This is a genomic window from Burkholderia lata, assembly GCF_902499025.1.
In the GTDB taxonomy this organism is placed as follows: domain Bacteria; phylum Pseudomonadota; class Gammaproteobacteria; order Burkholderiales; family Burkholderiaceae; genus Burkholderia; species Burkholderia lata_C.
Map to the genome: position 1 here is coordinate 1 of NZ_CABVPW010000034.1, position 101,080 is coordinate 101,080.

Annotated in this window: 99 protein-coding genes and 1 pseudogene; 59 read left to right on the forward strand and 41 right to left on the reverse strand. The window is 67.3% G+C overall.

Annotated features, from left to right (window positions below):
• From BDI24065_RS29145 to BDI24065_RS29160, 4 genes are all read left to right on the forward strand, one after another.
• On the forward strand, window positions 1–972 hold a 972-nt coding region (locus BDI24065_RS29145; RefSeq protein ID WP_175034167.1), incomplete at its 5' end, for an acyl-CoA dehydrogenase.
• Between the two features lie 81 nt (window positions 973–1,053).
• Complete coding sequence (locus BDI24065_RS29150) at window positions 1,054–2,682, forward strand: electron transfer flavoprotein-ubiquinone oxidoreductase (protein WP_438820039.1); 1,629 nt, start codon at window positions 1,054–1,056, stop codon at window positions 2,680–2,682.
• 48 nt (window positions 2,683–2,730) lie between these two features.
• Window positions 2,731–3,924, forward strand: coding sequence for a beta-ketothiolase BktB (gene bktB / locus BDI24065_RS29155; RefSeq protein ID WP_175034169.1), 1,194 nt, complete (start codon window positions 2,731–2,733; stop codon window positions 3,922–3,924).
• Window positions 3,925–3,962: 38 nt separating this feature from the next.
• Window positions 3,963–4,817: a 3-hydroxybutyryl-CoA dehydrogenase gene (locus BDI24065_RS29160; protein ID WP_175034170.1), complete on the forward strand. Its 855-nt coding sequence runs from the start codon at window positions 3,963–3,965 to the stop codon at window positions 4,815–4,817.
• A gap of 163 nt (window positions 4,818–4,980) precedes the next feature.
• Here the strand turns inward: BDI24065_RS29160 and BDI24065_RS29165 are convergent, their stop codons facing one another.
• Window positions 4,981–5,133, reverse strand: a complete 153-nt coding sequence (locus BDI24065_RS29165; RefSeq protein ID WP_175034171.1) for a hypothetical protein — start codon at window positions 5,131–5,133, stop codon at window positions 4,981–4,983.
• Window positions 5,134–5,358: 225 nt separating this feature from the next.
• On the opposite strand from BDI24065_RS29165, the gene BDI24065_RS29170 reads away from it, so the two are divergent.
• Together BDI24065_RS29170 and BDI24065_RS29175 are read left to right on the forward strand one after the other, a co-directional pair.
• On the forward strand, window positions 5,359–7,302 hold the full coding sequence (locus BDI24065_RS29170) for a collagenase (protein ID WP_175034172.1): 1,944 nt from the start codon (window positions 5,359–5,361) through the stop codon (window positions 7,300–7,302).
• Window positions 7,303–7,420: 118 nt separating this feature from the next.
• Window positions 7,421–7,784, forward strand: a pseudogene (locus tag BDI24065_RS29175) (TIGR00366 family protein); the annotation flags it as partial.
• A 119-nt stretch (window positions 7,785–7,903) separates the two neighbouring features.
• On the opposite strand, the gene BDI24065_RS29180 reads toward BDI24065_RS29175, so the two are convergent.
• A complete protein-coding gene (locus BDI24065_RS29180) occupies window positions 7,904–8,575 on the reverse strand; it encodes a TetR/AcrR family transcriptional regulator (protein WP_175034173.1) in 672 nt (223 codons plus the stop codon).
• Between the two features lie 94 nt (window positions 8,576–8,669).
• On the opposite strand from BDI24065_RS29180, the gene BDI24065_RS29185 reads away from it, so the two are divergent.
• Both BDI24065_RS29185 and BDI24065_RS29190 read left to right on the forward strand, forming a co-directional pair.
• The gene (locus tag BDI24065_RS29185; protein ID WP_175034174.1) at window positions 8,670–9,500 is read left to right on the forward strand and encodes an NmrA family NAD(P)-binding protein; all 831 of its coding nucleotides are present in this window, start codon (window positions 8,670–8,672) and stop codon (window positions 9,498–9,500) included.
• Complete coding sequence (locus BDI24065_RS29190) at window positions 9,497–9,982, forward strand: anthrone oxygenase family protein (RefSeq protein WP_175034175.1); 486 nt, start codon at window positions 9,497–9,499, stop codon at window positions 9,980–9,982. Before BDI24065_RS29185 ends, BDI24065_RS29190 begins: the two co-directional genes overlap by 4 nt.
• Window positions 9,983–10,057: 75 nt before the next feature.
• Here the strand turns inward: BDI24065_RS29190 and BDI24065_RS29195 are convergent, their stop codons facing one another.
• Window positions 10,058–10,858: an AraC family transcriptional regulator gene (locus tag BDI24065_RS29195; RefSeq protein WP_039362607.1), complete on the reverse strand. Its 801-nt coding sequence runs from the start codon at window positions 10,856–10,858 to the stop codon at window positions 10,058–10,060.
• A gap of 90 nt (window positions 10,859–10,948) precedes the next feature.
• On the opposite strand from BDI24065_RS29195, the gene BDI24065_RS29200 reads away from it, so the two are divergent.
• Both BDI24065_RS29200 and BDI24065_RS29205 read left to right on the forward strand, forming a co-directional pair.
• The gene (locus BDI24065_RS29200; protein ID WP_175034176.1) at window positions 10,949–11,857 is read left to right on the forward strand and encodes a DMT family transporter; all 909 of its coding nucleotides are present in this window, start codon (window positions 10,949–10,951) and stop codon (window positions 11,855–11,857) included.
• A gap of 26 nt (window positions 11,858–11,883) precedes the next feature.
• Window positions 11,884–12,831, forward strand: coding sequence for an ATP-binding protein (locus tag BDI24065_RS29205; protein WP_175034244.1), 948 nt, complete (start codon window positions 11,884–11,886; stop codon window positions 12,829–12,831).
• Between the two features lie 8 nt (window positions 12,832–12,839).
• On the opposite strand, the gene BDI24065_RS29210 is transcribed toward BDI24065_RS29205, so the two are convergent.
• The 3 genes from BDI24065_RS29210 to BDI24065_RS29220 form a co-directional block, all read right to left on the reverse strand.
• On the reverse strand, window positions 12,840–13,706 hold the full coding sequence (locus BDI24065_RS29210) for a DUF2071 domain-containing protein (protein WP_175034177.1): 867 nt from the start codon (window positions 13,704–13,706) through the stop codon (window positions 12,840–12,842).
• A 76-nt stretch (window positions 13,707–13,782) separates the two neighbouring features.
• Window positions 13,783–14,085, reverse strand: coding sequence for an ArsR/SmtB family transcription factor (locus tag BDI24065_RS29215; protein ID WP_175034178.1), 303 nt, complete (start codon window positions 14,083–14,085; stop codon window positions 13,783–13,785).
• Between the two features lie 13 nt (window positions 14,086–14,098).
• Entirely contained in the window at window positions 14,099–15,316 is a 1,218-nt protein-coding gene (locus tag BDI24065_RS29220; RefSeq protein ID WP_175034179.1) for an MFS transporter, read from the reverse strand.
• A 143-nt stretch (window positions 15,317–15,459) separates the two neighbouring features.
• On the opposite strand from BDI24065_RS29220, the gene BDI24065_RS29225 reads away from it, so the two are divergent.
• The gene (locus BDI24065_RS29225; protein WP_175034180.1) at window positions 15,460–16,371 is read left to right on the forward strand and encodes a LysR family transcriptional regulator; all 912 of its coding nucleotides are present in this window, start codon (window positions 15,460–15,462) and stop codon (window positions 16,369–16,371) included.
• Window positions 16,372–16,450: 79 nt separating this feature from the next.
• Here the strand turns inward: BDI24065_RS29225 and BDI24065_RS29230 are convergent, their stop codons facing one another.
• From BDI24065_RS29230 to deoC, 4 genes are all read right to left on the reverse strand, one after another.
• The gene (locus BDI24065_RS29230) at window positions 16,451–16,816 is read right to left on the reverse strand and encodes a hypothetical protein (RefSeq protein WP_175034181.1); all 366 of its coding nucleotides are present in this window, start codon (window positions 16,814–16,816) and stop codon (window positions 16,451–16,453) included.
• Between the two features lie 285 nt (window positions 16,817–17,101).
• Window positions 17,102–17,821, reverse strand: coding sequence for a hypothetical protein (locus BDI24065_RS29235; RefSeq protein ID WP_175034182.1), 720 nt, complete (start codon window positions 17,819–17,821; stop codon window positions 17,102–17,104).
• Window positions 17,822–17,857: 36 nt separating this feature from the next.
• Window positions 17,858–18,382 (reverse strand): DUF3592 domain-containing protein, encoded by a 525-nt coding sequence (locus BDI24065_RS29240; protein WP_175034183.1) that lies wholly within the window; start codon window positions 18,380–18,382, stop codon window positions 17,858–17,860.
• Window positions 18,383–18,478: 96 nt separating this feature from the next.
• The gene (gene deoC, locus BDI24065_RS29245) at window positions 18,479–19,159 is read right to left on the reverse strand and encodes a deoxyribose-phosphate aldolase (protein ID WP_175034184.1); all 681 of its coding nucleotides are present in this window, start codon (window positions 19,157–19,159) and stop codon (window positions 18,479–18,481) included.
• Between the two features lie 146 nt (window positions 19,160–19,305).
• Here deoC and deoR point away from each other — a divergent pair, with 146 nt between their 5' ends.
• Window positions 19,306–20,076 (forward strand): DNA-binding transcriptional repressor DeoR, encoded by a 771-nt coding sequence (gene deoR / locus BDI24065_RS29250; RefSeq protein WP_175034185.1) that lies wholly within the window; start codon window positions 19,306–19,308, stop codon window positions 20,074–20,076.
• Between the two features lie 22 nt (window positions 20,077–20,098).
• On the opposite strand, the gene BDI24065_RS29255 is transcribed toward deoR, so the two are convergent.
• From BDI24065_RS29255 to BDI24065_RS29280, 6 genes are all read right to left on the reverse strand, one after another.
• The gene (locus BDI24065_RS29255) at window positions 20,099–21,151 is read right to left on the reverse strand and encodes an aldose 1-epimerase family protein (RefSeq protein ID WP_175034186.1); all 1,053 of its coding nucleotides are present in this window, start codon (window positions 21,149–21,151) and stop codon (window positions 20,099–20,101) included.
• 2 nt (window positions 21,152–21,153) lie between these two features.
• Entirely contained in the window at window positions 21,154–22,527 is a 1,374-nt protein-coding gene (gene fucP / locus BDI24065_RS29260; RefSeq protein ID WP_175034187.1) for an L-fucose:H+ symporter permease, read from the reverse strand.
• Between the two features lie 41 nt (window positions 22,528–22,568).
• A complete protein-coding gene (gene rbsK / locus BDI24065_RS29265) occupies window positions 22,569–23,495 on the reverse strand; it encodes a ribokinase (protein WP_175034188.1) in 927 nt (308 codons plus the stop codon).
• A 340-nt stretch (window positions 23,496–23,835) separates the two neighbouring features.
• Window positions 23,836–24,513: a hypothetical protein gene (locus BDI24065_RS29270; protein ID WP_175034189.1), complete on the reverse strand. Its 678-nt coding sequence runs from the start codon at window positions 24,511–24,513 to the stop codon at window positions 23,836–23,838.
• A gap of 26 nt (window positions 24,514–24,539) precedes the next feature.
• Window positions 24,540–25,397 (reverse strand): PhzF family phenazine biosynthesis protein, encoded by an 858-nt coding sequence (locus BDI24065_RS29275; protein ID WP_175034190.1) that lies wholly within the window; start codon window positions 25,395–25,397, stop codon window positions 24,540–24,542.
• An 87-nt stretch (window positions 25,398–25,484) separates the two neighbouring features.
• The gene (locus BDI24065_RS29280) at window positions 25,485–26,303 is read right to left on the reverse strand and encodes a TrmB family transcriptional regulator (RefSeq protein ID WP_174957458.1); all 819 of its coding nucleotides are present in this window, start codon (window positions 26,301–26,303) and stop codon (window positions 25,485–25,487) included.
• A 133-nt stretch (window positions 26,304–26,436) separates the two neighbouring features.
• Here BDI24065_RS29280 and BDI24065_RS29285 point away from each other — a divergent pair, with 133 nt between their 5' ends.
• From BDI24065_RS29285 to BDI24065_RS29295, 3 genes are all read left to right on the forward strand, one after another.
• Window positions 26,437–26,802 carry a RidA family protein gene (locus tag BDI24065_RS29285; protein ID WP_175034245.1) on the forward strand — a complete coding sequence of 122 codons (366 nt, stop codon included), beginning with the start codon at window positions 26,437–26,439 and terminating at the stop codon, window positions 26,800–26,802.
• Window positions 26,799–28,004 (forward strand): MFS transporter, encoded by a 1,206-nt coding sequence (locus tag BDI24065_RS29290; protein ID WP_175034191.1) that lies wholly within the window; start codon window positions 26,799–26,801, stop codon window positions 28,002–28,004. Before BDI24065_RS29285 ends, BDI24065_RS29290 begins: the two co-directional genes overlap by 4 nt.
• A gap of 284 nt (window positions 28,005–28,288) precedes the next feature.
• Window positions 28,289–28,957, forward strand: a complete 669-nt coding sequence (locus tag BDI24065_RS29295) for an NUDIX hydrolase (protein ID WP_175034192.1) — start codon at window positions 28,289–28,291, stop codon at window positions 28,955–28,957.
• Window positions 28,958–28,989: 32 nt separating this feature from the next.
• On the opposite strand, the gene BDI24065_RS29300 is transcribed toward BDI24065_RS29295, so the two are convergent.
• Window positions 28,990–29,961 carry an AraC family transcriptional regulator gene (locus tag BDI24065_RS29300; protein ID WP_175034193.1) on the reverse strand — a complete coding sequence of 324 codons (972 nt, stop codon included), beginning with the start codon at window positions 29,959–29,961 and terminating at the stop codon, window positions 28,990–28,992.
• Between the two features lie 94 nt (window positions 29,962–30,055).
• Between BDI24065_RS29300 and BDI24065_RS29305 the strand changes: the two genes are divergently transcribed.
• Complete coding sequence (locus BDI24065_RS29305; protein ID WP_175034194.1) at window positions 30,056–30,886, forward strand: oxidoreductase; 831 nt, start codon at window positions 30,056–30,058, stop codon at window positions 30,884–30,886.
• Window positions 30,887–31,045: 159 nt separating this feature from the next.
• Window positions 31,046–31,882, forward strand: coding sequence for an alpha/beta fold hydrolase (locus BDI24065_RS29310; protein ID WP_174957407.1), 837 nt, complete (start codon window positions 31,046–31,048; stop codon window positions 31,880–31,882).
• Between the two features lie 122 nt (window positions 31,883–32,004).
• Here the strand turns inward: BDI24065_RS29310 and BDI24065_RS29315 are convergent, their stop codons facing one another.
• Complete coding sequence (locus BDI24065_RS29315) at window positions 32,005–32,925, reverse strand: LysR substrate-binding domain-containing protein (protein ID WP_175034195.1); 921 nt, start codon at window positions 32,923–32,925, stop codon at window positions 32,005–32,007.
• Window positions 32,926–33,090: 165 nt separating this feature from the next.
• On the opposite strand from BDI24065_RS29315, the gene BDI24065_RS29320 reads away from it, so the two are divergent.
• Window positions 33,091–33,741 carry a LysE family translocator gene (locus BDI24065_RS29320; protein ID WP_175034196.1) on the forward strand — a complete coding sequence of 217 codons (651 nt, stop codon included), beginning with the start codon at window positions 33,091–33,093 and terminating at the stop codon, window positions 33,739–33,741.
• A 64-nt stretch (window positions 33,742–33,805) separates the two neighbouring features.
• Entirely contained in the window at window positions 33,806–34,180 is a 375-nt protein-coding gene (locus BDI24065_RS29325) for a gamma-glutamylcyclotransferase family protein (RefSeq protein ID WP_175034197.1), read from the forward strand.
• Window positions 34,181–34,223: 43 nt separating this feature from the next.
• Here the strand turns inward: BDI24065_RS29325 and BDI24065_RS29330 are convergent, their stop codons facing one another.
• Complete coding sequence (locus BDI24065_RS29330) at window positions 34,224–34,940, reverse strand: DUF3142 domain-containing protein (RefSeq protein ID WP_175034198.1); 717 nt, start codon at window positions 34,938–34,940, stop codon at window positions 34,224–34,226.
• Between the two features lie 7 nt (window positions 34,941–34,947).
• A complete protein-coding gene (locus BDI24065_RS29335) occupies window positions 34,948–37,116 on the reverse strand; it encodes a hypothetical protein (protein ID WP_175034199.1) in 2,169 nt (722 codons plus the stop codon).
• A 456-nt stretch (window positions 37,117–37,572) separates the two neighbouring features.
• On the opposite strand from BDI24065_RS29335, the gene BDI24065_RS29340 reads away from it, so the two are divergent.
• The 3 genes from BDI24065_RS29340 (at window position 37,573) to BDI24065_RS29350 (ending at window position 40,646) form a co-directional block, all read left to right on the forward strand.
• Window positions 37,573–39,078, forward strand: a complete 1,506-nt coding sequence (locus BDI24065_RS29340; RefSeq protein WP_175034200.1) for a hypothetical protein — start codon at window positions 37,573–37,575, stop codon at window positions 39,076–39,078.
• A gap of 124 nt (window positions 39,079–39,202) precedes the next feature.
• Window positions 39,203–39,442 carry a hypothetical protein gene (locus BDI24065_RS29345; RefSeq protein WP_254609880.1) on the forward strand — a complete coding sequence of 80 codons (240 nt, stop codon included), beginning with the start codon at window positions 39,203–39,205 and terminating at the stop codon, window positions 39,440–39,442.
• A gap of 151 nt (window positions 39,443–39,593) precedes the next feature.
• Complete coding sequence (locus BDI24065_RS29350; RefSeq protein WP_175034201.1) at window positions 39,594–40,646, forward strand: helix-turn-helix domain-containing protein; 1,053 nt, start codon at window positions 39,594–39,596, stop codon at window positions 40,644–40,646.
• 45 nt (window positions 40,647–40,691) lie between these two features.
• Here the strand turns inward: BDI24065_RS29350 and BDI24065_RS29355 are convergent, their stop codons facing one another.
• Both BDI24065_RS29355 and BDI24065_RS29360 read right to left on the reverse strand, forming a co-directional pair.
• Window positions 40,692–42,104 carry a 3-deoxy-D-arabino-heptulosonate 7-phosphate synthase gene (locus BDI24065_RS29355; protein ID WP_175034202.1) on the reverse strand — a complete coding sequence of 471 codons (1,413 nt, stop codon included), beginning with the start codon at window positions 42,102–42,104 and terminating at the stop codon, window positions 40,692–40,694.
• 138 nt (window positions 42,105–42,242) lie between these two features.
• On the reverse strand, window positions 42,243–42,797 hold the full coding sequence (locus BDI24065_RS29360; RefSeq protein ID WP_175034203.1) for a GNAT family N-acetyltransferase: 555 nt from the start codon (window positions 42,795–42,797) through the stop codon (window positions 42,243–42,245).
• 242 nt (window positions 42,798–43,039) lie between these two features.
• On the opposite strand from BDI24065_RS29360, the gene BDI24065_RS29365 reads away from it, so the two are divergent.
• Window positions 43,040–43,945 carry a DMT family transporter gene (locus BDI24065_RS29365; RefSeq protein ID WP_175034204.1) on the forward strand — a complete coding sequence of 302 codons (906 nt, stop codon included), beginning with the start codon at window positions 43,040–43,042 and terminating at the stop codon, window positions 43,943–43,945.
• Between the two features lie 90 nt (window positions 43,946–44,035).
• Here BDI24065_RS29365 and BDI24065_RS29370 read toward each other — a convergent pair whose 3' ends face one another.
• A complete protein-coding gene (locus BDI24065_RS29370) occupies window positions 44,036–44,797 on the reverse strand; it encodes a 2-keto-4-pentenoate hydratase (protein ID WP_175034205.1) in 762 nt (253 codons plus the stop codon).
• A gap of 349 nt (window positions 44,798–45,146) precedes the next feature.
• Here BDI24065_RS29370 and BDI24065_RS29375 point away from each other — a divergent pair, with 349 nt between their 5' ends.
• From BDI24065_RS29375 to BDI24065_RS29405, 7 genes are all read left to right on the forward strand, one after another.
• Window positions 45,147–46,382, forward strand: a complete 1,236-nt coding sequence (locus tag BDI24065_RS29375; protein ID WP_175034206.1) for an ABC transporter substrate-binding protein — start codon at window positions 45,147–45,149, stop codon at window positions 46,380–46,382.
• 70 nt (window positions 46,383–46,452) lie between these two features.
• A complete protein-coding gene (locus tag BDI24065_RS29380) occupies window positions 46,453–47,322 on the forward strand; it encodes a carbohydrate ABC transporter permease (RefSeq protein WP_011349624.1) in 870 nt (289 codons plus the stop codon).
• Window positions 47,319–48,221, forward strand: coding sequence for a carbohydrate ABC transporter permease (locus tag BDI24065_RS29385; RefSeq protein ID WP_174920391.1), 903 nt, complete (start codon window positions 47,319–47,321; stop codon window positions 48,219–48,221). The genes BDI24065_RS29380 and BDI24065_RS29385 overlap by 4 nt, the downstream gene beginning before the upstream one ends.
• A 4-nt stretch (window positions 48,222–48,225) precedes the next feature.
• Entirely contained in the window at window positions 48,226–49,011 is a 786-nt protein-coding gene (locus BDI24065_RS29390) for an SDR family NAD(P)-dependent oxidoreductase (protein WP_175034207.1), read from the forward strand.
• Window positions 49,008–50,153 carry a galactonate dehydratase gene (dgoD, locus tag BDI24065_RS29395; protein WP_122950504.1) on the forward strand — a complete coding sequence of 382 codons (1,146 nt, stop codon included), beginning with the start codon at window positions 49,008–49,010 and terminating at the stop codon, window positions 50,151–50,153. The genes BDI24065_RS29390 and dgoD overlap by 4 nt, the downstream gene beginning before the upstream one ends.
• A gap of 31 nt (window positions 50,154–50,184) precedes the next feature.
• Window positions 50,185–51,264: an ABC transporter ATP-binding protein gene (locus BDI24065_RS29400; protein WP_175034208.1), complete on the forward strand. Its 1,080-nt coding sequence runs from the start codon at window positions 50,185–50,187 to the stop codon at window positions 51,262–51,264.
• A gap of 71 nt (window positions 51,265–51,335) precedes the next feature.
• Window positions 51,336–52,241 carry an SMP-30/gluconolactonase/LRE family protein gene (locus tag BDI24065_RS29405; protein ID WP_175034209.1) on the forward strand — a complete coding sequence of 302 codons (906 nt, stop codon included), beginning with the start codon at window positions 51,336–51,338 and terminating at the stop codon, window positions 52,239–52,241.
• Between the two features lie 29 nt (window positions 52,242–52,270).
• Here BDI24065_RS29405 and BDI24065_RS29410 read toward each other — a convergent pair whose 3' ends face one another.
• Complete coding sequence (locus BDI24065_RS29410; protein WP_226219765.1) at window positions 52,271–53,266, reverse strand: LacI family DNA-binding transcriptional regulator; 996 nt, start codon at window positions 53,264–53,266, stop codon at window positions 52,271–52,273.
• 319 nt (window positions 53,267–53,585) lie between these two features.
• On the opposite strand from BDI24065_RS29410, the gene BDI24065_RS29415 reads away from it, so the two are divergent.
• The 5 genes from BDI24065_RS29415 to BDI24065_RS29435 all read left to right on the forward strand — a co-directional run bounded on the left by BDI24065_RS29415 (window position 53,586) and on the right by BDI24065_RS29435 (window position 58,517).
• Window positions 53,586–54,707, forward strand: a complete 1,122-nt coding sequence (locus BDI24065_RS29415) for a porin (RefSeq protein WP_175034210.1) — start codon at window positions 53,586–53,588, stop codon at window positions 54,705–54,707.
• A 49-nt stretch (window positions 54,708–54,756) separates the two neighbouring features.
• Window positions 54,757–55,887, forward strand: a complete 1,131-nt coding sequence (locus BDI24065_RS29420) for a 2-dehydro-3-deoxygalactonokinase (protein ID WP_175034211.1) — start codon at window positions 54,757–54,759, stop codon at window positions 55,885–55,887.
• Window positions 55,888–55,889: 2 nt separating this feature from the next.
• Complete coding sequence (locus BDI24065_RS29425) at window positions 55,890–57,668, forward strand: hypothetical protein (RefSeq protein ID WP_175034212.1); 1,779 nt, start codon at window positions 55,890–55,892, stop codon at window positions 57,666–57,668.
• Window positions 57,669–57,830: 162 nt separating this feature from the next.
• Window positions 57,831–58,310: a universal stress protein gene (locus BDI24065_RS29430; RefSeq protein WP_175034213.1), complete on the forward strand. Its 480-nt coding sequence runs from the start codon at window positions 57,831–57,833 to the stop codon at window positions 58,308–58,310.
• A 15-nt stretch (window positions 58,311–58,325) separates the two neighbouring features.
• Entirely contained in the window at window positions 58,326–58,517 is a 192-nt protein-coding gene (locus BDI24065_RS29435) for a DUF2964 family protein (RefSeq protein WP_174930093.1), read from the forward strand.
• A gap of 103 nt (window positions 58,518–58,620) precedes the next feature.
• Here the strand turns inward: BDI24065_RS29435 and BDI24065_RS29440 are convergent, their stop codons facing one another.
• Window positions 58,621–59,805, reverse strand: coding sequence for a tetratricopeptide repeat protein (locus BDI24065_RS29440; protein WP_175034214.1), 1,185 nt, complete (start codon window positions 59,803–59,805; stop codon window positions 58,621–58,623).
• 420 nt (window positions 59,806–60,225) lie between these two features.
• On the opposite strand from BDI24065_RS29440, the gene BDI24065_RS29445 reads away from it, so the two are divergent.
• From BDI24065_RS29445 to BDI24065_RS29475, 7 genes are all read left to right on the forward strand, one after another.
• Window positions 60,226–63,999: a nitrate reductase subunit alpha gene (locus tag BDI24065_RS29445; RefSeq protein ID WP_175034215.1), complete on the forward strand. Its 3,774-nt coding sequence runs from the start codon at window positions 60,226–60,228 to the stop codon at window positions 63,997–63,999.
• Complete coding sequence (narH, locus tag BDI24065_RS29450; protein ID WP_122950513.1) at window positions 63,996–65,525, forward strand: nitrate reductase subunit beta; 1,530 nt, start codon at window positions 63,996–63,998, stop codon at window positions 65,523–65,525. Before BDI24065_RS29445 ends, narH begins: the two co-directional genes overlap by 4 nt.
• Window positions 65,525–66,220: a nitrate reductase molybdenum cofactor assembly chaperone gene (narJ, locus tag BDI24065_RS29455; RefSeq protein ID WP_175034246.1), complete on the forward strand. Its 696-nt coding sequence runs from the start codon at window positions 65,525–65,527 to the stop codon at window positions 66,218–66,220. Before narH ends, narJ begins: the two co-directional genes overlap by 1 nt.
• Window positions 66,221–66,246: 26 nt before the next feature.
• Entirely contained in the window at window positions 66,247–66,930 is a 684-nt protein-coding gene (gene narI, locus BDI24065_RS29460; protein ID WP_175034216.1) for a respiratory nitrate reductase subunit gamma, read from the forward strand.
• 9 nt (window positions 66,931–66,939) lie between these two features.
• A complete protein-coding gene (locus BDI24065_RS29465) occupies window positions 66,940–67,728 on the forward strand; it encodes a peptidylprolyl isomerase (protein ID WP_175034217.1) in 789 nt (262 codons plus the stop codon).
• A gap of 15 nt (window positions 67,729–67,743) precedes the next feature.
• The gene (locus BDI24065_RS29470) at window positions 67,744–69,012 is read left to right on the forward strand and encodes an MFS transporter (RefSeq protein ID WP_175034218.1); all 1,269 of its coding nucleotides are present in this window, start codon (window positions 67,744–67,746) and stop codon (window positions 69,010–69,012) included.
• A gap of 131 nt (window positions 69,013–69,143) precedes the next feature.
• Window positions 69,144–70,880, forward strand: coding sequence for a site-specific integrase (locus BDI24065_RS29475; RefSeq protein ID WP_175034219.1), 1,737 nt, complete (start codon window positions 69,144–69,146; stop codon window positions 70,878–70,880).
• A 39-nt stretch (window positions 70,881–70,919) separates the two neighbouring features.
• On the opposite strand, the gene BDI24065_RS29480 is transcribed toward BDI24065_RS29475, so the two are convergent.
• Window positions 70,920–71,636, reverse strand: a complete 717-nt coding sequence (locus BDI24065_RS29480) for a DJ-1/PfpI family protein (RefSeq protein ID WP_175034220.1) — start codon at window positions 71,634–71,636, stop codon at window positions 70,920–70,922.
• A gap of 84 nt (window positions 71,637–71,720) precedes the next feature.
• Between BDI24065_RS29480 and BDI24065_RS29485 the strand changes: the two genes are divergently transcribed.
• The 3 genes from BDI24065_RS29485 to BDI24065_RS29495 all read left to right on the forward strand — a co-directional run bounded on the left by BDI24065_RS29485 (window position 71,721) and on the right by BDI24065_RS29495 (window position 74,204).
• Complete coding sequence (locus BDI24065_RS29485; protein ID WP_175034221.1) at window positions 71,721–72,653, forward strand: GlxA family transcriptional regulator; 933 nt, start codon at window positions 71,721–71,723, stop codon at window positions 72,651–72,653.
• 226 nt (window positions 72,654–72,879) lie between these two features.
• Window positions 72,880–73,203: a TfoX/Sxy family protein gene (locus tag BDI24065_RS29490; protein WP_175034222.1), complete on the forward strand. Its 324-nt coding sequence runs from the start codon at window positions 72,880–72,882 to the stop codon at window positions 73,201–73,203.
• A gap of 89 nt (window positions 73,204–73,292) precedes the next feature.
• Window positions 73,293–74,204: a hypothetical protein gene (locus BDI24065_RS29495; RefSeq protein ID WP_175034223.1), complete on the forward strand. Its 912-nt coding sequence runs from the start codon at window positions 73,293–73,295 to the stop codon at window positions 74,202–74,204.
• Window positions 74,205–74,230: 26 nt separating this feature from the next.
• Here BDI24065_RS29495 and BDI24065_RS29500 read toward each other — a convergent pair whose 3' ends face one another.
• A complete protein-coding gene (locus BDI24065_RS29500) occupies window positions 74,231–76,399 on the reverse strand; it encodes a DUF4132 domain-containing protein (protein ID WP_175034224.1) in 2,169 nt (722 codons plus the stop codon).
• 552 nt (window positions 76,400–76,951) lie between these two features.
• Here BDI24065_RS29500 and BDI24065_RS29510 point away from each other — a divergent pair.
• Entirely contained in the window at window positions 76,952–78,376 is a 1,425-nt protein-coding gene (locus BDI24065_RS29510) for a PLP-dependent aminotransferase family protein (protein ID WP_089454333.1), read from the forward strand.
• A 53-nt stretch (window positions 78,377–78,429) separates the two neighbouring features.
• Here the strand turns inward: BDI24065_RS29510 and BDI24065_RS29515 are convergent, their stop codons facing one another.
• The 3 genes from BDI24065_RS29515 to BDI24065_RS29525 form a co-directional block, all read right to left on the reverse strand.
• Window positions 78,430–79,869: an MFS transporter gene (locus tag BDI24065_RS29515; protein WP_175034225.1), complete on the reverse strand. Its 1,440-nt coding sequence runs from the start codon at window positions 79,867–79,869 to the stop codon at window positions 78,430–78,432.
• Window positions 79,870–80,035: 166 nt separating this feature from the next.
• Window positions 80,036–81,187, reverse strand: a complete 1,152-nt coding sequence (locus BDI24065_RS29520; protein ID WP_175034226.1) for a CaiB/BaiF CoA transferase family protein — start codon at window positions 81,185–81,187, stop codon at window positions 80,036–80,038.
• 7 nt (window positions 81,188–81,194) lie between these two features.
• Complete coding sequence (locus BDI24065_RS29525) at window positions 81,195–82,136, reverse strand: hydroxymethylglutaryl-CoA lyase (protein ID WP_175034227.1); 942 nt, start codon at window positions 82,134–82,136, stop codon at window positions 81,195–81,197.
• A 147-nt stretch (window positions 82,137–82,283) separates the two neighbouring features.
• On the opposite strand from BDI24065_RS29525, the gene BDI24065_RS29530 reads away from it, so the two are divergent.
• Window positions 82,284–83,201 carry a LysR family transcriptional regulator gene (locus BDI24065_RS29530; RefSeq protein ID WP_122950532.1) on the forward strand — a complete coding sequence of 306 codons (918 nt, stop codon included), beginning with the start codon at window positions 82,284–82,286 and terminating at the stop codon, window positions 83,199–83,201.
• Between the two features lie 74 nt (window positions 83,202–83,275).
• Here the strand turns inward: BDI24065_RS29530 and moaD are convergent, their stop codons facing one another.
• From moaD to fdhD, 5 genes are all read right to left on the reverse strand, one after another.
• Window positions 83,276–83,533: a molybdopterin converting factor subunit 1 gene (gene moaD, locus BDI24065_RS29535; RefSeq protein ID WP_175034228.1), complete on the reverse strand. Its 258-nt coding sequence runs from the start codon at window positions 83,531–83,533 to the stop codon at window positions 83,276–83,278.
• A 56-nt stretch (window positions 83,534–83,589) separates the two neighbouring features.
• Window positions 83,590–84,159, reverse strand: a complete 570-nt coding sequence (locus BDI24065_RS29540) for a molybdenum cofactor biosynthesis protein MoaE (RefSeq protein ID WP_175034229.1) — start codon at window positions 84,157–84,159, stop codon at window positions 83,590–83,592.
• A gap of 46 nt (window positions 84,160–84,205) precedes the next feature.
• Window positions 84,206–85,330 carry a GTP 3',8-cyclase MoaA gene (gene moaA / locus BDI24065_RS29545; protein WP_175034247.1) on the reverse strand — a complete coding sequence of 375 codons (1,125 nt, stop codon included), beginning with the start codon at window positions 85,328–85,330 and terminating at the stop codon, window positions 84,206–84,208.
• 211 nt (window positions 85,331–85,541) lie between these two features.
• On the reverse strand, window positions 85,542–86,756 hold the full coding sequence (locus BDI24065_RS29550) for a molybdopterin molybdotransferase MoeA (RefSeq protein WP_175034230.1): 1,215 nt from the start codon (window positions 86,754–86,756) through the stop codon (window positions 85,542–85,544).
• Entirely contained in the window at window positions 86,756–87,625 is an 870-nt protein-coding gene (gene fdhD, locus BDI24065_RS29555; RefSeq protein ID WP_175034231.1) for a formate dehydrogenase accessory sulfurtransferase FdhD, read from the reverse strand. The genes BDI24065_RS29550 and fdhD overlap by 1 nt, the downstream gene beginning before the upstream one ends.
• A 425-nt stretch (window positions 87,626–88,050) precedes the next feature.
• Here fdhD and BDI24065_RS29560 point away from each other — a divergent pair, with 425 nt between their 5' ends.
• The 5 genes from BDI24065_RS29560 (at window position 88,051) to BDI24065_RS29580 (ending at window position 92,657) form a co-directional block, all read left to right on the forward strand.
• The gene (locus BDI24065_RS29560) at window positions 88,051–89,451 is read left to right on the forward strand and encodes a cytochrome ubiquinol oxidase subunit I (protein WP_122950538.1); all 1,401 of its coding nucleotides are present in this window, start codon (window positions 88,051–88,053) and stop codon (window positions 89,449–89,451) included.
• A gap of 3 nt (window positions 89,452–89,454) precedes the next feature.
• Window positions 89,455–90,462, forward strand: a complete 1,008-nt coding sequence (cydB, locus tag BDI24065_RS29565) for a cytochrome d ubiquinol oxidase subunit II (RefSeq protein ID WP_175034232.1) — start codon at window positions 89,455–89,457, stop codon at window positions 90,460–90,462.
• Between the two features lie 177 nt (window positions 90,463–90,639).
• Window positions 90,640–91,560, forward strand: a complete 921-nt coding sequence (locus tag BDI24065_RS29570; protein WP_175034233.1) for a bestrophin family protein — start codon at window positions 90,640–90,642, stop codon at window positions 91,558–91,560.
• Window positions 91,561–91,639: 79 nt separating this feature from the next.
• On the forward strand, window positions 91,640–92,233 hold the full coding sequence (locus tag BDI24065_RS29575) for an SMI1/KNR4 family protein (protein WP_175034234.1): 594 nt from the start codon (window positions 91,640–91,642) through the stop codon (window positions 92,231–92,233).
• 37 nt (window positions 92,234–92,270) lie between these two features.
• Window positions 92,271–92,657 carry a VOC family protein gene (locus tag BDI24065_RS29580; RefSeq protein ID WP_175034235.1) on the forward strand — a complete coding sequence of 129 codons (387 nt, stop codon included), beginning with the start codon at window positions 92,271–92,273 and terminating at the stop codon, window positions 92,655–92,657.
• A gap of 24 nt (window positions 92,658–92,681) precedes the next feature.
• Here the strand turns inward: BDI24065_RS29580 and BDI24065_RS29585 are convergent, their stop codons facing one another.
• From BDI24065_RS29585 to BDI24065_RS29595, 3 genes are all read right to left on the reverse strand, one after another.
• Window positions 92,682–93,122 (reverse strand): nuclear transport factor 2 family protein, encoded by a 441-nt coding sequence (locus tag BDI24065_RS29585; RefSeq protein WP_175034236.1) that lies wholly within the window; start codon window positions 93,120–93,122, stop codon window positions 92,682–92,684.
• A gap of 129 nt (window positions 93,123–93,251) precedes the next feature.
• On the reverse strand, window positions 93,252–93,602 hold the full coding sequence (locus BDI24065_RS29590; protein ID WP_175034237.1) for a DUF1493 family protein: 351 nt from the start codon (window positions 93,600–93,602) through the stop codon (window positions 93,252–93,254).
• Window positions 93,602–94,030 carry an STM2901 family protein gene (locus BDI24065_RS29595; RefSeq protein WP_175034238.1) on the reverse strand — a complete coding sequence of 143 codons (429 nt, stop codon included), beginning with the start codon at window positions 94,028–94,030 and terminating at the stop codon, window positions 93,602–93,604. Before BDI24065_RS29595 ends, BDI24065_RS29590 begins: the two co-directional genes overlap by 1 nt.
• 462 nt (window positions 94,031–94,492) lie before the next feature.
• On the opposite strand from BDI24065_RS29595, the gene BDI24065_RS29600 reads away from it, so the two are divergent.
• Window positions 94,493–94,906 (forward strand): VOC family protein, encoded by a 414-nt coding sequence (locus BDI24065_RS29600; protein WP_175034239.1) that lies wholly within the window; start codon window positions 94,493–94,495, stop codon window positions 94,904–94,906.
• 111 nt (window positions 94,907–95,017) lie between these two features.
• Here BDI24065_RS29600 and trpS read toward each other — a convergent pair whose 3' ends face one another.
• Window positions 95,018–96,031 (reverse strand): tryptophan--tRNA ligase, encoded by a 1,014-nt coding sequence (gene trpS, locus BDI24065_RS29605; protein ID WP_175034240.1) that lies wholly within the window; start codon window positions 96,029–96,031, stop codon window positions 95,018–95,020.
• A gap of 211 nt (window positions 96,032–96,242) precedes the next feature.
• On the reverse strand, window positions 96,243–96,398 hold the full coding sequence (locus BDI24065_RS29610; RefSeq protein ID WP_174969675.1) for a hypothetical protein: 156 nt from the start codon (window positions 96,396–96,398) through the stop codon (window positions 96,243–96,245).
• A gap of 478 nt (window positions 96,399–96,876) precedes the next feature.
• Here BDI24065_RS29610 and BDI24065_RS29615 point away from each other — a divergent pair, with 478 nt between their 5' ends.
• From BDI24065_RS29615 to BDI24065_RS29630, 4 genes are all read left to right on the forward strand, one after another.
• Complete coding sequence (locus BDI24065_RS29615; protein ID WP_175034241.1) at window positions 96,877–97,518, forward strand: hypothetical protein; 642 nt, start codon at window positions 96,877–96,879, stop codon at window positions 97,516–97,518.
• Window positions 97,519–97,599: 81 nt separating this feature from the next.
• Window positions 97,600–97,932, forward strand: a complete 333-nt coding sequence (locus tag BDI24065_RS29620; protein WP_174950012.1) for a RebB family R body protein — start codon at window positions 97,600–97,602, stop codon at window positions 97,930–97,932.
• A gap of 187 nt (window positions 97,933–98,119) precedes the next feature.
• Window positions 98,120–98,476 carry a RebB family R body protein gene (locus tag BDI24065_RS29625; RefSeq protein WP_174973447.1) on the forward strand — a complete coding sequence of 119 codons (357 nt, stop codon included), beginning with the start codon at window positions 98,120–98,122 and terminating at the stop codon, window positions 98,474–98,476.
• Window positions 98,477–98,659: 183 nt separating this feature from the next.
• Entirely contained in the window at window positions 98,660–98,986 is a 327-nt protein-coding gene (locus tag BDI24065_RS29630; RefSeq protein ID WP_174980410.1) for a RebB family R body protein, read from the forward strand.
• Between the two features lie 81 nt (window positions 98,987–99,067).
• Here BDI24065_RS29630 and BDI24065_RS29635 read toward each other — a convergent pair whose 3' ends face one another.
• Entirely contained in the window at window positions 99,068–99,742 is a 675-nt protein-coding gene (locus BDI24065_RS29635) for a Crp/Fnr family transcriptional regulator (RefSeq protein ID WP_175034242.1), read from the reverse strand.
• Window positions 99,743–100,149: 407 nt separating this feature from the next.
• On the opposite strand from BDI24065_RS29635, the gene BDI24065_RS29640 reads away from it, so the two are divergent.
• Window positions 100,150–100,707, forward strand: a complete 558-nt coding sequence (locus BDI24065_RS29640; RefSeq protein ID WP_174980408.1) for an RNA polymerase sigma factor — start codon at window positions 100,150–100,152, stop codon at window positions 100,705–100,707.
• A gap of 122 nt (window positions 100,708–100,829) precedes the next feature.
• Window positions 100,830–101,080, forward strand: a 251-nt coding sequence (locus tag BDI24065_RS29645) for a transposase (protein ID WP_175034243.1), incomplete at its 3' end; no start/stop codon positions are given.

A 101,080-nucleotide genomic window follows, 5' to 3' on the forward strand; every position in this document is an offset into this window, starting at 1 on the left:
GCGATCGGCTACCTGGTCGGCGAGGAAAACCGCGGCCTCGAATACATGTTCATCATGATGAACGCGGCGCGCTTCGGCGTCGGGATGCAGGGGATCGGCGTGGCCGACCGTGCATACCAGAAGGCGGCGGAATTCGCGAAGGAGCGCGTGCAGAGCCGCCCGGTCGACGGCTCGGCCAAGCAGTCGGTGACGATCATCCATCACCCGGACGTGCGCCGCATGCTCGGCACGATGCGTGCGATGACCGAAGGCGCGCGGGCGCTGGCCTACGTGGCCGCCGCGCACAGCGACATTGCCCACCGCCATTCGGACGAGGCGACGCGGGCCCGTCATCAGGCAATCTACGAATATCTGGTGCCGGTCGTGAAGGGCTGGAGCACGGAGATGGTGAACGACGTGGCGAGCCTGGGCGTGCAGGTGCACGGCGGGATGGGCTTCATCGAGGAAACGGGCGCGGCGCAGTACTACCGCGATGCGCGGATCCTGGCGATCTACGAAGGCACGACGGCGATCCAGGCGAACGACCTGGTGGGCCGCAAGACGATGCGCGACGGCGGCGCGGTGGCGAAGGCGCTGATCGCGGAGATCGGCGACACGGTGGCGGCGCTGGGCAAGCTGGACGGCGCGGCGGCTGCGTCGGTGAAGGCGCAGCTGGAGAAGGGCGCAAAGGCGCTGTCGTCGGTGGTCGATTACGTGGTGGCGAACGTGAAGCAGGACCCGAACGCGGTGTTCGCGGGCAGCGTGCCGTACCTGAAGCTGGCGGGCGTGGTGCTGTGCGGGTGGCAGATGGGCCGCGCGCTGGTGGCGGCGCAGGCGCAGCGTGCGAGCGATCCGGCGTTCTTCGACGCGAAGATCGCGATCGCGCAATGCTATGCGGAGCACGTGCTGGTGCAGGCGGGCGCATTCGAAGCGTCGATCGTCGGCACGAAGGGCAACGAGGGCGTGCTCGCGTTGACGGAAGACCAGTTCTGACCGGTTGACGGTCGGGACGCAGGAGGAGACAGGATTTTGACCACACAGGACTTGCTCGCGCAGTACGGCCCGCGCGAATCGATGGAATACGACGTCGTGATCGTCGGCGGCGGCCCCGCCGGGCTGTCGGCGGCGATCCGGCTCAAGCAACTGGCCGCCGAAAAAGGCACCGAGATCGGCGTGTGCGTGCTCGAGAAGGGCTCCGAGATCGGCGCGCACATCCTGTCGGGCGCGGTGATGGATCCGCGCGCGATCAACGAACTGTTCCCCGACTGGAAGGAACGCGGCGCACCGCTCGACGTCGAGGTGACGGAAGACCGCTTCCTGTTCCTGTCCGAGAAGAGCGCGGTCACCACGCCGAACTGGGCGCTGCCCGCCAACTTCCAGAACCACGGCAACTACGTGATTTCGCTGGGCAACGTCACGCGCTGGCTTGGGGCACAGGCGGAAGCGCTGGGCGTCGAGATCTTCCCCGGCTTCCCCGCCGCCGAGATCCTGTACAACGACGACGGCTCGGTGAAGGGCGTCGCGACCGGCAACATGGGCGTGGGCAAGGACGGCGAGCCGACCGAGAACTTCCAGCTCGGCATGGAGCTGCATGCGAAGTACACGCTGTTCGCCGAAGGCTGCCGCGGCCATCTCGGCCGCCAGCTGATCTCGAAGTTCAAGCTCGACGCGAACGCGGAACCGCAGGCCTATGGGATCGGCATCAAGGAGCTGTGGGAGATCGACCCGGCCAAGCACAAGCCGGGCCTCGTGATCCACACGGCCGGCTGGCCGCTGAAGTCGGACACCTACGGCGGCTCGTTCCTGTACCACATGGACAACAACCAGGTCGTGGTCGGTTTCGTGGTGGGCCTCGGCTACACGAACCCGTACCTGTCGCCGTTCGAGGAATTCCAGCGCTACAAGACGCACCCGTCGATCCGCGCGTTCCTGGAAGGCGGCAAGCGCGTGTCGTACGGCGCGCGCGCGATCACGGCCGGCGGGCTGCTGTCGCTGCCGAAGACGGTGTTCCCGGGCGGCGCGCTGATCGGCGACGACGCGGGCTTCCTGAACGCGTCGCGGATCAAGGGCAGCCACGCGGCGATCAAGACCGGCATGCTGGCAGCGGACGCCGCGTTCGACGCGGTGCAGGCCGGCCGCCAGTCGGACGAGCTCAACGCGTACCCGGATGCCTTCAAGCAATCGTGGCTGTACACGGAGCTGTACCGCGCGCGCAACTTCAAGCAGTGGATGGCGAAGGGACTGTATCTCGGCACGCTGATGGTCGGGCTCGAGCAGAAGGTGATGGGCGGCAACGTGCCGTGGACGCTGCATCACAAGCACGCGGATCACGAGATGCTGAAGCCTGCGTCGCAATGCGAGCCGATCGAGTATCCGAAGCCGGACGGCAAGCTGACGTTCGACCGGCTGTCGTCGGTGTTCATCTCGAACACGAACCACGAGGAGAACCAGCCGGCGCACCTGACGCTGAAGGATGCGAGCGTGCCGGTGAACGTGAACCTGCGCACGTACGCGGGACCGGAAGGTCGCTTCTGCCCGGCGGCGGTGTACGAATTCGTGAAGAACGACGACGGCAGCGACCGCCTGGTGATCAACGCGCAGAACTGCGTGCACTGCAAGACCTGCGACATCAAGGACCCGACGCAGAACATCGTGTGGGTCACGCCGGAAGGCGGCGGCGGGCCGAATTACCCGAACATGTAACGCAACGTATCCCCGCGCCTGCGGGCGCGAACGAACCGGAGTGAGACGATGAGCAATGCAGCGAAAGAAGTCGTGGTGGTGAGCGGTGTCCGTACCGCGATCGGTGATTTCGGCGGCAGCCTGAAGGATTTCTCGCCGACCGACCTCGGTGCGAAGGTGGTCGCCGAAGTGCTGTCGCGTGCGAACGTGCCGGGCGACGCAGTCGGGCATGTCGTGTTCGGCCACGTCGTGAACACCGAGCCGAAGGACATGTACCTCGCGCGCGTCGCGGCGATCAATGGCGGCGTGGCACAGCACACGCCCGCGCTGACCGTGAACCGCCTGTGCGGTTCGGGCCTGCAGGCAATCGTGTCGGCCGCGCAGACGATCATGCTCGGCGATGCCGACGTCGCGATCGGCGGCGGCTCGGAAAACATGAGCCGCGCACCGTACACGGTGCCGGCTGCGCGCTTCGGCCAGCGCATGGGCGACGGCAAGCTCGTCGACATGATGCTCGGCGCGCTGCACGACCCGTTCCAGACGATCCACATGGGCGTGACGGCCGAGAACGTCGCGAAGAAGTACGGCATCTCGCGCGACGCGCAGGATGCGCTGGCGCTCGAATCGCATCGTCGCGCGGCGCGCGCGATCGCGGAAGGGCGCTTCAAGGACCAGATCCTGCCGATCTCGATCCGCACGAAGAAGGGCGAGGTCGCGTTCGACGCCGACGAGCACGTGCGTCATGACGCAAGCGCGGACGATTTCACGAAGCTGCGCCCGGTGTTCACGAAGGAGAACGGCACCGTGACGGCCGGCAATGCATCGGGCATCAACGATGCGGCCGCGGCCGTGCTGATGATGAGCGCGGACGCTGCGCGTGCGCAGGGCGTGAAGCCGCTCGCACGCCTCGTTGCGTATGCGCACGCGGGTGTCGATCCGGCATACATGGGCATCGGCCCGGTGCCGGCCACGCAGAAGGCGCTCGAACGCGCGGGCCTGAAGATCAGCGATCTCGACGTGATCGAAGCGAACGAGGCATTCGCGGCCCAGGCGTGCGCGGTCACGCAGGAGCTCGGCCTCGATCCGGCGAAGGTCAACCCGAACGGCTCGGGCATTTCGCTCGGTCACCCGATCGGCGCGACCGGCGCGCTGATCACGGTCAAGGCGCTGTACGAACTGAAGCGCATCGGCGGGCGTTACGCGCTCGTGACGATGTGTATCGGCGGTGGCCAGGGGATTGCTGCGATCTTCGAGAACATCTGATAATCGAACGCTCAGTACCCGAACACACAGGAAATTTCATGGCCATCGAAATCGTCGGCGTCGTGGGCGCCGGAACCATGGGCAACGGCATTGCGCAGACCGCCGCCGTTGCAGGACTCAACGTCGTGATGATCGACGTCAGCGACGCGGCGCTCGAGAAGGGTATCGTGACGCTGAAGGGCAGCCTCGAGCGGCTCGTGTCGAAGGACAAGCTCGACGCCGCCACGCGCGATGCGGCGCTGGCGCGCATCACGACGTCGACCGACTACGCGACGCTCGCGTCGGCCGATATCGTGATCGAAGCCGCGACCGAGAACGTCGAGCTGAAGGGCCGCATCCTGAAGCAGATCGAGGCCGTCGCGCGGCCCGACGCGATCATCGCGACCAACACGTCGTCGATCTCGATCACCGCGCTCGCGGCGCCGCTCGCCGATCCGGCGCGCTTCGTCGGCATGCACTTCTTCAACCCGGTGCCCCTGATGCCGCTCGTCGAGATCATCCGCGGGCTGCAGACGAGCGACGCGACCGCGTCGGCGGTGCGTGCGCTGACCGAGCGTTTCGACAAGTCGCCGATCGGCGTGCGCAACTCGCCGGGCTTCGTCGTGAACCGGATTCTCGTGCCGATGATCAACGAGGCGTTTTTCGTGCTGGCGGAAGGCATTGCGTCGGCCGAGGAGATCGACGCGGGGATGAAACTCGGCGCGAACCACCCGATCGGGCCGCTCGCGCTGGCCGACCTCGTGGGCCTCGACGTGTGCCTCGCGGTGATGGACGTGTTCGTGAAGGACTTCGGCGATCCGAAGTATCGTGCGTGCCCGCTGCTGCGCGAGATGGTGACGGCCGGGCGCCTCGGGCGGAAGACCGGGCGTGGGGTGTACGACTACAGCAAGTAAGCAGCGGACCGGAAGGTCTTCAACGCGGATGGCGAGTCGTGCCGGATGATGTCGTTCATCCGGTGCGGTTCGCCATCCGCGTTTTTCATTGGATGGCGATGTCCGTCTTCAGCACGTGTTTGCCGCGAGGCTTCAATGAGTGCCGATCCGACGCACGCGCCGGTCAGGTCTGTATCGTGTTCATGACGTTGGCCGGCGTGACGAAGTCGAATGCGGGAATCAGTTTGTCGAAGAAGCGCTGAAGCGGGATGTTCGTCGCGATCGCCAGATCGCCGTCCGGATACCGAGTCGCGATGAACTTGCCGACGAACCGCAAGATCGCGTCGTACCAAAGGCCGGCGTCATGAACGCACGCGCAGGAGAACGGTGTCTGCTCGACGCCGCGCCGCTTCGCATCGGCCGGTTGAATTATTTCGCAAATCGATTTTAATCTTAAAATAGTTAATATAATTCAAGACTATATCTTTCATATCGATTAAATTGACGTTTCAATATGTAATGTTATATCTTGGTTGCCCAAAAACAACCGAGAGAAAATAAAGTGGCAATAACCGAGGTGCTTGAAAAAAACCGCCGCTGGCTGGCCATCGTCGCGTGGTCGGTATTCGCCGGACTGGCCGGTACCGCATCGGCCAATACCGAGCCGGCCCAGCCGACGCAACCCAAGCAGGCACGCATGCCTCGCGTGCCGCAGAATCTGCCCGTGTCGCCCGAGCAGGCGCAGTACAACCTGCCGCTCAGCGAGCAGGATCGCGCGGCCCTGACCAGGCCTTCGCCGCTCAAGCAGCCGGCCACGCGCAGCAAGCGCAGCACGTCGGGCGCCGATTGCCGCGACATGTCGGCGATGACCCAGTATCGCGGCACGGCGCTCGCCGATTACATTGCGAATCTTCCCGATTACGAATGCCATTACGGCCTGTTCTCGGTCGATAAAGCGCAGGCCACGCAGATCTTCAATGCCGAAAACGTGCACGCTGTCGCGGGTCGTTTCGTGCAGGAAATCTATAAATACGATGCGAGCAATTTGATCCTGGTCAATTTGCTGATTTATCTGCGTGCCGCTTATTACCAATATGATGTATCGGGTATTGCGAACCCGATTCCGAATCTCGCGGTGTCGCTGCGCCCGTATATCAAGCAGAGCCTCGAGGGCGATGCGCTCTATCGCGACAATGCGCGCGCGCCGAGCACCGCGAACGAGCTGATGAAGCTCATCACGAACATGCGGGACGAAGCGTACTACCTGCCGGCGCTGAAGAACCGGATCGCGTCCTACACCGTGAGCGCGGCGAATCCGCAAGCGGCGGCGCCGCTGCTGCAGCGCAGTGCGGCGGGCGGCTTCACCGGCTTGCTCACGGTGTTCTTCTACGCGCACCAGCGCAGCGGCGCGCAGCCGATGCTCGACAGCGACGCGACGCTTCCGGAGACGCTCAACCGCTTCGTCACCGCGAACCGCGCGAGCCTGTCGAACACGAGCGCCGCCTATCAGCTGGCCGACGCGGCGCGCGAAACGTTTCGCTTCCTCCGCTATCCGACGCAGAAGCCGCGCGTGAAGAAAATGATCCAGGACATGCTCGCGTCGACGAGCATGACGGGCGCGGACAGCGATCTCTGGCTCGCGGCGGCGGAAGCGGTCGACTACGGCGATCCGGCCAACTGCGCGGACTACGGCACCTGCGACTACAAGAGGCGGCTGACCGACGCGGTGCTCTCGAATCGCTACGCTTGCAACGCGAGCGTGCGCATTCTCGCGCAGGACATGACGATGCCGCAGCTGCAGTCGGTCTGCACGGCGGTCGCGCAGCAGGACGACTACTTCCACCGGATGATGAAGACCGGGCGCAAGCCGGTCGCGGGCGATCGCAACGACACGATCGAACTCGTCATTTTCGATGACTACGCGAACTATCGAAAATACGCGTCGGTGATCTACGGCATCAGCACCGACAACGGCGGCATGTATCTCGAGGGCGATCCGTCCGCGCCCGGCAACCAGGCGCGCTTCATCGCGCACGAGGCATCGTGGCTGCGGCCCGAGTTCAAGGTGTGGAACCTCGAGCACGAGTTCACGCATTATCTCGACGGCCGCTACGACATGGCGGGCGACTTCTCGGTGAGCACCGCGAAGCCGACCGTGTGGTGGATCGAGGGCGTCGCCGAGTATCTGTCGAGAAAGAACGACAACCAGGAGTCGATCGACGCGGTGAGAACGGGCGCGTACCGGTTCTCGGACGTGCTCGGCACGCGTTACGCGTCGAGTGACTACGTCACGCGCGCGTACCGGTGGGGCTACATGGCGACGCGCTTCATGTTCGAGCGCCATCGCGCGGACGTCGACACGATCGTGTCGCGCTTCCGGGTGGGCGATTACGACGGCTACGCAAACTATGTCGCGTACATCGGCAATCGCTACGACACCGAGTTCGCCGACTGGGCGCGCAACGCGACGACGGCGGGCGAGCCGCCGGTGCCGGCGAAGCGCTGACGTGCACGGGCCGGCGCCGCGTGATCGGACGCCGGCCACCGATCGTTACGCCCGCTCTGCCCGGGCGCTCCGCGCCGGTCTTCACGAACGGTTGCACTTGTCTGGGGTCAATCTCGCCTTCGTCGCGCTGTCCTCGCAATCATCGTTTCCCGCGGTGATGGGGGGGTACTCAGCCGTCCTCGGATTCTTCGTTCCGTCGGGCGGTGGCAAGTGGATCATCGAGGCGCCCTACGTGATCGAGGCGGCAAAACTGCTGCACGTCCATCTGGGCTGGGCGGTGACGGTCTACAACGCCGCCGGGGCATTGCCGAACCTGGTCAACCCGTTCTGGATGCTGCCGCTCCTCGGTGTGCTTGGGCTGCGTGCCCGCGACATCGTGGGGTTCACGTTCACGCAGTTGATGCGTGCATCTGCCGCTCGTGATTTTCATGCTCTGGGCTCTTGCGAGCACGCTCAGCTACCATCCGCCAGTCATGCCGTGACGAACGTCAGACTCGTTTGCCTTCGGCGGATTTCGTGCGATGCGTCGATGGGCGACCGGTTCCGTAGCCAGTAGGCGCGGTGCGAAGCCGGTGCCGGCCGCGTACTTCGTTTGACACGGCTACGCGTCCAGCACCGACAGGTCCCGCGGCAGCGCACGCTTGAACATCGCGAGGATCTGCTGCGCCGCCTTCGGCGGCAGCGTGATCGCATGGCGCACGGCCGCTGCGATCTGGATCATCATCAGCTCGGCGAATGCGCTCCGTTGCGCATGGGGGGTGTCGGGCGCCACTTCGCCCAGCGCATCCGCGAACAGCCCCGCCAGAAACTCGCCGTCCGCCTGGTCGAGCGCCTGCAGCGCGCGGTCGGCCTGCGTGGCCCGCCAGATGTCGCGCATCAGCGGCTCGTCGACGAACATCCGGTAGTAGCTGTCCGTGATGCGGGCGAGCGTGGCGTGCAGGTCGTCGAGCGTCTTCATCGTGGCCAGGTCACGCCGCACGCAGACGTGGCCGGCTTCGTTGTAGCGCTCCGCGAGCGTGCCGATCACGGCCGCCTTGTCCGGAAAGTACTGGTACAGCGAACCGAACGAGATGCCCGTGCGCTCGACGATGTCGCTCATCCGGAATGCATCGCAGCCTTTCTCGATCATCACTTCCGACGCGCACGCGAGGATGCGCTCGAACCGCTCGCGGCTGCGTTGCTGCGTCGGCACCAGACGTGCTCGCGCCGGTGTATCCGCCGTATCCGCCGCCGTTTCGGGCCCGCTGTTCTGCCCCGATTTTTGTCGGCCCATGCCGCCTCCGGAAAAACTTGACGTTGCTAATGCGAGAGTCTATCGTGTTTTTGAAACGCGAGACATTCTCGTATTTTAGCCAAAGGAGACGGTCATGACGGCACTTCCCACTCTCATCGTCGGCGGTTCGGGCAAGACGGGCGCCCGCGTCGATGCCCGGCTGCGCGCGCGCGGCATCGCAACCCGGCCCGTGTCGCGCACGTCGGCCGTTTGCTTCGACTGGACGGCGCCCGCGACGTGGCCGGCCGCGCTTGAAGGCGTATCGGCCGCCTACGTGACCTACCAGCCGGACCTGGCCGTCGAAGGCGCGGTGGACGCGATCGCCGCATTCGCACGGCTTGCGCGGGAAAGCGGCGTCGAGCGCGTCGTGCTGCTGTCCGGGCGCGGCGAGCCCGGCGCGCAGGCTGCCGAGGCCGCCCTGCAGGCGTCGGGCGTGGGCTGGGGTGTGGTGCGTGCGAGCTGGTTCAACCAGAACTTCTCCGAGGGCTACCTGATCGACGGCGTGCTGGCCGGTGAAGTCGCATTGCCGGCCGGCGCGGTGCGCGAGCCGTTCGTCGATGCGGACGACATCGCGGACGTCGCCGTGGCCGCGCTTACCGATGCGCGCTTCGCGAACCGCGTGATCGAGGTCACGGGCCCGCGTGCGCTGACGTTTGCCGAGGCGGTCGCCGAAATTGCGCGGGCCGCCGGCCGGCCGGTCGTCTATCGCGAGATTCCGGCCGATGCGTTCGTTGCCGGATTGCGCGAGGTCGGCGTGCCGGAGCCGGTCGTCGCGCTGCTCGACGATCTGTTCAACGTGGTGCTCGACGGGCGCAACAGCGCGGTGGCGCACGGCATCGAAGAGACGCTCGGCCGGCCGGCACGCGATTTCGCCGACTACGCGCGGGCGACAGCCGCGACCGGCGTGTGGAGTGCACGATCATGATCGCGCTCGTGACTGCCGCATTGCTGTGGGGCTCGGCCATCGGCTGCGGGCTGATGGCCGGCGTGTATTTCGCGTTCTCGACGTTCGTGATGACGTCGCTCGGACGGATCGCGCCGCATGCCGGCGTGGCCGCGATGAACGCGATCAACGTCGACATCGTGCGTTCGCCGTTCATGCCGCTGTTCCTCGTCACGACGCTGATGGCGCTCGCCCTGATCGTGCTGGCGCTGTTCAATCGCGAGCAGCCGGGCGCGATGCTGGCGGTCGCGGGCGGCGTGCTCTATGTGTTCGGGATGTTCGCGGTGACGATGGCCGTCAACGTGCCGCTCAACGATGCGCTCGCCGCGGCCGATCCGTCGACCGCGCACGGCGCGGCGCTGTGGACGCGCTACGTGCACGACTGGACGATGTGGAATCACGTGTGCACGGTGGCGTCGGCCGCCGCGTGCGTGTTTTTCATCGCGGGGATTGCGGCGCGGTAGCGGCGCGCGTCATGCGGTGCGCGCGGCCTGCCCGGGCAACCGGTATTCGGCGATCGTGCCGCGCACGAACCCGCACTACGCATAAAACGCCGACGGCGACACGCCGAAATGCCGCTTGAACATCGCGGAGAACGCGCTCTGGCTGCTGTAGCCGTGATCCATCGCGACGGTCAGCACCTTCTCGCCGTGCGCGAGGCGCTTGAGCGCGAGCAGCAGCCGCGCCTGTTCGCGCCAGCGGCGGAAGCTGAGCCCCGTCTCGCGCCGGAACGCGCGATGCAGCGTGCGGACCGACAGGCCGAGCAGGTCGGCCCACTCGGCGATCGTGCGCAGGTCGTCGGGCGCGGCGACGAGCGCGTCGCAGATCGTGCGCAGGCGCGGGTCGTGCGGCCACGGCAGGTACAGCGGCAGCAGCGGCGCGACCGTCACCTCGGCGAGCAGCAGGTGCATCAGGTGATCGTGGCGCGAGCCCGGTGCATAGTCGAGCGGCACGTCGACCGCGGCGAGGATCAGCTCGCGCAGCAGCGGATGCACTTCCACGACACAGCTCCGTGCGGGCAGGTGCTCGACCGCACCGGGCTCGACGAACACGGTGCGCATCTGCACGTCGCCGCTCATCTGCACCGTGTGGTCGAGACCGGCTTCGAGCCACACGCCGCGCGTCGGCGGCACGACCCACGACGCGCCTTCCGACTGCACGTGCATCACGCCCTCGATCGCATAGAGCAGCTGCGCGCGGCGATGCCGGTGCGGCGCGATCGACGTGCCGTGCGCGTACGTCGCCGCCATCGCCGATACGGGCATCGGCGTCGATTCGAAGCGCAGGTGTGCACCGGGCGGGGTGGACTCGAGTGTCCGATTGGCGACAAGTCGTGACATTTTGGCGTGAGACAGGCAGGTGGACGGGCGGGCACGATGGCGTTCCCATCCACGCCAGACCCCTGTCAGGATATTAATCCGTCAAACGCGATGAACAAGTCCCCATTTCTGTTTCCTTTCTGTGCGATCGCGCTGTGGGCCGGCAACGTGGTCGTGTCGAAGCTGTCGGCGTCGACGATCGACCCGTCGGCGATCACCTTCTACCGGCTGCTGCTTGCCGTCGCGCTGATGAGCGTGTTCACGTTGCGCCCCGCGTGGCGCAATCGCGCGGCGCTCGTCGCGCACCTGCCGAAGCTCGCGGTGCTCGGCTTTCTCGCGATGGCGCTGTTCCAGAGCCTGTCCTACGAGGCCGCGAAAACGACGAGCGCCACCAACATGGCGATCATCACGGCGCTCGTGCCGCTGATGACGATGCTGCTCAGCTCGCTGCTGCTCGGCGATCCGCCGGGCGCGGGCATGGTCGGCGGCGGGGTGTTGTCGCTCGCGGGCGTCGTCTACCTGATCGCCGAGGGGCACCCGGCGACGATCGCCGCGCGCGGCGTGCAGGCCGGCGACCTGCTGATGCTGGCCGCGTCGGCTGCGTATGCGCTGTACGGCGTGCTGCTCAAACGCTGGCGCATCGGTGCGCTGCCGGCGTGGCAGTCGACCTACGTGCAGGCGCTTGCCGCGCTCGTGTTCATGGTGCCGATGCTGCTGCGGTTGCCCGCGCAGGCGGCATGGCCGACGCGGGCGAGCGTGCCGCTGATCCTGTACGCCGGCGTGCTGGCGTCGGTGGTGCTGCCGTATCTGTGGGTGCAGGGCGTGCGGCTGCTCGGCCCGAGCCGCTGCGCGATGTTCATGAACCTGCTGCCGGTGATGACGGCCGGCGGTGCGATCGTGCTGCTCGGCGAATCGTTGCGGCTGTATCACCTGATCGGCGGCGGTGTGGCGCTCGTCGGCGTGGCGATCGCGCAGCGGTTTCCGTTCCAGGCGAGTGCGTCGCAAGGAGTGCGGCAATGAGCGGCGATCGCGACATGCAGAACCTGATGGCCGTGCTGCCGGATGCTCGCGCATCCGGGGATGGCCCGGCGCTCGCGCATCAGCTCGAACGGATCGCGACCGCGCTCGAAGCACTGGCCGGTACCGGCCGGCCGGCGCCCGTCGATTTCGACGCGGCTGTCGCATTCCGCTGGCGCGGTTTCGACGGCGGGCCGCGAGCGGCGCCGCTCGAACCGGTCGCGGCGCCCGCGCTCATCGCGTTCGATGCGCTGCGCAACGTCGAGCGTCAGGTGGCGATCGTCGAACGGAACACGCGGCAGTTCGTGCGCGGGCTCGCGGCGAATCACGTGCTGTTGACCGGCGCGCGCGGCACCGGAAAGTCGTCGATCGTGAAGGCGTGCCTGCACGCGTTCGCGCCGCACGGGCTGCGGTTGATCGAGGTCGGCAAGGAGCAGTTGAGCGACCTGCCGGCGATCGTCGAGCTGGTGCGTGCGCGGCCCGAGCGGTACATCGTGTTCTGCGACGACCTGTCGTTCGAGGCGGGCGAGACCGGTTACAAGGAACTGAAGACGGTGCTCGACGGCTCGGTCGCAAGCGACCTGTCGAACGTGCTCGTGTACGCGACGTCGAATCGCCGCCACCTGATGCCCGAGCAGGCGAGCGACAACGCGAATGTGTCGCGTGCGGAAAACGGCGAGCTGCATCCGGGCGACGCTGTGGAGGAGAAGATCTCGCTGTCCGAGCGCTTCGGGATCTGGGTGACGTTCTACGGGTTCACGCAGGACGCGTATCTGGCTGTCGTCGAAAGCCGGCTCGGCGAGGCCGGGTTCGATACGGAGCAGATTCGTGCGGCGCGTGAACCGGCGCTGCAGTGGGCGCTGGAGCGTGGTGCGCGGTCGGGGCGGATCGCCGTGCAGTTCGTGCGCGACTACGTCGGGCGGCTGGCGGACGAAAGTGACGCGGATGAAAGCGCACCCGCGTTGCGCACGGGTTGAGCAGGGCGCTACAGCACCCGCTCCGACAACACGCGAAACGCGACGTCCGGCACAACGAAGCACAACGGTTCGCCGGTCGCGCCGATGCGCGCGAGGAACTCGCCGCCGCCGACCGGTTCGACCGGTTTCAGCGGCCGGACCGCGTCGATATCGATCGGCAGGTCGATCGACGCATGCGCGAGGCGGTCGCAGTCCGCGACATGCGCGACGGCCGCGTGCTGCAGCGACAGGTAAGCGACGGCGTCGCGCCAGCTTTCGAAGAACGGCGCGAATGCCTCGGGTAGCGAGTAGTCGCCCGACGCCGCTGCCGCACAGTGGAAATCGGGCGCGCTCCCGCTTCCGCCCGACAGCAGCGTTCGATACCGTCCGTCCTGCGCGGCATGCGTGAAGCGTTCGGCAAGATGGGACGGCAGCGCGTCGCTGAAGAGCCGGCTGCCGAGCGCATAGAGCGGATGATCGAATATGTTCTTCACGAACAGCACCGTGCGATCGGCCGGCACGCCGCCCGGCAGCGCGTCGACATAAAGCCGCCAGTTGCTCTGCAGCGGCGACGGGAACACGCGTCGCAGCGGGCCTGCGATACGCGGGCCGAAATGGCGGTGCGCATAGGTGAGGATCGTGAACGGCGTGCGGCCGTCGCGGCTCGCGAGCGTGACGCCGCGCGGCACCAGGTGGGCGACGGCGGCGACATCGACGAGCCACGTGCAGTACACGACGTTCTCGACGTCGCTCGCGAGCTGCAGGAACGGCAGCCGCGACAGCAGCGCGCGGCGTGTGCGCAGCAGCGGGCGGCTCGCGACGAGCCGGTTGGCGAGGCGTCCGACGGGGCCGGCGGAAGGGTAAACGAAGGCGTTGTCCTGAAGCATGACCGGCATTGTGCCGGTGTCGCGGAGCGGGCGGAAGAGGCATCGCGGCGCTCCTGGTGAAACTGCCAGGGCCCGCCTTCGCCGGTCAGAGATCGCTGACGACCTGCGTGACGAACGCCGCGATGCCCGAGTCGTCGCGGGCGACGAAGCGCCACTGGCCGACCTGCGTCGCGACGATCAGGCCGGCCTCGCGCAGCACGGCGAGGTGCGCGGACACGGTCGATTGCGACAAGCCGCTGCGTACCACGATCGATGAAAGCGGAACGCCGTGTGGCGAACGAAGGCGCGCGGCGTCTGGTAACGACGCATCGGGCGACTTCAGCCATCGCAGCACATCTCGCCGAAACGGATGCGCCAGCGCCTTGTGAACGAGGTCGACGTCGATCATGACGCGTGCCGGCTCAGCGCGGCGCCCCGCAGCGATGCACGAGTGCGGCGGCGAGCCCGGCCGCGATGCCGAACGCGACCACGCCGTGCCAGCCGAAGCGGGCCATCAGCGCACCGCTGACGATCGCGCCGAGCGCGCCGCCGACGAAGGTCGCGGTCATGTAGAGGCTGTTGATGCGGCCCTGTGCCTTCGGATCGGCGGCGAACGCGCGCGTCTGGTTCGCGACCAGGCCGGCCTGCACGCCGATGTCGAGCACCACCACGCCAATGACGAGCAGCGCGAGCGAGCTGCCGGCCCCGGCGAGGATCAGGTAGGAGACCGTAACGATCGCGATGCCCAGGCCGATCACGCGCCGCGTGCCGATCCGGTCCGATGCCCGGCCGCCGATCGTGGCGGCCAGTGCCCCCGCCGCGCCGATGATGCCGAAGCCGCCGGCCCACGCGCTGCCGAGATGCCACGGGCCGTCGGCGAGCAGCGCTGCGAGATTGACCCAGAATGCATTGAACGCGGCCCACAGCAGTGCCTGCACGACCATCGATTCGCGGATCGGACGATGCGCGCGCGCCAGCGTCCACAGCGACGCGAGCAGCCGGCCATACGACAGCGTGGTGCTCGGCACGCCGCGCGGCAGCAGCCACGCGGCGGCGATCCCCACCGGCACCATTGCGGCGGCTTCGACGGCATACACTGCACGCCACCCGGCATGCGCGGCGATCAGGCCGCTGACCGCGCGGCCGAGCAGGATGCCGACCATGATGCCGGTGACCACCGTGCCGACGTTGCGCCCGCGTTCATTGGGCGCGGACATCACGGCCGCGAACGGCACCAGTTGCTGCGGCACGCAGCTGACCACACCGAGCGAGAACGCGGCGCCGATCAGCGCCCACACACCCGGCGCGAGCGCGGACGCCACCGCGAACGCGAAGGCCAGCACGATCTGGCCCAGCACCAGCTTGCGCCGGTCGTAGCGGTCGCCGAGCGGCAGCAGCAGCGCCAGCCCGGTCGCGAAGCCGAGCAGCGCCGCGCCGGCCACGAGGTCGGCCGTCGCCGGGTCGGCATGCAGGTCCTGCGCGATCAGCGGCAGGATCGGTTGCGTGCAGTAGATGTTGGTCACGACCGCGCCGGCGATGGCGGCCATCGCGACGATCTTGCCGCGCGACGCGGCGGCGGGCGGCGTGGCGGCAGGCGATGCGATGGGCGGCATGCCCGACGCGACAGGGAATTCGTTCATGGCAGGCTCCTTTCTCATGGCGATCCGTCATCGCAGGCAGCAGAGGCGGCCGGCGGGATGGGGTGAAAGGAGCGTACTGTCTTGCACTGGAAAAGATAATCCACCAGAATATGGAATCATCTTTCCGAAATTTGAGAGGTAACATGAACCGCCTCGAGTCGATGTCCCTGCTGGTGGCGGTGATCGATGCCGGCAGCATGTCGGCCGCCGCGCGCCAGCTCGGCATTCCGCTGGCGACCGTGAGCCGCAAGATCGCCGAGCTCGAGTCCTACCTGAATACGCGGCTGCTGCATCGCACGACGCGGCAACTGTCGTTGACCGAGGCGGGCGAGTCCTATGTCGCCGGTTGCCGGCGCATCCTCGACGACATCGCGGAAACCGAGCGTGCGGCCACCGGCGAATACGCGGCGCCGCGCGGCGAGCTGATCGTCACCGCGCCGATCGTGTTCGGGCGTCTGCATGTCGTGCCGGTGGTGGCTGCGTTTCTCGCGCAGTATCCCGAGATCGACGTGCGGCTGGTGCTGACCGATCGCGTTGCCCATCTGATGGAGGAGCAGATCGACGTCGCGCTGCGGATCGGCGAGTTGCCCGACAGCAGCTTCATGGCGACCCGCGTCGGCAGCGTTCGCCGCGTGATCTGCGCAAGCCCGGCCTATTTGGCTGCGCATGGCACGCCCGCCGAGCCGGCCGATCTGGCACGGCATCAATGCATCACGTTCGAGGTGCTGGCGTCGCGCCGCGCGTGGGTGTTCGACGGCGAGAAGGGCGAGCTGACGGTGCCCGTGCACTCGCGCTTCGCGGTGAATACGGCCGAGGCGGCCATCGATGCGGCGGTGCTCGGCGTCGGGCTGATCCGCGTGCTGTCGTATCAGGTTGCGCAGGTGCTGCGCGATCGCACGCTGGACGTGGTGCTCGATACGTTCGAATCGCAGCCGCTGCCGGTCAGCCTGGTGCACAAGGGGCAGGCGCCGATGCCGCTGAAGCTGCGTGCGTTTCTCGATTTCGTTGCGCCGCGGCTGCGCGAACGGATCGCGGGGCTGGCTGGCGGCGGCTGACGGCCCGGCACAGGCGGCGGGCGGCACGTCAGCGGTATCGACACGATCGACACGCGGCACGGCGTGCCGCCAGCAGGGGTTAGCGCAGCAGACGTACGCTCTTGACCACATCGATCGCTTCGTTGCGCCCCGGGCCTGCCACTCGATCGTTGTTGATTTCAGTCGCGTAGCGGAGACTGACCCGTCGCCCCACCAGGGCCTTTTTCAACTTCATCGCGTCACCGGTCTCGACGAACCAGTCGGTGCCGCACATCTGTACGCAATACACGTCGATGCGACGGCCGCTGTCAGTGCGGATCACGATACTCATATCGTCGATACCGCCTCCACCCGTGAGGACGCCGGTGACCTCCGTCGGCTTCGTCGAAGGCGTCGCCGCAGCGATCGACGGTAAAACGGCAGTCAGGGCGATGCCCGCTGCCAGGAGACACGCCACGATCTTCATGAGATTTGCTTTCCTGGTGTAACCGGCGGTACGCGCCGTCCGTGCATTTTGTCATAAGCGATCGGGTGGCTTGACCGATCCTCACTGCATGCCGGCTCGCCGCAACTCAAACAGTCCGCCGTGAAGAACAACACCAAAAATTCCGCTGGTCCGACAGCCCGGAAATCGTCTCGGGACGATCTTCATACGATGTCAGCCGGTTGCCGAGGCTATAGAGATAGGATCGATTGGCCATGCTGGCTCCCTGTCGACGAGAAGATTTCCCGCTGCGGCGTGTGTCCTGCGCTAGCGACCGCCCGCAGCGGAGCGCGGATAGCCGATCTCGGCGAGATCGTCGTCGAGGGACGCGAAATCGCATTCGGGATTGAGTCGCCGGACGAGCCCGGCGTCAAGCGGTTCGTGGCGATATACGGCCGCAACGTCGCGCGGATCGATGTCGCACTCGTAATAGTCGGCGGCGAATTCGACGTACTGCTCGGGCCGTCCGGCAAGTATGCCGAGCAACCGGGCGGAGCCATCCGGGTCTTCAGCCGTGGACGATTCGACCGGCCCGCAGGACCAGCGCGCTTCATGGGCCAGGCGCCAGATGCAGAACGTGCTGTCCCGGGTGGTGAATGCCGGTTCGTGCAGCAGGTTGGCGTGAAATGCTTCGGGCAGGCCGCTGAAGATGGCGGGCCGGGGGGGGCCCGGCCGGTACATCGGCGCCTCGCGTAGCACGCCGTGGAGGGCGGCACCCGCGGAGGAGAAGATCGCAAACCACTGGTCCCCGGAGCCGTTGCGCATCGACGCCATCTTTTCCCCGTCTGCCCATGCCTGGTTGAACGAGTAGTACCGGTATTCCCACTCCTGCGACAGGACCGCATCAAGGGTCGCCAGCGACTGCGTCAGGCGCATCAGGCCGGCGATGTCGGGGAGCGCGTTCAGATTGCTTGTCGAGACGTTCATGTCGTTTTTACCCGTCGTGAGCAGGATGCCGGTGCTCGACCGGAAGAAGCGCGTTTTCATCGGACCGTCGAGGAGCCGCACGCATCGACCGCCGCGCTACTCTCGCGAAAACAGGCGACGCGGCGGCGGGTCGCCGTGCCGCAGCAGCCAGAAGCCGGTAAAGCCGTTGACCAGTCCGACCAGCAGCAGTGCCGCGCCCAGCATCAGCCTGAATTCCCATTCGTCCGACATCGCGGCGCTGTTGAGGCGCGCGATGCCGGGATAGGCAGGCGATACGCGCAGCCCGTCCTGCGCGGCTGCGCCGCAATAGGCGGCCGTCTGCGCGTCGGTGCGGGCAGGCGTCGGATCGTGCTCGTCGGTCAGGCCATCGGCGGGCTGCCACGTGGTGACATATTCGCGTCCGTCTCCGTAGCGGAACCGCGCACTGACTTCCCAGTAAGCGGAGTGCCGGCCGTATTGCAGCGTTGCCGCGCATTGCTCGAGGGTCGCCGGCACGTGCGGCCATGCCTGCGCGTGCCGCAGGATCACGCCATCGGCCAACGTGAAGCCGCCCCACAGCACGACCGCGATGCCGATCGCGAGCAGGAGGCCGGATCTCAACCAGACGGAGAGCGTTCTCATCGGAAGGACGAAGGAGGCGCGCGAACCGGCACGCGGGAGCGCCAAGCGTACCACCGCGGCTGCGTCCGGGAATCCGTCGGCGGCCTGGAGCGTCCGTCAATACGCCGACTCGCTCGCCCCCTGATCGGTAACGATTGCCACCCCCGAACTCGTGCCGAGCCGCGTCGCGCCGGCCTCGATCATCGCCAGCGCGGCCGCGCGGTCGCGCACGCCGCCCGATGCCTTCACGCCGAGCACGGGGCCGACCGTGCGGCGCATCAGCGCGACATCCGCGAGCGTTGCGCCGCCGTGGCCGAATCCGGTCGACGTCTTCACGAACGCGACGCCGAGATCGCGGCACATCTCGCACACGCGCACCTTCTCGTCGTCGGTCAGCAGCCCCGTTTCGAGGATCACCTTGAGCGGCACCGCGCCGCATGCCTGGTGCACGGCTTCGATATCGGCCTTCACGTCGTCGGCGCGGCCGCTCTTCAGCGCGCCGATGTTGATCACCATGTCGATCTCGCCGGCGCCCGCCGCAATCGCGGCGGTGGCTTCGAATGCCTTGGCGGCCGACAGCCCCGCGCCGAGCGGAAAACCGACCACCGCGCACACGAGCACGCCGGTGCTGGCCAGCTCGCGCGCGGCGAGCGGCACGTTCGCCGAATTCACGCAGACCGAGTAAAAGCGATGCCCGGCCGCCTGGCGGCAGAGTTCGCGGATCTGCGCGTCGCTCGCGTCGGGCGCGAGCAGCGTGTGATCGATGGTTTGAGCGAGTTGGGCGTTGGAAAGCGGCATGTGTCAGGACTCCACGGAGCGTGTGCCGGAAGGGCACACGTAAAGTTGATGTTTTCACATCGGTTTGTTACAAATACGACATTCCGGCCGGGCCCGCGCGCCCGGTACGACACGCGACGGATGCGACGGGCACGCAGGATACTGGCATGGAAACGAAGAAAGGCGAACGGATCAAGACATTGATGAACGTGCTGCAAGGGCAGAACGCGATTCATCTGAAGGAAGTGGCCGAGCTGTTCGGCGTGTCCGAGATGACGATCCGCCGCGATCTCGCGGACAACCCGCACGGCTTGAGCCTGATCGGCGGCTACGTGACGCGCCACTTCGCCGCGCAGCGCAGCGACATCGGCGAGTACGTGGTCAGCGCCGAGAACAACCGGCAGACCGAGGAGAAGCGCCGCATCGGCAAGCTGGCCGCGCAGTTCGTGACGACAAGCGACACGATCTTCGTCGACTGCGGCTCGACCACGCCGTTCGTCGTCGACTTCATTCCGGACGACCTCGAATTCACCGCGGTCTGCAATTCGCTGAACGTGTTCGCGAAGCTGCAGCAGAAGCCGCATTGCAGCGTGATCCTGTGCGGCGGCGCGTACCACCGCAAGAACATGGTGTTCGAGTCGGTGGCGGAGACGGGCATCCTCGACACGGTGCGCGTATCGAAGGCGTTCATCTCGGCGGCCGGCGTGAGCGACCGCTGCGGTGTGACCTGCTTCAACTTCCACGAAGTCGACGCGAAGAAGAAGGTGATGGAGCGCGCGCAGAACCGCTTCCTGCTCGTCGACCACACGAAGTTCGATGAAGTGCGCGCCGCCTATTTCGCCGAGCTGACCGACTTCAACTACGTGATTTCGGACGGGCAACTGAGCCGCCGCTACGAAACGACGATCCGCGAACACGGGATCGCGCTCGTGACCTGACGCCACGCGGCCGCGCATCGCTTCACGCATCGCGGGCTTCCGCCGCGCTCAGGTAGCCGGTGACGACTTCGAAGCGGCGCGTCGCGCCCGGCGCGAGCGTCGCCACATGGCCCTTGCGGCGTTCGGCTTCATAACCCTCCGGCTCGCAGGTCGACGGCAGCGCGAACGCGGCGACCTGCTGGTCCGCGTTGTGCAGGATCCAGCGCGTCGCATGTGGAAATTGCTCGGGGCGGTACGCGGTGTGGAACGCGCCGCCATCCGGATGTGCGAGCAGGAAATGCGCGACGCCGTCGGTATCCGTTTCCGCACCGTTCATGAAGAACACGATCTCCGGGTCGTACAGCGCGGGTGCATCGAGCGTCTGAAGCCGTTCCGGCTGGCGCGCGAGCGTGGCCGTGTAGTCGCGCCATGCGGCGGTCGGCTTCACGTGAGCAGGCACGCTGTCGCGCAACCGCAACCCGCCTCGAGGCAACGCTTGCACGAAGCGACCGCCCGGCACGTACGCGTAGTTCAGGTGCGCCATGTACATCAGGTCCATCGGCGTGCCGCCGAGATTCGTCACGTCCATCGCGATCGTCATCTGCGCGTCGTGCTCGGCGAGCCGCACGGACGGACGCGCCACGTAGTGGCTGCCGAAACCCTGCACGTATTCGTATTCGCCGGTCACTTCGACGAACGCGCCGCGCGCATCCGCGCCGACGACGAGGCTCGCGCGATCCATCGGCGCGCACGGCATCTCGCCGTGCAGCGCATGCGTGTCGTCCGGCGCAGGGCAGCCGTTGCGCAGCAGCCCGCTGTGGAACATGAAGCAACCGTAGGTATCGATGATCGATGCCGCGCGCTTCGGCTGCCGAAACATATGCTTCATCGTCAGGTCGCGCCCGTCGAACGCGGCGGCCCAGATTATCTGGCCGAGATACGGCAGCACGACGAGATGGCCGCGACGGTTCTCGAGCTTCAGCGCCTCGACGCCGGACGGATACGCGAATGCGGTGACGGTGAGGCCGTCGGTGCGGTACAGCGTGCGCGGCGTGTCGCGGAAGTCGTCGCGCCGCAGCTCGATTTCGCCTCGCATGCTCATGCTCCCGACGTGTTGCGCGTGGCGGCGTAGCGCGCGGGCGCGTTGCCGTCGGCGGCTGCGTCGGGCGTTGCGGCCGGCAGGTGGCGCAGGCAGTAGAAGCCGTAGTAGACGATCACGACGAAGCATGCGAGCGGCACGACGAACGCGAGCTGCATGTTGCCGCCCGTGTGATCGGAGATCAGCCCCTGGATCAGCGGCACGACCGCGCCGCCGACGATGCTCATCACGAGGATCGAGCCGCCGTATTCGGTGTCCTTGCCGAGCCCGTCGATCGTGAGGCCGTAGATCGTCGGCCAGCACGGGCCGAGGAACACGCTCACGCCCACGGCCGCATAGACGGCCGTGATGTCGTGCACGCTGATCGTGTACGCGAGCAGCGCGATGCACAGGATGCCGTAGACGATCAGCACCTTGGCCGGGCCGACGCGCTTCATCACGAGCGTGGCGACCAGCTTGCCGACGAAGAATGCGAAGAACGTGGCAAGCAGGTAGTGCGACGCGCCGCGCTCGGTGAGGCCGCCGATCTGCATCGCGAGCCGGATCGTGAAGCTCCACACGCCGACCTGCGCGCCGACGTACAGGAATTGCGCGACGATGCCCGCGACGAAACGCCGGTTGCCGAACAGGCGTGCGAGCGTGCCGCGCGCGTCGATCCGGTGCGTGGCCACGCCGGGGCCGTTGCCCTTGCAGGCCGGGTAGGGCGTGAGCGCAAACACGATGAACACGGCGACGAGCACGACGATCAGCCATTTGTACGGCTCGAGCGTGGCCTGGATCATCGCGAGCTGGTGCACGTGCGCTTCGGCCGCGGACATCGCGGCGAGCTGCGCATGCGACGCATCGCCTTCCTTGAAGATCAGGAAGCTGCCCATGTACACGCCTGCCATCGCGCCGAATGGATAGAACGTCTGCGAGATGTTCAGCCGCCGCGTGCTGGTTTCGCGCGGGCCCATCAGCGTCGAATATGAGTTCGACGCGGTTTCGAGGAACGACAGGCCCGCCGCGATCACGAACAGCGCGACGAGGAACATCCCGTACTTCGCCATCGACGCGGCCGGGAAGAACAGCAGGCAGCCGGTCGTGTAGAGCAGCAGGCCGACGAGGATTGTCGTCTTGTAGCTGAACTTCTTCACGACGGTCGCGGCCGGAATCGCGAGGAAGAAGTAGCCGAGATAGAACGCGGACTGCACGAACGCCGATTCGAAATCGGACAGGAAGAACGATTTCTTGAACTGCGCGATCAGCACGTCGTTCAGGTTCGCGGCGGTGCCCCACAGCGCGAACAGGCAGCACAGCAGCGTGAACGCGAAGAGCGGCGTGCGGTTCAGGTAATAGCCGTCGGGGGTGTGTTCGATTCTGGCTCGGCCCATGGGTGTCTCCTTCCCGGTTGTCTCGTCGATGAAGGCGCCGATCAGATGCCGGCGTCGCGGAGGAAGCGTTCGAACGTCGCGGTGTCGGCGTACGACTTCTGCGTGCCGAGGCCCGTGACCGAATGCGCGGCGTATGCGGACGCGTAACGCATCGCGTCGACCGCGTCGCGCGACGCGGCGTAGCAGCGCGCGAAGCAGCCGATATACGCATCGCCGGCGCCCGTCGTGTCGCGCGCGTCGACCGGTACGCCCGGCACGTGCCGCACGCCGTCGCGCGATACCAGCAGCGAACCGTTGCTGCCGAGCGTGACGAGCACGTGCTTGAGCCCGCGCGCGACCAGCGCTTCGGCGGCGCGCGCCGCGGTGTCGCGCGAATCGACCGGCATGCCCGACACGATCGCGAGCTCGGTTTCGTTCGGCACGAAGAATTCGACGGTGCGGATCCGCTCGAAATCGAGATCGGCCACCGCGGGCGCGGGGTTCAGCAGCACGGGAATGCCGTGGCGCGCGCCGAATTCGATCGCGTGATAGACGGTGTCGAGCTCGATCTCGAGCTGCAGCACGATCAGCGCGCATTCGGCGAGCTGCGGCGCGGCCGCGTCGATGTCGGCCGGCGTCAGGTGGCGGTTCGCGCCCTTGACGATCAGGATGCTGTTGCTCGAATCGGGTTCGACGAAGATCGGCGCGACGCCGCTCGGCACGCCGGCGACCTTGCGCACGTGCGCGGTGTCGATGCCTTCGCGCTCGAAGTTGCGGATCGTGTTGTCGGCGAAGACGTCGTCGCCGACCTTCGTGACCATCACGACGCGCGCGCCGAGGCGGGCGGCCGCGACCGCCTGGTTCGCCCCCTTGCCGCCGCAGCCGAGCTCGAAGTTCGGTGCTTCGAGCGTTTCGCCCCGGGCGGGCATGCGGGCGACATAGGTCACGAGGTCGACCATGTTGCTGCCGATGACGGCGATTGTCTCCATCTGCGTCTCTTCCTTGGTATGGGATGCGCCGCGCGCGTAGCTGGCGGCGGCGTGCATAATGCGATAATAAAATCACATAAAATGTGATAATGCAATCATATGATGTTCGGAGGGTTACTTTCGAGGTCGGTGCGCGTGCGGCGACGCCTCGGGGAAATTGAGGTTTCCACCGGCTCGATTGCCTGATGTCGTGTGAGAGGGGGAGGCAAGCTCCGGTCGTTGCCGGATGCTGCTGCTGGAGGTCGTGCCGCCCGGGCGCGCCGGGGCGCCGGGCGTGGCGGGCCGGCTCGACCGATCCGGTGGGGGCCGGGGCGCGCGTTCGTGCGGGCGCGCCCGGCGCTTACGCGTACGTGGCGATCAGCGTGTCGAGATTGCGTTGCGCGTGTTGCTCGAGCGGCGCGAATTCCGCCGATTGAAACAGCGGGGCCTGCGCGCGCAGATGCTCGAGCGCCTGCCTGCGGCCCGTGCGGAACGCTGCCGACGGCGCATCGGGATCCTGCGCCCACTCGCGTGCGATCGCGCGGTCGTACTCGCGTAGCCGATCGGGCGCGGCCGCGAGGATCGCGAGATCGGCGTCGAGAAAAATCCGCCCGGCGCGCTGAAGGTGCGGATCGGATGCGAACGTATCGGGCAGCCGGTGCGACTTCGTCGCGAGCACGAGATCGTGGGCGACGGACACGTGCGATGCGTGCGAACGCAACCACGATTCGCTGCAGTGTGCGTTCGTGACCTGCACTAGCCATTGCGCGCTGTGTGTTTCGTTGTCCGCATAATCGGGCAGCGTCGTCGCAGACACGAAATCGTGCGCCCATACGGCGAGCTCGATCGCAGTCCACAGCGGTTCCGCGCGATACGGCGCGAGATGCGCGAACAGCTCGGCCAGGTGCGCGAGCGTGTGGTAATAGCGCTGCGGTTCGCCATACGCGCGCTCGACGAGCGGCCAGACGGCGGCCGTGCCGAAGCAGGCGTCGCAGGACGCGCGCAGCATGCGGGCGAGGTCGGGGGCGAGGTCGTGCATGTCGGCGATAGCTTCGTCGGACGCGTCTACACGTTGACGACGCCGCGCCCGAGTTCGATCACGCGCCCGCCAACACCGATCTCGCCGCTCGCACTGACCGACAACCGCAGCAGGCAAGGCCGGCCAATGGCTTCACCCTGTTCGACCTGATATGCGGCAGGCAGGTCGCGCTTCATCGCAAGCAGCCATCCGCCGAGATTCGCGCACGCAGACCCCGTGCCTGGGTCTTCCGAAACGCTGCCTTGCTTCACGAAGAAGTAGCGCGACACCACCGTTCCCGGGCGCTCGGCATCGAACGCGAACACATACGCGGTCTTGCGGCCGAGGCTGCTGGTCGGCCAGATGTCGAGGCTCGCGCTGTCGGGCTGCGCGCGACGCACGGCGGCTGGGTCCTTGAGCGCGACCAGCAACTGGTCGGCGCCGGTGTCGACCCAGGTCGGCGGTGCGAGCAGATCGTCTTCCGTGAGCCCTAGCAGTGCCGCCGTCCGGGCATCGGACAATTCGCACGGCGCCGTCTTCGGCATGCCTGCATGCGGAGCAGTGAACGTCCACACGTCGTCGTGCGCGCTCACGTCGACTACGCCGGCCTTGAATTCGAGCGCGAGAGCGTCGCCCGTACCCAGCAGGTCGCGCACGACGTGCGCGGTGCCGAGCGTCGGGTGGCCCGCAAAGGCCATCTCATAGCCGGGCGTGAAGATGCGAACCCGCGCATGCGCGCGCTCCGACGGCAGCACGAAGGTCGTTTCGGACAGGTTGAACTGCACGGCGAGTGCCCGCATGGTCGCGTCGTCCATGCCGCGTGCATCTTCGAATACGCAAAGCGGGTTGCCGCTGAAAGTCGATTCGGCGAATACGTTCAGCAGGCGGAAGGCATAAGAGGTCATTTGACGCTCGCGTGAGTGGGGTGGTTACCGTACCTCGGTGAGGCGCGCGTTGCTCGATGCGCCGGCAGCCGCGTCGCGTCGCATGGGTCAGCTCGGCTTGTCGAGCGGCGCAAGCATTGCCTGCATGTCGGGATGCTTCAGGATTTTCCTGTACTCCGCCGGACTCATTGCATCGATCAACACGCGCCCGCTCACGTCCGCCTTGATGTACTCGACGGCGAGCAGCGCGATGACCGGATTGGTCGTCAAGGTGGCGTGATCGGGTGAATGATCGCCGAATTCCGCGACCACTGCCTCGGTGTTGTCCGCCACCGCGACGGCGAGCCGGCGACCCGACAGCCTGAGCCTCGCGCTGGCGCCGCATTTGGCCATGTCGTAGTGGCGCGGGCCGTTGAGCGTGCGATTGCCGTAAATCGCCACGTGCGTGTCGACGCCCCGCGCCGCGGCAGCCTCGAGCAGCGGCCCGAGGTCGTCGATCTCTTCGTCCCAGACGCCCGCGAAGATCTGCGTTTTCGCATTGACGATGACGCGCGCGAAGGCGCTGGCGATCGCTTCCCGCCCGCTCAACGACCAGACGAGCCCCGGCTCCTGTTGAACAGGCAGCCGATCGAGCGCGCCCGCGGCCAGTTCGAGATCCGCATTGAAGCGCGTGCGCAGATCCTCGAGCAACGACCGGTGGGGCACGGCCGCATAGCGGACGGGCTCCGACCGGTTGACGAGCACCGCCCCGCGCGTTTCCAGGCGACCCAGGGTTTCGTAGATCTTCGAAGGCGGCATGCCGGCGCGCCGGCCGACTTCCGCACCCGTCAGCGCGGCCTGCCCGACGAGGGCCGCGTAGGCCTGCGCCTCGTACTGGGTGAATCCAAGCCGGATCAACGACGTGATCAGCTCCGTGTTCTCGCTCATGTGTATCGGCTCCTGCTCCCGCGACGACTCGCGTGAGGTGTCTTGATTAACTACCGGAGTAGTATACAATCGTCCGAACTTACTACCCAAGTAGTAGGCGATGGTTCTCAACCTGACTGGAGGGATCTTCAAGATGCGTAAACGGATCAGTACCGGCTCCCCGTGGGAGCCCAAGGTCGGCTACTCGCGCGCGGTGGTCGTCGACAACACCATCTACATTTCGGGGACCGCCGGCAAAGGCGCGGACGTGTACGCGCAGACACGCGATGCGCTGGCGACGATCGACCGGGTGCTGGCGGACAGCGGGTTCTCGTTGTCGGACGTTGTCCAGAGCCGTCTGGTGGTCGCCGACTTCGACAACTGGGAAGCCGCGGCGCGTGCGCATGGAGAAATCTACGGCGATATCCGGCCGGCGTTTTCGCTGGTGCATGCGCTTCCGTTCGTCGATCCGGAAATCCTGGTCGAAGTCGAGGCGATCGCGGTCAGGGCCGCGGCATGACCGTTGCCGGCAACCGCGTGCCGCTGTCGCGCACCGCGACGGGGGTGCTCGCTGTGGCGGCCGGCGTCGCGATCGCGAACGGCTATGCGCTGCAGCCGTCGCTGTCGGCCATCGCGAGCGAGTTCGGCGTGGCTGCGTCGCGCATGGCGGCCCTCGCGTCCGTGACGATGCTCGGTTATCTGGTCGGTCTTGCATGGCTGGTGCCGCTGGTCGACCGGTTCAGTTCGCGCGCGCTCGTCTCGACGCAGATGGGCGCACTCGCGTTGTTGCTGGCGTGCGCGTCGTGGTCGCCCGGGCCGCTCGCGCTCGAGGCCGGTTTCTTTCTGGTGGGTGCGGCCACGACGGTGGCGGCGCAATGCAGTGCCGTCGCCGGCAAACTTGCGGATCCGCAACGGCGCGGCGTGGCGATGGGGGCCGTGTCGGCGGGCATTTCGGCCGGGATCCTGCTGAGCCGTTTCGTGGGCGGCGTGCTGTCGCAATGGTACGGATGGCGTGGCGCTTTGCTCGCGCTGGCCGGGTGCGTTGCGCTGGCCGCCATCGGCGGTGCCGCGCTGTTGCCCGGCGGCCGGCCGGAAAGGCTGCCCGGCCGTGCGAACGCGATCGGCGCCATTCCGCGGTTGCTGCGCGACAGCGCTCAGTTGAGGCGCCGTACCGGCGCCGGCATGCTCTGGTTCTTCGCGTTCAACCTGGTCTGGGTGGGGCTCGCGCTTCGCCTCGCCGAGCCGCCGTATCGCCTCGGTGCCGCGGCGATCGGTGCGTACAGTCTCGCGGGCGTGCTCGGTCTCGGCGTGACGCGCGTGGCCGGAAAACTCGCCGACCGGTTCGGCGATCGCGCGGTCATCGGGGGCGGGCTCTTCGTCGCGGCCGTGTCGGCGTTGCTGCTTGGCGTTGCGCTCGGTCGCCCCGCATGGTTGGGCGCGGGGCTGGCCATGTTCGATGCCGGTTGCTTTGCCGCGCAGGTCGCGAACCAGACGCGTGTCGTCGCGATTCAACCGGCCCGGGCAGGGGCATTGAGCGCAGCGTACCTGACGCTCTACTACGCGGCCGGTGCCGGCGGTGCGGTGGCGGCGGGGTTGCTCAACGCGCGAGTGGGGTGGGGCATGATGATGGGCGTGGCAGCTGCGGCAGTCGCGGCGGCCGGGTTGATCGGGTCCGCATCGGCGCGCGTCGATGCGCGGCGCGAGCCGACCTCCGCCCTTTGAGCGCGGACGCGACGTGCGTGTGGGCGACCGATCCGAATGCCATTTTTCGTGCATGATCGGGATGCTCCGTTGATCGACGGCGCATCCCGTTCCGGCATTCAACGATCCGCAACGCCGGCGGATATTTTGCGCTGGAACAGACATTCACGCGTCCGCGCGTGGCATTTGCGATCGCACGCGAACACGGGTTCATCGGATTGGCCACAACGACGCCGTGCCCATGCAACACGTGTCGGGTTCAGTGTCGCTCAACGCGTGCCGGTTGCCGCACGCAGGAGGAAGACATGGAACCAGACAGAAGCGTTCTGAATACCGGCGGCGGGTTGGCCGGCGCGCATGCGGAAACCGGCTCGCCACAGGCGCTGCTGGATGCGATCGTCCGTGGCGTGGAAGGTCACGGAATCCCTGCCGGCACCGATTGGCCGACCGCGAAGCAATCCCTCGCGGACAACGACAGGCAGTGGAAATTCTCGGCGGTGCTGGTCGCGATCGTCGCGCGGCGCGAGCCGACGATCCTGCTGACCAAGCGTTCGTCGGATCTCAGCGAATACTCGTCGCATGTGAGTTTTCCGGGGGGACGCCCGGCCGAGTCCGATCGCGATATCGGCGCGACTGCGTTGCGCGAGGCGTTCGAGGAGATCCGCCTTGCGCCGGCCGCGGTTCGCGTGGTCGGCAGCTTGCCGATCCATAAAACCAGAAAGCGCAATCACGCGATCTTTCCCGTGATCGGCATCGTGCCGGAAACGGCGCAATGGGAGGCGGCGCCCGCGGAAGTCGCGGAGATCTTCGAGTTTCCGTTCTCCGTGCTGCTGAATCCGGATCTGCTACGGCAATACACGGACGGCGAGCGCGCGGGCGCGTGGTACTGGGCGGAGCAGACGCAGGACATCTGGGGCGTGACTGCACTCATCCTGAAGTCGCTCGTGGGCCTGGTACGCGATGCCGCGCGCTGACGGCGTGCGTGACGGCCGGGTTCCGGCGCACGTCAATGCGACGACACGAACACCGCATCCTCGAAGGCTTCCGGAATCGCGAAGCTTTCGCGCATGCGCTGCGTTTCCTTCGCCGGCGTCAGGCCGAACAGGCGTTTGAATTCGCGGCTGAACTGCGACGGGCTCGCATAACCGACCGCGTAGCCGGCCGCCTCCGCCGTCAGGTCCTCGCGCACCATCAGCAAGCGCGCCTGATGCAGCCGTGTCGACTTCAGGTACTGCATCGGCGACACCTGCGTGATCGCCTTGAAGTGGCTGTGAAAGCTCGGCACGCTCATGCCGGCTTCGTCGGCCAGTTGCGACACGTCGAGCGGTTGCGCGTAGTCGGCGTGGATCACGCGCAGCGACCGGCCGATCCGGCCGAACTGTCCGCGCATCGCCAGCGCGCTGCGCATCGCGCTGCCCTGCGCGCCGGTGAGCACGCGGAAATACAGCTCGCGCAGCAGCGCCGGGCCGAGCACCGCGGCGTCGAGCGGCCGGTGCATCGCCTCGACGAAACGCAGCACCGACGCGTACATCGTTTCATCCATCGGCGTCGACATCATGCTCCTGGGCGCCTGCACGGGTTCGGCCGCGCCCGCGCGGTCGATCTGCGCCGCGAGTTCGGCGGCCATCGTGAAATCGAGGTGCAGGTACAGCGCGAGCAGCGGGCGCTCGGGCGTGGCGTCGGTTTCCATGCTGAACGGCACGGGCACGGATACTGCCAGGTAGTGGTGCGCGTCGTACAGATAGCGCTCGCCGCCGAAGTAGCCGCGCTTGCAGCCCTGGCACACGATCACGATGCCCGGGTCGTACAGCACCGGCGTGCGCGACAACGCGCGGTTCGAGCGCAGGATGCGCACGCTTGGCAGTGCCGTCAGGTTGTAGCCTTCGTCGGGCGCCAGCGCGCGCAGCAGCGTCACCAGGCGTTTCCGGTCGCGCGGCGGCAGCGATGGCGATCGGGCGGAGGTGGGCTCGGTGCTCATAGTTTTATACAAGAAAATCAGCGGAATCGGGCTTATTCGACGGGGTTCGTCAGACTAGTATGCATGCTTCAATCAACATTCGGGAGAAGCGCAAATGGCATCCGGCAAGCTCATGCTCATTACTGGCGTCAGCAGCGGCTTCGGCCGCGCGCTCGCGCAGGAGGCGCTCGCGGCAGGTCACACGGTGGTCGGCACCGTGAGAAGCGCGCAGGCGGCGCAGGATTTCGAAGCGCTGTCCGCGCAGGCGTTCGCGCGGGTGCTCGACGTAACCGACTTCGATCGCATCGACGGCGTCGTGGCTGAAATCGACGCGAACGTCGGGCCCGTCGACGTACTGGTGAACAACGCCGGCTACGGGCACGAAGGGATCATGGAAGAAGCGCCGCTCGCGGAGATGCGCCGGCAGTTCGACGTGAACGTATTCGGCGCGGTCGCGATGATGAAGGCGGTCGTGCCGTACATGCGCGAACGGCGGCAGGGGCACATCCTGAACATCACGTCGATGGGCGGCCACATCACGATGCCGGGCATCGCCTACTACTGCGGCAGCAAGTTCGCGCTGGAAGGCATTTCCGAATCGGTCGGCAAGGAGCTGGAGCCGTTCGGCATCGCGGTGACGGCCGTGGCGCCGGGGTCGTTCCGCACCGACTGGGCAGGCCGCTCGATGTTGCGTACGCCGCGCTCGATCGCGGATTACGACGCGATCTTCGACCCGATCCGCCAGGCGCGCGAAGAGAAGAGCGGCAAGCAGCTGGGCGACCCCGCGAAGGCCGCACGGGCGATGCTCGCGGCGATCGCGTCGGACCATCCGCCCGCGCACCTGCTGCTCGGCAGCGATGCGCTGCGGCTCGTGCGTGGAAAACTGGCTGCGCTGGAGGCGGAAATCCAGGCGTGGGAGGCCGTGACGGTGTCGACGGACGGCTGACGCGGGCGCCGCGCCATCGGTTCGCACCTTGAGGATTCGTCTACGTTGACCAAAGTGCCGACGGTCGTTTGCAACTTGGCATCGTCGTTTAACAAACCTGTCCGATAATGGCTGCCGGCCACAGTGCCGAGTTCATCCACCTTACAGGAGTCCATCGCGATGCCAACCGTCACAACGAAGGATCACGTCGAGATTTTCTACAAGGACTGGGGCCCGAAGGACGCGCAGCCCATCATGTTCCACCATGGCTGGCCGTTGTCCGGCGACGACTGGGACGCGCAGATGCTCTTCTTCGTCCAGAAGGGCTATCGCGTGGTGGCGCACGACCGGCGCGGCCACGGCCGGTCGGCGCAGGTGTCGGACGGCCATGACATGGACCATTACGCGGCAGACGCATTCGCGGTCGTCGAAGCGCTCGACCTGCGCAATGCGGTGCACATCGGTCACTCGACCGGCGGCGGCGAAGTAGCCCGCTACGTCGCGAAGCACGGCGAGCCGGCCGGCCGTGTCGCGAAGGCGGTGCTGGTCAGCGCGGTGCCGCCGCTGATGCTGAAAACCGAGTCGAACCCCGAAGGCTTGCCGATCGAGGTGTTCGACGGCTTCCGGAAAGCGCTCGCCGACAATCGCGCGCAGTTCTTCCTCGATGTGCCGAGCGGCCCGTTCTACGGGTTCAACCGCGAAGGTGCAACGGTGCATCAGGGCGTGATCCGCAACTGGTGGCGGCAGGGGATGGAAGGCAGCGCCAAAGCGCATTACGAAGGCATCAAGGCGTTTTCGGAAACGGACCAGACCGAAGACCTGAAGTCGATCTCCGTTCCGACGCTCGTGCTGCATGGCGAAGACGACCAGATCGTGCCGATCGCGGATGCCGCGCTGAAGTCGATCAAGCTGCTGAAGAACGGCACGCTGAAGACCTACCCGGGGTACTCGCACGGGATGCTGACGGTCAACGCGGACGTGCTCAACGCCGACCTGCTGGCTTTCGTGCAGGCGTAATGGTGTCGGCGGGTGTCGGCGCCGGCCCGCTTCGGCGGGCCGCGCTGTCGTTGCGGGCCGGCGGCGCGAGGGTGCGCCCGTAGCGCCGTCGGCAACGCGACCGGATCGCCGGCCGCAGCGGTTCAGCCCGGACCGTTGAAGCGGATGCCCGGAAACGTCAGGCGTGGCATCCGGCTTTCCAGAAACGCGAGCAGTTCGCGCACCTGCGCGGCCTTGGCGGAGTCTTCCGGCCACACGAGGTAGTATGCGTCGCCGGTATTGACGGCCGTCTTGAACGGCAGCACCAGCTGCTTCTCGTCGATGGCCGTCGCACACAGCGCGAGATCGCCGATCGAGATACCGTGGCCGGCAATGGCCGCCGCGATCCCCTGTTCGAGCATGTCGAACACCTGCCCGCGCGTGATGTCCACCTCGAGATCATGGCCGCTGCCCTTGAGCCAGCGGCGCCAGTCGCGCCGATCGGGCGACGGGTGGATCAGCTCGCACGCCGCCGGGTTCGTACGTGCGACCGTCGCGGTCGCGCGCGAGCACACCGGAATCAGCCATTCGGCGAACAGCTTCACGCACTGCGTGGCCTCGCCGAACTTGCCTGCGCCGAGCAGGATCGCGCAATCGTAGGATTCGCTGAAGAAATCGACGGTATCGACATCCATCCACACGCTCGCGATCTGCACCTCGAACGCTGGCCGCGTGGCTCGAAACGCGGCCAGCGCATCGAGCAGCCAGCGCATCGTGAGCGTGGACGGCGCCTTGAGCCGCAGCACGTCGCGTTGCGACTGGAACAGCACGCAGGCTTCCTCGATCTGCCGGAAGCCGCGCCGCAGGCCCGACGCGAAGATGTGCGCTTCCGCCGTCACGGTCATTTTCGGGCCGCGACGGACGAACAGTTTCCGGCCGAAATACGCCTCGAGCGTCCTGACGTGCTTGCTCACCGCGCTTTGCGTGAGGCTCAGTTCTTCGGCGGCCAGCGTAAACGAGCCGGTGCGCGCGGCGCTTTCGAATGCGCGCAGCGCGTAGACAGGGGGGAGCGGTTTGGCCTTCACGGGGTTCGAATATGAATAAAACTCATGTCATCCGACAGGATTTTCCGTTTTTCAGCAGCCGGCCGGGCACGCAATACTTCACAAAACCGCGCAATCCGGTGGGCTGAATCGCGATGATGCCACCGCGGCGGGCGCGCACGTCAATCCATCCAGCAACTTTTTGTCATGACACTCCATTACCCGCTGCTGTTCGCCTATCTCGCCGCGATCGTGCTGCTCATCGCGACGCCCGGCCCGGTCGTCATGCTCGTGGTCGGCACCGTCGCGCGGCGCGGCTTTCGTCAGGGCATGCTGACCGCGGTGGGCGCGAATGCCGCGAGCCTCGTGATGATCGCGGGGGCGATGCTGATGGTGTTCGGCGTCGTGCTCGTCAGCGATCGCCTGCTCACGGGGCTGCACGTGGCCGGTTGCATCTTCATCGCGGTGCTGGCCGTCCGGACGCTGCTCGGCGAATGGCGCGCGAGCCGTCCGCGCGACGGCGACGACGCCGCGCAACGCGAACCGGTATCGCAGGCGCGGCGCTTGCCGGGCGTCGTGCGCGGTTTTCTCGTCGGCATCGCGAATCCGAAGGACCTGCTGTTCTTCGTCGCGTTCTTTCCGCAGTTCGTCGGCATCACGCCGGATTCGCGCGTGAGCCTGGCGATCCTCGCCGCGCTGTGGATCGCGGTCGATTTCACGATCCTGACCAGCTACATGGCCGCGATCAACCATCCGCTGATTCATCGCAAGCAGCGCTGGATCACGGCTTCGTCGGCGGGCGCGCTGCTCGTGATTGCGCTCGCCGGGCTCGGCAGTGCGATCGCGGGTGCCGCGTAAGCCTAAGCCCGTCGGCGATCTGCGTTACGCTTCGTTTGCCTCAACTCCTTGATCGAGTTCAATCATGTCCAGCACCCCCCCGATTTTCTCCGAGCACCTCTTCTCATACGGCACGCTGCAACTCGAACCGGTGCAGCTCGCGACCTTCGGCCGCAAGCTCGACGGTCGCGAGGATGCGATGCCCGGTTACGCGATGACGATGCTGAAGATCGACGACCCGGAGGTGGTCGCGACGAGCGGGAAGACGCATCATCCGGTGGTGGCCTATACCGGCCAGTCCGGTGATCGCGTGACGGGCACCGTGTTTGCGATCACGCCGGAAGAACTGCAGCACGCGGACGACTACGAAGTCGACGCGTATCGCCGGGATCGCGTGGTGCTCGAGTCGGGCGTCGCCGCGTGGGTGTACGTGGACGCGACTTCGCCGCGACCGGAATGAATCCGGCGCGGGCAAAGGCGCGCCGCCGCCGCGCCTTTGCCGGCTAGCCGTTGCGCAGGAACACGACGTAGCCGCGGAACCACGGGTTCGTCGCGAGGTACGGCGGCGCGTCCCATTCGCCGCCCTGGATGATGCCGATGCGAAACGGCAACTGCAGCCGCGCGACGCGCGGCAGGTAGTCCGCGTAGTCGGGGATCGTGCGGCGGCCCTGGTAGGTCTGCACGACCACTTCGTCGACGATGCCCCTGAGCTGGTTGACCTGGTCGGTATCGATGCGGCTGCTCCAGTCGAGCAGCCCCGTGATGCTCAGCCGGTAGTCGGCGGGCAGCGTCTCGCGCAGCGACCGCAGGAATTCGAGGTAATCCTGCAGGTGGCGCGTGCGCGCATCGAAGTCGATCTGGATGCCGGTGATCGTGCGGCCCGACGCGCGCCAGCGCGTGAGCTGCGCGAGCATGATCTGCGTGACGCGCGGTGTCCAGTGCAGCGTATGCGCACGATAGACGAGCCACACGCGCGCCTGCGGCGCGGGCGGCAGCGCGACGCCCTGCGCGATCACACGGACCTGCGACTCGTCCCGCGGCGATGCCTCGATCTGCCCTTGCAGCACGTAGACGGTACGTGCGCCGCGCACGACCGCCTGCGGCTTCACACCCGCCCATAGCCAGAACGCGTCGTACCGCGCGGCGTCGACGGTGCCGGCCAGCGCGATGCGTCCGGCCAGCAGCAGCGTGATGCACGCCAGGCACGCGATACGCTTCACGCGGCGCTTACCAGTAGTAGCGAAGCTTCTGCGCCCACGGGCTGCCCGCGTAGCTGGCCTTCAGCGTATCGAACCAGCGCTTGCGCACGTTCTTCGGCACGTCCTTGCCGCCGCATTCGTTGGAGCCGCCCGGCGCATAGCACTTGATCGCGCGGTAGTACGCGTACGCGCGGTCGTTCGGGTTCGCCTGCGCGTCGGCCATCACCGTCACGTAGCTCGACATCCGCTCGAACGGCTTGCCCGCGAACTGCGACGGCCCGGCGCCGAGCGTCGGCGGGATGCGCGTGGCGGCCGTCGTCGATGCGTTGCGGATCCACGGCGGCACCGGATCGTTTTCGAGGCCGGGCGCGGGCGGGTGCAGGCGCACGAAATCGGCGAGGCAGTTCAGCCCTTTCGCATCGGCGGGATTCTGCTGAAGCGCCGCGGCGATGTCGTTCGCGGACGGGCACGTATAACCGTCTTCGTTCTTGGCACCGGCCACGATGAACGGCTTCAACGGATCGGCAGGCTTGCCGGACAACAGCGCGGCATCCGCGATGAACTCGGCGTAATGCGAGCGGGTGAGTTCCTTGTACAGCAGCGTGTACAGCGCGGTGTCGCGCATCGCGCCGCCGGTCGCCTGGTTTTGCGCCTGCGCGCGCAGCAGGTCCGCATTGGCGGAGCGTTGCAGCAGCACGGCGCGGATCGCGGCGTTCTGCACGGGCGAATCGTCGGCGAACGCGTCGTTGACGAGCCCCGCCTGCTCCAGGTTGATCGCGAGCGCGAGTTCCAGCGCCTCGCGCTGGAAGCTGAATTTCGCGAGCGGGATCAGGTCGCGCCACAGCTGGCGCGCCTTGTCGGTCTGGCCGCTGTCCTCCAGCGCGAACCCGCGCAGCGCCTGCTGGCTCAGGCCGAAGTAGTCGAGCGGCTCGGCGGGCGTCTGCGGCAGCAACGCGAGCGCGGCGTCCGGCTTGTGCCCGATCTGGACATACCAGGTCGCGAGCAGGTAGTCGTAGAGCGCGGGCGCGTTCGCGAAGCGCGGCTTCTGCGCCTGCAGGTCGTCCAGCGTCAGCGGCTTGCGGCTCGAATCGCTGCTGTCCGACGTGCGCATGCGCAGCAGGTCGACGGTCGCGAGCACGGTCGGCGACTGGATCTGGCTCGCGTCGAAGTCCGCCCCGAACAGCAGCTTGCTGTCGAGTTCGTTCGCCAGCTGGATCAGCGGCACATTCGACGTCGCCGGCGACCAGCGCGCGAGCGCATGGCCGTACAGGTCGGCCTGCTGCGTGACGTTCCCGCCGAGCCATGCGACACGCCGCAGCAGCCCGGTCGCGGAGGTCGCATAGCGCCCCTGCGGATACACCTTCAGGTAAGTGCGAAACACCGTGTTCGCGGCGTCGAGCGACACCTTCGCCACGCGGCCGCGCGACGGCGTGGGGTTGTCGTTGTCGAACACATTGGCCTGCGCGGCGTTCAGCTGCGCGCGCCCGGCCATATAGAGCCCGGTTTCCTTCAGCCACGGGTTCGCGCTGTGCGAAGCGCTGGCAAAGGCCCGGGTCGCGGTGAGGAAGTCGGCGCGGTAGAACGCGTTCGTGCCGTCGAGGTACGCGGCGAACTGCTGGCCGAGCGGCGACTTGACCGGCGGTTTCGTCCACGCGGCGCTCGCGCCGCCTGCGGCACAGGTCTTCTGTGCGATGTCGGTGCGTGCCGTGCGCAGCCGCGCGGCTTCATCGGCGGGGAGGCCGCCGGCACCGCCCAGCGCGTCGTTGAATGCGTCGGCGCCCGAGGTCATGCTGCGGCAGATGCTGCCTTCGCCGTCGGCGTACTGGTTCGACGGTGTTTCGGCATCCGCTGCGCCGCCGGTCTTGTCGGGCTCCTTCTGCCCGATATAGATCCATCCGGAGAAGTCCATCGGGAACGGCACGATGATCTGGTTGATCCGGTCTTTCGGCGGGATCGTCTTCGGATCGGGAAATGCCTGCGCGACCTTGGCGCTGTCGACCATCATCAGCATCGCGTTGATGCGCGTGTCGTTGGCCGGGCTCAGCATCGGCAGGTTGGCGCAGGAGTAGGTGGTTTGCCGGAGCGTGGTCGGCGCGTAGCAGCCGTCGTCGCCGCTGGCATGAGCCGCCGGAATCCAGAACAGGCCGGCCGCCAGCGCGGCGAACAGGTGTCGGTGCAGCAATGGAGTGTTGGGCATTTTTTTCTTGTGCCGGGTATGGGGCCGCAGCGGCCGGGTCTCTCAGGTGAGGCGTTTCGCCCTGGCGCGTATCGTACCGCACCGGCCGCTTCGGCCGCGAGCGCGCGCAGGCCGGCCGGTAGCCGCGTCGAATGCGGGCCGGTGAAATGGAAGTCCACTCAGTGTAGACGCAACGCCACCTTGAATCCGGACGGCCTGAATTAAGATGCAGCCGGCAGTGACGGACATCCGGCGATAGACGACCTGTCGTCGTCCTCGCTGCCCGACGGGGGCGGTCTGCCGAAAGCGGTGTTCGCATCGATCCGAACGACGGAAACGATCATGACCGAAGGCGAACGGATGCCGGTTTCCATGCCTGTTCAATAGTATTGCTTATCAATAGGCCGATCGATGCGGTGCATCGTGCGGCGAACGGCAGACGAGAGTGAGCCGGAACACGAAAAGAAGAGGATTCCGATGAAACCCATTACATGGATGGTCATGGCAGTTGCGCTCGCGCTGTCCGCATGCGGCGGCGACGACGTTGCCACGAGCGATGGCGCGTCGTTGTCGTCGCCGAACAATCCCGGTTCACCTTCCGGTCCGACCTCGCCCGGTGGCGGTTCGAATGGCGGACCGACGGGCGGCGGGGCGACGCAGCCGCAGGCGGGCTGGTCGAAGGCCGCCGCGGTCGACGGCAAGGGGCCGGAAGGGCAGCCCAGCGTGACCATCGACGCGAGTGGCAACGCGCTCGCCACCTGGATGACCAATGGCACGGCCGGCACGACCGGCAACGAGATGTGGGGCGCACGCCATGTGTCGGGCTCGGGCTGGGGAAGCGCGACGCGGCTCGACACGAGCGACGGTTCGCATGCGATGAACGCGCTGACCGGGGTGCAGCCGCAGCTGGTCGGCAACGCGAGCGGGCAGGCGGTCGCGTTCTGGACCGAATGGACGCCGGGCCCCAACACGTACGCGTTGTGGGCGCGCCCGTACAGCCCGGGTACCGGATGGGGCACGCCCGTCACACTGGCGCCGGACATGGCCGGTTCGTCCTATTCGGCCGGCATGGACAGCCAGGGCAACGCGCTCGTCGCGTGGACACAGTCGATCAGCCTGCTCGATACGCGCATCGCGTGGTCGCGCTATGCGCAGGCCGGACAGTGGTCGCCGACGGCGCTGGTCGCGATGCCGGTGCAGAGCGGACCGGGCGCGGTGACCGGCGATACCGACAACGTCAGGCCGATGCTGTCGGTCCTGTCGTCCGGCCGGGCAGTGCTCGCGTGGCGGCAGACCAACCATACGAAGTCGGCGCTGTGGACGGCCACGTACGACGCGACCAACGGCTGGACCAACGTCAACCAGGCCGTATCGAACTCGAGCCTGTTCACGACGATCATCTCGCCGGTCGCCGGCATGGATGCGAAGGGCAACATCACGCTGCTCTGGGGGCAACTCGACGTGACGGGCGGGAAGCTCTACACCACGACGATGTCCCAGCGCTATGTATCCGGAACCGGCTGGCAGCCCGCACAGCCGGTCGCCCCGGAGATCGTGGTGCCCACGGGGTTCATCGCGACGCCGTTGCTGACCGTCAATGAAAACGGCGTGGCCGCCGCGATGTGGGCGGAGGGTGGCGCGGTCCTGCAGGCGAGCGTGTCCGATGCCAGCGGAAACTGGGGGCCGCTGCAGAAGCTGACGGAACACCTGAACGGGGCGGCGCTCCAGTACCCGCCGCTGGTGATCGACCCGGCCGGCAACGTGACGGTCGCATGGGAGGACACGGGCACGCCGAACGCGTCGGTCCTCCTCGTGGCCGGCTATCGGAACGGCGCGTGGAGCACGTCGACGGCGGATCCGCAGGATGGGTCGTGGCCGGCGCTGGCCGTCAACGCGGCGGGGGCGATGGCGCTCGTCTGGCAGGGGTTTGCCGCGAACATCGGCAGCCAGATTCAGTCCAGTTTTTATACGCCGGGCCCGTAATCGTGTCGCGTCGGGCATTCGAACGAGAAGCCATGAAGAAGGCTTTGCAACGCAGTGTCACCTTGCGGACCGCGCTCGGCGCGGCGGTCGCCGGCCTCGTGTTGTCTGCATGCGGGCGACGCGGATGAACCTGGTCGACGTGCAGACGTCGACCGCGAAGACGCTCGGGCTGGCATCGTCGGACGAGATCACGATCGCCAACGTGCATGACGGGAAGAAGGATGGGCTGGGCGGCCAGAAGGTGAGTGACGACGCGACGACCGGCAAGGGGCGGCGTTTCGGCAGTACGGTGTTCATGATTGCGGGGCTCACGCCGATCGATCGGCCGACGTACGACAACCGGGAATGCCAGCCGCAACGCTGATGGCCGCGGCCGCGGCCGCGGCGCCCGTCGCAGGGCATCGGTCGGCCGCCTGGGTGGACGACATGCCGTGCCGGCCTTGCGCCGGCGAAAATGGGTCCGATAATCGACGAACCGATCTATCCTCTCGTGTCGGCTCGATAAAAAAACTGTCATGGATCAAGCGGCATTCGTCCCTGTTTTCAAGTTTCGCACCATCGACTATCCCGAACGGGACAGGTTCCACGTCTGGGTCAAGGACATGCTGTGCGACTACCGGCTGGATGACGACGGTGGCCACGGCGCGTTCGACGCGGAAGCGAGCGGCGCGGCGCTCGGCCCGCTGATCCTGTCGGGCCGGCACTGGCGATCGCGCGCGCCGGTGTATCGGGTCAATCGGACCCCGCGGCGGATCCGCCTCGACGGCCAGGATTCGATCCGCTTCACGCTGCTGCTCGGCGGGCGGCTGGCCAGCCACACCGGCGGGCCCGAACTGGTCAAGGGCGCCGGCGACGTGTTCGTCTACGACGTTGCGCAGGTCAACGACTGCCGGGTCGAGGCCGGCGACGTGATCAGCCTCGTCGTGCCCAGGTACCTGCTCCCGAGCCACGCGGCACAGGCGCACGGCCAGACGCTGACGAGCGGCGTGGGGCGGCTGCTCGGCGACCACATGCTGTCGCTGTTTCGCACGCTGCCGAATCTGCGCACGCACGAGATCCCGAGCATCGTGCAATCGATGCTGCTGCTGCTGGCCGCGGCCATTTCACCGACCGCGCAGGCGCTGAACGACGCGCGTGGGCCGATCGACGGGGCGCTGGCCGAACGGGTCCGGCGCTACATCGACGTACACCTGCTGGAGCCCGACCTCGATCCCGACCGGATCTGCCGCGACATCGGCGTGTCGAGAGCGCGGCTCTATCAACTGTTCAAGGAAGATGGCGGCGTGATGCGACAGATCACGCGCCGGCGGCTGCGCCATGCGTACCACGTGCTGGGCGACCCGCAGCGCCGGCATCAGCGCATCGCGGAAATCGCGTGGGCGCACGGCTTTCCTGACGAGAAGTATTTCCACCGGCTGTTCAAGGCGGAGTTCGGCCATACGCCGAAGGAAACGCTCGAGTGCGCTGCCGCACCGGTTCTGCTGCCATGCGATGCGGCCGAGGATCGGTGGGCGGATGGCGGCCGGCTGGCAGGATGGACGCTGCCGTTCGGCGTGCTCAACAACTGAGCGGGCGGCGCGTTCCGGCCGCCGAACGGCGGTTCGTTTCGTGCGTCACGCGTACGCGCTGCTCGCCACACCGTCTTCGTCGACATCGTCGATCGCGGCCCGCAAGTCGTCGATCGCCACCATCAGCTCGCGGACCTGCCGCAACGACGGGTACTGGTGCAGCACCGCATGCCATTGCGGCAGCGTCAGCAGCGCGTGCCAGACAACACCGAGGCCGTCCGGGTCGGCGTCCGGCCGCTGCGCGAGCGCGCTAGCGTATTCGAGGCTGGCTTGCGCCGACAGCAATTGCATCCGGCTCGCGGCGCCCAGCAGGCGCGGCGTCGCATCCGCGGACGCATCGCAGCAATAGAGCACTTCCCGTGGCAGCGTCGCTTCGTCGGTCGTCAGCGCGCGCAGCGATGCGCCGTGCACACGCACCGTGCCCTGGTGCGTCTCGAACGAATAGATCGTGTCCGGGTCGGCCTGCGCGAGCAGGTTCAGGCCGCGCAGCAGCCGCGGCAGGTCGGTCGTCGCGGCGTCCGCGGACGCCTTCGCTTCGACGAGGAAGCGTACGTTCCACACGGGCGCCGGATCGTCTCCGCGCGCGCGTTCGAGCAGGATCGCGTCCCATTCGGTTTTCGCGCGATCGTGCCGGCCCGGTATCGATGACGGCACGCGCATCGACGTCACCACCCGGTACGTGCGGTGGGCGTCGACGGCGTCGAGCTTGCGGGCCAGCGCATCGAGCGCCTGCGCGGCCAGCGCTTCGACGGCCGCGCCGCGCTGCTGCGACGCGACGCCTTGCGCGACGGCGACGGTACTGCCTTCGAGCGGGCCCTGACGAACCCAGAGCGCACGGTAGTGACGGACGTGCTCGTCCGATGCCAATGCGTCGACACGCAGCATGCGTTCGAGCGCGGGGCTGTCTTTCAGCTTGACGATGTCCTGCTCGAACGCGGCGTCGGTCGCCATGTCGGGCAGCGCGAGCAGGTGCCGCAGCGTGTCGTGCAGCTCGGCCCACGACGCGGCGGTGGCGGCGGCATGCAGCCGCGCGAGCCCGTCGCGTTGCCACGGCCGTGCGCTGCGCTCGAGCTTGGCCGGGTGCGCGATCGCGTTGACGGCCGAGTGCAGTGCGCGGCGGTCCTGCTCGGCGTGCGCGGACAACGACGCGTATTCGCGCACGCTCGGCGCATCGTGCCGCAGCACCGCGGCCTGAAAGGCGGGATCGCCGGCGTGCGTATCCATCGCATCGCGGATCATCTGCGCGAGGGCGTCGATGAAGCGCTGCCGCAGTGCCGCGCCGGGCGTCTGTCCGTCGCTGCGCATCCGGCGCGCTTCCTCGATCACGGTCGCAAGCGTGGCGGCCGGGTTCGCGGCGTCGGCCGGCGACAACGCGCTGTCGAGCGGCGGCAGCCGGTAGCGGCGGGCGACGGTGCGCAGGGTTTCGTCGAGCAGGGCGGGAAGCGGTGTCAGCGACATGGTCGGTATCGGCGTGAAAGCGGTGCGCGTGCGCAACGGAACGGGCCGATGCGCGCGGTGATGTGCAACGTTATCACGCCGGGGCTTGCGGGATGGGGCGTGACGTTGCGAAGGGGCGGGATGCCAGGGACGGCGGCATCAGGCGCGCGCAATCGTCCTGGTCAACGTCTCGATGGTCAGGTTTTCGTCTCGCGGCCTGCCGACACCCGCGTCGAGCGGGTAGCCCATCCGCTCGCCGGTTCGCGTGTAGCCGCGGCGCAAGTAGAAGTCGATCAGTTCGTGGCGCGCCGACAGGACGACCATCACGGCCGTCCCGATCTTCCAGTTGCGAACGGCGAATTGCTCGGCTTCGTAAAGCAACGCCTTTCCGAGCCCGTGGTCCTGCATCGACGGTGCAACGGCCAAGGTGCCGATATAGGCCGCGTGTTCATCTTTCCTGACTTCGATGCAGCCGGCGATGCTGCCGTCGATCTCGGCGACGAGCAGGACGGAGTCCGGGGTCCGCAGCGTCGCGGCGAGTTGCGACGACGTGATCCGGGGGCCGTCTATCCATGCCGATTCGTGTGTCCATCCGGCCGCAGCCGTCGTCGGGCGGTACGCCGCATTGACCAGTTCGACGAGCGCGGCGACGTCTTGCTCGCTTGCTGCGCGGTAGTTGGCGGCGCGCTTGGTCGCGCCTGTCGTTTCATCCATTGAAGCCCTCGGTGTCCGTTGCCGCGGTTAGTCCTGAACGTCACGTCGTCCAAGGATAGACGAACGATCGGCCAGCATCGAAATCGGCCCGGTGCGGCCGATCATCCGGCAATCCACGTTTCGCGTCACGCTGAAGCGTTCGCGCCAGGCCACCGGCATCATCTGCCTATGGCCCGTGCTGAACGGGCGATCCCAACTCCGTCAAGGCCTGCGAACGCGAACCCCCCGACATGCAGCCAGCCATGCCCCGCCACCCGCCCGCCGTCGCGGATCTGCTCCTGCTCCTCACGCTCTCGACGTTATGGGGCGCGTCCTACACGTTCATCCGGATCGGTGTCGAGACGATTCCGCCGCTGACGCTGATCGCCGCGCGGACCCTGATCGCAGGCTCGGTGCTGCTGCTGTGGATGCGTATCCGGCGCATCCCGATGCCGCGCGATCCCGCAGTCTGGCGGCGGTTCTTCGTGCAGGCGCTGCTGAACAGCGTCGTGCCGTTCACGCTGATCGCATGGGCCGAGCGTTCGGTCGAAGCGGGCCTCGCGACGATCCTCAATTCCGCGTCGCCCGTCCTCGCGTTCGTCGGCACCTGGCTGATCACCCGCCATGAACCGCTGACGCCGCGGAAGCTGTTCGGTGTCGTCGCGGGGCTCGTCGGCATCTCGCTGGTGGTCGGCGTCAGCGCGTTCGACGGACTCGGGCGGCAACTCGTGCCGCAACTGGCGATCGTCGCGGCGACCGTCTGCTACGCGGGCGCCGCGATCTATGGGCGAGCCTTCGGCGGGCTGTCGCCCGCGGCGCCCGCCGCCGGCTCGCTCATCGTCGGCGCGGTCGTGCTGGTACCGGCCAGCATCGTCGTCGATCGCCCTTGGGCGCTTCAACCGTCGTCGCAATCGCTGATCGCGCTGGCGGCGCTCGCGGTGTTCTCGACCGCGCTCGCGCTCGTCATCTACTTCCGGCTCGTCCAGTCGCTCGGGTCGGTCGGCACGACGGCGCAGGCCTATCTGCGCGTGCCGATCGGCGTCGGCATCAGCATGGCGCTGCTTGGCGAATCGCTGTCGGCATCGGCGTGGGTGGGACTTGGATGCGTCGTCGCGGGCGTGGCCGCGATGACGTTGCCGTCACGGCAGCGCGGGCAGCCACGATCCTGATACCGGCCACGAAGCAGGCGCGCATGGTTCGCGGCCATCGCGCTGAGGCCAGCGGCCGGCCCGGTCAACCGTGCCCGCGCGCCACCTACATCACGCCGTCAACGTCACCGACAGGCTGCCGAGTTCGCCGAAGCGCACCGTCAGCGCGTCGCCGAGCGGCACGTCGATCGCGCCCGCGTACGAACCGGTCGTCACGATCTGCCCGGCGCGCACGGCGTCGCCGCGCGAGGCGAGGAAATTGACGAGCCACACCAGCGGCTTCAGCGGATCGCCGTCCGGATGGCGGCCGTCGATCGCGCGGTTCAGCGCGCCTTCGAACGACAGCGCCAGCGTCTCGAGCGGCACGTTCAGCCCGTCGGGCACGACCGGGCCGACACACAGCCCCTGGTTGAATTGCCCGTCGGCCAGCAGCTCGAACTTCGACGCGCGCGTGGGCTCCGCATAGCGGCAGCCGAGCACTTCGAGCACGATGCGTACTTCGCGGATCGCGTCGCGCACGTCCTGTTCGTCGTACGGCTGTTCACGCGCGGGCAGGTCGCGATCGAGCACGAATGCGATTTCCGGTTCGATCCGCACGATCGGCCCGCCGACGACGCGGTACGGCGTATCGGCCTCGCGGATCGTCGACGCGAAGATCGGCGCGAGGATCACGCGGTCGGGCGGCGGCAGCGCGCATTTCCAGCCGCCGACGGGTTCGCCGAGCAGGTCGGCCACGCGCTGCTGGATCGCGAGCGCGGTCTCGACGTTCTCGGGACGCAGCGCATCGGGCAGCAGCGGGCCGGGCGAGCCGGCATGGCGGGCGGCGACGAGATGCTGGGCGGCGCCGTCCACGCGTTCGGTAGTCGTTGTCATGTCGGTTGAGCGAGTTGAAAGTGGGCCGGCAAATAAGGGCCGGACGAAAGTCGCACATCCGATGATAGCGCCTTCGGCACGATGACCGCTTGATCCGGTTGCGCACGGAGGGCTCGCGGCCGCCGCGACAGGCCCTCGGGATATCCCCTAGACGATCGGTTCGCCCCGGCGCTTGCAAGCCGGGCAGGTTGTGCGACACAATAGGGAAAGCGCTTTCCCAAATGAATCGGACGACGGGGAAACGCGGGCTACTGCGCGACGGATCGCGGCCGCATTGCATGCCGCATGCCCCGATCGCCACACGCCAATGGCCGTGCCCACGATTCAACAACAAACATGGAGACAGCAGATGTTCAACAGGCTTCGGGCGGCAACTTTCGCAGTCCTTTCAGTGCTGGCGGCGCAGGTATGCGCCGCGCCGGTCACGCTCGACGTGACGGGCTGGAAGGGCGGCGGTGCCGAGCCCGCCAACATGGCGGCGCTGATCGCAAAGTTCGAGAAGGAAAACCCCGACATCAAGATCAAGTTCGAGTACATGTCGCGCAACGACACGACGACGGTCGTGTCGTCGCGGCTGCAGGGCGGCAACGGGCCCGACGTGCTGATGGTCGATCGCGAGCTGATGCGGCAGTGGCAGGGTGCGCATCAGTTGCTGGACCTGAGCGGCGAGAAGTGGGTGCCGACGATCTGGCGCGGCGTGCGTAACCACACGCAGATCGGCGGGAAGACCTACATGCTGCCGATGGAGCTGGTCGGCATCGGCCTGTTCGCGAACCTCGACCTGTTCAAACGTGCGGGCATCGCGACGGTGCCGACCGACGTCGACCAGCTGAAGGCCGCGTGCGGGAAGCTCGCGGCGGCCGGCATCACGCCGATGCTGCTGCCCGCAAAGGAAGGCTGGGCGCCCGCGGCGCTCGTGATCGCGTCCGGGCTGGCGGCCGGCGGCGGCGACGCGGATGCACGTGCCGAATCGTTCGTCGGCGCGGGCAGCGCGCGCTTCGCGGCCGATCCGGCGTTCAAGCAGTCGATGGCCGCGCTGAAGGTGCTCGCTGACGCGAAGTGCTTCGTGCCGCGCCTGAACAATGGCGTGAGCGCGTGGAGCACGGGGTTGACCGAGTTCCAGGCCGGCCGCGTCGCGATGATGCCGCAGGGCGCATGGAACATCGCGAAGTTCAGCGCGACGAAGGGCCTGTCGTTCCAGTTCGCGCCGCTGCCGGCGCTCGTGCCCGGCAATGGGCCGGTCGCGCTCGACATGCTCGGCACCGCGTGGGCGATCAACGCGGCATCGCACCAGGCCGACGCCGCGAAGAAGTGGCTCGCGTTCTGGGCGCGCCCCGACAACGACCGCCAGTTCCTCGACGCGGAAGCCGGGTTCAGCCCGTTCGAAGGCGGCACCGACGCGATGCCGCCGCAGGCGCAGCCGTATGCGGCCGCGCAGAAGAACGGGCACGTCGTGCTGTATCCGAAGGGCGTGTGGACCGGCACGCTGTTCACGGCGATCTGGAATTCGATGTCCGCGTATTTCCTCGACATCGGGCAGGACCCGGCGAAGCTGCTCGCCCGCTGGGATGCGGCTGCGCGATGAACGGCCTGTCCGCTGACATTTCCCGTGCCGCGCGATCGTGCGCGGCGCGGTTCGACGAAGGAGGCGCGCGATGAAGCGCAACCGGACCTTGCTGTGGTGCGCCGTTCCGGCGCTCGCGCTGTACGCGCTGCTGAGCCTGTATCCGCTGTTCAAGGCCGCGCGGATGAGCCTGACGGATTTCTCCGGGGTGGGAGACGCGCACTGGATCGGGCTCGCGAACTACGCGGCGGCGTTTCGCGACCCCGCGAGCCTGCATACGCTCGTCGTCACGTTCGCGTATGCGGCGATCGTCGTGATCGTGCAGAACGGGCTGGGGCTGCTGTTCGCGGCGCTGCTGTTCTCGCTGCCGCGGCTGCGCGGCGCGTTGCGCGTCGGGCTGCTGGTGCCGAGCATGTTCTCGGCGGTGATCGCCGGGTTCGTGTGGGAGTACCTGTACTCGCCGCTCGGCGGCGGCATCAACGAGTTGCTGCATCTCGTGCATCTCGACGCGCTGCAGCAGGTGTGGCTCGGCGATCCGTCGGTCACGCTGCCGGCCGTCACGGCCGTGCACGTGTGGATGTACGTCGGCTACTCGACGGCGATCTTCCTGGCCGGCTACCTGAACATTCCGTCCGAACTGCACGACGCGGCGAAGCTCGACGGCGCGAACGCGTGGGTGCGCTTCACGCGCATCGACCTGCCGCTGCTCGCGCCGGCGTTCACCGTGAACATCACGCTGAGCACGATCGGCACGCTGAAGACCTTCGAGCTGCCGCTCGTGCTGACCAACGGCGGGCCGGACGGTGCGACGACCACGCTCGGGCTGCAGATCTTCCACAGCCTGTTCAACGACTACAAGTTCGGCTTCGCGAGCGCGCTGTCGATGATCATGCTCGCGATCGTCGTGGTGGTCGCGACCACCCAGAACACGATCCTGCGCCGCCGGGAGGACAACCTGTGAACGTCATCCGTCAACGCTTTCATGCGGACCGGCCGTCCGCCGGCACGTCCGGCGGCGGGCTGCGCGCGGGGGCGCTGCTGCGTCGCGTGCCGGGGTTCGCGCGGCTCGTCGCCGCGATCGCGATCGTCGCGATCGTGCTGCTGCCGACGATCTACATGGTGCTGATGTCGCTGCGCACCGGCGACGACATCATCGCGCGCCCGCTCGGGCTGCCCGACCACGTGTTCTTCGGCAACTACGCGGCCGTGTTCACGCAGATGAACTACTGGCGCAGCGTCGCGAACACGATCGGCATCACGCTCGCGGTCACGTTCCTCGTCGCGATGCTGTCGTCGCTCGCGGCCTATCCGCTGGCACGCGTGAAGGGCCGGCTGTCGAATGCGGTCTACATCGTGCTGACGCTCGGCCTGACGATCCCGATGTTCGTCAGCCTCACGCCGCTGTACGTGCTGTTCCGCGACCTGCACCTGCTCAACACGTACCTCGGCGTCGTGCTCGCGTACACCGTGCAGAGCCTGCCGCTCGGCGTGTTCTTCTACACGAGCTTCCTGAAGCGGATTCCGCTCGAACTCGAGGAAGCCGCGGTGATGGACGGCTGCAGCCCGCTGCAGGTGTACTGGTACATCGTGCTGCCGCTGCTGCGGCCGATCACCGGCACGCTCGCGATGTTCGTCACGCTGTCGGTGTGGAACGACCTCGTCTATCCGCTGCTGTTCCTGACCGACTCGTCGAAGTTCACGATCACGGTCGCGGTGTTCCGCTTCATCGGCACCAACGACATCGATCCGACCAAGCTGTTCCCGGCAGCCGTGATGGGCACGCTGCCGCTGCTCGTGCTGTTCTTCATTCTCCAGCGCAGGATCGTCGCGGGCATCACGGCCGGCGCGGTCAAGGGGTGACACCATGAATCCATTCGAATCGCTCGACGGCCGCGTGGTCGTCGTCACCGGCGGCGGCGACGGCATCGGCCTCGGCATCGTCGAAGTGCTCGCGCAATGCGGCGCGCAGGTCGTTGTCGCGGAGAAGAACGCCGCACGCGCCGACGCGGTACGCGAACGGCTCGGCGGGCGCGACGCGCTGTTCGTCGAGACCGACGTCGCGGAGCCGGCGAGCGTCGCCGCGCTGTTCGAGCGCGTGGACGCGCATCATGGCCGGCTCGACGGGCTCGTGAACAACGCGGGCATCACGCTGCACGGCCCGTTCGACGCGTTCTCGCTCGACGACTGCGACCGCCTGTACCGCACCAACCTGCGCTCGATGTTCCAGTGCACGCAGCTCGCGGCGCCGCGCATCGCACGCGCGGGCGGCGGCGCGATCGTCAACATCGCGTCGAACCATGCGGGTGCGAGCGTGCCGGGCTTCGAGATGTACGCGGCGACCAAGGGCGGCATCGTCGCGATGTCGCGCGCGATGGCGACGAGCCTCGCGCCGCAGCGCATCCGCGTGAACACGCTGAGCCCAGGCTTCACGCTGAACGCGCCGATCGGCGCGGCACTCGAGCGCGATCCCGCGCTGCTCGACGCATACCGCGCGCTGCATCCCGCGCAGCGCATCAACGAGCCGGCGGATATCGGTCGGATCGCCGCGTTCCTGCTGTCGGACGCGGCGGCCGGCATCGCCGGCGCGGATCTCGTCGCCGACAACGGCATGTCGGCGCTGCTGTTCAACCGGACCCGTTCCTCCACATGAAGATCACCGAAATCGAAACATTCGCGGTTGCACCGCGCTGGCAGTTCGTGAAGGTCAGCACCGACGAGGGCCTCGCCGGCTGGGGCGAGCCGATCGTCGAAGGGCGCGCGGCCACCACGGCCGCCGCCGTGCACGAACTCGCCGACTACCTGATCGGCCGAGACCCGCGCCACATCGAGGATTTGTTCCAGGTCATGTATCGCGGCGGCTTCTATCGCGGCGGCCCGATCCTGACGAGCGCGATCTCGGGCATCGAGCAGGCGCTGTGGGACATCAAGGCGCGCGCGCTCGGCGTGCCCGTCTACGACCTGCTCGGCGGCCCGGTGCGCGACAAGGCACGCGTCTATGCGCACGTGAAGGGCGACACGCCCGAGGAGATGGCCGCGAACGCGCGGCAGCTCGTCGAGGCCGGCTATACCGCGCTGAAGATGGGTGTGGTCAACGCGACCGACTGGATCGAATCGCCGGCGGCGATCGACCGCGCGGTCGCGCGCTTCGGCACGGTGCGCGACGCGATCGGCAAGGAGGTCGGGCTCGGCATCGACTTCCACGGCCGCGTGCGCCGCCCGGTCGCGAAGGCGCTCGCGAAAGCGCTCGCGCCGTTCGACCCGATGTTCTACGAGGAACTGCTGCTGCCCGAGCACAACGATGCGCTGCGCGAAGTCGCGCGCGACTGCGCGGTGCCGCTCGCGACCGGCGAACGGCTGTTCACGCGCTGGCAGTTCAAGGAGCTGTTGCAGGAAGGCGTCGTCGACATCGTGCAGCCCGATGTGAGCCACACGGGCGGGATCTGGGAGCTGCGCAAGATCGCGGCGATGGCCGAGGCGTACGACGTCGCGGTCGCGCCGCATTGCCCGCTTGGGCCCCTGACGCTCGCGGCATCGCTGCAGATCGATTTCTGCACGCCGAACGCGTTCATCCAGGAGCAGTCGACCAATGTGGCGTATCACGACGACAACGCGATGTACGCGTACACGCGCGGCATCCCGTTCGCGTTCGACGCGGGCTACGTCGCGCGCCCGGATGCGCCGGGGCTCGGCGTCGAGATCGACGAAGAGAAGGTGAGGGAAGCCGCCGCGACCGGGCACCGCTGGCGCAACCCGGTGTGGCGTCGCGAGGACGGCTCGGTCGCCGAATGGTGAGCGGCAGCAACGGACGAGGAGAAAGGCAATCATGGCAAGTGTGTCGCTCAAGCAGATCCGCAAGCGTTACGACGACGGCGCGGACGTGATCAAGGACGTCAGCCTCGACATCGAGGACGGCGAATTCATGGTGTTCGTCGGCCCGTCGGGCTGCGGCAAGTCGACGATGTTGCGGATGCTGGCGGGGCTCGAGGAGATCACGTCGGGCGACCTGCTGATCGACGGCCGTCGCGTCAACGACGTGCCGGCCGCGAAGCGCGGGCTCGCGATGGTGTTCCAGAACTACGCGCTGTATCCGCACATGACGGTGTTCGAGAACATGGCGTTCGGCCTGAAGCTCGCGGGCGTCGATGCGGCCGAGACGCGCACGCGCGTCGGGCAGGCGGCCGAGGCGCTGCGGTTGTCGGCGCTGCTCGACCGCAAGCCGAAGGCGCTGTCGGGCGGCCAGCGGCAGCGCGTCGCGATCGGCCGCGCGATCGTGCGCAAGCCGGGCGTGTTCCTGTTCGACGAACCGCTGTCGAACCTCGACGCGGCGCTGCGCGGCGGGATGCGGCTCGAACTCGCGCGGCTGCATCGCGAGCTCGGCAGCACGATGATCTACGTGACGCACGACCAGGTCGAGGCGATGACGCTCGGCGACCGGATCGCGGTGTTCAACGGCGGCCGCATCGAGCAGGTCGGCTCGCCGCTGGCGCTGTACGAGCAGCCGGCGAACCATTTCGTCGCGTCGTTCCTCGGTTCGCCGTCGATGAACTTCCTGCCGTGCCGCGCACACGGCGGCGCCGACGCAACGCGCTTCGACGTGCCGGGCGGCTCGCTCGCCGCGGCGCCGGACGCGGCGCGCGCGTGGCCGTCGGGTTCGCTGCAGCTCGGCATCCGGCCCGAGAACCTCGTGGTCGGCGCACCCGGCACGGGGCTCGACGGCCGCGTCACGCACGCCGAGCACCTGGGCGACGCGACGATCGTCTATGTCGAACTCGCGGGCCACGACCGGCCGCTGTCGGTGCGGCAGAACCGCGACGCTTACACGGTCGCGGCCGGGCAGCCGGTCGGCGTGCGCTTCGACATGCGGCACGCGCACTTCTTCGACGACGCCGGCCGCGCGCTCTGAGTCCGGCTCGCCGGCAGTTCCGCCCGCCGTACCGGCGGGCGGCCGAACGCATGCATAACAACAGAATTTCGATGACGACAGTAAAACTGGTACAGGGCGCGAACGCGATCCTGGGAGAGGGCCCGCTCTGGTGCGAACGCTCGGCGTCGCTCTACTGGATCGACATCAAGCGCACCGCGCTCTACCGCTACACGCCCGGCCACGGGCAGACGGGCTTCTGGCTGCTGCCGGAGCTGGCCGGCTGCGTCGCGGGCGTCGACGACGGGCGGTTGCTTATCGCGTTGAAGAGCGGCCTGCACCTGTTCGATCCCGCGCACGGCACGCTCGAGCGGCTGGCCGACGCCGCGCATGCACGGCCGTCGCTGCGCTACAACGACGGCGCGGTCGACGCGCGCGGCCGCTTCTGGGTCGGCACGATGGCCGACGACGGCGACGGCCCCGGCGATCTGCACTGCTTCGAGCGGGCGCACACGTCGCGCGTCGCGGTGGCCGGCTTCGCGTGCGCGAACGGAATGGGCTGGAGCCCGGACGGCTCGACGATGTACGTGACCGATTCCGGCCGCCGCACGATCTTCGCGTACGACTTCGACGTCGATGCCGGGCGCTTGTCGAACGCGCGGCCGTTCGCGACGTTCGGCGACGCGCGCGGCGTGCCGGACGGGCTCGCGGTCGATGCGGAGGGCGGCGTGTGGTCGGCGATCTGGGACGGCTGGCGGCTGCATCGCTATGCGCCGGACGGCGCGCTCGACCGGGTCGTCGAGATGCCGGTGCAGCGGCCGACCAGCGTCGCGTTCGGCGGCGCCGATCGTGCGACGCTGTTCGTCACGTCCGCATCGGTCAACGTCAGTGCGGACGGCTTGCTGCGCGGGCCGCTCGCGGGCAGCCTGTTCGAGACGCGCCCGGGTGTGGCCGGGCTCGAGCAGCATTGCGTCGCGCGTGCATGGCTGGGTGACGCGGTCGCGGCTGCGCCGCGTTGATCGAGCGGTAAGCGGTGAGCAGTGAGCGGTCAGCGACGGCGCGCGTCGCGCGGCCGCACTGTCGATTCGCGCACGACGAGCCGCGATTCGAGCATCGTATGCGGGGCCGGCGACTTGCCCGCGAGCGCGTCGAGCAGCGTCGTCATCGCGACTTCGCCCGCGCGCTCGGTCTCGGTGTCGATCGACGTCAGCGTGGGCGACGTGAGCTTGCCGAGTTCGAGGTTGTCGAAGCCGCACACGGCGACGTCGTGCGGGATCGCGATGCCGAGTCGTTCGGCCTCCTTGATGAAGCCGGCCGCGATCATGTCGTTGTAGCAGATCACCGCATCGGGCGGCTCGGCCGACAGCATCACCGACGCGCACACGCGCTCGCCGTCGGCCACCGTCGCGCGCGGCACGCTGAAGGTGCGCAGCGGCAGGCCGGCACGCGCGAGCACCTGCTCGGCGCCGGCGCGGCGTTCGTCGTCGCCGCGCGCGTTGGGCAGGCTGATGTACGCGAAGCGCTGGTACTTCTCCATCAGCAGGTGCTGCGCGAGCATTTCTCCCGCGCGGACCGGATCGGAGTAGAGCGTGAGTAGCCCGTCGCGCGGCGCGGAGCCGACCGCGACCACCGGCTTGCCGAGGCTCGCGGTCCAGCGCAGGTCGTCGTCGGGCATGCTGGTGTTCAGGATCAGCCCGTCGACGCGCCGGCTCAGCTTCGTCAGCGCCGGCCGCTCGCCCTTGCGGTTCTCGTCGGCATCGACGATCAGGACGACGAAGTCGTTGCGCTGCGCGATCCGGTTCACGCCCTTGACCATCGCGGTGAAGTACGGGTTGAGAATGTCCTGGATCACGACGCCGACCGCGCCGGTCTGGCCGGTGGCCATCGAGCGCGCGAGCGGGTTCGACTCGTAGCCGAGCTGCTCGATCGCCTCGGCAATGCGGCGCTCGACGTCGGGCGAGAAGCGCTTCGTCTTGTTGATGAACTTCGAGACGGTTCCGATGGAGACGCCTGCAGCGGCGGCGACTTCGTTGATCTTGGCCACGATGAAAGTGAGTGTCAGTGCATTTTGCCGGCGAGCATAGCATGCGCGCCGGTGGCGGCGACCGTGCGGCGGCATCGCATGCGTGCCGCGCGATCGGACTCGGTAGTATCCCTTGGAGGGCTAGAATTTTCTTGAAAAAGCGCAATCGCGCGCCGACAATGAAAGCGCTTTCCCGATTCGCGAGCATAGCACGTGTGCATTCCGTAAGAGACATAACGGAAATCGACGCACGACAACCGCCGCGAAATTTTTTTGCTGTCGAGGGAAAGCGTTTTCCCAAATTAGACGAGACGTGAACGAAAAGAAGGAGGAGATCTAGATGCGACAGTATGGGTGGATCGCGGCGCTGGCCCTGGCGGTGCCGGCGGTGGCGCAGGCGCAATCGAGCGTCACCGTGTGGGGGCGTGTGGGCGGCGACGTGCAGTACCTGAGCGGCGTGCAGAACGGCCCGCATTCGACGGGCTCGCGCTTCTCCGAAGGCAACGACTGGGGGACGAGCATCCTCGGCATCACCGGCAAGGAGGATCTCGGCGGCGGCAACCAGGCCGTGTTCTGGCTCGAATCGTCGATCAATGCGGCGAACGGCAACTACGGCGGCGGCGTGCTGTTCCAGCGCGGCGCGTGGGTCGGCTTCAAGAACGAGCGCTACGGCTTCCTGCGGCTCGGGCAGGGCTCGTTCATCAACAGCTATATCTGGTCGTACGATCCGCTGCTCGAGGAAAACTATTCGGTTGAGTCGCTGACGTCCTACCGCAACGGCCCGAAGCTGTCGAACGGGATCCGCTACGAATCGCCGAAGTTCGGCGGCTTCTCGTTCGCGCTGCAGGCGAACCTCGGCAACAGCTCGAACGGCTGGCTGCGCGGCTCGCCGAACAACGTGGGCGCGACGGGGTTGTCGGACGGCGCGACGGTGGCCTATACGCACGGTGACTTCGAGGTGCGCGCCATCTGGAACGAGATCCGCAACCAGTACGGCCGCCAAGACAACCTGTTCACCGCGTCGCAGGAAGCGTTCATCGGCGTGCGCGACCGCTTCGGCCCCGCGCTGGTGCAGCTCGGCTATACGCGCTACAGCGCGCCCGACACGCCGGCCGGCCTGTCGCGCACCGCGAACTACTACTGGGGCGGTGTGACCTACGACGCGACGCCGTTCCTGCATCTGCAGAGCGCCGTCTATTCGATGAAGATCGACGCGGGCCAGTGGACGGCCGACCACAGCGGCGAAGGACGCTCCACGATCCTCGGCCTCGGCGCGATGTACGACCTGTCGAAGCGCACGTTCCTGTATGCGACAGCCGCGCACGTGTTCAACAGCGCGGGGGCGAACCTGGGCGTGAACCCTCAGTCGCCGGGGCTCGGCAACGGCAACGGGCTCGGTGCGTCGCCGATGCCGGGACACGGGCAGACGGGTGTCTACGCGGGCATCGAGACGCTCTTCTGATACCGGCCTGACGAAGCCGCAAGCCGCAACCGTCAAACAGAGGAATCCTATGCAAGATGCAATACCACGGCCCGGCGTCCCGTCGCCGGTGCCGCGCCTGATCGCACTCGACTGGGGCACCACGTCGCTGCGCGCGTACCTGATGGCGGATGCGCGGACCGTGCTCGACGAGCGTGCCGCGCCGAAGGGCGTGATGCAGCTGGGCGGCGCGGGCACCTCGATCGCCGACGCATGCGATGCGGCGTTCGAGGACGTGTGCGGCGGATGGCTCGACGCGTGGCCGGCGCTGCCGGTCGTCGCGGCCGGCATGGTCGGCAGCACGCAGGGCTGGCGCGAGGCGCCGTATGCGGACGTGCCGATCGACGCGGCGCGGCTTGGCGCGTCGCTGCAGACGGTGCGCGCGCGGCGCGGCGTGACCGTGTACATCGTGCCGGGGCTGATCCAGCGCGGCGAGCTGGCGAACGTGATGCGCGGCGAGGAGACGCAGATCGTCGGCGCGCTGCAGGCGGGTGGTGTGGCGCATGGCCCGGCCCCGCTCCGGTGGATCGGGCTGCCGGGCACGCATTCGAAATGGGTCGCCGTGCGCGGCTCGCGCATCGAGCGCTTCCGCACGTTCATGACCGGTGAACTGTACGCGCTGCTGTGCACGCACAGCCTGCTCGGCCGCACGATGCGGCCGTCGGCCGGGTTCATGCGCGACGCGTTCGAGCGTGGCGTGCGCACCGCACAGGCCGGCCATGCGACGGGGCTGCTCGCGACGATCTTCGGCAGCCGCGCGCGGCTGCTGGCCGGCGATCTGGCGCCCGACGAGCAGGCCGACTACCTGTCCGGCGTGCTGATCGGCCATGAACTCGCGGGGCTGGCTGCCGAAGACGGCGGCCCGGGCGGGGCGGCCCGCGACGATGCGCCGCGACCGATGCTGATCGGCGACGCCGCGTTGTGTGAGCGTTACGAGCATGCGGCATCGCTGTCCGGCTGGCCGCCCGTCGACACGATCGACGGCGCGGCGGCAGCCGGCCTGTGGGTGCTGGCCGAGCGGGCGGGGCTGCTGCCCGCGGCAAGCGAGGAGGGGGCGCCGGTTCGTGTCGACGAACCGGCTGCCGGAATGAGCGGCCGGCGCATGGATCGACCTGCGGTCGACCCGGTGCCGGATCACGAATGCAATATTTCGGGAGACTGACTTTGAAACACTGGAAGATTGTCGCAGCGCCGCTGATCGGCGCGCTCGCAGCATGCGGTGGCGGTGAATCGGCGGACGGCGTCGCGGCCGGGCAGCAGCTGGCCGCCGCGCCCGCCGCCGGACACGCGGCCGACGCGGTGCCGGGCACGCTGCATGTCGACTGCTCGCTCGGCGCGAGCGGAACGGGATCGCCCGCGACGCTCGGTTCCGCCGCGAATCCGATCCACGATCTCGCGACGCTGAACCGGATCGTGCTCGCGCCCGGCATGCACGTGCGCTTCAAGCGCGGCACGACCTGCGACGGCAGCTTTACGCCCGCACCGGGCAGTACCGGCGCGGCCGGTGCGCCGATCGTCGTCGACGCGTACGGCGACCCGAAGGCGCCGCGCCCCGTCATCGCGGCCGGCTGCAGCGATGCGACGGCCGACCCGGACCAGTCGATCACCGAGCAGCACAAGACCCCGAGCGGGTTCAGCGGCTATTACTCGCTGTGCAAGTCGGACAACCCCACCGTGAACCGCGCGGCCATCTATCTCTACAACACCCAGTACTGGGAGATCCGCTCGCTCGAGCTGACCAACGATGCGACGACGCCCGGCGGGCGTCTCGGGCTGTATGTGCGGCTCGAGGATTACGGCACGGGCAGCCACTATCACGTCGACGACGTGTACGTGCATCACGTGCGCGGCTATCTGAAAGACGTCGCCGGCAATACGGTCGGGTCGTACAAGACGACCGGCGGGATGCTGTTCGAGGTCACGCGCGACAACGAGGCCGTCGGCACGAAGGAGACACGCACCGGTTTCGACGACATCGCGGTCGAGAACAGCGAGATCTACAACGTCGACGCGGTGGCGCTGTCGACACGATCCGCGTGGATGTGCCGCGAGGGCGGTGCCCCGTGCGGCGACTATCCGCCGTACAAGGGCAATTCGGCCTACCTCACGAATCCGGCCACGCAGGCAGCGACCGACTATTTCCCGATGACGCGCGTCGTGTTCCGCAACAACCTGATCCACAACGTCGGCGGCGACGGCATCATCGTCCGCACGGCCACCGCGCCGCAGGTCGAGGCGAATCACCTGGTCGACATCTGGATGCGGGCGCCGGGCAACAGTGCCGGTGCCTGGGCGATCAACACGGACGATGCGCTGTTCCGCTACAACGAAGTCAACGGCGTGCGGCTGCAGAACAATATCGAGGCCGGCGACGGGATGGCGTTCGACGCCGATCTCGGTACGCGCAACACGCGCGTGGCCGCGAACTTCAGCCACGACAACGACGGCGGGCTGATGCTGTTCTGCGGATGCGGTTCCGACGGACTGGGCCACGTCGCGCAGGAAACCGGCGCGATCGTCGAGAACAACCTGAGCCTGAACGACAAGCGGCGGATCGTGTCGGCCGCGGGCTCGGCCGATTCCGTCGTGCGCGACAACGTCGTGATTACGCGCACGCCGGGCCTCGTGACGCCGATCGTCGAGAACCTCAGCTATGCGAACGCGTTCCAGGTGACGGGCAACCGCTTCTACAACGCATCGGACAGCAGCGCGATCTTCCGGACGAAGAATCCGCAAGGCAGCTACGCGAACATCGTGTGGAGCGGCAACACGTACTTCGGCTATGCGGCGGATCCCGAATTCACCGGGCCGAACTATCGTCACGGCGCCCAGCCCGATACGGTGCTGCCGTTCGCGGGCCAGGACGTGGATGCGGTCGCCAGCGCGTGGGTGCGCGACAGCGGGTTCGACAAGCACAAGTACCGCGCGCCGCACGCACGATGAAGTAGATGCCTCCGGCGCGGGGCGGCGCCCTGCGTCGGCTGGTCGCAGCCCGGATGCCGGCGCGACTTGATCGCCGTCAACATTCGAACCCGTCATCCGCCGATGATGGTGACAAGGCCGCGCGCACTCAGACGCGCGGCAACTCACCCCAGCGAGGTTCGCATGTACGAGAAGATCATGGTGGCCGTCGACGGCAGCGCTTCGTCGAAACAGGCGCTTGCCGAGGCAGTGAAGGTCGCGTTGGCAGGCGACGCGCACGTCAGCGTCGTGTATGTGGTGGACAAGTCGGTGCTGTTCACTTACGCGAACCGTTTCGACCCGCACGCGCTGGTCGAGGAAATCCGCGACGACGGGCGCAAGGTGCTGCGCGAAGCGGAGCAGGTCATCGCGCTGGCCGGTGCGAAGGGCGAGGCCGAACTCGTCGAGACCGAAAGCATCGGCGAGGACATCGCGGAGCGCCTGCAGCGCTATGTGAAGGAGAGCGGGATCGATCTCGCGGTGGTCGGCACGCACGGGCGGCGCGGGATCCGGCGCGTGCTGCTCGGCAGCGTCGCCGAACGCTTCGTGCGCGGCTCGAAGTGCCCGGTGCTGCTGATTCGCGGCGACGATGACGATGTGGCGGCCGCCGCTGCTGCTGCCTGACGCGGCGGGCGCGCAGTGATACGCCGCCAGTCCCGGATCGTCGTCGCGGCGATCGCCGTGTTCGTGTCGCTCGCGGGGATGATGGCCGTCGTGTCGGGGCTGCTGTTCGACAATACGACGGCGCTGCGCGGCGGCGCGATCGCGCTGGTCGTCGGCGTGGCCGGCTTCGTCGTGATGCTCAACCCGGGCGCGAAAGGCGAGGAGTGACGCGGGCGGGCCCGCACGGCTTCCCGCGTTCGACCGTGCCGGAGGCAGCCGGCCACCGCTGTCCGCAAGACCGGCGATCGCCTCGCCCGCGCCGTCGCGCCACTTACTCGCTGGCGGTACCCGGCGCCTTCGTGCCGTCCTGCCCGATCTGTATCGCCAGCCGCTTCAACGTTTCCGCCAGCTCGTCGTTCTTCGGCTGAACCTTCCGCGCCTGCGCGAACGTATCGCGCGCTTCATCCTGGCGCCCCAGTTTCCACAGCACTTCACCCTTGTGCGTCAGCCCGGTCGCATAGGCTTCGCTTGCGTCCTGGTCCGTGCCGCTGTCCTTCGCGAAGATCGCGATCGAGCGGTCGAACCACGTGAGCGCTTCGTCGTTGCGGCCGAGGCGATACAGCGCCCAGCCCTTGCTGTCGAGCGCATACGCATCGTCCGGCGATTCCGCGAGATGCGCGTCGATCATCGCGAGCCCGCGCTCGACCGCGACGCCGGCGTCGGCGAGCCGGTAGCCGATGTCGTTCAGGCGATCGTCCGGAATCCTGTCTAGATCGAGCGCGGCGGTGACGCGGCCCTCGTCGCGTTCGGCGATCGCGAGCGACAGCAGCTTGGCGACGATCTGCTGCCGCAATTCGCGGCTGATCCGGTCGCTGTTGGCCACCACGGTGCCGAGGTACTGCGTGTACAGGTCGGGCGCGCCCGGGGCGTTCGCGCTGTTCGCGATGGCCAGGCCCGGGCCCGCGCACCAGTCGGTGTCTGCCGACCCGGCCAGCATGCCGACGTAAAGATTGACGTTCCGCGTCGTGCGCGATTGCGCGTAGTACGTGTAGCCGTTCGCATCCGAATAGCCGCACGCCAGATATTCGTTCTCCACGTCCAGCACGTACGGGAAATGGCCGAGCGCCGCCGTGCCGCCCGGGTCGACCAGCCGGAACGATTCGCCCAGATCGCCATCGCCGACGATCGGATTGAACACCCATTGCTTCTCCGGATGCAGTTTCGGCAGACGGACGCGGACGGTGCGCCCGGCCGCGTCGGTCGTGCCGAAGATCACGCTGTCATGCTGCTCCGGCTTGACGGGCAGCCCCGCGATGACCTGACCGGGCAGGAACAGCCGGTAGCGCGCATTCGGCAGCGGCTGGTGCGTGACGGGGTCGCGCAGCACGAACTGGTGAACGTACGCGCCTTTTCCGAGCGACGCGGTCGGCGGGATATAGGTGCGCGCGTGCGCGGCGGGCAGGGCGGTGCAGCTCAAGGCCGCGGCAACGAGCGCGGCGAGAAGGCGGGATGTCATGAAATTACGGTTCTTATTGGTAAAGGTGTTATTGACCGACGGCCGGAAATGCAATGAACGACCTGCGCGACCTTCGATATCCCGCTGCGAATACCGATACGGCCGGCCGGAACGTCCAGCGCAATTCAATGCGGAACCCGCGCGTCGCACTGTGAGGCGAGGAAGCGGTGAGCGGATCACGCAGGAATGCAGTGCGCAGCATAGCAGGCCGTGCCGTTCGCGCCCCATTTGGCCTCGTTGTTTCGCGCAGATCAACGATATCGTGATTTGTATCAAGCCGTGATATGTCGATCCGCCCGACAATGAGTTCGATCACGGTGAGAAGGAAGCAACGATCGAAATCCGGTCGTCCTTTACATCCGCTATTTCACCTCCTTAAATAATCAGGGTCTGCCAAAAGACCGGAAAAACGAGATCCCCATGAGCCATTTCCTGGACAGATTGCGTTATTTCTCCACTACGAGGCCACGCTTTTCCGACGGACACGGCGCCGTCACGGACGAAGACCGAAAATGGGAAGACGGCTACCGGATGCGCTGGCAGCACGACAAGATCGTCCGCTCGACCCACGGCGTGAACTGCACGGGCTCGTGCTCGTGGAAGGTCTATGTGAAAGGCGGGATCGTCACCTGGGAAACCCAGCAGACCGACTATCCGCGCACGCGTCCCGACATGCCGAACCACGAGCCGCGCGGCTGCTCGCGCGGCGCGTCCTACTCGTGGTACCTGTATAGCGCGAACCGCCTCAAGCATCCGATGGTGCGCAGCGCGCTCGTGAAGCTGTGGCGCGAACGCCGCCGCACGCTCGGGCCCGTCGAAGCGTGGCGCTCGATCGTCGAGGACGATGACGCACGCCGTTCGTATCAGAGCCGGCGCGGGCTCGGCGGCTTCGTGCGCGCGAGCTGGGACGAGGTCAACGAGATCGTTGCGGCCGCGAATGTCCACACCGTGAAGCGGCACGGCCCCGATCGCGTGGTCGGCTTCTCGCCGATTCCGGCGATGTCGATGGTGTCGTATGCGGCAGGTTCCCGCTACCTGTCGCTGATCGGCGGCGTGTGCCTGAGCTTCTACGACTGGTATTGCGACCTGCCGCCCGCATCGCCGCAGACCTGGGGCGAGCAGACCGACGTGCCGGAATCGGCCGACTGGTACAACTCGACATTCATCATGATGTGGGGCTCGAATGTCCCGCAGACACGCACGCCGGACGCGCACTTTCTCGTCGAAGCGCGCTATCGCGGCACCAAGGTCGTGTCGGTGTTCCCCGACTACTCGGAAGGCGCGAAATTCGGCGACCTGTGGCTGCACCCGAAGCAGGGCACCGACGCGGCGCTCGCGCTCGCGATGGGGCATGTGATCCTCAAGGAATTCCATCTGGCCGGCAAGAGCGACTACTTCGCCGACTACTGCAAGCGCTATACCGACATGCCGTGCCTCGTGCGCCTCGTGCCGCACGGCGACGGCTACGTGCCCGAGCGCCTCGTGCGCGCCTCCGACTTCGACGATGCGCTCGACGAGGCAGCACACCCCGACTGGAAGACCGTGATGATCGACGATGCGACCGGCGAGTTCGTCGTGCCGGTCGGCTCGGTCGGGTTCCGCTGGGGGCAGCAGGATGACGCCGACAAGGGCAAGTGGAACCTGCGCGGCGAGACGTCGAAGGGCGCGGCGCTTGCGCCGCGGCTATCGTGCACGGCCGCGCACGACGACGTGGTCGACGTGCTGTTCCCGTACTTCGGTAACCAGCCGCACGCGCATTTCAATTCGACGCAGCACACGTCCGAGCTGTCGCGCCGGATCGGTGTGCGGCGTATCGCGACGCGCAACGGCGACCTGCTGGTCGCGACCGTCTACGACCTGTTCGTCGCGAACTACGGGCTCGACCAGGGCCTCGGCGGCCGCGACGTGGCCGCGAGCTACGACGACGACCTGCCCTATACACCCGCCTGGCAGGAAGCGATCACCGGCGTGAAGCGCGCGGACGTGATCTCGGTCGCGCGGCAGTTCGCGGAGAACGCGCACAAGACGCAGGGCAAGTCGATGGTGATCATCGGCGCGGGGATCAACCACTGGTTCCACATGGACATGTCGTACCGCGCGATCATGAACATGCTGATCATGTGCGGTTGCGTCGGCAAGCCGGGCGGCGGCTGGTCGCATTACGTCGGCCAGGAGAAGCTGCGGCCGCAGACGGGCTGGACGGTGCTGTCGGGCGCGCTCGACTGGAGCCGCCCGCCGCGCCAGATGAATTCGACGTCGTTCTTCTACGCGCATACCGACCAGTGGCGCTACGACCCGATGGACCCGGCCACGCTGCTGTCGCCGCTCGCGGACAAGTCGCAGTTCCACGGCGCGCCGATCGACTACAACGTGCGCGCGGAACGGATGGGCTGGCTGCCGTCCGCGCCGCAGCTCGCGGTGAATCCGTTGAAGGTCGGCGCGGCGCTCGGCGATCCTGCACACGCCGGTGCGGAGGTTGCTCGGCAGCTGAAGGCGGGCATGCTGAAGATGGCGAGCGAGGACCCCGATGCGCCGGAGAACTTCCCGCGCAACCTGTTCGTGTGGCGCTCGAACCTGCTCGGTTCGTCGGGCAAGGGGCACGAGTATTTCCTGAAGCACCTGCTCGGTACGACCCACGGCGTGCAGGGCGAGGATCTCGGTGCAACGGGCGGCAAGCGCCCCGAGGAAGTGACGTGGCATGACGACGCGCCGCGCGGCAAGCTCGACCTGCTCGTGACGCTCGACTTCCGGATGTCGACGACCTGCATGTACTCGGACGTCGTGCTGCCCACCGCGACGTGGTACGAGAAGGACGACATGAACACGTCCGACATGCACCCGTTCATCCATCCGCTGTCGGCAGCCGTCGATCCCGCGTGGGAATCGAAGAGCGACTGGGAGATCTTCAAGGGGATTGCGAAACGCTTCTCCGAATTGTGCGACGGGCATCTGGGCGTCGAGCGCGACGTCGTGCTCGCGCCGATCGCGCACGACACGCCGGGCGAACTTGCACAGCCGTTCGACGTGCAGGACTGGAAGCGCGGTGAATGCGAGCCGGTGCCGGGCCGCACGATGCCGAACGTGACCGTCGTCGAGCGCGACTATCCGAACACCTACGCGCGCTTCACGTCGCTCGGGCCGCTGATGGACAAGCTCGGCAACGGCGGCAAGGGCATCGGCTGGGACACGAAGGACGAAGTGAAGCTGCTCGGCGAGCTGAACTACAAGGTGGCCGACGGCGCGGCGCAGGGGCGACCGCGCATCGACACGGCGCTCGACGCGGCCGAGGTGATCCTCGCGCTCGCGCCCGAGACCAACGGCGAAGTGGCGGTGAAGGCGTGGCGCGCGCTGTCCGGCATCACGGGCATCGACCATACGCACCTGGCCGCCGCGCGTGCGGACGAGAAGATCCGCTTCCGCGACATCCAGGCGCAGCCGCGCAAGATCATCTCGTCGCCGACGTGGAGCGGGATCGAATCCGAGCACGTGTCGTACAACGCCGGCTACGTGAACGTGCACGAGCTGGTGCCGTGGCGCACGATGACCGGCCGCCAGCAGCTCTACCAGGATCATGCGTGGATGCGCGCGTTCGGCGAATCGCTGTGCGCGTACAAGCCGCCGGTCGATACCGGCAGCTACACGCACATGGTCGGCACGCGCTCGAACGGCAACCCCGAACGCGTGCTGAACTTCCTGACGCCGCACCAGAAGTGGGGGATCCACAGCACCTACACGGACAACCTGCTGATGCTGACGCTGTCGCGCGGCGGCCCGATCGTGTGGATGTCGGAGGACGACGCGAAGGCGATCGGCGCGGTCGATAACGACTGGATCGAGTGCTACAACTCGAACGGCGCGCTGTGTGCGCGGGCCGTGGTCAGCCAGCGGATTCCGTCCGGGATGGTGATGATGTACCACGCGCAGGAGAAGATCGTGAACACGCCGGGCTCCGAGATCACCGGCACGCGCGGCGGCATTCACAACTCGGTCACGCGTATCGCGCTGAAGCCGACCCACATGATCGGCGGCTATGCGCAGCTCGCGTACGGCTTCAACTACTACGGCACGGTCGGCTCGAATCGCGACGAGTTCCTGATCGTGCGCAGGATGAACAAGATCGACTGGCTCGATGGCGAAGAGACCGCGGTCGACCCCACAACGCAAGCCGCACGGGCCACCGGAGAAACGTCATGAAGGTACGCGCACAGATCGCGATGGTGCTGAACCTCGACAAGTGCATCGGCTGCCATACCTGCTCGGTGACCTGCAAGAACGTATGGACGAGCCGCGAAGGGATGGAATACGCGTGGTTCAACAACGTCGAGACGAAACCGGGCATCGGCTACCCGAAGGACTGGGAGAACCAGGACCGCTGGCGCGGCGGCTGGAAGCGGCGCGCGGACGGCAAGATCGAGCCGCGTCTCGGCAGCAAATGGCGGCTGCTCGCGCAGATCTTCGCGAACCCGCACCTGCCCGAGATCGACGACTACTACGAGCCGTTCACGTTCGACTACGCGCATCTGCAGGAAGCCGGCAATACGCGCGCGATGCCGGTTGCGCGGCCGCGCTCCGTGATCAGTGGCCAGCGGCTCGAGAAGATCGAGTGGGGGCCGAACTGGGAGGAAATTCTCGGCGGCGAGTTCGAGAAGCGTGCGAAGGACTACAACTTCGAGAATGTGCAGAAGGATATCTACGGGCAGTTCGAGAACACCTTCATGATGTACCTGCCGCGCCTGTGCGAGCACTGCCTGAATCCGGCGTGCGTCGCGTCGTGCCCGTCGGGCTCGATCTACAAGCGCGAGGAAGACGGCATCGTGCTGATCGACCAGGACAAGTGCCGCGGCTGGCGCATGTGCGTGTCCGGCTGCCCGTACAAGAAGATCTACTACAACTGGCAGAGCGGCAAGGCCGAGAAGTGCATCTTCTGCTATCCGCGCATCGAGGCCGGGCAGCCGACGGTGTGCTCGGAAACCTGCGTGGGACGCATCCGCTATCTCGGCGTGCTGCTGTACGACGCCGATCGGATCAGCGAGGCAGCCAGCGCCGAGAACGAGAAGGATCTGTACGAAGCGCAGCTGTCGCTGTTCCTCGATCCGGACGACCCGGCCGTGATCGCGCAGGCCGAGCGTGACGGCGTGCCGGCCGCATGGATCGACGCCGCGCGGCGTTCGCCGACCTACAAGATGGCGATCGACTGGAAGATCGCGTTCCCGCTGCATCCGGAATACCGGACGCTGCCGATGGTGTGGTACGTGCCGCCGCTGTCGCCGATCAACGCGGCCGCGAACAGCGGCGATCTCGGGATGAACGGCTACCTGCCGGACGTCGAGTCGCTGCGCATCCCGCTGCGCTATCTCGCGAACCTGCTGACGGCCGGCGACGAGGCGCCCGTGAAGCTCGCGCTCGAACGGCTGCTCGCGATGCGCGCGTTCATGCGTGCGCGCCACGTGGACGGCATCGACGCGCGCGGCGTGCTCGACCAGGTCGGGCTGTCGCTCGCGCAAGTCGAGGAGATGTACCGCTATCTCGCGATCGCGAACTACGAGGATCGTTTCGTGATCCCGACCACGCATCGCGAGTACGCGGAAAACGCCTACGACCTGCGCGCATCGTGCGGCTTCTCGTTCGGCAACGGCTGCTCGGACGGCCGTTCCGAGGCGAGCCTGTTCAGCCCGAGGAAGGGCAGCAAGACGATTCCGATCCACGAGGCTTCCCGATGATGAGTACCGCACCCGATCCGACCTATGCGGCGCTCGCGGCGCTGCTCGACTATCCCGACGACGCGCTCGTCGTCGCGCTCGATTCGATCGAGACGCACCTGCGCGAGCACGCGCGCCTGCCGAAAACGGTGCGCGCGGGCCTCGACCGGTTCGTTGCGTACGTGCGCGAGCGTGACCTGCTGACGCTGCAGGAGAACTACGTCGGGCTATTCGACCGTGGCCGCGCGACGTCGCTGTACCTGTTCGAGCACGTGCACGGCGAATCGCGCGACCGCGGGCAGGCGATGGTCGACCTGCTGCAGATGTACGAGCGGCACGGGCTGTTCCTGAACCAGGGCGAACTGCCCGACTACCTGCCCGTATTCCTCGAATACCTGTCGCGGCTGCCGGCGCCCGATGCACGCAAGCTGCTCGCCGAAACCGGCGAGATCCTGAGCGCGCTGGCTGGCCAGCTCGCGCAGCGCGGCAGCCATTACGGCTTCGTCGTCGGTGCGCTGCTGCCGATGGCCGGCCTCGCACCGGCCGACGCGCCGGACGCTACCGACGACGACGTGGCCGCCGAGCGGCCGAGCGCGGCCGACTACCGCGCGCTCGACGCGTCGTATGCGGACGAGGCCGTGCGCTTCGTCGGCGCGGCCACGCCGGCGGAGGAACCGGTGCGCTTCTACGATCAACGGCCTGCGCGGCGCGCCTAGGCGCGCCGATCCAACAGGGGAAAGCCATGAACGATTACCTGCATCAATTCCTGTTCGGAATCTATCCGTACATCTGTCTCGCCGTGCTGCTGCTGGGCAGCCTGATCCGCTTCGACCGCGAGCAGTACACGTGGAAAAGCGATTCGTCGCAGCTGTTGCGCCACGGGATGCTGCGGCTCGGCAGCAACCTGTTCCACTGGGGCGTGCTGGTCGTCGTGCTCGGGCACTTCGGCGGCTTCCTCGCGCCGCACTGGCTCGTGTCGCCGTTCCTGTCGGCGTCCGGGCACCAGCTCGTCGCGATGGTGGCGGGCGGGGCGGCCGGCGTCGCGGCGATCGTCGGGCTGACGATCCTGATCTGGCGGCGCCTGGGCGACCCGCGTATCCGCAAGAACAGCCGCCAGTCCGACATCCTGATCGTGCTGATGCTGTGGGTGCAGCTCGCGCTCGGGCTCGGCACCGTCGTGCTGTCGACGCGCCACATGGACGGCGCGATGTTCGAGCAGCTCACCGACTACGTGAAGGGCGTCGTCACGTTCCGGCCGGACATCGCGAGCCTGCTCGTCGGCGTGCCGCTGACGTACCGGCTGCATATCCTGCTCGGCTTCACGATCTTCCTCGTGTCGCCGTTCACGCGGATGGTGCACATCTGGAGCGGCATCGCGTCGGTCGCGTACCTGATCCGCCCGTACCAGCTCGTGCGCAAGCGCTGAGGAGGCGCCATGAACGACGTTCTCTCCGAAGTCACGGCCGCGCCGCTGACGATCAACGGTGTCGTGATCGACGATGTGGCGATTGCGGCCGAAGCCGCGCATCACGGCGACGCGCCCGATCCGCTCGACGCCGCACGGCGCGCGCTCGCGGTGCGCGAACTGCTGCGGCAGCGTGCGGTGTCGCTCGCGCTGCTCGACGAAGGCGCGCCGCTCGACGATGCGGCCGTCGACGCGTTGCTCGACCGCGAGCTCACGCACGTGCCCGAACCCGATCGCGCGGATTGCGAGCGCTACTACGCGCAGCATCCGGCGCGCTTTCGCCGCAACGACATCGTCTATGCGAGCCACGTGCTGTTCGCGATGACGGACCGCGTGCCGCTCGCGCCGCTGCGGCAGCGCGCGGAAGCCGCACTCGCCGATGTGGTCGCCGCGCCCGATACGTTCGACGCGGTCGCGCGCGCATCGTCGAATTGCCCGTCGGCGGAAGTCGGCGGCAGCCTCGGGCAACTGCTGCGCGGCGACACGGTGCCGGAATTCGAGGCCGCGCTGTTCGACACCGACGGGCTCGGTGTGCTGCCGAAACTCGTCAACACGCGCTTCGGCTTTCACATCGTGCGCATCGAGCGCCGCGTGCCGGGTGACCTGGTGCCGTTCGACGAAGCCGCCGCGCAGATCGCCGCGTACCTGTCGGAACGCGTGCGGGAGCGGGCGATGCGGCAGTACGTGGCGATTCTCGCGGGCGACGCGCGTGTCGAAGGCGTCGAATTCGACGGCGCGAACGGGCCGCTGGTCCAGTGAAACGGGGTTTGGCGTATGGCAACTCAACAACAAGGTAACGTGGTGCCGGCCGGCGGCGCGCCGGCGATTCCGCTGCGCGCGTGGTCGGTGCTGGCCGCGAGCACGCTCGCGTTCATGGTGTGCTTCGTCGTGTGGATGATGTTCGGCGTGCTCGGCGTGCAACTGCGCACCGATCTCGGGCTGAACAGCACGGAATTCGGGCTGCTCACGTCGACGCCCGTGCTGACCGGCGCGCTGATGCGCTTGCCGCTCGGCACGTGGACCGACCGCTTCGGCGGCCGGATCGTGATGACGGTGCTGCTCGTCGTGTGCGCGGTGCCCGTCTATATCGTCAGCTACGCGACGCAGCTGTGGCAGTTCCTGCTGATCGGGCTGTTTCTCGGGTGCGTCGGTGCGTCGTTCGCGGTCGGCACGCCGTATGTCGCGCGCTTCTTTCCTCCGCAGCGGCGCGGGCTCGCGATGGGCGTGTTCGGTGCCGGCACGTGCGGCGCGGCCGTCAATCTGTTCGTTACGCCGTTGCTGCTCGACGCGTACGGATGGCGCGTCGTGCCGCGCATCTACGCGGTCGCGCTGCTCGTCACGGCGGTGATCTTCTGGGTCGCGTCGGCGCCCGATCCGGGCGCGGGCAAGCGCGGCGGTTCGATGCTCGACGCGTTCAAGGTGCTGCGCGATCCGCGTGTGTGGCGGCTCTGCCAGTATTACTCGATCACGTTCGGCGGCTTCACCGCGCTGTCGCTGTGGATTCCGCAGTACCTGAAGAGCGAATACGGGATGTCGCTCGTGATGGCGTCCGCGTTCGCGGCCGGCTTCTCGCTGCCGGGCTCGGTGCTGCGCGCGCTCGGCGGCGCGCTGTCCGACCGCTTCGGCGCGCACGCGGTCACGTGGTGGGGGCTGTGGGTCGCATGGATCGTGCTGTTCCTGCTGTCGTATCCGGCGACCGACTTCGTGATTCACACGATCGACGGCACCGCGACGCTGAACGTGTCGATGCCGGTGGCCGGTTTCGTCGCGCTCACCTTCGTGCTCGGCGCGGTGTTCGCGCTCGGGATGGCGTCGACCTTCAAGTACGTCGCCGACGATTTCGCGGACAACATGGGCGTCGTCACGGGCATCGTCGGGCTCGCAGGCGGGCTCGGCGGGTTCCTGCTGCCGATCCTGTTCGGCGTGCTGCTCGACCTGCTGCGCGTGCGCACGACCTGCTTCATGTTCCTGTACGGGATCGTGTGGGTGTCGCTGATCCTGATCTACCTGTCGGAAGTGCGGCGCACGCCGGTCACCGGCTGACGGGTTGCGATCGATGCGATGTCCGTGGGCGCGAGGCCGGAACGATCCGGTGTCGCGCTTCGTCGCTCGTCGCGCCCGGAACGCCACGCGCGACGTATCCGGCCGCGCGGGCTTCTGTCAAACTCGCGGTCATGAAACCGCGCCTCGCCTCACCGCCTTCCTCCGATTCCGCGCCTGCGCCCGCAGGCTTTCCCGACGCCGACGAACTGGCCGCGCTGCGTGCGTGGTACGCGGGCATGACCGTGCGCCAGGCCGTCGAGCGCTACCTGTCCGATCGTCTCGGAGAAGGGCGCTCGGCGCGCGGCGTGATCGGCGGCATTCGCCGCCGCCTCGTGCGCGTCGCGCGACAGGTGGGCCGGCCCGATCTCGCGGAACGTCTCGGTCATTCCGACGGTGAGCGTATGCGGGAGGCGAAGGCGGCCGCCGAAGCGATCGGCCTGCTGCGCCATGCGCGCGCGCCGGTTCCGCAGATCAGCGACGACATCGGCCTGTGGCTGCCCGCGCGCGCGGTCGTCGTGCTCCGTGCGCACGGGATCGCGACGCTCGCCGATCTCACGGTGCGGATTCCGCGCCGGCGCCAGTGGTGGCGTGCGATCGCGGGCCTCGGCGTGGCGAGTGCGCGGCACATCGAGGCGTTTTTCGCCGCGCATCCGGAGCTGACCGAACGGGCGCGCGTGCTGATCGCGGCGACGCCGCGCGGCAGCATCGTGCCGTGGGAGCAACTGAAGCTGCCGCACGAGGTGGACGGCTCGGCCGGCACGTTCCGCGCGCCGCGCGCGACCAGCACGCTCGATGCGGACAACGACTACGCGGCCGTCCACGCGTGGCTGTCGCTGCACGAATCGGCCGCGACGCGGCGTGCGTACCGGAAGGAGGCCGAGCGGCTGATCCTGTGGGCGATCGTCGAGCGCGGCCGCGCGCTGTCGTCGCTGACGACCGAGGATGCGGTCGCGTATCGCGCGTTCGTGCGGCGCCCGACGCCGCACGAGCGCTGGGTCGGGCCCGTGCGGCCGCGCGGTGCGCCCGACTGGCGGCCGTTCTCGGGCGCGCTGTCCGCGCGCTCGGCCGCGTACACGCTGTCGGTGCTCGGCGCGCTGTTCCGCTGGCTGATCGAGCAGCGCTACCTGCTCGCGAATCCGTTCGCGGGCGTCAAGGTGCGCGACACGCGCGGCCCGAACGCACTCGACACGTCGCATGCGTTCACCGAAGGCGAGTGGCTGCTCGTGCGCACGATCGCCGACGGGCTCGAGTTCCGCAAGGGCACGGGCGCCGGTGCGTCGCAGTCGGGCTGGACGCCGGCCGCCGCGCAACGGCTGCGCTTCATTCTCGATTTCGGCTATGCGACCGGGCTGCGCGCGAGCGAACTGGTCGGCGCGACGCTCGGCGCCATCGAGACCGATGCGCACGGCGACGCGTGGCTGAAGGTGATCGGCAAGGGCAGCAAGGCCGCACGCGTCGCGCTGCCGCCGCTCGCGCGCACGGGGCTCGACCGTTTTCTGGTCGCACGCCGGCTGCCGGTCACGCCGTCGCGCTGGCGGCCCGATACGCCGCTGATCCCAAGCCTCGCGGAAGACGGCGCGGCCGCGATCACGAGCGTGCGGCTGTGGAAGGTGATGCAGCGTTTCTTCGCGCAGACGGCCGATCAGGTCGATGCCGACAATCCCGCGCTCGCGCAGAAGCTGCGGCAGGCGAGCCCGCACTGGATGCGTCATACGCATGCGACGCATGCGCTGGCGCGCGGCGCGGAGTTGACGACCGTGCGCGACAACCTGCGACATGCGTCGATCTCGACGACATCGATCTACCTGCACGGCGACGACGTGAAGCGGGCGCGGCAGATGTCGAGCGCGTTTGCGGCCGACAAGTAACGGCGTCGTGCCGATCGGGCAAGGGCTGCCTGCCCGTCGTCACGTCGCCTGTCGGCTCGCGTCCGGCTGTGCGAGACGCTGCGCCGCATGTGCCACGACCGCATGACGATCGGGCCGCACGCGCTCGAACAGCGCGGACACCGACGCGAGAATGTCCGGCGCGGCCCGCTCCGGACGTCCGCAGTCGAACGGCGGCTCGGGCGCATATTCGATACCGAGCTGCACCGCTTGCGCGTATTCCGGGCCGGCGATGTCGGCCATCACCGACAGCGCCATGTCGATACCGGCGGTGACGCCGCCGCCCGTGATGACCGGGCCGTCACGCACCACGCGGCCGTCGTCGACGATCGCGCCGAACGGCGGCAGCAGGTCGCGCCACGCCCAGTGGCAGGCAGCCCGCCGGCCTTGCAGCAAGCCGGCCGCGCCGAGCACCAGCGATCCGCTGCACACGGAGGTAACATAGCGGGCGCCCAGCGCGAGCCGGCGCACCTCGCGGACGAACGCATCGTCGGCGATCGCGTCGATCACGCCGAGCCCGCCCGGCACGCAGACGAGATCGGCGTGCGCGATGTCGGCAAGCCGCTCGACGTCGGCAAACGCCAGGCCGCTGTCCGCGCGAATCGAGCCGCCGTGCACCGAGGCCCGGCGAATCCGCGCACCCGGAAGACGCCAGAACACTTCGTCCGGCCCGGTGAAATCGAGCTGCGTGACATGATCGAACAATGCAAATACGACGACGAACGGCGTGGTGGCCATCACGATCTCCCGAAGACATGAACGGCCTGTAGCATCGGGCCGCGCGCCGTCCGTCGCAATGTCATTTCTCCCGCACTTTCTGCCATGACCCATCGCGTCGCCATGCTCGTGTATCCCGGCTTCCAGCTGCTCGATGCCGCCGGGCCCGTTTCCGCGTTCGAGATGGCCGACTACGCACGCACGCCGCATTACGCGGTTCGCATCGTCGCGGCGCAGCCGGGGCTGGTGCGCAGTTCATCGGGCGTGAGCTGGCATGCCGAGCCGTTGCCGGAGGCGGCGGACGTCGATACGTTGCTGGTTGCGGGCGGCGATGGCGTCGATGCCGCGATGGCCGACGAAGCGACGTGCGCGTTCGTCCGGCGCTGCGCGGCGCGCGGCATCCGCGTGGCGAGCGTGTGTTCGGGCAGCCTGCTGCTGGCCGCGGCCGGTGTGCTGGACGGCCGGCTCGCGACCACGCACTGGGGCTGCGGCGAGCGCTTCGCGCAGGCGTTTCCGCAGGTGCGGCTGGCGCTCGACCGCATCTACGTAAATGACGGGCCGTTCTGGACGAGCGCCGGCATCACGGCCGGCATCGACCTGACGCTCGCGCTGATCGGCGAGGATCGCGGCGAGCGGCTGGCGCGCGTGGTCGCGAAACGGCTGGTCGTGTACTACCGGCGCCCCGGTGGACAGTCGCAGTTTTCGGCGCTGATCGAACTCGACAGCGCGCAAGGGCGCTTCAAGCCGTTGCTCGACTACATTCGCCGCAATCTCGGTGCGCGCCTGCGCGTGAGCGACCTGGCCGAGCAGGCGTGCATGAGCCCGCGCCAGTTCGCGCGGGCATTTCAGACGGAAACCGGCCTTACGCCGGCCAAAGCCGTCGAGAAGCTGCGCGTGGAAGCCGCTCGCGCCGCGCTGGAAAGCGGGGCGGCGTCGCTGCAGCGCGTGGCGAACGAGTGCGGGTTCGGCGATACGGAGAACATGCGGCGCAGTTTCCAGCGCTGGCTGGGCGTCGCGCCGTCGGCGCTGCGATCGTAGAAGGGGCGTGGTCGCACCGTCGCACCGTCAATCGCGATCGTCTCGCTCAGTCGTGAGCCGTCATGTAATTGTCAGGGTGCAGCGCGTTGCGGGTTGGGACGACCCGTTGCCCGTGCCTGAATGCGCGTTCCGCAGACGAATGGATGACGCACGACAGTGCATCCGCGAATCAGGCGGAACGGTCCGGCGCACGCCACGGTCATAACCATTTTTCCGGGAGCAGTGAATGGCATCGAGCCAAAGCACAGTCGATTTCATCGTCGAGCAGATGGCGGCGGCCGGTACGGTATCGGCGCGCAAGATGTTCGGCGAATACGGTATTTATTGCGACGGCAAGATGGCCGCGCTCGTCTGTGACGATCGGCTGTTCGTCAAGCCGACGGCCGAAGGCCGCGCGTTTCTCGGCACGTGCGAAGAAGGTTCGCCGTATCCGGGCGCGAAGCCGCATCTCGTCATCTCCGGCGAGCGCTGGGACGATCGCGAATGGCTGTCGGCGCTGATCCGGATCACCGCCGCGCAGTTGCCGGTGCCGGTGAAGCGGAGCCGATAACGACGCGCTCGCGTGCAATGTTGCGCTGCGGCCAGGCGTATTCTGTGACACATGGGCGCGACCATCGCGCATCCGGCGGGAGCACAAGAATGAAGACATCCGGACATCCGCGCGGCACGTGGTTTGCTCGCCGCGCCCGGCACGCGCTCGTCGCGGCCCTGTGCGTGGGTTGGAGCGCGCTGTCGTTCGGCGCGGACGATGCGGCCACGCTGCTCGACCGTTACCACAGCCTCGGCGCGCAACTGAAGGACAACGCGTTTCATCGGCCGCTGGTCCTCGAATCGGCGGAAGCGTCGTCGTCGCTGAAGGGCGATATCTACGCGGTGGTCGACTATCCGTATTCGGTCGTGAGCAGCCAGCTCGACGATCCCGGGCAGGGCCCCGCGAACTGGTGCGCGGTGCTGATCCTGCACCTGAACACGAAATACTGTCATGCGTCGAGCGGCAGTAACGGCCCGGTGCTCGACGTGAACCTCGGCCGCAAGATCCAGCAGAAGCTGTCGGACACCTATCGCGTGCAGTTCCGCTATCGGGTGGTGGCCGCGACGCCCGACTATTTCCAGGTCGACCTGACCGCCGACAGCGGCCCGATGGGCACGAAGGATTACCGGATCGCGCTGGAGGCCGTGCCGGTCGGCGCGTCGCGCACGTTCCTGCATCTCACGTATTCGTATGGCTTCGGCACGGTCGGCCGCATGGCGATGAAGACCTACCTCGCGACCGTCGGCAGCGAGAAGGTCGGCTTCACGACCGTCAGCGGCGGATCGGCCGCGCAGCCGCAGTACATCGGCGGCGTGCGCGGGCTGCTGGAGCGCAACACGATGCGCTACTACCTCGCGATCGACACGTATCTCGCGACGCTCGACAAGCCGCTCGACCAGCGCCTCACGCGCTGGTTCGACGCGACCGAGCAGTATCCGCAGCAATTGCACGAGGTCGAACGCGGCGCCTATATGCAGATGAAAGCGCAGGAGGTGCAGCGGCAGCAGGCGGCGCGGTAGGCGGTGCCTGCCGGCCGCACGGCCGCTCAGTCGAGCAACCCCGCGACGACATCGACGATCCGCTGCAGCAGCGCTTCGTCGTAAGGCAGCCACGGCACCGCGCGCAGTGGCGACGGCGGCGGCTCGATCGCGGTGTCGACGGGTTCGCCGTCGCGCGTCACGCGCCCGGTCGCGCAATGCACCGACCACGCGCCGACGCGCACATGGCGTTCGTCGAGCGTCACCCGGCCTTGTGCGATCGGTTCGGCGAACACGAGCGCGAGCACCTGCTTGCGATGCCGCGCCATCGCGCCGAGCGGCAGGTCGGACAGCCGGTGCAGGCGCTGCTCGCGCTCGTTCCGCGCGGCGCGCTGGCGCACCGGGTCCGCCAGCGTGTCGGCCGCGCGCGTCGCGTCATCGTCGAGCGCGAATGCGGCAACGCTGACGAGCAGGTCGACCGCGCGCGCCACCTCCGAGAACACGACGGGATCGATTTCGCCGATCGGTGCGGCCATCCAGCGTCGCTCGAGCCTGCGTTCGACGTGCAGCCGGCCGGACGTGCCCTGGCCGTTCGTGCCGGGAAAGAGCCGCGCAGCGACGTTGAAGGTCGCGCGCACGTCGCCGAACTCGCGCGCGAGGCCGTCGTCGTACGCGCGGATCGACCAGCCTTCGCGGCGCGCGACGCCGAGCAGCGGGCGGCTCGCGAGGACATGACCTTCGAACATCGCGGAATGACTGCTCGCGGCGTCTTCGTCGGCCGGCACGTAGAACTCGCGGAACGCCTGCCGAACGGGCTGCCGGATCGCACGGCCGACGATCGCGCGCTGCCACGCGAGCCGCTCGTCCGCATCGGCCAGCAACGGATGCCAGAGCCGGATCTCGCTGTCGGCGTCGAGTTCGCACGCCGCGCCGGCGGCGTCGCGCAGCACGACCTTGCCCTTCGCGATGTCGGGCATGAACGAGATCGTCGCGCCGTCGCGCGCGCGTGCCTGCCAGATCGTGCGGGTCGAGAACGCGGCGCCGGCCGGCGCATCGACGAGGCGATCGCGCCATTCGGCATGGCCGAGCGTCATCGACTGCCAGAAACCCGCTTCCATGCAGGAGGCGAGCATCGTGAGCTGCTTCTTGTCGGGTTTCGCGTCGAGCGTCATGCGCAGCGCGGTGTGCGGCCGTTCGCCGAGCGCGCGTTCAGCGGGCTTCAGGTTACGCGCGAGCTTCTTCTGCACGCCCGCGTGACGCACGGTGGCCAGTGCATCGCGCAGCGCACGCACGCTCTCGGGTGTCGGGATCGTCTCGACCGCATGGCCGAGCGCGATCGCGAGCGACTGCGACGGCGCGGTTTTCGCGGCGGTCGGCGCGACGCACACGCCGGTCAGCAGCGGCCCGATCAGCGGGGAGAGCCACGGCGCGTCGCGATAGGCCGCGACGCGCGCCGCGCGCGCGACGACCTGCGCGTCGTCGGTCGTGAACGCGCGATCGGCCTGATAGGGGACTTCGCCCGCGTGAATCGCGGCGACATGCCGCGCGGCTTCGGTCAGCGTGTCGCGCGCGAAGTCGACGTAAGTGGGCTCCTCCGCGAGCGTGGCGGCCGGATCGTCGGCATTGAACCACAGTCGCTTCGGCGCGAAATAACCGTCGTTCGTCGCGGCCAGCGCGAGGAGCGCGGCCGGCCCGAGTTCGGGCAGCACGTCGAGCTCGCGCACGCGCGCCGGTGAATCGGTATTCAACGGCGCATACGCGTCGCGCAAGGCCGTGATGTCGCGCTGGCCGGCGAACGAATGGAGCGCATATTCCCCGTATACGGAGAGTCTTTGCAGGCCGTCGTTCTGCGGTTCGTCGAGGATGCGCGCGAGTTCGGCCTGCAGCGCGGGCGCGGGCAGCGCATCGAGACACGACAGTTCCTGTAACGCGCGCCGCCACGCGCCGGCCGGAATGTCGCGGAACAGTTCGAGCGCGGCCTCGGCATCGACGAGCGGCGCGAGCTCGAGCGCATCGATCTGTGCGCGCAGCCAGCGTGCGAATGTGGCGCGCGGATCGTCGCGGGTGTAGTCGTGCTGTGCGACGCGTTCCTCGGTGCGGCGCAGCGCGGGCCACACCGCGCCGAGCGCGTGTGCGTCGAGCGTCGACAGGTCGAGCGGCGCGCCGGTGAAGCGCGGGTGGTCGGCGGTGCCGGTCAGCCGCGCGACGAGCAGGTCGACGAGCGCGCGATCAGTCATCCCTGGCCTCCTTGCCGGCTGTGTCGTTCTGGCGCCATTTCTGTATCTTCCGGGCGGCGCGGATCATGCCGCCGAGGTCGGATGCCTGTTCGATCGTGTACTGCATGGTCTGACTCCGGCAATGAAAACCGTGCGGACGCACAGTATTGCACCCCAATTGATGCAGCCGGGCGGAAGGCCGTGCGGCGGGCGTTCCGGGGCGATTCGGCCCGACTGCGCAAGGCTTCCGGGCGTTCGGCCATTTCATAAGACGTACAGTTTTATCGCCATGCGCGATTCGCGCCGAACTGTACTCTTGTTCGCGCGTTCGATGTGTGTACTCGTCGCCAACTGTTCTGCTCTTAAGATTCCATCATCAAGTGCACAGTGCCGCAGATCCAGTCGTACCGGAACCCTGTCGGCGCATCTTCAAGAGAGAGCCAGTGCGATGGAAAAGGCAAAACCGGAGGGAAAGATCAGGAATCACGACGGCCCGGTCGGCGGGCGAAACACGTGCGTGTCGGACGCACACGGCAGGGCGGCGCGGTTGCGCAACCCGGCGGGAGGCGCGCGATGAAACTCTATGAAAAACTCGCGGACGACATCGAACGCCTGATCCGCCAGGGCGTGTACCGGCACGGCGACCGGATTCCGTCGGTGCGGCAGGCGAGCCAGCAGCACCGGATCAGCATCACGACCGTGCTGCACGCGTATCTGCTGCTGGAAAGCCGCGGGCTGCTGGAGAGCCGGCCGCAGTCGGGCTATTTCGTGAACCTGCGGCGCGACGACAGCCATGCGCCGGTGCGCGAGCTGCGACCGTCGAAGCCGATCGCGATCTCGTCGTCGGTCGACGTGAGCCGACTCGTGCTGTCGACGTTGCGCTCGATCGGCACCGACGACGCGGTGCCGCTCGGCTCGCCGTATCCGGACCCGAGCCTGTTTCCGTTCGAGAAGCTGAACCGCTACGCGTATGCGGCCGGCCGCGACAAGTCGCTGTGGGGCGTGACGGACGGGCTGCCGCCCGGCCATCCGCGGCTGATCCGGCAGATCGCACGCCGTTACCTGGAAAACGGGATGTCGGTGGACCCGAACGAGATCATCGTGACGGTCGGCGCGACAGAGGCGATCAACCTGTGCCTGCAGGCCGTTGCAAAACCGGGCGATACGATCGCGGTGGAGTCGCCGACGTTCTACGCGATGCTGCACGCGATCGAACGGATGGGGATGAAGGCGATCGAGGTCGCGACGCATCCGGAATACGGGATCGACATCGCCGCGCTGGCCGCGATTGCGAAATCGCAACCGATCGCCGCGTGCATGGTGATGCCGAACTTCCAGAACCCGCTCGGCTTCCAGATGCCGGACGAGCGCAAGCGCGAGCTGGTCGAGTTCGCCACGAAGGCCGGGATGCCGCTGATCGAGAACGGCGTGTACAACGAACTGTATTTCGGCGATGCGCATCCGAGTTCGCTGAAGTCCTATGACCGCAGCGGGATCGTGCTGCACTGCTCGTCGTTCTCGAAGAGCCTGACGGCTGCGTACCGGATCGGCTGGGCGCTGCCGGGTCGCTATCGCGACCAGGTCGAGAAGCTGAAATTCCTGAACACGCTCGCGACGCCGTCGCTGCCGCAGCTCGCGATTGCGGAGTTTCTCGAACGCGACGGCTACGAGCATCACCTGAGGCGCCTGCGCAAGGCGTATGCGCAGCAGGCGAACCTGATGCGCGCGATGGTGTCGCGGTTCTTTCCGGAGGGCACGCGCATCTCGAGCCCGGCGGGCGGGTACGTGCTGTGGGTCGAGCTGCCTGCGCAGGTCGATGCGATGCGGCTGTACCAGCTCGCGCTGGAGCAGGGGATCACGATCGGGCCCGGCTACATGTTCTCGATCACGGACAGCTACCGGAATTTCATCCGCCTGAACTACAGCAGCCCGTGGTCGCCGGAGATCGAGCAGGCAGTGATCACGGTCGGGAAGCTGGCGGCGGCGTGCATGCGGTAGAAGGGTGCGTTCTTGCCTGGCGCCTTCCGGCGTAACCCGGACGATTCCAGGCGTCAGCGATTGAGCTCCTCGAGCCGCACGCCATTGGTCCTTGGGCCGAACGCGCCGATGACGACGACCACGACGAGCATGAACACGGTGATCCCGGTGAACACGCCGGGCACGCCGAAGTCCTTCAGCAGCGCCGCGATGATGAAGCCCGACATCATCGCGCCGGCGCGGCTGGCCGAATACGCGATGCCGCTCGCGCGGGAGCGCACCTCGGTCGGGAACAGCTCGCACTGGTATGCGTGATACGCGACGGAGATCGTTTGCCCGGCGAGGCTGATCAGCACGCCGAGCACGATGAGCGGCACGACGGTCCTGACCTGCGCGAACGCGAGCCCGCAGACGATCACGGCCAGCGCACCGCCGACGATCAGGTGCTTGCGCTGGATCCGGTCCGCATAGCGCATCGCGAGCAGCGGCCCGGCCGGCATCGCGAATGCGATGACGAACGCATACAGCAGGCTCTTCGTGACGGTGATGCCCTGGCCGATCAACAGTGTCGGCACCCAGTTCGCGAATCCGTAATAGCCGATGGCCTGGCAGAAGTTGAACGCGACGAGCATCAGCAGACGGGCACGATAGGGTGCGCGCCACAATGCCGCGAACGCCGCGCTGCGCACTTCAGGCGCTTCGCTCGCCGGTGCGGGCGGCGGCAGCGGCATGCCCGACTCGCGCTCGGCGATCGCTTCCATCCGGCTCACGATCCGCTCGCTTCGTTCGGCATCGCCGTGCGCGGCCAGCCACCGCGGGCTTTCGGGCACCGCGCGGCGGATGAACCAGACGATCACGGCGCCGGCCGAGCCGGCCAGCACCACGATGCGCCAGCCGTCGAGCCCGAACACCGTCGCGGGAACGAGCCACCACGACAGGATCGCCGCGACCGGTGCGGCGGCGAACATCACCACCTGGTTGAACGCGATCGCGCGGCCGCGCATCTGCTGCGGGACGAGTTCGGTCACGTAGGTGTCGATCGTGACGATCTCCAGCCCGACGCCGATGCCGGTGATGAAGCGCCACAACAGCACGCCTTCGGGCGTCGTCTGGAATGCCATGATGGCCGAGCCGATCGAGTACCACAGCAGCGAGTACGTGAAGACGGCGCGGCGCCCGTAGCGGTCCGGCATCCAGCCGAAGCCGAACGTGCCGACGAACAGCCCCGCGAAGGTCGCCGCGATGAAGGCGGCGATGCCGGTGAAGCCGAAGAATGCCTGCGTGGTGGTTTGCAGCAGGCCGCTTTTGGCCATGCCCGGCGCGATATAGCCGGTAAAGATCAGGTCGTAGACTTCGAAGAAGCCGCCGAGGGAGATCAGCAGCACGAGCATCCACTGGTGCCGGGTGATCGGCAGCCGGTCCATGCGCGCGGAGATGTCCGCGCCGGCGCGGATGCCGGCGCGTACCTGCGGCGTATCGAGCGGTGCGCCGCCCGCGGTGACGGTCTGATGCATGGGTTGTCTCCTGATCCTCTGACGGGCGGCATGCTTCTTCGAGCTGCCTGCCTTGAAAACGGTTATAGGCGAGCGCGATGTGGACGGCGCGCCGAATTCATGGCGGCGCGCGGCCGGGCCTGCTTCGACGTCGGCCGACTGTTACCGGACCGGCATCGGCTATCGCTCATGCGACCGCGCGGCGTTTCAGCCGTGCCAGCACTTCCTGCGTGTGCTCGCCGACGCGCGCGAGCGCCTGGCGCACGCCGGGCCGTCGTCCGCCCATCGTGATCGGCAGCAGCACGACATCGGTCGTGTGGCCGTCGTCGGTCTGCATCGGCACCAGTCCGCCGCTCGCTTTCAGGTGCGGATCGTCGAGCAGTTGCTCGGGACGGACGATCGGCGCATACGGAATGCCGGCCGCCTCGAGTTTCGGCGACAGCTCGGCGGCGCGATGATCCTTCAGGATCGCGCCGAGCCGTTCGAGCAACCGCGGCCGCACGGCGACCCGCTGCGCGTTGGTGGCGAACTCCGGTTCGGCGGCGAGCCCGGGGCACGCGAGCACGTCGCACAGCGTGACGAACTGCCGGTCGCTGACCGCGCCGATGAACAGCTGTTCGCCGTCCGCGAGCGTGAACACGTCGTAGACGCTCCACGCCGACACGCGCGCCGGCATCGGCGGCGGCGGTTCGTGCGTCATCGCGTACTGCTGCATGTGCTGCGCGCACAGAAACACGCAGTTCTCGAACAGCGCGCTCTGCACTTCCTGCCCGCGGCCGGTGCGATCACGTTCGCGCAGCGCGGCGAGCACGCCGATCGCACCGAACATGCCGCCCATGATGTCGTTGACCGACGTGCCGGCGCGCAGCGGCCGGCCGACCGGCCCCGTCATGTACGACAACCCGCCCATCATCTGCACGACTTCGTCGAGCGCGAGGCGCCGGTCGTACGGGCCGGGCAGGAAGCCCTTGTGCGTCACGTAGACGAGCGCCGGGTAGCGGGCCGCCAGCGTGTCGTAGTCGAGGCCGAGCGTCGCCATCAGTCCGGGCCGGAAATTCTCGAGCATCACGTCGCAGGTGCCGATCAGTTCGACCGCGGCCGCCTTGCCTTCGGGCGTATGGAGGTCGAGCACGACGCTTTTCTTGTTGCGGTTGAACGAGCGGAAGAAGCCGATGCCGAGACCGGGCAGGTTGCGCGTCTTGTCTCCGCCGGGCGGCTCGATCTTGATCACTTCGGCGCCGAGATCGGCGAGGATCATCCCGCACGTCGGCCCCATGACCATGTGCGTGAATTCGATGACGCGAATGCCGTCGAATGGAAGTCGGGTGTCGTGGTTCATGATGGATTCAGACGGGGGTGGTGGCCGCGGCGGCGTGGGTGGCCGGCAGGCCCGCGCGCCACAGCGCGCCGTGCAGTGTTTCGCCGTCGAGCCAGCTCGCGACCTTCGCGCGCAGCGTCAGCAGCGCGGCAATGTCGATGCCGGTCTCGATCCCCATGTCGGCGAGCATGAACGCGAGGTCTTCGCTCGACGCGTTGCCGCTCGCGCCGGGCGCATGCGGACAGCCGCCGATGCCGGCGAGCGTCGCGTCGAAGCGGGCGACACCCGTTTCGAGCGCCGCGTACACATTCGCGAGCGCGAGGCCGCGGGTGTCGTGAAAGTGGCCGCACCAGAAGCGCTCGCCCGCGGCGGCGCGCGCCTTGCCGAACAGTTCGCCGACGGCGGCCGGCCCCGCGTAGCCGACCGTATCGGCGAGGCTCACGCGGTCGGCGCCGGCATCGAGCAACGCATGCAGGTAACGCAGCACCGCGGACTGCTCGACGCGGCCCTGGATCGTGCAGCCGAACGCGGTGCCGATACCGCCTTCGATCAGCGTCTTCGAGCCGGCCGCATCGCGCGCGGCGCGGATGCGCGCCACCTCGGCGACGACTTCGTCGGGTGTCTTGCGCAGGTTCGCGATGCTATGCGCGCGGCTCGCCGAGAGCGGCACCAGCATCAGGTCGGCACCTGCGTCGATCGCGTGTTCCGCACCCTTGAGGTTCGGCACCAGCACCGACACGTGCAGGCCGGGCAGCGTCTTCGCATACGACACGAGCTCGGCCGTATCCGCCAGTTGCGGGAGCAGGCGCGCGGGCACGAACGATCCGACCTCGATTTCGCGCTGACCGGCTGCGTACGCGTCGCCGATCCACTCGATCTTGTGTTTCGTCGGAAGAATGCGCGGGATGCTTTGCAGCCCGTCGCGCAAGCCGACTTCGCGTATGACTGCATGCTGGGGGAACGACCGCATGTCGCTTGTCTCCGTTGATTTCGCCCGTGTCGATGCACCGGCGTCGTGCTAACTTTAGACATTCCTGATGGACATTAAAGCGGTATTTCGGAACCGCCATGTTTCCGAAATGGAATGTCTGAATGCTTGATTGCCTGGAGACGGCGGATGCGCGACATCGACCTGAAAACGCTGCGGCTGCTGGTGGCCGTGTGCGATCACCGCAACATGGCGCGGGCGGCGGAGGCGGTTCATATCGAGCCGTCGGCGATCAGCAAGCGCATCGCGCAACTCGAAAGCGACCTCGGCGTGCCGCTGCTCACGCGCTCGCGGCGCGGCGTCGAGCCGACGGCCGCGGGCAATGCGTTGCTCGAGCACGCGCGCAGCGTGCTCTTCACGATGGAGCGCATCGCGAGCGATATCGCCGCGTTCGGCGGCGGGCTGAAGGGGCGCGTCAGCATCTGCGCATCGGCGTCGGCGATCGCGGAGGCGCTGCTCGACGACATTTCGTCGTTCATGCGCGAACCGGCCAACGAGAACATCCGGGTCGACGTGGAAGAGCGGTTGTCGTCCGAACTCGTGCGGCAGTTGCGCGAGGGCGCGGCGAGCGTGGGCGTGTGCTGGGACAACGTCGATCTTCAGGGCCTGCAGCATCGGCCATATCGGCAGGACCGGCTGGCGCTGGCCGTGCATCGCGATCATCCGCTCGCGAACGCGCCGTCGCTGAGCTTCGAGCAGACGCTGGGCTACGAGCATGTCGGCCTGCTGCCGACGACCGCCGTCCACACGCTGCTGCAGCGCGCGGCCGCCGATGCCGGCACGACGGTGTCGTATCGCGTGATCGTGTCGGGTTTCGATGCTGCGTTTCGCGTCGTCGCGGCCGGGCTCGGGATCAGTGTCGTGCCGATGGAAGTGGCCGACACGTATCGGCCGGTGTTCGGCATCAAGGTGATCCCGCTGGTCGATGCGTGGGCGAAGCGCCGGTTCGTCGTCTGCTTCAGGAGCTTCGATGCGCTGCAACCGGCCGCGCAACGAATGGTCGACTATCTGTCGAGCCGGGCCGCGATGCCGGCCGTGAGCGGCTGACGAGCAGTGCCAGCGCGTGTGAACTGCAACGGGCGATCGATGTCATGCCGGATTCCTTCCGGCTCGTGGTGATGTCAGCCGCCCGTCACCGGCGGGAAAAACGCCACCTCGCTGTCCTCCCGCACGACGAATTCCCCCGTCACCATCTCGAGATTTACGGCGGCCCGCACGGGCCGCTCCGTCCGCAGCGCTTCCGCGCTGCGCGCGTCGCGTGCGGCCAGCGTGTCGCGCAGCGCGTCGATGGTGAGCTCGCGCGCATCGAGTTCGACGATTTCCTCGTCGCGCTCGAGTTGTTCGCGAATGCTTGCAAAGTATTTGATCGTCAGTTTCATCGCGATGTCTTGAAAGGAATCACTCGGCGGAATCGGAACACGCGCAGCGCATACGCTCAGCCCCAGCGGCGCATCGCCTGGTCGTCGTGCGCCTTGGCCTCGACCCAGCCGGATACGCCGTCGTGGCGGATCTCCTTCTTCCAGAACGGTGCGTGGGTCTTCAGGAAGTCCATCAGGAATTCGCACGCGTCGAACGCGGACCCGCGATGCGCGGCTGCCACCACGACCAGCACGACCGCCTGGCCGAGCGGAATGCGCCCGACGCGATGCACGATCTTGATCGCTTCGAGCTGCCAGCGCGCGCTCGCTTCCTCGACGATGCTCCACAGGGCCTGTTCGGTCATCGTCGGATAGTGCTCGACTTCGAGCGCGACGACATCGTCGACGTCGCCTTCGTTACGCACGACACCGAGGAAATTCACGACCGCGCCGACATTCGGATTGCGAACGATCGGCGCGAGCTCGGCGCCGGCGTCGATCGACGCGTACTGCACACGCACTTCGAAGCCGGCGGCAATCGACGGTGGCGGCTCGGGGTGCGGCTCGGTCGTGCCGTCGGGCGCGGGGCTGCCGGCGTGCAACGGATCGTCCGGCAGCCCGGCTCGGGATTCGGTGAAGCTCGTCATGACAGTTCTCCTGTTGGCGGTGCGTCCTGTGTCGCGCGGCGGCCCCTCAGCCGCCGACCAGCGACATGCGCACGGTCGGATAGGTCTTGCCCGGCGCGCGGGCCGGCCGCGCGGCCCGGCGCTCGGAATAGCGGTCGTCGCGGTGCGTCCAGCGATCGCGCACGGCGGCGGCGAGATCGTCGGTCGACGCTGTATCGTCGAGCCACGGCCGCAGGTCGGTGCCTTGCGTCGCGAACAGGCACGTGTAGAGCTGCCCGTCGGCCGACACGCGGGCGCGCGAACAGGTGCCGCAGAACGGATGCGACACGCTCGCGATGAAGCCGACTTCGCCCGCGCCGTCGATGTGCGCGCAACGGATTGCGGTCGCGTCGTGCCCCGGTTCGCCGACGAGCACGAGCGGATAGTGCTCGTCGATCAGTTCGCGCATCCGCGCGGCCGGCACGACCTTGTCGCCGGACCAGAAGCTCGCGCCGCCGACGTCCATGTATTCGATGAAGCGCACGGCCACGCCGGTATGCCGGAAGTGCCGCACGAGCGGCAGGATCTGGTCGTCGTTCGCGCCGCGCTCGATCACCGCGTTGACCTTGACCGGCGCGAGCCCGGCCGCCTGAGCGGCCTCGATGCCGGCCAGCACGCGCGACACGGGTACGTCGGCGTCGCTCATCCGGCGGAACACCGCGTCGTCGAGCGCATCGAGGCTGACGGTCACGCGCGACAGGCCCGCGTCGCGCAGCGTGCGCGCCTTCGCGGCCAACAGCGAGCCGTTGGTCGTCAGCGCGATTTCGACGGGCTTGCCGTCGACGGTCGTCAGCGCGGCGAGGCGTTCGATCAGCGCTTCGAGGTTGCGGCGCAGCAGCGGCTCGCCGCCCGTGATGCGGATTTTTTCGACGCCGAGCGACGTAAATGCGCGGGCGATTTTTTCGAGTTGCGCGAACGACAGCCGCTCGGCCGACGGCATGAATGCGTAGTCGGCGCCGAAGCTTTCGCGCGGCATGCAGTAGCCGCAGCGGAAATTGCACTGGTCGATCACGGACAGGCGCAGGTCGCGCAGCGGGCGGCCGAGCGTGTCGGTCGTGCGGGGGAAAGCGCCGGGCGATGCGCCGCCGGAAGGTGCGGCAGCGGCCGGCGCGGCGGAAACGATGGCATTCACGATCGGTTCGTCGGCCTGCAAGAAGTAAGCGGTGGGGCGTCGCCGGTCGACCGTGCGCGCGCCGATAGGTCGGCGCACGGCGCGTAACGAGCCTCATCGTGAGGATAGTCCGCCGGGTTTTCACGGCAGGGACACAATCGCGCCCGAATTGCAGGAATACAGTTCGTCGTGCGACCTGCGTGACCGGCGCGGCGGCGAATGCCGTGCATCGGGCGAGTGACCGGCGTCGCGCTCATGCGAGCCAGTGCGCGAATTCGTAATACGGTACCGCGTCGCCGCACGCGATGCGTTGCCCGGCCGGCAGCCGGGCCAGCCCGCTCGCCTGCACGAGCGACTGCAGCGTGCCGGCGCCTTGCTGACGCAGCGTGTCGAGTGCGGGCGTGCCGTCGAGGCCGACGGTGCAATGCACGCGCACGAAGCGCTCGCGCTGCGCATCCGGTTCGAAGTCGGCGTCGATCGGCAGCGACGGCACGATCGGCAGGCGCGCGTTGCGCCCCTGCAGGCGGCGGATCAGCGGCGCGACGAACAGCGCGAACGCCGTCATCGCGGCCCCCGGATTGCCGGGCAGCAACACCACTGGTTGCGCGTCGAACCGTGCGAGTGCAACCGGCTTGCCCGGCTTCATGCGCACGCCGGTGACGATGAACGACGCGCCGAGCGCATCCAGCGCGGGGCGCAGCAGATCCTTGTCGCCGACGGACGCACCGCCGACGCAGATCACCAGGTCGCAGCCCGCGTGCAGATCGCGCAGCGCACGATCGACGGCGGCCGCGGTGTCGGCCGCGTGCAGGTTCATCGCGACTTCGGCACCGGTTCCCGCGACCAGCGCAGCAAGCATCGGCGCATTGCTGTTGTAAATCTGTTGCGGCGCGCGCGGCTGCCCGCATGCGACGAGCTCGTCGCCGGTCGTCAGGATGCCGACACGCAGCGGCGGGCGCACGTCGACGCGCGCAAATCCCTGCGCGGCGGCCACGCCGACATGCATCGGGCCCATGCGTACGCCGGCCGGCACGAGCAGGTCGCCGGCGCGCACTTCCTCGCCCCGGCGGCGGATGTGCGAACCGCTGCGCTGCGGCGCGTCGAATGCGACCCAGCCGTCCTGTTCGTGCGCGTGCTCCTGCATCACGACGGTGTCCGCGCCGGGCGGAATCACGCTGCCGGTGAAGATGCGCGCGGCCGTGCGCGGGGCCAGCGGTGCCGGCGTGTCGCCTGCATAGCAGCGCTGCGCGACGTGCAGCGGCTCGCCGTGCGCGAGATCCGCGTGACGCACGGCGTAGCCGTCCATCGCGCTCTGGTCGGCCGGCGGCTGGTCGAGCACGGCGGTGAGCGGCGCGGCCAGCACGTGGCCGACGGCTTCCGCGACCGGGATGGACGTGGTGGCCGCAAGCGGCGCGAACGCGCTCGCGAAATGCTGCTGCGCGGTATCGAAATCGGTCAGTGGTTTCATCAGGAGAGAGCCGGATGCGCTTGAGCGAGCGCCGGTTGATCGGGTTGAACGGCGTCGGGCGACACGTACTCGACGAAGCCGTCGTTGCGGCAGAAGCCGACCAGCCGCACGCCGGCCTCGCGGGCGACGTCGATCGCGAGCGACGTCGGCGCCGAGATCGTCGCGATCATCGGGATGCCGACTCGCGCGGCCTTGCGCACCAGTTCGTAGCTCGCACGGCTCGACAGGAACACGAAGCCTTCGTGCAGGTTCGCGCGGCGCCGCGCGAGCCGGCCGATCAGCTTGTCGAGCGCGTTGTGGCGGCCGACGTCCTCGAACACGTCGAGCACGGCCCCGTCGCGGTCGCACCAGGCGGCCGCGTGGATGCCGCCGGTCTCGCGCATCAGCGTCTGATGGGCCGGCAACTCGCGTGCGGCGCGTGCGATCGCTGCCGCGTCGATACCGGCGGCCGTGCCGGCGGCGGCGATGCGCGGCGGGTGCAGGTCGAGCTGCGCGATGCTCTCGATCCCGCATACGCCGCAGCCGGTGCGGCCGGCCAGCGCGCGCCGGTGCGCCTTCATCGCCATGAACGCCTGCTGCGACACGGTCAGCCGCACTTCGGCGCTGCCGGCCCGGCATTCGCTTTCGATGTCGAAGACGTCCGACGCACGCTCGACGATGCCTTCGCTCAGTGCGAAGCCGAGGCCGAACGCGTCGAGGTCGATCGGGGTCGCCATCATGACCGTGTGCGCAATGTCGTTGAACACGAGTGCAACCGGCGTTTCGTCGACGACGCGATCGACGGTGTCGCGAGCGTCGCCGGCACGGTGACGCGTCACATGACACGCGGTGCTGCCGGTCGGATCGTCGCGGCGGATGCAGGACTCCATGCGTTTTTCTCCAGGCGGATCGGCCGGCGGGCCGGCCGGGTCGGGCGCGTACGCGGGACCAGGGGAATCGAAGCTGCCGGGCGGGCGCGGCCGAGGGGCGCGCCGTGGCCGCGGACAGGCGTTGCATCGGATGTTAACGGGGATGAAAGGCGCGCCGGATATACAGCGCTGCAACGCGGAAAGCAGTACAGCTGACCATCCCGCAGGCACGAAATGTGTTTTCCGTACACACATCTTCGGCAGCGGAAGCAGCACAGTTTCAACGCACGTTCGAACGATTGCGAGTATCGTTGCAAACGCGATATCGTCATTCACGCTTCGATGCCATGCGAGTGACCGTTTGTGTTCGCATGTGTTGTCGCCAAGCCGTCGCGCGATTTCCTGCTTCGAGCGTACGTCCTCACAACCACGAGCAAATTACGGTCATGGAAATCTTCGATGCGTTCCATCTCGCCCGCTTGCAATTCGCGTTCACGGTGTCGTTCCACATCGTGTTTCCCGCGATCAGCATCGGTATGGCGAGCTTCCTGGCGGTGCTGGAATGGCGCTACCTCGTCACCGGCGATGCCGCCTACAAATCCATGTTCCAGTTCTGGTCGAAGATCTTCGCGATCGGCTTCGGGATGGGCGTGGTCTCCGGCGTCGTGATGGCGTACGAGTTCGGCACCAACTGGGCCGGCTTCTCGCGCGTCGCGGGCAACATCACGGGCCCGCTCCTTACGTATGAAGTGCTGACGGCGTTCTTCCTCGAAGCCGGCTTCCTCGGCGTGATGCTGTTCGGCTGGCAGCGCGTGAGCCCGCGCGCCCACTTCTTCGCGACGCTGATGGTCGCGGTCGGCACGCTGATCTCGACGTTCTGGATCCTCGCGTCGAACAGCTTCATGCAAACGCCGCAGGGCTACAAGATCGAGAACGGGCTCGTCGTGCCGGTCGACTGGTTCAAGATCATCTTCAACCCGTCGTTCCCGTACCGCCTCGTGCACATGACGATCGCGGCGTTCATCGTCGCGGGCTTCATCGTCGCCGCATGCGGTGCGTGGCATCTGCTGAAGGGGCGCCGCGACGAGCCGGTGAAGCGCAGCTTCTCGATGGCGCTGTGGATGCTGCTGATCCTCGCGCCGATCCAGATCGTCGTCGGCGACGCGCACGGGCTGAACACGCGCGAATACCAGCCGGCGAAGATCGCCGCGATCGAGGGGCTGTGGGAAACCGAGAAGGGCGGCACCGCGCTGAACCTGTTCGGGCTGCCCGACATGCAGGCCGAAACCACGCGCTATGCGATCCAGGTGCCGCACCTCGGCAGCCTGATCCTCACGCACAGCTGGGACGGCGAGATTCGCGGGCTGAAGGAATTCCCGCCGCAGGACCGCCCGTATTCGCCGATCGTGTTCTGGACGTTCCGGATCATGGCGGGCCTCGGGATGCTGATGCTGCTTACCGCGCTGCTCGGGCTGCTGCTGAGAAAGGGCGGGCGCCTGTATGAAACGCGCTGGTTCCAGTGGTTCGTGGTCGCGATGGGGCCGTCGGGCATCCTCGCGCTGCTGGCCGGCTGGATCACGACCGAGGTCGGGCGCCAGCCATGGACCGTGTACGGCGTGCTGCGCACCGTCGATTCGGTTGCGCCGCTCAGCGCGCAGCAGGTCGGCGTGTCGCTGCTGATCTTCGTGGTCGTGTATTTCCTGGTGTTCGGAACGGGTATCTACTACATGATGAAACTGATGAAGCGCGGGCCGGCTGCCCAGGCCGGGTATATCGAGCTGCACCGGCATCCGGGGCTGCGCAAGAGCGCGCTGTCCACGCCGCTGAACGTCACCGAAGCGGAGTAAGCCATGCAAATCGATCTTCCTGTCGTGTGGGCCGCGATCATCGGCCTCGGCGTATTCATCTACGTGATGCTGGACGGCTTCGATCTCGGTATCGGCCTGCTGTTTCCGTTCTTCGATGCGAAGGCCGAGCGCCAGGTGATGCTCGACACCGTCGCGCCGGTGTGGGACGGCAACGAGACGTTCCTGGTGCTCGGCGGCGCGGGGCTCTACGGCGCGTTCCCGGTCGTGTATTCGACGCTGCTGCCGGCGAACTACCTGCCGCTGGTGCTGATGCTGGTCGGGCTGATCTTCCGGGGCGCGGCGTTCGAGCTGCGCGCGAAGGCCACCCGCACGCAACACATGTGGGATCTCGCGTTCATCGGCGGCTCGGCACTCGCCGCGTTCTGCCAGGGGATCGTGCTCGGTTCGCTGCTGCAGGGCATCAAGATCGAGAACAACCAGTTCGCGGGCGGGCCGTTCGACTGGCTGTCGCCGTTCAGCCTGCTGTGCGGGATCGGCGTGCTCGTCACGTATGCGACGCTCGGTTGCGGCTGGCTGATCCTGAAGGTCGACGGCGAACTGCAGCGCAAGATGCGCCTTCTGATGAAGCCGCTTGCGGGCGTGTTGCTCGCCGTGATGGGCGTGGTCAGCCTGTGGACCGTGATCGGGCTGCCGGCCGTCGCGCACCGCTGGTTCGGCAGCGGCAACCTCGGCTGGTTCCTGCCGGTGCCGATCCTCGTCATCGCGTGCGTGTGGGGCATCTTCCACACGGTGAAGCGCGAGCACGAGGCCACGCCGTTCCTGCTGACGCTCGCGCTCGTGTTCCTCGGCTACACGGGGCTCGTGATCAGCATCTGGCCGAACATCGTGCCGCCGTCGCTGTCGATCTGGGACGCGTCGTCGAGCCCTTCGAGCCAGAAGTTCGCGCTCGTCGGCACCGTGATCGTGCTGCCGATCATCCTCGTGTACAACGCGATGCAGTACCGTGTGTTCCGCGGCAAGGTGCGCGAGGGCGATATCGGCTATCACTGAGCGGCTATCACTGAACGCCGCACGATGTGACGGGCGTGGCGGGCGCGGGCGTATCATCGCGCGCAGCACCGCGCCCGACCCGGCATTCACCCGACAGCGGCCCGCCATGCGCGGGCCGTTGCGCATCGGGCGCCGGCGCGCCGTTTGATGCATTTCCCTGGCAGTCGAGAAAACACCATGATCGTCCGACCACAACAAAACTGGCTCAGGATGCTGTTCGTCTGGAACGGCTCCGTGCTGCAATCGATCATTCCGCAGCTCGTGTTCATGGCGATCGTCAGCACGCTGGCGGTCTTCACGAACGGGCGCATCTTCGGCGAGAAGATCCCGCTCAACACCGCGCCGTTCACGCTGTTCGGGCTCGCGCTCGCGATCTTCCTCGGGTTTCGCAACAACGCGAGCTTCGAGCGCTTCAAGGAGGCGCGGCATCTGTGGGGCAACCTGCTGATCGCGGCGCGTACGCTGACGTCGCAGCTGAATCGCTACCTGCCCGACGGCGTGAGCGACGCCGAGCGCAACCGGCTGGCCGACCTGCTGATCGCGCTCACCTATGCGCTGAAGCATCAGCTTCGTCATACCGATCCGACGGCGGACCTGCAGCGCATTCTCGGTGCGGAGCGCACGGCTGAGCTTGGCGGTAAATGCTTCAAGCCCGTCGCGATCCTCGACGAGCTGCGCGGCGGCATCGTGCGCGTGCTGGGCCGCGCGCCCGGCAGCGACGTGACCTGCTGGATGTTCGAGGCGCAACTCGATGAGGTGGGAAAATCGGTCGGCGGGTGCGAACGCATCCTGTCGACACCGATCCCGTTCTCGTACAGCGTGCTGCTGCATCGCACCGTGTATGCGTATTGCGTGCTGCTGCCGTTCGGCCTCGTCGATTCGACGGAGTTCTTCACACCGCTGATCTGCGTGTTCATCTCGTACACGCTGATCGCGCTCGAAGCGATCGCGAGCGAGGTGGCCGAACCTTTCGGCCTCGCGCCGAACGCGCTGGCGCTCGATGCGATGACGCGCACGATCGAACGGTCGGTGCTCGAACTGGGCGACCGCCCGCTACCGGAGGAATTCGTGCCGGCGTCGACGTACCAGATCACGTAAGCGGGTGCGCGCAAGCGTGGAAGGAGCGGATCGCGTCGGGCGCTAGAATGGCGCTTGCCTGTTCTTCGGACCTGACGCAATGACCCTCGTCGACACCTATCTCGCCGGCCTGCGCGCCGCGCTGCCCGACACCGACAACGCGGCGCTCGCCGCCGCCACGGGCGCGACGCCCGCGCAGCTCGATGCGCTGCGTGCCGCGTATCCGCAATGCCCGGCCAGCCTGCTCGAACTGCTCGGCAAGCTCGACGGCACCTACTGGCGCGACTACGGCGGCACGACGGTCAATGTGCTGGTGCTGGGCTCCGACGTCTACGAATACCCGTATTACCTGCTGTCGGCCGGGCAGATGCTCGAGGAGGGCGCGAAGTACCGCGACAGCATCGCGGAGATCTATGGCGACGATGCGAACGACGACGGCGAGCTCGTCGATCCGCGCATCGACATCGCACTGCCGATGAGCCGGCGGCTGTGCTTCTCGCACTGCATGAACAACGGCGGCACGTCGCAGCTCTACATCGATTTCGAGCCGGCGCCGGGCGGCAAGGTCGGGCAGGTCGTGCGCTTCCTGCACGATCCCGACAGCTACGCGGTGATCGCCGACGACTTCGATGGCTACCTGCGCAAGCTGATCGACGACGGTTATGCGTTTGTCATCGATTTCGACGAAGAATAGTGACGGGGCGGTGGCTGCCGCTACAGGAGAGATTGAAATGCGAATCTACGTGACGAGTATCTTTGTCGACGATCAGGACAAGGCGTTGACGTTCTATACCGACAAGCTCGGGTTCAAGCTGAAGAACAACGTGCCGGTGGGCGAATACCGCTGGCTGACCGTGGTGTCGAAGGACCAGCCGGACGGCACCGAGCTGCTGCTCGAGCCGAGCAACCATCGCGCGGTCGGGCCTTACAAGCAGGCGCTGTACGAGGACGGCATTCCGGCGGCATCGTTCCAGGTCGACGATCTCGATGCCGAGTTCGCGCGGCTCAAGGATCTCGATGTCCGCTTCACGCTGGAGCCGATGGATGCGGGGCCGGTGCGCGTCGCGGTTGTCGACGATACGTGCGGCAATCTGATCCAGCTCATGCAGATGAAGTGACGTCACACGCCGGTCGCGGAGCGCTTAGCGCGCCGCGACCGGCGGCGCATCGTGCATCCAGCTGCGCTCCTGCGTGCGACGCTGGATGCGCCACCCGCATTCGGTTCGCACCAGCAGGTCGCGATACCAGAGCCCGACGAAGCACACGCGATCGTCGCCGGCCTCACCGGCCGAGATCATCATCGCCTGGCCGGCCGTTCGCGCGGTCGCGGCGTCGCCGTCGACGATCAGCAGCGATGTCGAGATCGTGTGCTGCGTGCCGCGCATCGCCGACGTCACCTGTTCCAGATACCCGGCAATTTCCGCGCGGCTGCCGACCGGGCCGCCGAAGGCCGTGTAGTCGAGCGTCGCGTTGGCCGCGAAGAGGCGCTCGAATTCATGCCAGTCGTGACGGTCGACGGCGTGGCAATAGCGGGTCAGCAGATCCTGGATCTCCATCCGGTCGATCGTTTCCTGTGGCGTCATGGTGTCGTGGGTGGGTGGATGACGGGGAAACGATAGCGGGGGCGGGCGGGGGTGGCATCGGCGGAGTGGACTAAGGGCCGGCAGAGATTGACGACCGGTCGCGCAAGTGCAGGTGGCTGCCGGTGCCGATCATTCCTTGATCGCCTCGGCGTCCCACTTGCCCAGTGAGACGGCCTTGCACAGCATGCTGACGGTCAATGCCTCCCGTTCGAATGTATGGGGTTTCCTGAGCAGGTACTTGCGCACAATGTGATACAGGATCCCTTCGCCCTCCATCAGGAAGTAACGTCCGAAATCGTAGTCGCCGCGATCCACCTCGAATCGGGTGAAGAATCGATCCATGAAGATGTCCGCATCGTCTCCGGTTTGTCCGAGATCGACGGATACGGACGTACTCCCGGTAATCCGGCGCTTGCTCGATACGGCTGCTTCCTCGCGAACGAATGCTTCCAGCCTTTCCCACAATTGACGGTCGTCCATTACAGAATCCTGTCCTCCGGTTTTGCAATCTGGTTGTACCGGGAAACGGTGTTCCGGACAATATGGAAGGCATCTTTGGCGAGCAGAACCCAGCCGACGCCCGGCACGGTCCGGCCAACGAACACTGCAAGACGATGAGTCAGGATCACACGCAGATTCTTGATGCTTTGTAGCGTGACGGTCGGTAGTACCTTGCGTTTGAATTCATGCCGGAAGATAGATCGTGCCATCACCGATGCGACGGAGGTACCTTGGGTCGCCCCGAGCGGTTTGGCGCGGGTCGGAAGGATCGGCAGGCCGGAAAGAATCAGAATAACGGCTTCCACATCGTCTATTCCGGCTTGTTTGCGCGTTTCGTCGGCGGCAATCAGGAAGAACAGTTCGGTCGGACTCAGGTTTTGCTGGTTCTGGTAACGATAGGTATTCACTCGGTGCGCCTTGAGGTGCAGGCGAAACGAGCCGCGTGTGCCGCACGTCTTGCTTGCTGTCTTTGTTTATTGGTGGGGCACGTTAGCGAGACCGTCGCTGCAGGTCAATTTCGGAAAGAGGGAATGCGTGCGGCTTGCCATGGCTCGAGCGCTCGAGCGTCGGCTGCCTGATGGCCTGCGTTTGCAGTGTCGTCACCGACGAGCGGTGTGGAGGCCGTCAAGGCACGCGCCGTTTCTGCAGCGACGGATGGCTTGAATCGAAAGGTTTCCAAGTGTCGCTGGCCGTGTTCCGGACCGACGCCTGCCTTGAAAGCGGCTTCGTGCTGCATCCGTGTGGGCGCGCAGTGAGCCGAAGTACTGACCGACATGCTGCGTGGTCGCACGCGCGCCAGGAAAGATGGTCGGTCGGACGGAAACGGGCACGCTTGTGTAGACTCGCGCTCATTCAATGGAGCAAACATCATGCAACTGCTTGATCACGTGTCAATCAGCGTGCCGGATATCGAACGGGCGCGCCCGTTCTACGATGCCATCATGGCCGCGCTGGGCGCGACCAAGGTCTATGACCGGCCGACTGCGCTCGGCTATGGCGAACGCTGCAACGCGAACGACACCGCATCGACTTGCCTGGCGGTCTATCTGGATCCCGCTGAAATCGGCGTGAGCAAGCGGCACTGGTGCTTCAAGGCCGCGAGCCGCGAGCAGGTGGATGCGTTTTTCGAGGCCGGCCTGGCGACCGGCGGGCAGTCCGACGGCGAGCCCGGCTTGAGGCCGCATTACCACGGCGACTACTACGGCGCGTTTCTCGTCGACCCGGCCGGCAATCGGGTCGAGGCCGTGTGTCACGCGTCCGTGCCGGCGCACGCATCGCGATGAAGCGGCGCGTGCATCGATGCTCGCTCGCGCACGTGATGCGATGAACGCCACGCGCCGGCCCGATACCGACCAGCGCGCGAAGCACATTTGCGTGCTCGCTGCCTGCGGCGCTCAATCGAAGTAGTTCAACCCCATCGACCCCTTCACCTCCGCGAGCGTCGCACCGGCCACGTCCCGTGCGTGCATCGTGCCGCGCTTCAGGATCGCCATCACTTCGGCCTTGTCGGCCTCGAATTCGCGGCGGCGCGCGCGGATCGGCTCGATCAACGCCTGCAGCCGCTCGTCCAGCACACGCTTGACGACGCTGTCGCCGAGCCCGCCGCGACGGTAGTGCGCTTTCAACTCGTCGACCTTCTGCACGTCGGGCTCGAACGCGTCGAGGAACGTGAACACGACGTTGCCCTCGACCTGGCCGGGATCGCTCACGCGCAGGTGGTTCGGGTCCGTGTACATGTTCTTCACGGCCTGCGTGATCTCGTCCGGCGTCGAGCCGAGCGTGATCGCGTTGCCGAGCGACTTGCTCATCTTCGCCTTGCCGTCGATCCCCGGCAGCCGCGTGACCGGCGACAGCACGGCCTCGCATTCGACCAGCACGGGCTGCTCGACGGTCGCGTTGAAGCGGCGCACGAGTTCGTTGGTTTGCTCGATCATCGGCAGCTGATCGTCGCCGACCGGCACGTGCGTCGCCTTGAACGCGGTGATGTCGGCCGCCTGGCTCACGGGGTAGGTCAGGAAGCCGGCCGGGATGTCGCGCTCGAAACCGCGCAGGCGGATCTCTTCCTTGATGGTCGGATTGCGTTCGAGGCGCGCGACCGTGACGAGGTTCAGCAGGTACTGCGACAGCTCGGCGAGCTCGGGCACCTGCGACTGCACGACGATCGTCGAGATCGCCGGATCGATGCCGACGGCGAGATAGTCGAGCGCGACCTCGATCACGTTCTCGGTGACACGCTGGCGGCGGCCCATGTTGTCGGTCAGCGCCTGCGTGTCGGCGAGCAGCAGGAACTGCTTCGCTTCATGCTGCATCCGGACGCGGGCGCGCAACGAGCCGATGTAGTGGCCGAGATGCAGCGGGCCGGTCGTGCGGTCGCCGGTGAGGATGGTCGGTCGGGTCGGGTGGGTCATGCTGGTCGTTGCTCCGGGTTATCGAAGCCGCCAGCCATGGTGTCTGCGCAGAAACGCAAATGCCGCCATCGCTGGCGGCATCACGTTTGGGACATGCAAAAGGAAACGGGCCGCCTGGGTCAGGCGCGCCACCAGCAATGCACGTTCGGCGAGGCAGGTTGGGTTTCCATTGCGTGAGTATAGCGTAGTGCGTGCCGGACGGCCGTGCGCGTCAGCGGATCACCGACTCCATCGCGAGGTACGCGGTTTCGGCCGAAGGCCACAGCAGGTACAGCAGGCCGGCCATCAGCAGCAGCGCGCCGGCACGTGCGAACGGCGTGCGGTCTTTCTCGCGCGAGGGGCGGGTGGGCGGCTTCGAGTTCTTCATGCTTGCTGGCGCACGAGGCGCCACTCCAACGGTTGCTGCAACGGGTCGGGTGGGGCGACGCCGGGGTGTTGCGGGGTTCGACGGGGGCTGGGGTGCGGTTGGGCACCGTGTCGCCTGGACGGGACGGCACGGATGACCGGTCTCGCGGCCCATTAAAAGGGATCGATCGGGTGTCCGGTGTCCGCTTTCCATGCTGAGGCGACCGGCATCCTACCAGTTTGGCGGGGTGGGCACAGTCAAGAATTGTCGGGGAGGGGGCGGCCGGAGGAGGCATCTCCAATTTCACAGACTCGTCTCACGGTTCGTCCCTACAGCGGTCCTGCCGAACTTTACGGTGAGGCCGTCGCACGTCCATTCCCGGGAGAACACCATGCGATATCCATTGCAGCCTGCCGACCAGGGCGCCTCGGCACCGCGTCCGTCCGCCCTCCAACCGCACGCACCGGCGTCGCGGGCGGACATCGAGGAGAGGTAAGCCATGAGCCACGAAGCACTCGACCCGCTGCTGCGGCAGTTTGCGGAGAAGCGATTTGGGCGGCCCCTCGCGCCGGCCGAAGAACAGGCGCTGCTGGAGCAACTTCCGGGCAGGAGCGGGAACCCGTCAGCGCCGGCGGCGGGCACGGCCGTGCCGGCGCCCGCCGCGAACCGGCCGTTGCCGCAGTTGAAAACCCGGCAGGAGGCGCGCGAACAGATCAAGCATTTCCTGCAGCTCAACCAGCAGAAGGCGTACGAGAAGATGCGCGGCATCCTGCAGACGATCGAAACACAGAACGAGACGACCCTCGGCATGCTGGCGTCGGAACAGCGGAAAGTGTCGGGCGTACTCGACGCGCATGAGCCGCCGGGCGATACGCAGGCATCAGGCGCGGCCGAGATCCAGGACAGCACCCGCGAGGCGCTGGCGATGATCGGCGAACAGCTGACGGGCCTGATCCGGCAGGAAATCGACGCGTGCTTCCGGCAATACGTCGATTCGCTCGCCGAACGGCTCATCGCAAGGCTCGACGCGATGGACGACCGGTTGCGACGCGTCGGCGCTGCCCCGGCCGAACCGTCCGAACCGACTGCCGTCGCCGCCGCTGCCGTTCACGATACCTCCGGCCAAGCGTCCATGGAGTAGCACGCGGGTTATTCGGCAGAAAGCGAAACCGGCCGGCCCCCGATGTGCGACCTCTCAACTACGTGAACCAAGGAGCAACAAATGGCTGATACGTGTCAAGTGTGCCAGGTGAATCCCGCGATTACCGATGCGGTCACACAGGTCAACGTCAAGGTGGTCGCGGAAGCGCCGGCAATGGCGATGGGCTCGCTGTACCAGGCCCAGAGCCATTCGCTCAGCATCCTGTTCGAGAACGCGGTGCAGCAGCAGTCGCAGGCCGCAATCCAGTCGCAGACGTCGACGAACGTGGGGACGATGCAGCTCTACACGATCGGGCCGGAAAGCGCGGGCGCGGCCGCCACGGAAATCGGCGCGAACGGGATCATCTCCATTCTGGCCGACGTGATCGCAATCGGGAAGGCAGTCAAGGCCTGACGCGCCATCGCAACGCCGCGGTTGAGCGGCGGCGCAAGCGGCGGGAGCCGCCAATGCCGCCGCCGCGCCGTGGACCCGCATGGCCGCCGGCGCCTGAACAGCGGTGCCGCGCGGTGTTCCGGAGCAAACGACAGAACGGGCAGAGCCGATTCGATGCGGCGCCTGTTCGCGAATCAGGAGAAATACGATGGCAGATGGCGCAAACGACTCGAAAGACCCCTGCAACTGCAAGACGTGCGCGGTGAACGCCGCGATCACCGACGCGGTCACGCAAACCAACGTCAAGGTGGTTGGCGAAGCGCCTGCGATGGCAACGGGCTCGCTGTACCAGGCTCAGAGCCACTCGCTCAGCGTGCTGTTCGAGAACGCGGTTCAGCAGCAGTCGCAGTCGGCGGTGCAGCTGCCGACCTCGACGAACGTGGGCACGATGCAGCTGTACACGCTCGGGCCGGCGAGCGCGGGGGCCGCCGCGACGGAAATCGGCTCGAACGGGGTGCTTTCCGTGCTGGCTGATGTACTCGCGCTCGGCAGGGCGCTTGCCTGACGCGTAGCCTGGCGTCGACGCCGGGCGGCGGCCCCGATCGGTGGCTGCCGCCCGGCGCCAGACGTCGTGTCGACGCCCGCGATGGCGGGCCCCGGCGGCGGCATGCGGCACGCATCGCCGACCGACCCACTCATGCTTTCGCCGTGACAGCGCCGCAGCGGCGAGCCAACCAGGAGCAACGACATGCCGGAACAGGTTTCCCCCGCGGTGACCGATGCGGTCACGCAAGCCAACGTCAAGGTGGTGGGCGAAGCCCCCGCCGTAGCCTTGGGCACGCTCATGCAGTCGAACAGCCATGCGTCCGCGATCCTGCTGCACAACGCGGTGCAGATGCAGGCGAACCAGGCGATGTCCAACCTTGCCGCCACGACCGTCGGCGTCATGCAGCTCTATGCGGGCTCACCGGCGGCTGCGGCGGCCGGCGCGGCGCGGTCGGCGAACGACAGCTTTGCGTCGCAGCTGGCCGCCGTCGCGCAACTGATGAACGCCATCAGCCACTGGCGCGGCTGACCCTCGCCACGCGCGGCCCGAACCGGCGCGCGCAGCCGCCCCGTGCCGCGGCACCGCACGACGCACGTGCGTGCCGGGCCCTCAATTGGTGTCGACGATGGTCCGGAGCTGCTCCGGTTTCTCGATCGTCACACCGTGCTCGTGTAGCCGGATCAGGCCGTCGCGCTGCATCTTCTGCAGGCTGCTGTTCAGTCGCGGCCGTCTGACGTTGAGCATCGCCGCGAGGATGCTCTGGTTCTCCGGCAGCGGCACCTCGAGATCGTTTCCTTGCATGCGGTTCAGCAGATGGCGCGCGAGCCTTGCGTCGAGCCGGTACAGGCATGCCGATTCGACGAAGTCGCTCAGCTGGTGGATATGCCGGCACAGCTGCTCGTGGATGCGCCCCATGAATTCCGCGTTGGCCAGCAGCGGCGCGAAGTACGGGCGATGCAGCAGCGAAATGCGGCAGTCGGGGCTCAACTGGGCGGTGAAGTTGCGCTGGTGAGCGCGAATCAGTGTGTTTTCGCCGATGAGTTCGCCAGGCATCGAGTGGCCGAGAATGACCTCGCGTCCGCCGGGTTCGTGCAGCGTCCTGTAGACGCGGCCGCGGTGCACGAACGCGACGAAATCACCCGGATCGCCCTTGAAGAACAACAGGCGATTGCCGTGTTCGGGCCAGAGGGTGACATGCCGCTCGATATGGGCGATCAGACTTTCCGGGAGATCGGCGAGTATCGGTATGTTGCGCAACGTTGGAGCGTTAGCAAGGGCAGGCATGTTTTCCGCGCGAGGTTGTTAGACGATGCGGCCACCTAGCGAAAAACGCTGCCTTCGGCATTGCGTGAAGAATGAATAACGAATATATCGGGATAATCGACAAGCAGTCCGGATATCGCGGCACTCTGACGGCAACGGCGCTTGGCTGATTGACATGGATAGCCGTATGCCGGCGCATGAACCCATCGCGGCGGCAGTTGTCCTCTTTCATCGCAATGCCGTTATTCAGGTCCGGCGACGCCCCTTAAACGACGGATCGGAGCATGCAGGGGGATTAATATTTCTGTTCATAATAATCAAGAAAATTTACCGGAACCGATTATCGTTATAACGGTGTTACGCGGGTAACAGCGCCATTCCCGGTATCGACTCGATTCTGTGTTTTCCAATAAAAAGGAAGGCACGGGATGACAACCTCGAACCAGCACGCTGCCCCGGCGCCCGAGTCTCCGGCGCAGCAGCTCGATCGCACGTGGCGGGAAATGCAGGGGAAATTGAGGCGCCGCGCGCGCCTGTTGTGCAAGGGCGATATTCACCGCGCCGACGAACTGCTCTCCGACACCGCACTCAAGGTCCACATTTACCTGCAGCGCTCGCCTGAGCGCGTTCAGAACCTGGCCGGCTTTCTCTTTCTGGTGCTGAACCATGCGTTCCTCGATGGCGCGCGCCGCCGTCTGCGCGAAAGCGGCATGCTCGAATTCGACCCGGGCTGGGACGACGATCACGCCGTCGAGCTGGCCGGCCACGCGCCGTCGGTGGAGCACCAACTACTCCTCCGGCAGCAACTGCTGCGTCTCGAGCAGGCGCTGTCCACGCTGCCCCCGCAGCAGCAGATGCTGTTCACGCTCAAGTTCGAGGAGGACCGGCCCTATCTGCACATCGCGACGACACTCGGGATCAACGAGCCGCTTGCCAGAAAGCGCGTCGAGCTGTTGCGCAAGAAGTTGCGCGAGCAACTCGCGTAAGCGCGTTCACGAACGCGGGCACGCAGCGTTCCTAAGGGACGGTTTCAAAAAGGGCCCGTGGGGCTGTTAACTTTCGCGGCGAGCTGTTAACCTCAGGCATCGGAACAACCGAGACCGAGGAGATGGGCAAGCCGATCATCGACGACGAATTGTGGATACTGATCGAGCCGTTACTGCCGCCACCCAAGCCGCGGCGCGAGAAGAACCCGGGTCGCCTACCTGTTTCGAATCGCGCCGCGCTGACCGGCATCTTGTTCGTTCTCAAGACCGGACTGCGCTGGCGCGATCTGCCTGCCGAGATGGGTTGCGGCTCGGGCGTGACATGTTGGCGACGACTACGCGACTGGCAGGCTGCCGGCGTGTGGGACCGCCT

What these genes read in the sequence shown, in the direction of transcription:
- BDI24065_RS29420 (WP_175034211.1), top strand. Translation starts at nt 54,757, where the DNA reads ATGCAAGATGCAATACCACGGCCCGGCGTCCCGTCGCCGGTGCCGCGC.
- BDI24065_RS29360 (WP_175034203.1), bottom strand. Translation starts at nt 42,797, where the DNA reads ATGGATGAAACGACAGGCGCGACCAAGCGCGCCGCCAACTACCGCGCA.
- BDI24065_RS29200 (WP_175034176.1), top strand. Translation starts at nt 10,949, where the DNA reads ATGAACAAGTCCCCATTTCTGTTTCCTTTCTGTGCGATCGCGCTGTGG.
- BDI24065_RS29485 (WP_175034221.1), top strand. Translation starts at nt 71,721, where the DNA reads ATGACCCATCGCGTCGCCATGCTCGTGTATCCCGGCTTCCAGCTGCTC.
- bktB (WP_175034169.1), top strand. Translation starts at nt 2,731, where the DNA reads ATGAGCAATGCAGCGAAAGAAGTCGTGGTGGTGAGCGGTGTCCGTACC.
- BDI24065_RS29635 (WP_175034242.1), bottom strand. Translation starts at nt 99,742, where the DNA reads ATGCCTGCCCTTGCTAACGCTCCAACGTTGCGCAACATACCGATACTC.
- BDI24065_RS29590 (WP_175034237.1), bottom strand. Translation starts at nt 93,602, where the DNA reads ATGGACGACCGTCAATTGTGGGAAAGGCTGGAAGCATTCGTTCGCGAG.
- BDI24065_RS29320 (WP_175034196.1), top strand. Translation starts at nt 33,091, where the DNA reads ATGACACTCCATTACCCGCTGCTGTTCGCCTATCTCGCCGCGATCGTG.
- BDI24065_RS29570 (WP_175034233.1), top strand. Translation starts at nt 90,640, where the DNA reads ATGATCGTCCGACCACAACAAAACTGGCTCAGGATGCTGTTCGTCTGG.
- BDI24065_RS29500 (WP_175034224.1), bottom strand. Translation starts at nt 76,399, where the DNA reads ATGACTGATCGCGCGCTCGTCGACCTGCTCGTCGCGCGGCTGACCGGC.
- BDI24065_RS29240 (WP_175034183.1), bottom strand. Translation starts at nt 18,382, where the DNA reads ATGAGAACGCTCTCCGTCTGGTTGAGATCCGGCCTCCTGCTCGCGATC.
- BDI24065_RS29475 (WP_175034219.1), top strand. Translation starts at nt 69,144, where the DNA reads ATGAAACCGCGCCTCGCCTCACCGCCTTCCTCCGATTCCGCGCCTGCG.
- BDI24065_RS29375 (WP_175034206.1), top strand. Translation starts at nt 45,147, where the DNA reads ATGTTCAACAGGCTTCGGGCGGCAACTTTCGCAGTCCTTTCAGTGCTG.
- BDI24065_RS29185 (WP_175034174.1), top strand. Translation starts at nt 8,670, where the DNA reads ATGACGGCACTTCCCACTCTCATCGTCGGCGGTTCGGGCAAGACGGGC.
- BDI24065_RS29525 (WP_175034227.1), bottom strand. Translation starts at nt 82,136, where the DNA reads ATGCGGTCGTTCCCCCAGCATGCAGTCATACGCGAAGTCGGCTTGCGC.
- moaD (WP_175034228.1), bottom strand. Translation starts at nt 83,533, where the DNA reads ATGAAACTGACGATCAAATACTTTGCAAGCATTCGCGAACAACTCGAG.
- BDI24065_RS29270 (WP_175034189.1), bottom strand. Translation starts at nt 24,513, where the DNA reads ATGCACGACCTCGCCCCCGACCTCGCCCGCATGCTGCGCGCGTCCTGC.
- BDI24065_RS29620 (WP_174950012.1), top strand. Translation starts at nt 97,600, where the DNA reads ATGGCTGATACGTGTCAAGTGTGCCAGGTGAATCCCGCGATTACCGAT.
- narI (WP_175034216.1), top strand. Translation starts at nt 66,247, where the DNA reads ATGAACGATTACCTGCATCAATTCCTGTTCGGAATCTATCCGTACATC.
- BDI24065_RS29440 (WP_175034214.1), bottom strand. Translation starts at nt 59,805, where the DNA reads ATGACATCCCGCCTTCTCGCCGCGCTCGTTGCCGCGGCCTTGAGCTGC.
- BDI24065_RS29350 (WP_175034201.1), top strand. Translation starts at nt 39,594, where the DNA reads ATGGATCAAGCGGCATTCGTCCCTGTTTTCAAGTTTCGCACCATCGAC.
- BDI24065_RS29325 (WP_175034197.1), top strand. Translation starts at nt 33,806, where the DNA reads ATGTCCAGCACCCCCCCGATTTTCTCCGAGCACCTCTTCTCATACGGC.
- narH (WP_122950513.1), top strand. Translation starts at nt 63,996, where the DNA reads ATGAAGGTACGCGCACAGATCGCGATGGTGCTGAACCTCGACAAGTGC.
- BDI24065_RS29390 (WP_175034207.1), top strand. Translation starts at nt 48,226, where the DNA reads ATGAATCCATTCGAATCGCTCGACGGCCGCGTGGTCGTCGTCACCGGC.
- BDI24065_RS29345 (WP_254609880.1), top strand. Translation starts at nt 39,203, where the DNA reads ATGAACCTGGTCGACGTGCAGACGTCGACCGCGAAGACGCTCGGGCTG.
- BDI24065_RS29540 (WP_175034229.1), bottom strand. Translation starts at nt 84,159, where the DNA reads ATGACGAGCTTCACCGAATCCCGAGCCGGGCTGCCGGACGATCCGTTG.
- BDI24065_RS29335 (WP_175034199.1), bottom strand. Translation starts at nt 37,116, where the DNA reads ATGCCCAACACTCCATTGCTGCACCGACACCTGTTCGCCGCGCTGGCG.
- BDI24065_RS29495 (WP_175034223.1), top strand. Translation starts at nt 73,293, where the DNA reads ATGAAGACATCCGGACATCCGCGCGGCACGTGGTTTGCTCGCCGCGCC.
- BDI24065_RS29415 (WP_175034210.1), top strand. Translation starts at nt 53,586, where the DNA reads ATGCGACAGTATGGGTGGATCGCGGCGCTGGCCCTGGCGGTGCCGGCG.
- BDI24065_RS29520 (WP_175034226.1), bottom strand. Translation starts at nt 81,187, where the DNA reads ATGAACCACGACACCCGACTTCCATTCGACGGCATTCGCGTCATCGAA.
- BDI24065_RS29300 (WP_175034193.1), bottom strand. Translation starts at nt 29,961, where the DNA reads ATGAGCACCGAGCCCACCTCCGCCCGATCGCCATCGCTGCCGCCGCGC.
- BDI24065_RS29430 (WP_175034213.1), top strand. Translation starts at nt 57,831, where the DNA reads ATGTACGAGAAGATCATGGTGGCCGTCGACGGCAGCGCTTCGTCGAAA.
- BDI24065_RS29230 (WP_175034181.1), bottom strand. Translation starts at nt 16,816, where the DNA reads ATGAAGATCGTGGCGTGTCTCCTGGCAGCGGGCATCGCCCTGACTGCC.
- BDI24065_RS29625 (WP_174973447.1), top strand. Translation starts at nt 98,120, where the DNA reads ATGGCAGATGGCGCAAACGACTCGAAAGACCCCTGCAACTGCAAGACG.
- BDI24065_RS29225 (WP_175034180.1), top strand. Translation starts at nt 15,460, where the DNA reads ATGAACCGCCTCGAGTCGATGTCCCTGCTGGTGGCGGTGATCGATGCC.
- BDI24065_RS29285 (WP_175034245.1), top strand. Translation starts at nt 26,437, where the DNA reads ATGCGTAAACGGATCAGTACCGGCTCCCCGTGGGAGCCCAAGGTCGGC.
- BDI24065_RS29550 (WP_175034230.1), bottom strand. Translation starts at nt 86,756, where the DNA reads ATGAAACCACTGACCGATTTCGATACCGCGCAGCAGCATTTCGCGAGC.
- BDI24065_RS29405 (WP_175034209.1), top strand. Translation starts at nt 51,336, where the DNA reads ATGACGACAGTAAAACTGGTACAGGGCGCGAACGCGATCCTGGGAGAG.
- BDI24065_RS29465 (WP_175034217.1), top strand. Translation starts at nt 66,940, where the DNA reads ATGAACGACGTTCTCTCCGAAGTCACGGCCGCGCCGCTGACGATCAAC.
- BDI24065_RS29600 (WP_175034239.1), top strand. Translation starts at nt 94,493, where the DNA reads ATGCAACTGCTTGATCACGTGTCAATCAGCGTGCCGGATATCGAACGG.
- trpS (WP_175034240.1), bottom strand. Translation starts at nt 96,031, where the DNA reads ATGACCCACCCGACCCGACCGACCATCCTCACCGGCGACCGCACGACC.
- BDI24065_RS29215 (WP_175034178.1), bottom strand. Translation starts at nt 14,085, where the DNA reads ATGATCGACGTCGACCTCGTTCACAAGGCGCTGGCGCATCCGTTTCGG.
- BDI24065_RS29280 (WP_174957458.1), bottom strand. Translation starts at nt 26,303, where the DNA reads ATGAGCGAGAACACGGAGCTGATCACGTCGTTGATCCGGCTTGGATTC.
- dgoD (WP_122950504.1), top strand. Translation starts at nt 49,008, where the DNA reads ATGAAGATCACCGAAATCGAAACATTCGCGGTTGCACCGCGCTGGCAG.
- BDI24065_RS29275 (WP_175034190.1), bottom strand. Translation starts at nt 25,397, where the DNA reads ATGACCTCTTATGCCTTCCGCCTGCTGAACGTATTCGCCGAATCGACT.
- BDI24065_RS29510 (WP_089454333.1), top strand. Translation starts at nt 76,952, where the DNA reads ATGAAACTCTATGAAAAACTCGCGGACGACATCGAACGCCTGATCCGC.
- BDI24065_RS29160 (WP_175034170.1), top strand. Translation starts at nt 3,963, where the DNA reads ATGGCCATCGAAATCGTCGGCGTCGTGGGCGCCGGAACCATGGGCAAC.
- BDI24065_RS29340 (WP_175034200.1), top strand. Translation starts at nt 37,573, where the DNA reads ATGAAACCCATTACATGGATGGTCATGGCAGTTGCGCTCGCGCTGTCC.
- cydB (WP_175034232.1), top strand. Translation starts at nt 89,455, where the DNA reads ATGCAAATCGATCTTCCTGTCGTGTGGGCCGCGATCATCGGCCTCGGC.
- fdhD (WP_175034231.1), bottom strand. Translation starts at nt 87,625, where the DNA reads ATGGAGTCCTGCATCCGCCGCGACGATCCGACCGGCAGCACCGCGTGT.
- BDI24065_RS29210 (WP_175034177.1), bottom strand. Translation starts at nt 13,706, where the DNA reads ATGCCGGTCATGCTTCAGGACAACGCCTTCGTTTACCCTTCCGCCGGC.
- rbsK (WP_175034188.1), bottom strand. Translation starts at nt 23,495, where the DNA reads ATGGAGACAATCGCCGTCATCGGCAGCAACATGGTCGACCTCGTGACC.
- BDI24065_RS29580 (WP_175034235.1), top strand. Translation starts at nt 92,271, where the DNA reads ATGCGAATCTACGTGACGAGTATCTTTGTCGACGATCAGGACAAGGCG.
- BDI24065_RS29365 (WP_175034204.1), top strand. Translation starts at nt 43,040, where the DNA reads ATGCCCCGCCACCCGCCCGCCGTCGCGGATCTGCTCCTGCTCCTCACG.
- deoC (WP_175034184.1), bottom strand. Translation starts at nt 19,159, where the DNA reads ATGCCGCTTTCCAACGCCCAACTCGCTCAAACCATCGATCACACGCTG.
- BDI24065_RS29255 (WP_175034186.1), bottom strand. Translation starts at nt 21,151, where the DNA reads ATGCGAGGCGAAATCGAGCTGCGGCGCGACGACTTCCGCGACACGCCG.
- BDI24065_RS29190 (WP_175034175.1), top strand. Translation starts at nt 9,497, where the DNA reads ATGATCGCGCTCGTGACTGCCGCATTGCTGTGGGGCTCGGCCATCGGC.
- fucP (WP_175034187.1), bottom strand. Translation starts at nt 22,527, where the DNA reads ATGGGCCGAGCCAGAATCGAACACACCCCCGACGGCTATTACCTGAAC.
- BDI24065_RS29640 (WP_174980408.1), top strand. Translation starts at nt 100,150, where the DNA reads ATGACAACCTCGAACCAGCACGCTGCCCCGGCGCCCGAGTCTCCGGCG.
- BDI24065_RS29585 (WP_175034236.1), bottom strand. Translation starts at nt 93,122, where the DNA reads ATGACGCCACAGGAAACGATCGACCGGATGGAGATCCAGGATCTGCTG.
- BDI24065_RS29630 (WP_174980410.1), top strand. Translation starts at nt 98,660, where the DNA reads ATGCCGGAACAGGTTTCCCCCGCGGTGACCGATGCGGTCACGCAAGCC.
- BDI24065_RS29515 (WP_175034225.1), bottom strand. Translation starts at nt 79,869, where the DNA reads ATGCATCAGACCGTCACCGCGGGCGGCGCACCGCTCGATACGCCGCAG.
- BDI24065_RS29290 (WP_175034191.1), top strand. Translation starts at nt 26,799, where the DNA reads ATGACCGTTGCCGGCAACCGCGTGCCGCTGTCGCGCACCGCGACGGGG.
- BDI24065_RS29610 (WP_174969675.1), bottom strand. Translation starts at nt 96,398, where the DNA reads ATGAAGAACTCGAAGCCGCCCACCCGCCCCTCGCGCGAGAAAGACCGC.
- BDI24065_RS29370 (WP_175034205.1), bottom strand. Translation starts at nt 44,797, where the DNA reads ATGACAACGACTACCGAACGCGTGGACGGCGCCGCCCAGCATCTCGTC.
- BDI24065_RS29470 (WP_175034218.1), top strand. Translation starts at nt 67,744, where the DNA reads ATGGCAACTCAACAACAAGGTAACGTGGTGCCGGCCGGCGGCGCGCCG.
- BDI24065_RS29400 (WP_175034208.1), top strand. Translation starts at nt 50,185, where the DNA reads ATGGCAAGTGTGTCGCTCAAGCAGATCCGCAAGCGTTACGACGACGGC.
- narJ (WP_175034246.1), top strand. Translation starts at nt 65,525, where the DNA reads ATGAGTACCGCACCCGATCCGACCTATGCGGCGCTCGCGGCGCTGCTC.
- BDI24065_RS29220 (WP_175034179.1), bottom strand. Translation starts at nt 15,316, where the DNA reads ATGAACGAATTCCCTGTCGCGTCGGGCATGCCGCCCATCGCATCGCCT.
- BDI24065_RS29195 (WP_039362607.1), bottom strand. Translation starts at nt 10,858, where the DNA reads ATGTCACGACTTGTCGCCAATCGGACACTCGAGTCCACCCCGCCCGGT.
- BDI24065_RS29150 (WP_438820039.1), top strand. Translation starts at nt 1,054, where the DNA reads ATGGAATACGACGTCGTGATCGTCGGCGGCGGCCCCGCCGGGCTGTCG.
- BDI24065_RS29380 (WP_011349624.1), top strand. Translation starts at nt 46,453, where the DNA reads ATGAAGCGCAACCGGACCTTGCTGTGGTGCGCCGTTCCGGCGCTCGCG.
- BDI24065_RS29305 (WP_175034194.1), top strand. Translation starts at nt 30,056, where the DNA reads ATGGCATCCGGCAAGCTCATGCTCATTACTGGCGTCAGCAGCGGCTTC.
- BDI24065_RS29490 (WP_175034222.1), top strand. Translation starts at nt 72,880, where the DNA reads ATGGCATCGAGCCAAAGCACAGTCGATTTCATCGTCGAGCAGATGGCG.
- deoR (WP_175034185.1), top strand. Translation starts at nt 19,306, where the DNA reads ATGGAAACGAAGAAAGGCGAACGGATCAAGACATTGATGAACGTGCTG.
- BDI24065_RS29445 (WP_175034215.1), top strand. Translation starts at nt 60,226, where the DNA reads ATGAGCCATTTCCTGGACAGATTGCGTTATTTCTCCACTACGAGGCCA.
- BDI24065_RS29235 (WP_175034182.1), bottom strand. Translation starts at nt 17,821, where the DNA reads ATGAAAACGCGCTTCTTCCGGTCGAGCACCGGCATCCTGCTCACGACG.
- BDI24065_RS29480 (WP_175034220.1), bottom strand. Translation starts at nt 71,636, where the DNA reads ATGGCCACCACGCCGTTCGTCGTCGTATTTGCATTGTTCGATCATGTC.
- BDI24065_RS29355 (WP_175034202.1), bottom strand. Translation starts at nt 42,104, where the DNA reads ATGTCGCTGACACCGCTTCCCGCCCTGCTCGACGAAACCCTGCGCACC.
- BDI24065_RS29180 (WP_175034173.1), bottom strand. Translation starts at nt 8,575, where the DNA reads ATGGGCCGACAAAAATCGGGGCAGAACAGCGGGCCCGAAACGGCGGCG.
- BDI24065_RS29310 (WP_174957407.1), top strand. Translation starts at nt 31,046, where the DNA reads ATGCCAACCGTCACAACGAAGGATCACGTCGAGATTTTCTACAAGGAC.
- BDI24065_RS29530 (WP_122950532.1), top strand. Translation starts at nt 82,284, where the DNA reads ATGCGCGACATCGACCTGAAAACGCTGCGGCTGCTGGTGGCCGTGTGC.
- BDI24065_RS29560 (WP_122950538.1), top strand. Translation starts at nt 88,051, where the DNA reads ATGGAAATCTTCGATGCGTTCCATCTCGCCCGCTTGCAATTCGCGTTC.
- BDI24065_RS29615 (WP_175034241.1), top strand. Translation starts at nt 96,877, where the DNA reads ATGAGCCACGAAGCACTCGACCCGCTGCTGCGGCAGTTTGCGGAGAAG.
- BDI24065_RS29575 (WP_175034234.1), top strand. Translation starts at nt 91,640, where the DNA reads ATGACCCTCGTCGACACCTATCTCGCCGGCCTGCGCGCCGCGCTGCCC.
- BDI24065_RS29295 (WP_175034192.1), top strand. Translation starts at nt 28,289, where the DNA reads ATGGAACCAGACAGAAGCGTTCTGAATACCGGCGGCGGGTTGGCCGGC.
- BDI24065_RS29205 (WP_175034244.1), top strand. Translation starts at nt 11,884, where the DNA reads ATGGCCGTGCTGCCGGATGCTCGCGCATCCGGGGATGGCCCGGCGCTC.